This window comes from Streptomyces sp. NBC_01450 (assembly GCF_036227505.1).
Classification (GTDB): domain Bacteria; phylum Actinomycetota; class Actinomycetes; order Streptomycetales; family Streptomycetaceae; genus Streptomyces.
Map to the genome: position 1 here is coordinate 7,766,530 of NZ_CP109480.1, position 113,280 is coordinate 7,879,809.

Genomic DNA, 113,280 nt, shown 5'->3' on the forward strand with positions numbered 1-113,280 from the left:
GCCAGATGGTGCTGTAGCCGCCGAGGGTGCCGAACTCCAGGATGCGGCGGGCGCCCTGGATCTGGGCGAGCAACTGGAGCAGCTTGCCCTGGTTCGGCGCGACCGCGATCGGCGGCAGCCCCGCGGCGTCGCTGTCGCGCAGGGCCGCCGTCAGGGTCTCGTCGGCGGGGGAGAGGAGGGTGGCGAAGTAGTCGTCGACTTCGTTCCAGAGCTGCGACTCGCTCATGAACCATGCCTTTCGTATACCTAGTTAGATGCCCTAACTAGTCCCACGGGCAAAGTTACACGGCGGGCGCGGAGCCCGGCAGCGGTTGCCCCGCCGACTCGGTCATGAACCACACCGCGACGCCACCGATCACGGCCGCGCCCATCATGTAGTAGGCGGGCATCATCATGTTCCCGGTCGCCCCGATGAGTGCCGTGGTCACCAGCGGTGTCGTACCGCCGAACAGTGAGACGGAGACGTTGAAGCCGATGGACAGCGAGCCGTAGCGGACCTTCGTCGGGAAGAGCGCCGGGAGCGCGGCGGGCATCGCGGAGGTGAAGCAGACCAGCAGCAGGCCCAGCGCGCCCATGCCGAGCGCGACCGCGAGCAGACTGCCCTCGCGGATCAGCAGCAGCGCCGGGACGGACAGGGCGAGGAAGCCGACACAGCCCGCGGCGATCATCGGACGGCGGCCGATCCGGTCGGTCAGCGCGCCCGCGAAGGGCTGGACGATCATCATCAGCGCCATCACGCCGAGGACGACCAGCAGGCCGTGCGTCTCGTCGTACTTCAGCTCGCTCGTCAGATAGCTCGGCATGTACGACAGCAGCATGTAGTCGGTGACGTTGAAGACCAGCACGAGGCCGACGCAGAGCAGCAGCGCGCGCCACTGGCCCGCGACCATCTCGCGCAGCCGCACCTTGGGGCGGTCCGCCTCCTTCTTGGAGGCCTTCGCCAGCTCCGCCGCGAACGCCGGGGTCTCCTCCAGGCGCATCCGCAGATACAGGCCGATGATGCCCATGGGGCCCGCGATCAGGAACGGCACGCGCCAGCCCCAGGACAGCAGGTCCTCGGTGGACAGGAAGGCGGTCATGAGGGTGACCAGACCGGCGCCGCCGATGTATCCGGCGAGCGTGCCGAACTCCAGCCAGCTTCCGAAGAAGCCACGCTTCTTGTCGGGTGCGTACTCGGCGATGAAGGTGGAGGCGCCCGCGTACTCGCCGCCGGTGGAGAAGCCCTGGACGAGCCGGGCCGCGAGCAGCAGCAGGGGAGCGCCGACGCCGATCGTCGCGTACGACGGGATCAAGCCGATCGCGAAGGTGCCGGCCGCCATCATGATCATGGTGAGGGCGAGGACCTTCTGGCGGCCGACGCGGTCGCCGAGCGGGCCGAAGACCATGCCGCCGAGCGGGCGGACGAGGAAGGCCGCGGCGAAGGCGCCGAAGGTGGACAGCAACTGCGCGGTGGGGTTGCCGGAGGGGAAGAAGACCTTGCCCAGCGTCACCGCGATGTAGCTGTAGACGCCGAAGTCGAACCACTCCATCGCGTTGCCGAGGGCTGCCGCCTTGACGGCGCGCTTGACCAGGGCCGGATCGGTGACCGTCGCCTCGGGCGGCGCGGGGGTTCGGGGTCGGGGTACGGCGGGGGCGACTGCTGTGGCGGACGGCAAGGGCATGCCCTTCGTAGGGGACGGGGACGCGGCTCGCCCGGAGGCGGGCCGAAAAGTGACCATAGGGGCACTCGCCCGCATTACGTACCGTAGGTGTCTCGATGCATAGTGCATGCAAATGCGTCGTACGCAGGGGTGACGGCTGGGTCGCGCGTCGCTTTTCCGAGGCTCCGCTGTGAGGTAAGTCGCCAACGAAGCGGGGAACCGGAAGTGCGCGCGCACCACCGTCGTGCGGGCAAAAGGCGGGAGGCCGTCAGGTGAAGGGGGGGTTGCCCGCGTCTCTCAATCTGGGCATGCGAGCCTCTTAGAGGCCGGACGAAGCACGGCTGTACGGGATGAAAAGGGTGAACGGGGCGGGAAGGTCGGCGGGGCGTGGTGAACGGTGAGCGCGGCGGACGAGCAGGTGGTGCCTTCGGGGCGGAGGCGGCGGAATCCGCGCGAGCGAGACTGCGCACGATCCGGATCGGGCTGTGGCTGATCGTCGCGGTGCTCGCGGTACGGCAGATCGCCGCCGTGCTGAGCACCCCCCAAGGGGACCGGCTGACGGACCTCGAGACCTGGATCGGACCCGACGGCGTCCTGCATGTGAAGGGATCGCTGTACGACTCGACGGAGTTCACCGGCACGCCCTTCGGAGGATTCGTCCTCAAACCACTCACCCGCGCCGCCGAACAGGCGATCGGCTGGGGCTGGACGTTCGGCAGCCTCTCGCTGGTCGTCGTGCTCGGCCTGGTCGTCGCGCGCGCCCTGCCGCAGCCGGTGACCCGGCGCACCGCCCTGTTCGCCGCGCCCGTCGCGATCAGCCTGCTGATGCTGTCGCTGCCGGTACGCAACGCCCTCTACCTCGGCCAGACCAGCATCCTCCCGGTGCTGCTCGTCCTGCTGGGCTGCTTCGCCGTCCGGGGTGAGCGCGCCAGCGGCGTTCTGATCGGCCTCGCCGCCGCCCTGCAGCCCACCATGCTGCTCTTCGCGCCGCTTCTCTGGTTCACCGGGCGCCGCCGCGCCGTCCAGTCCACCGGGATCACCTTCGCCGGCCTCACCGCCCTCGCCTGGGTCGTGATGCCGCACGACTCCACCACCTACTGGGTGCACCACCTGGCGGGCGTCGGCCTCGGCGGGGAGGCCGACGACCTCTCCAACCAGTCGCTGCACGGCGCGCTGCTGCGCTTCGGCCTCGACGGCCCGCTGGAGATCACCCTGTTCCTGCTGCTCGGCGCCGCGGTCGGGGCCCAGGGCCTGCGCCGCGCCATCCGCTACGCACGGGACGGGCAGCTCCTGCTGGCCGTCGCGGTCACCGGCTGCGTCGCCGTCGCCGTCTCGCCCACCGCCTGGCAGCACCAGCTGCTGTGGGTGCTGCTCGCACTGGTCGGCAAGGTCGGCAAGAAGACCTCGGACCGCTATATGTGGCCCGTCGCCGTCATCCTCGTCATGACGCTGCCCGCGAAGATGATGCTGCCGAACATGGCGACGCTCTACCCGCTGCGGGACAACGTGGTGCTGCTCGCCGCGCTCGCCGCCGCCGTCGTGGTGCCGTTCGTGTCCCGCACCTCGGAGTACTACCGGGCGCCGATCCCCACCGACTACGCGGCACCGGTGCCGACCGCCTGGAAGCGGGTGCCGCTGCTCCCCTTCCTCGGCCGCGTCGTCACCCGCCCGAACCTGCTGCTCGAACTGCTCCTGATCCGCGTCGGCTACTCCGCCTACCAGCAGGTCAGGCTCGCCGCGACGGGCGGCACCAACACGGGCGGCCGGAGCACCGCCGAACACCACGGCGACCAGGTCCTCTCCATCGAGCGGTTCCTGCACATCGACATCGAGCACTGGGTCAACCACGCCGTGTTCAAGGTCGGGTGGCTGCGGGACTTCTTCGCCTTCTACTACGAGTCGTTCCACTTCGTCGTCCCGCTCACCGTCCTCGGCGTGCTCTACGTCCGCCGCCCCGGCGACTACCGCTGGGCGCGCTCGGCGCTCGGCTTCGCCACCCTGATCGCGCTCGTCGGCTTCTGGCTCTTCCCGCTCGCCCCGCCGCGCCTGATGCCGGGCCTCGGCATGATCGACACCGTGCACGGCGTGCAGGACTTCTCCAAGCCGGACTACGGCACGCTGACCGCGCTGACCAACCAGTACGCGGCGATGCCCTCACTGCACTTCGGCTGGTCGCTGTGGTGCGGAGTCGTCATCGCGGTCCTGGCCCCCAAGTGGTGGATGAAGGCGCTCGGCCTGCTGCACCCGCTGTTCACGGTCTCCGCGATCGTGGCGACCGGCAACCACTGGGTGCTGGACGCGGTGGGCGGCGCGGCCGTCGTCAGCGTGGGCTTCGGGCTGACCTACCTCCTCCAGGGGCCGCGGCCGAGGCGGCTGACGCAGCCCGTGGGGGTCGGTACGCAGGAGCGGGTTTTGGCGACGGAGGGACGCGTGTCCCGTCTCGGGGGAGGCAGGGGCGGGGCGTAGGAGGGATGCCCCTGCCTCCCGCGGGACGGGCCGACGGGCACCGGGAGTCCGTCGGCCCGAGCGTGCGGTGCGGTCAGCCGGCGTCGACCTGGAGCTCCTTGACCCCGTTGATCCAGGCGGAGCGCAGTCGGCGCGGGTCGCCGGCCAGGGTGAGGTTCGGCATCGCGTCGGCGATCGCGTTGAAGATGAGGTCGATCTCCAGGACGGCCAGGGACTTGCCGAGGCAGTAGTGGGGGCCTCCGCCGCCGAAGCCGAGGTGGGGGTTGGGGTCGCGGGTGATGTCGAAGGAGTCCGGGTTCTCGAAGACCTCGGGGTCGTGGTTGGCGGAGGCGTAGAAGATCCCGACCCGGTCGCCCTTCTTGATCTGCTTGCCGCCTAGTTCGGTGTCCTGGGTGGCGGTGCGCTGGAAGGAGACGACGGGGGTCGCCCACCGCACGATCTCCTCGGCCGTGGTCGCCGGACGGGTGCTCTTGTACAGCTCCCACTGCTCGGGGTGGGTGAGGAAGGCGTGCATGCCGTGGGTGATGGCGTTGCGGGTGGTCTCGTTGCCGGCGACCGACAGCATCAGAACGAAGAAGCCGAACTCGTCGGAACCGAGGTTGCCCTCGTCCTCGGCCGCCACCAGCGTGCTGACGATGTCCTTGGCCGGGCACTGCTTGCGGTCGGCGGCCATGTTCATGGCGTACGAGATGAGCTCGGCGGCCGACTCGGCGCCGACCTCCTCGGTGATGGCGTACTCCGGGTCGTCGTACGCGATCATCTTGTTGGACCACTCGAAGATCTTGATGCGGTCGTCCTGGGGAACGCCGATCAGCTCGGCTATCGCCTGGAGAGGCAGTTCGCAGGCGACCTCGGTGACGAAGTCGAAGGGCCCCGAATGGGCGCGGGCGCCCTCGACGATCGAGAGGGCACGGGAGCGGAGCCGCTCCTCCAGCGCCCGGATGGCCCTTGGCGTGAAACCGCGTTGCACTATCTGGCGGACGCGGGTGTGCTCGGGTGGGTCCATGTTGAGCAGGATCAGCCGCTGGGCGTCGATCGCGTCGCGCTGCATGTGTTCGTGGAAGCGGATGATCGCGGTGTTGAGGTAGGAGGAGTAGATCTCCGGGTGCGTGGAGACGTACTTGACGTCCGCGTGCCGGGTGACCGCCCAGTACCCCTCGTCCTGGAAGCCGGCCAGACCGGCGGGCTGGGGGATCCAGCGGACGGGTTCGGCCCGGCGCAGTTCGGCGAACTCCGGCAGGGGCACGCGGTGGTGCAGCAGATCGGGGTCGGTGAAGTCGAACCCGTCGGGCAGCGCGGGACAGGGCATCGGCGACCACCCACCATTCTGACGGTCCATCAGGAATCCGGAATTGCCGTGAAGGTAGTAACGGGTTCTACAAGTCGCAAGGGGTACGGCACCCCGAATTCCGTGGGGAGTTCGTGCAGATCACCACTTCGAGCGCTGCACGACCCTTGCGGCGTGGGGGCTTGGATCCGCAGACTGCACACAGAACTGGTACGCGTTCTAGTTCTGCGCGGTGGGTGGGCCGGGACGCCCCGCGCTGCGCGGGTCAGCAGGGCCTGGCCGCCGGGCAGGCCTGAGGAGAGGACGAGCCCCCATGGCCGCGGAACCCGTGATCGTCGAAGCCGTACGCACCCCCATCGGCAAGCGAGGTGGCGCACTCGCCAACCTCCACCCCGCCTATCTCCTGGGCGAGACCTACCGTGAACTCCTCGGCCGCACCGGCATCCACGCCGACTGCGTCGAGCAGATCGTCGGCGGCACGGTGACGCACGCCGGCGAGCAGTCCATGAACCCCGCGCGCACGGCCTGGCTCGCCATGGGCCTGCCGTACGAGACGGCGGCGACGACGGTCGACTGCCAGTGCGGCTCCTCGCAGCAGGCCTCCCACATGGTGGCCAACATGGTCGCGGCGGGCGTCATCGACGTCGGTATCTCGTGCGGGGTCGAGGCGATGTCGAGGGTGCCGCTGGGCTCCGGCTCCAAGCACGGCCCCGGGAAGCCGTTCCCGGACGAGTGGAACGTGGATCTGCCCAATCAGTTCGAGGCCGCCGAGCGCATCGCGCGCAATCGTGGGCTGACGCGCGAGAACGTCGACAGGCTGGGCCTGGTCTCGCAGGAGCGCGCCGCGAACGCCTGGTCGGAGGAACGCTTCAAGCGCGAGACCTTCGCCGTGCAGGTGCCGACCACCGAGGAGGAGCAGCGGGCCGGACAGGGCATGTGGCGCCTCGTCGACCGTGACGAGGGACTCCGCGACACGTCCATGGAGGCGCTGGCGGGCCTCAAGCCGGTGATGCCCACGGCCGTCCACACGGCGGGCAACTCCTCGCAGATCTCGGACGGTGCGGCGGCGATCCTCTGGGCCTCCAAGCGGATGGCCCGGGCGCTGAAGCTGCGCCCGAGGGCGCGGATCGTGGCGCAGGCGCTGGTGGGTTCGGACCCGCACTTCCATCTGGACGGCCCGATCGACGCGACGCGTGCGGTGCTGGGCAAGGCCGGGATGTCTTTGAAGGACATCGACCTCGTGGAGATCAACGAGGCGTTCGCTTCAGTGGTGTTGAGCTGGGCGCAGGTCTTCGAGCAGGACCTGGAGAAGGTCAACGTGAACGGCGGTGCGATCGCGCTCGGGCACCCGGTCGGAGCGACGGGTGCCCGGCTGATCACCACCGCCCTGCACGAACTGGAGCGACGGGACAAGGAGTTCGCGCTGATCACCATGTGCGCGGGCGGTGGACTGGCCACCGGCACGATCATCCAGCGGTTGTAGTCCAGGAGACGAAGGCGACGAAGGCGGCGGGGGCGATCGTGAGGATCGGTCCCGCCGGGTTCTTCGAGTCGCGTACGGCGATGGTGTTAGCGCAAGGGGTTTCGGCGATTTCTACGCAGGAGCCGCCGGTGTCGGTGCTGTAGCTCGACTTACGCCATTGGGCGCTGGTCAGACGTGAGTTGCTCTCCATAGCGTTCCTCCATCACGTGCCGGATCAGCGTCGCCGAGTCCTTGACGGACAGGGCCGCAGCCTGCAAATGATCGTAACGGAGCGACCGGGACTCGACTGAGTCAGGATTCGCGGTCGCATGCCCCGTCTCGTAGTCCTCGCTATAGACGATGGTGGGATCGTTCGAGAAGCGGAAGAGGTCGAACGATCCCGGGAATCCTGCGTGAGTGCCCACCTTGAACGGCAGTACCTGGATGTTCACACGCGGGCTCCTCTCGAAGGACAACAGTCGCGACAGTTGGCCGCGCATGACCTCCGGGCCGCCAATCTCCTGGTAAAGCACCGTCTCGCTGAAAACCGCCCACAATACTGGCGGCTTGGCCTTCTCCAGGATGCGCTGTCGCGCCAGACGTGCGGTGGTCCGGTTGTCCAGGTCGCTGTCGTCCACGGCGCTGAGTACCGCGCGCGCGTACGCCTCCGTCTGGAGCAGCCCGTGTACCAACTGGGGCTGGAATACATGGATCTCTGCCGCCCGCGCTTCCAGCTCCGCCACCTGCCTGAACCAGGCCGGGAGTTGGCTGCGCAGCACCAGATCCACGAGCCGGGACAGCAGCCCATCCGTCCCGAGCGCCGCATCCGTGCGTTCGCTGAATTCCGGTGTCGGCAGCTTCCGTGCCGTCTCGATCTGTCCGACCAGGGAGCCGGTGTAATTGATGACGGCGCCCAGTTGCTTCTGGGTGAGCCCAGCTGCCTCCCGATACCGCCGCAACTCGAACCCGTAGTAGTCGAGCGGGGACGCGCCCGGGTCGAGGATGTTGATATGGGTCACGTACGGCCCCTCTCGCGCGCAACTCGGTCCACTCCGGGACCCGTTGTATTCGTTCCGTAGCCGAGCGTAGTCGCGCGAGGTCAGTCTCGTAGCGTGAACGAACACATTCCCCCCACCCTCCTGGGCTCCCGCCCCGCCCAGTACGCGATGCGGATCACCGTCGGCGCACACTCGGCCCGGCACATCCGGCGGATCGTCAGGTCGCTGCTGGACGAGTGGGACCTGGCGGAGTTGGCCGACTCCGTGGAGCTGGCCGTGACCGAGCTGGTCGCCAACGTCGTACGCCATGTCCCGGACCGGCGCTGTGCGTTGCTGATGCTGCGGCAGACGGCCGGAGTGAGGGTGGAGGTGACGGACAGATCCCCGCAAGTACCCCTCACCCCGGACGAGTTGCCGCCGGAGGCGGAGGGTGGGCGCGGGCTCGTGCTGCTCGACGCGGTGGTCGACAAGTGGGGTGTGGGGCCGGGGCTCGGGGGCGGCAAGACGGTCTGGTTCGAGTGTCGACCGGCTCGACCGCAGGGCCAAACCCATGGGGCTGACAATCACTCATGGTGATGATGATCGTGCGAGGGAACCCGAACATCCGTTTTTGTCCCCTGATGATGAGCCTCACATCCAAGTCGCACGACCCCGGGGCGTATGCACCGGGGTCTTCGTGCGGCCTGAAGGAAGGGGATCAACCGCAGTGAGCAAAGAGAAGGCGGCCCGCGAGCAGCAGTTCGTCGGTTCGATCGGGCTGATGGCCCCGTTGGACCAGCCGAAGCCGCCACCGGCCCCGGCGCCGGACGAGACGTGGCACTTCGGACGGCACCTGAACGCCGACGAGGAGGGCCAGGAAGGCTACGTGCCGGTCTACGACGGCACCGCCTGGGTGTACTACGGCAAGGACCACAGCGGTCTGCAACGGCCGGTGGTGCTGGCCGACGGCTTCAACGTGGGGCCGAGCAGCCTGGACGAGCTCTACGACGGCTTCGAGCGGGGCGAGTACCCGCTGATCAGCCAGTTGCGCGAGCGCGGGCGGGACGCGGTCATCTTCGGCTACGGGGAGCGCTCCGCGTCGATCCTCGACAACGCCGGGTACGTGATCGAGGCGATCACGAGGCTGATCGACGAGCGCGAGGGCAAGGCACCGCTGGTGGTCGGCGGGTTCAGCATGGGCGGTCTGGTCACCCGCTATGCCCTGGCGCGGATGGAGACCCAGAAGATGGACCACCAGACCGAGGTGTACTTCTCCTGGGACAGCCCCCACCGGGGCGCGTGGGTGCCGATCGGTCTGCAGGCGTTCGCGCACTACATCAAGCGCGGCAACCCGGCCAACAGCGCGCTGTCGGACCAGATCAACAGCCCGGCCTCCCGCGAGCTGATGTGGCGGCACATCGAGACGGTGGACGGCACTCCCGGGCAGGACAAGGCCCGCTCCGACTTCCTCGCCGCCCTGGAGCGCGTCGGTAACTGGCCGAGGCGACCGCGGAAGATCGGCGTCGCCAACGGCACCGGAAACGGCCAGGGCACGGGGATCGAGCCCGGCGTGAAGGCGTTCCGCGCCACCGGGTTGCTGTTCCCCGGCACCACCATCTACACCCAGTCCGAGGGCGACGAGGCCTTGGTCGCCGAACTGAAAGCGACCCTCGGGAAGAACGAGACGATCACCACCGACGGGTTCCCGGAGATCGACGGCGCTCCCGGCGGCACCCTGGCGTCCTTCGGTATCGCCGCCGAAACCCTCAACAAGTTGATCCCCGGCAGCGCCGTGGCCCCGGTCCCCGAGATCTGTTTCGTGCCCTCGGTCAGCGCGGTGGCCGTCCGCGACGTGGACACCACCGCGCTGCTGAACACCGACATCAGCGCCCTCGACCCCGGCGAGAGCGAACTCGACGCGTTCCTGTGCGCCTCCCGGAACGAGGAGCACACCAAGGTCACCGAAGAGCTGTGCACCTGGCTCCTCGACCAGCTGTAGTCCGGCCTGCTCGAAGGCCCCGGACTCCGTGACGGAGCCCGGGGCCTGTTCGCGCGTTGAGGGAGTCCGCGTCCCTCTGGTCACGGACTGCTGAGCCCATACGGACCCCGTCACTCCCGACCGGACGTCGCGACCGCCAGTACCCCCGCCAGCAGTGCCGCGAGCAGCAGGGGGATGGCCAGGCCGTGGTGGCTCACCAGCCAGGCGCCGAGCGTCGCGCCCGCCAGCATGGCGAGGACGGCCGCCGTGCGGCGGGGGGAGCGGTGGCCCGAGCCGTCGCCGGCCGCGGAGTCGGAGGCGAGGCCGGTCAGGGTCATCGTCAGGACGGTGGTCGTGAGGTCCGGCACGCCGAGTTTGCGGACCGTCGCGTTGCGCAGGCCCATGGCGAAGGCCGTGAGGGCGATCAGGGCGTAGGTGGTCCCGGTGGCGCCCGGCGCGACGAAGGCGACCACCGCGGACGCGCCCACGAACACCGCCTCCGCGGTGAGCGTGACCCGTGCCCAGGTCCGGCGTGAGCCGCCGCCGTACCGCCCCGCGATCCGGCCCCCGGCCGCGGCGCCGACCAGGAAGCAGGCCAGCGAGGTCGAGGTGTGCGGGATCGAGAAGCCGGGGGCGCCCGCCGCGGCGAAGCCGAGTACCACCACGTTGCCGGTCATGTTCGCCGTGAAGACATGTCCGAGTCCGAGATAGCTGACCGCGTCGATCAGCCCGCTGACCACGGTCAGCGACAACAGCACCACCACCAGACGCACCCCGCGTGCCTCGGGGTCGTGGGCCTGCGGCTCGGTGTTCTCGGTGCCCTCTGCGCTCTGCTCGCTCATGGGGGCTCCGGTGGGAGGGAAGGGCACGGTGTGCTCAAGTCCACCACGGGCACGGGGGACTCCCGGACATCGGGGGGCTCCGCGTGTCAGTCCGGTGCGCCGCGCCCCGGGGCAACCGTGCCCGTCAGGTCCCGCGTGCTGCCCCCTGTGTCCTTCCGTCCCGGGGCGCCCCGAAGTCACCATGGCTCTCTATACCTCTGGGGACAACAGAAGCGGGCGCTCAGGCAGACGACGGGAGCCCGGTGGATGAAGAGGTGGGTGGAGAGGCGTATGGACAGGCGGCAGTACGGCGAGGGCGGGCGCTCAAGGGCGGGATCACCGGTACGTACCGCGCCGCTGCCACGCCCTGCCTCCCCGGGCCCCCACCGGACCCGGACCGGGTCGGACGCCGCGCCCAGGACCCCCGCCGAGATGGCGGCGATCCAGCGCACGGCGGGCAACCGGGCGGCGTCCGTGACCGTGCAGAGGGCGGGGGAGGCGAGCACGAGCGCGCCTCCCGCTGTCGAGGAGTCCGCCCAGGAGGACCGCCGGGGCGCGGCCGTGATCACACGGCTGAGCCGGTCGATCGAGGGCCATGTCGTCGTGGCGAAGATGAAGACGAATCTGCTGGCGCCGGGCACGTGGTGGCCGGAGCACTGGATGCCGGACGGCCCGATGCGCCTGAAGCGCACCCTGGAGCGCCGGGTGATCAGTGGCGAGCTGTTCGGTGCCCAGGATCTGGAGGACATCAGGACGCTCTCCGAGGTGAACCCCCAGTGGCTCGCGAAGGTGGGTATCGGCACCTTCAAGGAGTCCGAGGACTACATCGAGGGCGACTACAAGGACTGGCTGAGGAACGCCCCGGGCAAACGCATCCTCGCCGCGACCCTGGCCTTCCAGAAGCACGCGCCGGGCACGCGCGCGGCCGGCGCGCCCGCCCCGATCTCCCCGGACTACACCCTCGGCCGTTTCATGACCACCAAGGCTCCCGGAGTCACGGAGGAGGAGAAGCGGCCTCTGCGCGCCGAACGGGACGAGCAGATTCGGCAGACCGCGGTCGACACCCTGCACCCGGCCGGACTCGCGGCCGAACGCCGGCACCCCGACGCGGACAAGCCCGCGACGGCGAAGCACGCCGCGAAGGACGCCAAGGCCCGTGACGTCTTCACCTCCGTCCTGCTCCTGCTGCAGCACGGGCTGAAGACCTACGACCCGGGGGCGGGCGTGGCGGCGCACGTCGACTACCGCGAGGGCGACGTCGTGCGGGCGCTCGCCCACGGCGGCCGGGTCAACATCCGCATCCCCGCTCTGCGCGGGGGCGAGTCGTCCCAGTCGTTGACGGACTTCCTGGGCGTCACGGATCAGGGCCGACGCGCTCAGTTCGTCGACAAGCGCGATTTCGCCACGCACCGCACCACCATCGAGAAGAACAAGGAGGGCGGCGAGCCGGGCAAGTTCCAGGAGAAGGGCGGCTTCGGCGCGTCCGTCACGAACTATTTGACGCCGGGCGTGCCCCACGTCGGGCCCGAGCGTCCGCAGCTCATGGGCATGGACATCTCCGGCGGCGGGTTCGGCTCGCGGGACTGGAACGGCGACGTGGTCCTGCCGAACGGCTCGTACGGCCACATGCTGCTGATTCTCACCCCGCCGACCGCGAGCAAGGACGGTTCCCTGCTGGTCGGCATCGAGACGATCAAACCCCACGCCGACAGCCCGGTCGGCTATGTCCACAACTTCCGGTCCACCGAGGCCACGGCCAACCCCGAGTCGGTCCTGCACGGTCACAAGGGGGACAAGGTCGGCACCGGAGGCCTGAAGCACAACGAGCGCCTCGTGGAGCTGCGGGAGCTGGGGAAGGCCCAGGGAAGCGGGGACTGGCGCGCGTTCCTGGACCAGATCAAACGGGAGTGGCTCGACGAGCTGGAGAAGAACAAGGACGACGTCGCCGAGCAGCGGAAGATGTACGAGCGGCTCGTCGGCCGACGGCAGCACTTCTACGAGCAGAGCGCGCAGACCGAGCAAGGCGATTAGACCGAGCGGATCGATCCATTCGAGCGGATCGATCGGTTCGAGCGGATCGATCGAGTTCGATGGGCATGGCGAAGGCGGCGGCCCCGGGGATCGGGGGGCCGCCGCCTTCGCGTATGCGGTGCTGGGGGCGCCGGGGGTTACCGGGGGGCCGCTCAGTACCAGTTGTGGGCCTGCCAGAAGTTCCAGGCGGCGGCAGGGCTGCCGTAGCGGGAGTTCATGTAGTCCAGCCCCCACTTGATCTGGGTGGCCGGGTTCGTCTTCCAGTCGGAACCGGCGGCCGACATCTTCGAGCCGGGCAGGGCCTGGACCAGGCCGTACGCGCCGGAGGCGGAGTTCGTGGCGCTGGGGTTCCAGCCGCTCTCGTGCTCGACGATCTTGCTGAAGGCGCTGAACTGCGCGGCGTCCGGGATCATCCGGTGCGCGACGGCCTGAGCGGAGGAGGCCTGGCTGGTGGCGGCCTGGGCGGGGGCCGCGGCCAGGACCATGCCGGTCGTGGCGGCAGCCACGGCGGCGGTGGTGAGGACCTTCTTCGGGGAGGTGGCGAAGCGGCGGATGAAGGAGACGGACACGCGGAGAACCTCTCTTCGGGAACAGGGCTGCCGCGGTACGCCGTGACCACACGATGTGTGGTGGGGGCGTACATCGGCGCCGCGGCCCGGGTGGGCTCGTGGCGCCTGACGACTGCTCCAGAGAAACAGGCTCAGGGGGGCGTCCGCAATGACCCCTTTTACTAGTGGTGGTCGCATCCGAGGGAAACGTCCCTTGTGTGACCTGGGTCTCAAACCCCAGGTCAGAGGGGTTGGCGACGCGTCCATGCCACACGTCTGGCACTACGAACCCGCTTCGTATGTGACGTGGGCCCTGTGGGCCGCCTCACCCCGCGCCTGACAGAAGGTGTGCGGGTGGATACGGGGCGCGTCCGAGTGGTGTGACCTGGGTCGCACGTCACTGGGGTTCGAAGGTGACCGGGGTCTCAAAGGCGGCCCGCCGCGTCGCCCGGCGCAGCGCCTTGAGGAGGGGCGCGCCGAGCGCGAGGGTCAGGACGACGGTGACGACGGCCCGGCCCAGGTCCCAGCCGAGGGAGGTGGCCAGGCAGTAGGCGAGGAAACGGGCCAGGTTGGCGGGCACGTCGGCGTGCGGGTCGAAGGCGACGTTCGAGGCCAGCGCGTCCATGAAGGGCCAGCCGGCCAGGTTCATGACCGTGCCGTACGCGAAGGCGGCGCAGAATCCGTACACCGCGAGCAGGGCCAGTTCCCCGCGCCCGCGCAGCCGGTCGGGGCCCGGCAGCAGCCCGGCACCCATCGTGAACCAGCCCATCGCGAGCATCTGGAACGGCAGCCACGGTCCCACCCCGCCCGTGAGCAGCGCGGAGGAGAACATGGTCACGGACCCGAGCACGAACCCGAACCCCGGTCCGAGCACCCGGCCGCTCAGCACCATCAGGAAGAACATCGGCTCGATCCCCGCCGTCCCCGCGCCGATCGGCCGCAGCGCGGCGCCGGTCGCGGCCAGCACCCCGAGCATGGCCACCGCCTTCGGGCCGAGCCCGGACTCGGAGATGGTCGCCGTGACGACGGCGACGAGCAGTACCAGCAGCCCCGCGAACAGCCAGGGCGCGTCCTGCGCGTGCGCGGCGACCTGCGAGGTGGGATCGGCGAAGAGCGGCCAGCCGAACCCGGCGACCCCGACGGCGCTCACGAGGCAGAGGGCGGCGAGGGAGCGGGGCCCGAGGCGGACGGCTCCGGCCTGGGGACGGGCTCGCGGTGTCGTCATGCGAGGGCCTCCCTGACCTGGGTGACCGTGAGCCATGGCTGCGGCGCGAGCACCTTCGTGACCTGGGGGGCGAAGGAGGGGGAGGCCACGACCACCTCGGCCGTGGGGCCGTCGGCGACGATCTCGCCGTCCGCGAGGACGACGACACGGTGCGCGAGCTCGGCGGCGAGTTCCACGTCGTGGGTGGCCAGGACGATCGCGTGTCCCTCGGCGGCCAGGCCGCGCAGGACGGTGACCAGGCGGGCCTTCGCCGCGTAGTCCAGGCCGCGGGTCGGTTCGTCGAGGAGCAGGAGCGGGGGGCGGGCCGTCAGGACGACGGCCAGCGCGAGCGCCAGCCGCTGCCCCTCCGAGAGGTCACGGGGGTGGGTGTCGTCCCCGATGTCCGGCAGCAGCTCGGACACCAGGGCCCGGCAGGTACCGGGCTCGGCCCCCGCGTCCTCGTCGGCCGCCGCACACTCCGCGGCGACCGTGTCGGCGTACAGCAGGTCGCGCGGTTCCTGCGGGACGAGACCCACCCGGCGTACGAGGTCCCGCGGTGCCGTCCTGGTCGGGACCGCGCCCCCGACCAGGACCGAACCGGCCGCCGGCCGGACCAGGCCGACCAGCGTGCCCAGGAGGGTGGACTTGCCGGCCCCGTTGCGGCCCATCAGCGCGATGATCTCGCCGGGGGAGGCGGTGAGGTCGACGCGCCGGAGCGCCTCGACGCGGCCGTGGTGGACGGCGAGGGCCTCGATCGAGGCCGGGTGCGAGGGCGTGGGGCGGGAGGGCGTGGGCTGCGGGGTCCTCGGCTGCGGGGTCCTCGGTTTCGGGACGAGCTCCGCGAGCCGCTCCCGCAGGGATCCCGCCCTGCGCCGTGCGTCGCGCACCGTGAGGGGGAGCGGGGACCAGTCGGCCAGCCGGCCCAGGTCCACCACCGGCGGGTACACCGGGGACACGGCCATGATCTCGGACGGCGTGCCGAGGAGCGGCGCGGCGCCCGGGGACGGAAGCAGGGCGACCTGGTCGGCGTACTGGATGACGCGTTCGAGGCGGTGCTCGGCCATGAGGACGGTCGTACCCAGGTCGTGGACGAGGCGTTGCAGAACGGCGAGGACCTCCTCGGCGGCGGCCGGGTCCAGGGCCGAGGTGGGCTCGTCGAGGACCAGGACCTGAGGGTGGGGGGTCAGGACCGAGCCGATGGCGACGCGCTGCTGCTGGCCGCCGGAGAGCGTGGCGATCGGGCGGTCACGGAGGTCCGCCAGGCCCAGCAGGTCCAGGGTCTCCTCGACACGGCGGCGCATCACGGCCGGTGCGATGCCCAACGACTCCATGCCGTAGGCGAGTTCGTCCTCGACCGTGTCCGTCACGAAATGGGACAGCGGGTCCTGGACCACCGTGCCGACCACGTCCGCGAGTTCGCGCGGCTTGTGGGTGCGGGTGTCCCGTCCGGCGACCGTGACCCGGCCGCGCAGGGTGCCGCCCGTGAAGTGCGGGACGAGGCCGCACACCGCGCCGAGGACGGTCGACTTGCCGACGCCGGAGGGCCCCACGAGCAGGACGAGTTCACCCTCCGGGACCTCGAAGTCCACGCCCTGGACGGTGGGTTCGGCTGCCCCGTCGTACGTCACGGAGACATCCTCGAAGCGGATCATGAGGGGTCCTTGGGAGTGGAGGGTTCCTGTGAGCGGGGTGGTGAGTGGGGGGCCGGGGCCACGAAGGCGGGCAGCAGGCCGAGCAGGATCGCCGCCGCGGGCCACAGGGGCAGGGCGGGGGCGGCCAGGGGGAGGACGCCGGGGCTCAGGGCCGCGGGGTCGTACGCGGCGGAGACGATCAGTCCGGCGGCCACCGCGACTCCGGACCCCGCCACCAGCCAGGCCCGTACGCCCCACACGTCCGGGCGGTAGCGCGTGCGGGCCGAACGGCGGCCGCCGAGCCACAGCCCGCCGAGCGCCGCGGCCACTCCCGCGAGCAGCACGGGCAGGCCGTAGGTGCCGCCCTCGGCGGTCAGCACTCCGTACGTGCCCGCGCAGACGCCGAGCAGACCGCCCAGCGTCAAGGCGGTGGTCGTGCGGCGGACGGCGGGCGGAACCTCGGCGATACGGCCGTAGCCGCGCGCGTCCATCGCCGCCGCGAGGGCGACCGAACGTTCCAACGCGCCCTCCAGGACGGGGAGTCCGACGTGCAGCAGACCGCGCAGCCCACGGTCGGGGCGGCCGCGCAGGCGGCGGGCGGCGCGCAGTCGCCGGCCGTCCGCGATCAGGTTCGGCGCGAACGTCAGCGCGACGACCACCGCGACGCCCGCCTCGTACAGGGCGCCGGGGAGTGACTTCAGCAGCCGTGCCGGGTTCGCGAGGGCGTTCGCCGCGCCGACGCAGATGAGGAGCGTGGCCAGTTTCAGGCCGTCGTACAGCGCGAACAGCAGGCCCTCGGCGGTGACCCGGCCGCCGATACGGATGCCCTGGGCCCAGTGGGGGAGGGGGAGTTCGGGGAGGGTGATGAGGAGGTGGGTGCCGGGGACGGGGGAGCCGAGGAAGACGGCGAACGCCAGCCGGATGCCGAGGACGGCGATACCGAGTCTGACGAACGCGGCGTAGGAGCGGGCCCAGGGGGCGTCGGTCCGGCGGGCGCCCACCACGTATCCGGCCACGGCTATGAGGAGGGCGAGCAGGAGGGGGTTGGTGGTGCGGGAGGCGGCGGTTCCCAGGCCCAGGGCCCAGATCCACCAGGCTCCCGGGGGCAGGGCGTTGGAACGGTTCGCCCGCGGCGTGCGTGTCATCGGCGGTCCCCGTGCTCAGGACCGGCGGCGGCGGGTCTGCCAGACTGCCGCCCCGCCGAGCGTTGCCACCGCGGCGATTCCCGCCAGCAGGCCCAGCGACGGCCCGTGCCGGGCCGAATCGGCCTTGACCTTGGCCTTGGCGGTGGTGGGGCTCGGAGTGTGTGACGTCGTGACCTGGTCGCCGCAGCCCGTTGCGGGGTAGCCCGCGATGGCACACAGGAGCGCGTTGGTGTCGTAGCGGAGGGGTTTGGCCACCGTGGCGAGGGCCTCGGCCGTGGTCGCGTCGGCGGGGACGCGGGCGCAGACCGTCCGCGGCGCGGGCGGCGTCTCGCCGCCGGGGGCGTCCGCGGCCGTGCCGGAGTCGATGACGAGGGCCACCCGCTTGCGGCCCGCCTGGGCCGGCGTCTTCGCGCAGATGGACGCGAAGTCGGCGTCGCCGCGCGGCTTGGAGGCGTCCTGCGAGTCCGCGCTCACCGCGAAACGGAAGCCCTGCACGTCGCCGTCGGACGGCCGCGCGGTCGACGGGCCCTGGGTCGCGTACGTCCACTTCCCGCCCGTCAGGTCCCAGAAGGACCAGTAGCGGTAGCCGACGGCCTGGGCCTGCCCCACCGTCGTGCCGAGCACGAGGAGGAGCAGGGACAGGACCAGAACGCACGTCCGGCGACGGCTCACGGCTGCTGCTTCTTGTTGCGGGCGCTGATCAGGAAGCCGATGCCGATGCCGCCGACGAGACCGACGCCGATGATCCACCAGACGCTGACGCCGCCCTTGTCGTCCTTCTTCGCGTGTTCCCCGGCGGATGCGGAGGCCGTGGGCTCGGCGGGGAGGGACGCGGGCGCGGGGCCGGTGGCGTTGAGCTGCTCGACGAGGTCCCGGCCGCCGAAGTCGCGCGGGTCGGACGCCTGCGCGTCGGCGGCGAGGATGAGCTGCGCGTACGCGGCGGGTCCGCTCTGCTCGGCCCACTGCGCGGAGTGGGCCTCCAGCCAGCGCATCGCGCCGGCCGCCTTGTCGCCGTGCCCGGCGGTGGCGAGCGCGACGACCGCGTCCGCCGTGTTGCCGTAGTCGGGCTGGTTCTTGGCGCCGGGCATCACCGACATGAGGTGCTGGTCCTTGCCGAGCGCCTTGACGAGGTACGCGGCGCCGTTCTGGGCCGCCCGCCCGGCGCTGTCGGCGGTCTCGCAGGAGAGAGGATCGGCGGTGGGCTTCAGGGGCTCACCGGCGAGGCCCTTGCCCAGGGCTCCGACCACGGCCGCCGCCGTCGCGTCCGCGTTGGCCGCGAGCTTGCCCTTCTTGTCCGGCTGGTAGGCGAACGCGCCCGCGTCGGCCTCGCCGCACGGGATCGACAGCTTCGCGAGGGCGTCGTACGGCGACTTGCCGCCCTTGGAGACATCGTTCGGCTTCATGCCCACCGCGGTCAGCGCCCCGATCACCACGGACGTGGAGTTCGCGTCGCTCGCGCCGCCCGGCGTGTAGCCCCAGCCGCCGTCCTCGTTCTGCACGGACTTCAGCCATGCGACGGCCTTGCCCGTCTCGCCGTCGTGGCCGCCGAGCGCGGCGAGGGCCTGCACGGCCGCCGAGGTGCTGTTGGTGTCGACCATCGTCTTGGCGTCGCACTTCGCCGACGCGTCGGCGCGGTACGCCGCGAACGCCCCGTTCGCGCACTGCTGCCCGGCCAGCCAGTCGACGCCCTTCGCCGCGGGCCGCACGCCGACGGTGTGCTGGGCGAGCAGCGCGAGGGACTGCCGCCAGACGCCGTCATAGGTGGGGTCGGTGGTGCCGTAGAGGCCGGAGGGCATCGCCGGGGAAGGCGAGGGCGAGGCGCCTTCGGCCAGGGCGGCCGGGGTGAGGGCCGTACCGATCACTACGGTGGCGGCCAGTACCGCGGCGCTGCGGCGAACAATCATGACTCTCCCTGCGGGGAGCGGGCAGCACCGGGCGCAGGCTTGGCCCCGAGCGGCTCCGGCCCCGTATGCCTCGACGGTGCCGGCCACCGACGGGCTGCCGGTGGCACGAGCCGGTCACGTCCCGGACGAGGCGATCCGGCTTACTACCCAGCGGGTGGCTCACGGTTGCGGGACAGCGCCGGAATTGCACCGGCTTCTCCGCGTACGGGTGTGATGACGACCTGCTTACTGTACCGGCCCGTAGGAATCGCCTGAGGAGTGGCTGTGACGGTGGATAGGTTCGGAGCCATGCGGACGGGGCGACTGATCGGTTCGGGGCGTTCGGCGGATGTCTTCGAGGTGGAGGGGGAGCGGGGCTGGGTGGTGCGGCGGGACCGGGACGGGTGGGGGGACGCGGCGGCCGAGGCGGCGGTGATGGAGTACGTGCGGGGGCACGGGTATCCGGTGCCCGCCGTGCGGGCGGCGACGCGGGCCGAGATGGTGATGGAACGGCTCTCGGGGCCGACCATGCTGGAGGCGTTCGAGACGGGGGAGATCGGCGCGCGGGAGGGCGGTGGCGTACTCGCCGGACTGCTGAGCGCGCTGCACGCCGTGCCCGGCCGGGGTTCCGGTGACGCCGGCGTCCGCGTACTGCACCTGGATCTGCACCCCGACAACGTGATGCTCACCCCGGACGGCCCCAAGGTCATCGACTGGTCCAACGCCGAGGACGGGCCACCCGGTCTGGACTGGGGCATGTCCGCCGTGATCTTCGCGCAGGTCGCCGTCGGCGGCGAGGACTACGCGGAGGTGGCCCGCGAGACGCTGGTCGCGATGCTCGACGGGAACGCGGACCGGGTGACCGAGGAGGGGCTCGCCGAGGCGCGGGCACGGCGGGCCGTCAATCCGACCATGAGTGCCCGTGAGGTCCAGCTCCTCGGTGACGCCGAGGAGCTGATCCGGGCGCTGCTTCACTGAGCGGTGCACGGTCACGGCACGGGCGCCGGAACCGTCGCCTCCGTGGGCTGGCACAGCACCAGGGCGAGATCGTCGGCGAGTGCGGTGCCGGTGTGGGCGAGCAGACGGGCGTGCAGGGCTCGCAGGGCGTCGTCGGGGAGCGGCTCGCGCAGGGCGAGCGCGGCCTCGCCGAGCAGCGGGAACGGGGCGCCCTGCGGGTCACGGGCGTCGGTGAGGCCGTCGGTGTAGAGGAGTAGCCGGTCGCCGGGCTGGAGCCGGACCCGGTACTGGCTCGGGTCCGGACCGAGTCCCAACGGCAGCGTGGGGACGAGGGGTTCGAGGAGTTCGATGCGGTGGCCGGAGCGCAGCGGGGGCGGATGGCCGCAGTTGACGAGCCGCACCTCGCCGGGCGCGAACTCGGCGAGCACCGCGGTGACGAAGTCCTCGGGGCCCAGTTCGGGAGTGATCCGGGCGTCGAGATCGACGGCGAGAGTCGTCAGGTCCGGTGTGGTGTAGGCGAGTTCACGGAAGGCCGTGAGGGTGTCGGCGGACAGCCGCAGCGCCTCGACGCCATGGCCGCGTACGTCGCCCACGAGGACCCGCAGGCCGTACGGCGTCATCGCGACGTCGTACAGGTCGCCGCCGACGGCCGACTCGTGGGAGGCGCTGTGGTACCGGGTGCAGACCAGGGTGCCGTCGAAGGTGCGCGAGATGGGCCGCAGGATCGCCGTCTGGGTGACCCGGGCCACCTCACGGGCCCGCGCCAGCCGGTCCCGGAGCCGGTCGCGCTGCCGGGCCGCGTACACGGTGAGCACGCAGCCGACGAGGAGTCCGCCCCAGCGGACGCCGAAGCCGGTGCTCGGCACCGCGTCGTTGCCGAGTCCGATCGCCAGGCCCAGCGCCGCCGACCAGCAGCACACCAGCACGGTGTGCCGGACGCCGAGCCGGGCGCAGGCCAGCAGCGGGCCGATGAGCAGCAGGGTGATGAGCCGCGGTACCTGGTCGAAGAGCAGATCCGGCACGGCGATCAGCAGACAGGCGACGAACGGCGCGAGCAGTATCCGCCGCTCCTGCCGTTCCTGCCGATTCCACTGCTCCCGCTGCTCTTGGCGTCCAAGGTGTCCAAGGTGTCCAAGGTGTTCTTGGTGTTCTCGTCGATCTTGCCGGCCCTGCTCCCTCGTGCCCATCACCCGACGATCTCCGAACATCGGCCGCCGCACCCTCACCAACAGGGAGTTGATCGCATCTCGTCGAAAGGTGCCCGGATCTGTCGTGGTGCCGACGCTCTTCTGCCCGAGTTCCCGGACAGCCGCCGGAGCCGGTCATGATCCGTCCAGGCTGGGGGTGGGGCCACCGAAGGGCAGGAACAGGGTGCGCGTGGAGAGGAGCCATTGCCCGTCGAGCTTGCGGAAGGTGTCCTCGATGGGGGTCCCCCCGCTCGAGCGAAGCCGAGAGTGGGGGAGGCCGATCTGGACGGGGGGTCCGGCCGGGACCATGCCGCCGGTGTGACCGTCGACGCGGTAGGTGGTGAAGTACGAGGTGGCCCGCGCCTCGGTCGGTGAGTCCACGGTGACCAGGACGTTCGCCATCATGCGGCGCGAGAGCCGGTCGGCGGGGCGCGCGCCGAAGTACGCGCGCAGTGCCGTCCGGCCCTCGACGAGCCGGTCGTCCGCCGGCCACCGCCAGACGCCGTCCTCGGTGAACAGCTCCGCGACGGAGGCGGGTTCGCCGAGGTCGAGGCGGTGGACGAAGTCGAGGACGAGGCGCTCGCAGGCGCGCTCGGCGAGAAGCCGTTCGAGAGGGTCCATGAGCTGTTGCTATCAGCTCCGGGCTTGCCCTCTCCAACGTATTGCAGCGCCACCGTGTTACAGCGCCACGTACGTCACCGGATCGCTCCCCGTCACCGCCTCCGCCCGGCCCAGTTTCACCAGGCGGCGCACATGGGCCTCGGCCTCCGACACCGCGATGTTGCGGGAGGCGAAGGGGATCTGGTCCCAGGGACGGTTCCACTCCATGCGCTCGGCGAGCTGCCAGGCGTTGAGCGGGGTCGACAGGAGGGCGAGCAGGCCGGTGAGCCGCTCCTCGTGGTGTGCGAGCAACTCCCTTACGCGGCCCGGCGCGTCGGTGAAGGCGTGCTGGTGGGCCGGGAGCACCTCGGCCGGGTTCAGGCGGCCGACGCGCTCCAGGGCGTCCAGGTAGTCGCCGAGAGGATCGGCGACGGTGGCGTCGTCGGGATCCTCGTACAGGCCGATGTGCGGAGTGATCCGCGGGAGCAGGTGGTCGCCGGAGAAGAGGCGGCCGTTGCCGGGGAGAGCGGCCGGGTGGGTCTCCTCCAGGTGGAGGCAGACGTGGCCGGGTGTGTGGCCGGGGGTCCAGATCGCGCGCAGGCGGCGGCCCGCCAGGTCCAGGAGTTCGCCGGGGACGATCTCACGGTCGGGGAGCGCGGGGGCGAAGGCGGGCAGACCGGTGGAGAGCCGGGCCGCGCGGGCCTCGCGCAGCAGGGCCACATGCTCCTCGGGGGCGCCCGAGGACGCCAGCTTGTCCGCCATGTAGGAGAACCAGCGCTCGGGCCGGTTCTCCCGGGTCCGCCGCACGATCGCGGTGTCCAGCGCGTGCATCGCGATCCACGCCCCGGACGCCTCCCGCACCTTGCCCGACAGACCGTGGTGGTCGGGGTGGTGGTGGGTGATGACCACGCCGTGCACCTCGGCGACGGAGACACCGCAGGCGGTGAGCCCGGCGGCGAGGGCGTCCCAGGAGGCCGGGTCGTCCCAGCCGGTGTCGATCAGCACGGGGCCCAGGTCGGTGTCGACCAGGTGGACCAGCGTCGTTCCGAGTGGGTTGTCCGGGATGGGGACGCTGATCGACCGTACGCCCCCGCCGTGATCGGTCACCTGCGTCATGGGTTCCCACCAATCGCCGTGTTGCCGCAACTATAACTAGAACCGATTCCATTGGGTGCTCGAACCAACCTTCACCCTCCGGCTCCTGCCCGTGGACTCCGCCGACGGGAGCTGGTATCAGTTCTCGTATCTGATGAAGCGTCAGATGAAGTGTCGGTTGAAGTGTCGGATGCAGTTCCGGTGTCGGGGAAGCCCCTCGGGGAGGCGGCGGTCATGGCCGAGCTCGTGGAACACGGACAGCTGTTCATCGGCGGGGAGTTGACGGACCCGCTGGGCAAGGACGTCATCGAGGTGATCTCGCCGCACACCGAAGAGGTCATCGGACGCGTCCCGCACGCGTCGACCGAGGACGTGGACCGGGCGGTCGCCGTCGCGCGCAAGGCGTTCGACGAAGGCCCCTGGCCCCGGATGAGCCTCGACGAGCGGATCGAGGTCGTCACCCGGATCAAGGACGGGATCGCGGTACGGCACGAGGAGATCGCCCGGGTCATCTCCTCCGAGAACGGCTCCCCGTACTCCTGGAGCGTCCTCGCGCAGGCCCTCGGCGCGATGATGGTGTGGGACGCGGCGCTCACGGTCGCGCGGAACTTCACGTACGAGGAGACGCGCGACGGCGTCCTCGGGCGGATCCTCGTCCGGCGCGAGCCGGTGGGCGTGGTCGCGGCCGTGGTGCCGTGGAACGTGCCGCAGTTCGTGGCGGCCGCCAAGCTCGCGCCCGCGCTGCTGACCGGCTGCACGGTCGTACTGAAGCCGTCGCCCGAATCGCCCCTGGACGCCTATCTGCTGGGCGAGATCGCGAAGGAGGCCGGGCTGCCGGAGGGTGTCCTGTCGATCCTTCCCGCCGACCGCGAGGTCAGCGAGTACCTGGTCGGACACCCCGGCATCGACAAGGTCTCCTTCACCGGGTCGGTCGCGGCCGGCCGGCGCGTGATGGAGGTGGCCTCGCGCAACCTCACCCGCGTGACGCTGGAGCTGGGCGGGAAGTCGGCGGCGGTGGTCCTGCCGGACGCGGACCTCGCCACCGCCGTCCCCGGGATCGTCTCGGCGGCCTGGATGAACAACGGGCAGGCCTGCGTCGCGCAGACCAGGATCCTGCTGCCGCGCTCGCGCTACGACGAGTTCGCGGACGCCTTCGCCGCCGCGGCGGGCGCGCTGGTCGTCGGGGACCCGCTGGACCCGGCCACCCAGGTCGGCCCGCTGGTCGCCAGGCGCCAGCAGCAGCGCAACCTCGACTACATCCGCATCGGCCAGGAGGAAGGCGCCAAGATCCTCACCGGCGGTGGCCGTCCGCATGGCCTCGACCGGGGCTGGTACGTCGAGCCGACCCTCTTCGGAGACGTCGACAACTCCATGCGGATCGCCCGGGAGGAGATCTTCGGGCCGGTGATCTGTCTCCTCCCGTACGGCGACGAGGACGAGGCCGTGAAGATCGCCAACGACTCCGACTACGGGCTGAGCGGCAGCGTCTGGACGGCGGACGTCGCGCACGGCATCGACGTCGCGCGGCAGGTCCGTACCGGCACGTACTCCGTGAACACCTTCAGCCTCGACATGCTCGGCCCCTTCGGCGGCTACAAGAACTCGGGGCTGGGCCGGGAGTTCGGACCCGAGGGGTACGGCGAGTTCCTGGAACACAAGATGATCCACCTGCCGGCCGGCTGGGAGGCGTGAGGATGGGCGACCGCTGGGGGGTCGAGGTCGACCGCTCCGTCTGCATCGGCTCCGCCCAGTGCGTCCACCGTGCCGGGGACGCCTTCCGGCTCGACACCGCCATGCAGTCCCACCCCGTCGAACCGGAGACCGACGCCAACGAGAAGATCCTGGAGGCGGCGGAGAGCTGTCCGGTGGAGGCGATCATGATCACGCTGCTGGGCAGCGGGGAGCCGGTGTTTCCACCGGAGGACTGAGGCGGGGACCGAGGCCGAGACCGAGGCCGGGCGCGGCCGCGAAAAAAGTCGAGAAAAACTTCCCTCTGGGTGGTTCCATCCGGCTATGGGCGTTCTATCCTGGTAGTGGCCTACGAGGCGAGTGAGGGAGTTCAACCGGAGTAGCCGACTTTGGCGAGAGGCAGCAACTTCCGCCGGGGCCGACGTCGACGGTCGGGCTGAGAGGCCTGAAGGTAGTAGTCGGACCGGAAGGCGACCTCCATCACCTGATCCGGACCATGCCGGCGAAGGGAACCCGTCTCGTAGGTTTTCGCATGCCTTCGTGAGCCGACGCCACGGCTACTTCTCGGCCGGCTCCGTCAGGTCGATCAGGCGGCACACCGTCTCGATGTCGATCTTGACCTGGGCGATCGAGGCACGGCCCGAGAGCCAGGTGATCAGGGCCGAGTGCCAGGTGTGCTCGATGACCCGGACCGCGGAGAGCTGGGCGGGGTTCGGGTCGTCCAGTCCCATCGCGTCCAGGATGATCACCGTGGTCTGCCGGGACACCTGGTCGACCTCGGGGCTCACACTGCGGTCCGCGAAGGTCAGCGCGCGGACCATGGCGTCGGCGAGGTGCGGCTCGCGCTGCAGGGCGCGGAAGGCCCGCATCAGCGTCTCCGCCACCCGCTCCGCCGCCGTGTCCCCGGCCGGCGGCTTCTTGCGGAGGGTGCCGTGCATGTGCTCCAACTGGTCCTGCATCGTGGCGACCAGCAGATGCACCTTCGACGGGAAGTAGCGGTACAGCGTGCCGAGGGCGACCTGCGAGGACTCCGCGACCTCGCGCATCTGCACCGCGTCGAAGCCGCCCCGGCTGGCCAACTGCGCGCTCGCGTGCAGGATCCGGCGGCGGCGTGCCTCCTGCCGCTCGGTGAGCGGGGGAGAGGCCGGCTGCGCGGCGGGTCGCGCGGACTTGGCTTCCACCTTGACTTCCGCAGGCATGGGTCCCGTTCCGTGGTTCAGCTGGAGGAGCGACGAGACAGCATGGCAGACACTTCCGTGGGTCAGAACACATTCGTCCCGACGCTTCCGTCGTGGCGCGGATCACCTGATCCACTGCTCACAGAGGCGCTACCTGCCGGTAGATTCAGTCCTCCTCGAACGATCAAGTCTGAAACTTGTTCTAGATTAGCGTCCCGACGTAATCTCGCGGGAATGTGCAGGGAGAAGGGGGCCGTAAGTGACCGCTGAGGCCATGGAGGCGGGCCCCGGAGTGGGTGCGGCCACGGACGGCGACGGACCGTTGCGCATCGCGCTCCTCACGTACAAGGGGAACCCGTTCTGCGGCGGTCAGGGCGTGTACGTACGGCACCTGTCACGCGAACTGGCCCGCCTCGGCCACCGGGTCGAGGTCATCGGCTCCCAGCCGTACCCCGTGCTGGACGAGAACCTCCCCGAGCTGGCCCAGCACCTCAGTCTCACGGAACTGCCCAGCCTCGACCTGTACCGCCAGCCGGACCCCTTCCGCACCCCCAAGCGCGAGGAGTTCCGCGACTGGATCGACGCGGTCGAGGTCGGCACGATGTGGACCGGCGGCTTCCCCGAACCGCTGACCTTCTCCCTGCGCGCCCGCCGCCATCTGCGCGCCCGCCGCGGGGACTTCGACGTGGTGCACGACAACCAGACGCTCGGGTACGGGCTGCTGGGCGACGTCGGCGCGCCCCTGGTCACCACCATCCACCACCCCATCACCGTCGACCGCCAGTTGGAGCTCGACGCGGCCGAGGGGCGTCGGCGCCGCGCGTCCGTACGCCGCTGGTACGCCTTCACGCGCATGCAGAAGCGCGTCGCGCGCCGCCTGCCGTCCGTGCTCACCGTCTCCGGCAGCTCGCAACAGGAGATCGTCGACCACCTGGGCGTCGACCAGGACCGTGTCCACGTCGTGCACATCGGCGCCGACACCGACCTCTTCTCGCCCGATCCGTCCGTGCCGCAGGTACCGGGCCGCATCGTCACCACGTCCAGCGCGGACGTCCCCCTCAAGGGCCTCATCCACCTCGTCGAGGCGCTCGCCAAGGTGCGCACCGAGCACCCCGGCGCGCATCTCGTGGTCGTCGGCAAGCGCGCCGAGGACGGCCCGGTCGCCCAGGCCATAGAGCGGTACGGCCTCGAGCGCGCCGTCGAGTTCGTCAAGGGCATCTCGGACGCGGAACTCGTCGACCTCGTACGGTCCGCCGAGGTCGCCTGCGTGCCCTCGCTGTACGAGGGGTTCTCCCTGCCCGCCGCCGAGGCGATGGCCACGGGGACGCCGCTGGTGGCCACCACCGGCGGGGCGATCCCGGAGGTCGCCGGACCCGACGGCGAGACCTGCCTCGCGGTTCCGCCCGGCGACTCGGGGGCGCTGGCCGCCGCGCTGAGCCGGGTGCTGGGCGACCCGGAACTGCGGGTCCGGCTCGGCGCCGCCGGACGCGCGCGGGTGCTGGACCGTTTCACCTGGGCCCGCGCCGCCGAGGGCACGGTGGCCCACTACCGGGAGGCGATGGCCCTCGCGGCGGCCAGGACCCCGGGCCGCGCCGCGGCCCCGACTCCCGTCCGCCCCGCGCCCGCCAAGACCACCACCGACCGGACGGACGGCACGCCGCCCGCCGCCACGGCAGCCCCCGCCACCGCGCCGGTCGTCCCCGTGTCGGGCCCGGCCGTGTCGAGCGCCGCCGCGTCGGACGGCGCCACGGTCGCCGCGGGCACCGTCGCGGGCGGTGTTCCCACCCACGGCCCCGTAGATTTCGGCCCGGCGACGGGCGTCACCCCCACCTCCGACCGTGAAAGCAGGGCCACGTGCTGACCGTCGACTTCTCCCGGTTCCCGCTCGCCCCGGGCGACCGCGTACTGGACCTCGGATGCGGTGCCGGCCGGCACGCGTTCGAGTGCTACCGGCGCGGCGCCCAGGTCGTCGCGCTGGACCAGAACGGCGAGGAGATCCGCGAGGTCGCCAAGTGGTTCGCGGCGATGAAGGAGGCGGGCGAGGCCCCGGCCGGCGCCACCGCGACCGCGATGGAGGGCGACGCGCTCGCACTGCCCTTCCCCGACGCCTCCTTCGACGTCGTGATCATCTCCGAGGTCATGGAGCACATCCCGGACGACAAGGGCGTCCTCGCCGAGATGGTGCGCGTGCTGAAGCCGGGCGGGCGCATAGCGATCACCGTGCCGCGCTACGGCCCGGAGAAGGTCTGCTGGGCGCTGTCCGACGCGTACCACGAGGTCGAGGGCGGCCACATCCGCATCTACAAGGCGGACGAACTGCTGGGCAAGATGAAGGAGGCCGGGCTCAAGCCGTACGGCACCCATCACGCCCACGCCCTGCACAGCCCCTACTGGTGGCTGAAGTGCGCCTTCGGCGTCGACAACGACAAGGTGCTGCCCGTGCGGGCGTACCACAAGCTGCTGGTCTGGGACATCATGAAGAAGCCCCTGGCCACCCGGGTCGCCGAGAACGCGCTGAACCCGCTGATCGGCAAGAGCTTCGTGGCGTACGCGACCAAGCCCCACCTGCCCCTCGACACCGCCGCGGTGGACGCTTCGTGACCACGCCCCGGACAGAACACCTCGTCCTGCCCGGGGTCCTCACCGCCGAGGAGGCCGCCGCCACGGTGCGGGCCATCCTCGGGGTGCAGCGACCCGACGGCGCCATACCGTGGTTCCGCGGGCACCACCTCGACCCGTGGGACCACACCGAGGCGGCCATGGCACTGGACGCGGCGGGGGAGCACGAGGCGGCCGAGCGGGCGTACGACTGGCTGGCCCGGCACCAGAACCAGGACGGATCCTGGTACGCGGCCTACGCCGACGGGGACGCGGACGACGTCACCGACCGCGGCCGGGAGACCAACTTCTGCGCCTACATCGCGGTCGGCGTCTGGCACCACTACCTCGCCACCGGCGACGACACCTTCCTCGACCGGATGTGGCCCGCGGTCTACGCGGCCGTGGAGTTCGTGCTGCGCCTCCAGCAGCCCGGCGGGCAGATCGGCTGGAAGCGCGAGGACGACGGCACGGCGGTCGAGGACGGCCTGCTGACCGGGAGTTCGTCCATCCACCACGCGCTGCGCTGCGCGCTCGCCATTGCCGAGCAACGCGAAGAGCCGCAGCCCGACTGGGAGTTGGCGGTCGGCGCGCTGCGGCACGCGATCCGCAGGCACCCCGAGCGGTTCCTCGACAAGGACCGCTACTCGATGGACTGGTACTACCCGGTGCTCGGCGGCGCGTTGACCGGCGCCGAGGCCAAGTCCCGGATAGCGGAGGGCTGGGACCGCTTCGTGGTCCCCGGGCTCGGCGTCCGCTGTGTCGTCCCCAACCCGTGGGTGACCGGCGGAGAGTCGGCCGAACTCGCCCTGGCGCTGTGGGCCGTGGGCGAGTCCGACCGTGCCCTGGAGATCCTCCAGTCCATCCAGCACCTGCGCGACCCGAAGACGGGCCTCTACTGGACGGGCTACGTCTTCGACGCCCGGACGATCTGGCCCGAGGAACTCACCAGCTGGACGGCCGGCTCGCTGCTCCTCGCCGTCGCCGCGCTCGGCGGCGACGAGCCGACCTGCGCGGTCTTCGGCGGCGAGCGTCTGCCGCCGGGACTCGAAGCGGAGTGCTGCTGAGCTCTGTCGGCAGCCGGGCGGGGAGCCCTGTTCGCAGCCGGGCGGTGCCGGCTCAGTGGCGGTGCATGCGGTTGGCGATGGCGTGGCCGATGAACAGGTACACGACGGCGGCCAGGCCGTAACCCGCGACCACGCGTGCCCACGCCCTGTCGAAGGTGAACAGGTCGCGGGACCAGCCGGCCAGCCAGCTCGCCGCGTCGTGGACGAACTGAACCAGGTCGTTGGCCCGGTTCGCGTCCAGGAGGTACATCAGGATCCACAGGCCGAGGATGACGGCCATCACGTCGGCGACGATCGCGATGACCGTGCCCGCTTGGTTGGAACCGTTGCGATATCGAGGGGACATGCCCTCCGGGTTGCCGCGTATCCAGGGATGAAACCCGCGGGGGGCGGAACCCGAACGCGTCGCTCGAGTGGCGCGGCGACCGCGTTCGGGTGAGCCTGCTGGAAGAGCCGGTCTCCCGGAAACGGGAGAACCGTTCCCTTCCCCGGAGGACCTCGTGCCCGTACCGATCGTGCCCGTACCGATACGGCGCCTCGTCGTGGCGCTCACCGTCTGTTGCGCCCTGCTCGGCGGCGCCACGGCCTGCGGCAGTGGCAGCAGGGCCACCAAGGACACCGCCGCCGTCGCGGCGGCCGCCGCCACCCCGTCCAGCAGCAGCACCGTGGAGAAACAGAAGCTCTCCAAGACCCGCTTCGTGGCGAACGCGGGCCTCGCCGCCGGAGCCACCTACCAGTGGATCGTGAAGCCTTGGAAGGCCGGCAAGTTCAAGAAGGGCGCCAAGGGCCGCAAACTCGCCCTGGTCAAGGCGGCCCTCGCCGGCACGTTCGCGTACAACCGGCTCAAGGCCGCGAAGAGGAACGCCGAGGGCGACCCCACTCTCTCCAAGGCTCTCGCCCCGCTCAGCGCCGGCATCGACTCCCTCAAGAACCTGCCGTCCAAGCTCCGCAAGGGCGACTCGACGGACGAGACCGCGGGTTCCTTCGACGACATCATCAACAAGGTGAAGGAAGCGGGCAAGAGCGCGGGCGCCCCGGTCACCGACAAGGTGCCGTCTTCCTCGCAGCTGGCCAAGGGCTGAGCCCCGATCGCCTTGCCGTGCCTAGGAGTTGAGCTCGGCGAGAACTCGTAGCGAGTGAGGGTCCGGTGACAGCGCCAGCAGGTCTGTCACCGGGCCCTTGCGCCACAGCTCCAGCCGCTCGGCGATGCGTTCACGCGGCCCGACGAGGGAGATCTCGTCGGCGAAGGCGTCCGGGACGGCGAGCACCGCTTCCTGGCGGCGTCCGGCGAGGAACAGCTCCTGGATGAGCCGGGCCTCCTCCTCGAACCCCATCCGTGCCATCAGATCGGCGTGGAAGTTGCGCGCCGCGTGGCCCATACCGCCGATGTAGAAGCCGAGCATCGCCTTCACGGGCAGCAGTCCCTCGGCGACGTCGTCGCAGACCCGGACATGGGCCATGGGCGCGACGAGGAAGCCGGCGGGCAGATCGCTCAGCGCGGCCTCGTAGGCCCCCGGGCGGGTCGGCGACCAGTACAGCGGCAGCCAGCCGTCCGCGATCCGGGTCGTCTGCGCGATGTTCTTCGGCCCCTCGGCGCCGAGCAGGATCGGCAGGTCGGCGCGGAGCGGATGCGTGATCGGCTTCAGCGGCTTGCCGAGCCCGGTGCCGTCGTCGCCCCGGTAGGGATGCTGGTGGAAGCGGCCGTCGAGCTCGACCGGCCCCTCCCGCCTGAGGACCTGGCGTACGACATCGACGTACTCCCGGGTCGCGGTCAGCGGCGACTTCGGGAACGGACGCCCGTACCAGCCCTCCACGACCTGCGGCCCCGACAGCCCGAGGCCGAGCATCACGCGCCCGCCCGAGAGATGGTCGAGGGTGAGGGCGTGCATCGCGGTGGTGGTGGGGGAGCGGGCGGCCATCTGCGCCACGGCCGTGCCGAGCCGGATGCGGGTCGTGTGCGCGGCGATCCAGGTCAGCGGGGTGAAGACGTCCGAGCCCCAGGACTCGGCGGTCCACACGGAGTGATACCCGAGCCGCTCCGCCTCCTGGGCGAGCGGCAGATGGTCCGCGGAGGGACCGCGCCCCCAGTAGCCGAGTGCGAGGCCGAGCCGCATGAACCCTCCAGGAGTTAGGTTCTGACGATGCGTCAGTCATGCGTCAGTCACGTGCACGCGCCAGCCGACTGTACGGCAACGGCCCCCCGCCCGGAAGGACGAGGGGCCGTGGGAGGCCGCATGGGAGCGGACGCGGCAGGTCAGCCGCGCTGGATCCCCGAGGTGTCCTGCAGCACACCGCGACGGCCGTCCTGCGTCTGCGCCACCAGGTTCGCACCGCGCTGCTCCACGGCCAGATACCAGGTGCCCGGCGCGAGTTCGGCGATCGGCGCCTGCGAACCGTCCTCCGAGAACAGCGGACGCGGCACCGGCACGGCGAACCAGAACGGCGAGAAGTCAGCGGCGGGCGGCTGTGCCTGCGGGGTCGGCGCCTGCTGCGGCTGGCTGGGCTGACCGCCGAACACCTGCCCCTGCTGCGGCTGACCACCGAAGGACTGACCCGGCTGCTGGGCACCGGGGTAGCCGTAACCCGCGGGCGGCTGGGCGCCGTAGGGCTGGGGCGCGGCAGGCTTGGGGGCGGGCACGAGCGCGGCCTGCAGGGCCGGGACGAGGGGGGTGGCGATCGCGGCGCCGGCCATGATCAGCGTCGCGATGAAGGCGAGGATGAGGCCGCTGCCGGCGCTGACATTGTCCCCGCTGGCGGCGCCGCCCACCGGGTCGAAGAGGTTCCCGAGCGCGCTCCACGCGGCGAATACCGTGAAGGCGACGCCGAACTGACCGAGGTCGAGTCCGACGATCTTGGGTACCTGCGGCAGGCCGTGGGAGACGACGACCAGTGCGGCCCCGATTATGCCGGCCAGGACCACGCTCAGCAGGAGCGGCCCGTTCGACCAGGCGCTGGGGATGTCGACGCTGCTCGAGACCCCGTCGACCGAAAAATTGTCGAGGAACGACGCGATGAACAGCAATACCGCTGCTCCGATCACCACGCCGTCGCCTCGAGTGAGGGAGCGGATATTCACTTCAGGTCCTTCGTCAGTCGTCTCGTCGTCGGTGGAGGCGTCGCTGACACCATGTCGCCGTCAGGCCCTGGTGTGAAGCGCTCGGGGGGTGGCCCCTCATCGTAGGGGCGACACTATCGCCCGTCCGATCAGGGTGTCCGTCGGGTTCGATGCGCCGATCACTACCCGCGCAGGAAACTCACGATTCCCTCAGAGATCCCACGCGCGGCCTTCTGCCGCCATCCGCCACTGGTCAGCAACGCGGCGTCCTTGCTGTCGCGCATGTTGCCGCACTCGATGAACACCTTCGGAACCGTTGACAGATTGAGACCGCCGAGATCACTGCGGACGTCGAGTCCGGTGCCGCCGCCGACGTAGTTGGAGGGCGCGCTGCCGGTGTCGCGGACGAAGTTGCCCGCGATGCGCTCGCCCAGATCGCGGGACGGGGCGACGATCGCGCGGGTGTCGGCGGCGCCGGAGTGGACGGACGCGGGAAGGATGACGTGGAAGCCGCGGTTGCCGGCCGCGGAGCCGTCCGCGTGGATGGAGACGACCGCGTCGGCGTGCGCGCTGTTGCCGATCCGGGCCCGCTCGTCGACGCACGGGCCCCAGGAACGGTCGCCGTCCTGGGTCAACTTCACCGTGGCGCCCTCCTGTTGCAGCAGCGTGCGCAGCCGGCGGGCGACGTCGAGCGTGAACCGGGCCTCCGAGTAACCCGCGTTGGTCGACGTGCCGGTCGTGTCGCATTCCTTCCAGTTCGTGCCGATGTTCACCTTGCGGTTGATGTCGGCCGAGTGCTGGAAGTTGCCGGGGTTGTGGCCCGGGTCGATGACGACGACCTTGCCCTTGAGGGGGCCCGCGGCGGCGGGCAGGTCCGAGGCGGCGGGAGTGGCGGGGCCGGAGAGGGTCGAGCTCGGCGGCTTGCCGTCGTCCGTCCCGGACGCGGTCGGTGTCCGCGCCGCGGAGGAGGACCCTGGTGCCGCGGACGAGGACCCGGGTGCGCCGGCCGAGGCGGTCGACCGGGCCGACGTACTGCCTCCGCCGCCCGAGTCCCCCACCGCCTGCCACACCAGCCACCCCACCAGCGCCCCAGGCACCAGCGCGGCGACCGCCACGGTCATCGGCCCGCGCCGGGAACGGCGGGGGCCGGGAGGATCGAAGTCAGGGCCTACGTACGACACGCCTGCCACCCTAGCGGCCGTCCGTGGTGTCCACACGGTCCATGGAGAGTGCGGAACGGGCGCGCCGGAGCCTCGGGGATCGGCTCCGGCCGCTGGGTCTGTGAGACATGTGTGAGACGGCGGAGAACTTGCAGAGGCTCAGTGGCGCGGCAGTGGGCAGTGACTGATGAGCTGCCGAACAGTCGCCCGCACCACACGCATCGAACCTCCGGCGGGCTTAGCAGTAGCGGTCTTCGGCCCGGGTGAACCCGGCGCTGAAGCCATCGCTGTAGCCGCGGACGTAGTCGCCCTTGGAGTGGCTCCATCCATACCTGCCGCCGTGCTTACGGCAGTCGTCTCTGGCATCCGCATAGCCGTCCCGGAAGCCATCCTTGAAGCCCTGCCGGTACTCACGTTGACCAGAAACGGATGCAGGCGCACTCGCGTGGGTCTCGTTCGGCGTGGCCGCCGAAGCCTGCGGCAGGCCAACCGGAGCGAGGGCGAGAATGAGGGTCGAGCCCAAGATAACGGAGCGCTTCCAGTGTCTGGCGTTCACGGCCTTGCCCCTTAGTCATATAGGCCGAATACGGTCATTACTACTCTAATCACCCTGATGGACCTTGCAACTTGAGGCTTGTCCGCGTGAGCAATATCATGCAGCGCCTCGGCGCCCTGGCCTGATGGGATGTCAGCCAGGGGTGCTCTCGCGAAGACTGGCTCGCGCCCGTGTACTGCGGCACGTGCCGGAACACGGCGCCGACCGCGCTCTCAGATCCCCGCTCCCGTTCGCCGCAGCACGCGCAGTGAGTCGGTCGCCGAGATCTCGGTGAACGCGCCGGACTCCAGGGCCCGGAGGTAGACGCGGTAGGGGGCCTGGCCGGTGAACTCGTCGGCCGGGTCGGGGAACACGTCGTGGATCAGGAGAAGGCCGCCCTCGGCGACATGCGGCGCCCAGCCCTCGTAGTCGCCGGAGGCGTGCTCGTCCGTGTGGCCTCCGTCGATGAAGACGAAACCGAGGGGCGAGCGCCAGAAGGCGGCGATCTGCGGCGAGCGGCCGACCATCGCGACCACCTGGTCCTCCAGGCCCGCCTTGTGGAGGGTGCGGCGGAAGGTGGGAAGGGTGTCCATCCGGCCGATCTCGGGGTCGACCGTGGCCGGGTCGTGGTACTCCCAGCCGGGCTGCTGCTCCTCGCTGCCCCGGTGGTGGTCGACGGTGATCGCCGTCACACCGGCCGCGCACGCCGCGTCCGCGAGCAGGATCGTGGAGCGCCCGCAGTACGTGCCGACCTCCAGGAGGGGCAGTTGGAGCCGGCCCGCCTCGACCGCGGCCTCGTACAGCGCGAGCCCCTCACGAAGTGGCATAAACCCCTTCGCGGCCTCGAAGGCGGCCAGGATCTCCGGCTTGGGTGCCGCGGGCATGGGGTCCTCCATCGGGTGCGAACGACAGCGCCGCACGTCTGCCTGTGCGAGTCCGCGTGTACGTGACTGTGAGCGCCCCATGGTGCACCACACCGTTCCTGGACAGTGGGTGGGGGTGAGTCCGTCCACTGGCACGCCCCGAACGGTCTTGGGCGTACTGGTCCCCGGCGTACTCGACCCCGGGGCGGCGACACGCATCCTGTGCGTGGTCCGATCCCGGGAGGCCAGTTCCCTGCGCGACCTGGCCATGTGGATACGGTCAGAGGCGACGGGGAGGCCCTGAACCATCACTCCGGTGGAGCAGGGGCCCCGCACGCTGGCACCGTACCCGGCGTCCCAGATCGCACGATCACGTTAACCCGATCGGCCCAGGGCGCCGCAAGCCCGGAAGCCGACCATCACACGATCGAGTTAAACCGACCTCATGCACCCTTTTCGGAGAGCAGTTGACACCCCCGCCGCATCGGCGACGAGGGTGTGGGTGTGGGTGGGCTCGTACCTGCGCCGAAACGGTCGCGCCTACGCCGAGACCGTCGCGCTCGGCAGTGCGAGGTCCAGCTCGACCGGGCGGTCGTCGCCCGAGTGGGTCGCCGAGGAGGCGAGCGGGCCGTGGCCCGGCGCCCTGGCGGCGAGGACGTACGCGCCCTCGGCGGGCACGGCGAGCGCGTAGCTGCCGTCCGCCTCGGAGAGCGTGGCGCCCGCCTGGCGGCCGCGCCGGTCGATCAGGGTGACCTTGGCCCGGGCGACCGTGCTGCCGTCGGAGTCCAGCACCCGGCCGCGGAAGCCTCCGAGTATCTCGTGGGCGCGCTCCAGAGCCGCGTCCTCCTCGCTGCTCGCGCGCAGCTGCGGCTTGGTCGCCTGGCGGCGGCCCGGCAGCAGCAGGGCGAAGAGCAGACCGACGGCGACCGCGCCGGTGGCGATCAGGAAGGAGACCCGGAAGCCGTGCATGGTCGGGACCTCGAGGCCGCCGACGTCGTTCGCCGTGTTGGCGAGCACCATGCCGATGACGGCGCTGGAGACCGACGTACCGATCGAGCGCATCAGCGTGTTGAGGCCGTTGGCCGCGCCCGTCTCCGAGGCCGGGACGGAGCCGACGATCAGCGCGGGCAGCGAGGAGTAGGCGAGGCCGATGCCCGCGCCCAGGACCACCGAGATCACGATGGTCTGCCAGGCGGCGCTCATCAGGCCGAGGCCGGCGCCGTAGCCGATCCCGATGATCAGCATGCCGAGGATCAGGGTGACCTTGGGGCCGTACTTGGCGGAGATCCGGGCGTAGACCGGGGCGGTGAGCATCATCGTCAGACCGAGCGGCGCCACGCACAGACCCGCGACCACCATCGACTGGCCGAGGCCGTAGCCGGTGGCCTTCGGCAGCTGGAGCAGCTGCGGCAGGACGAGGGAGACGACGTAGAAGGAGACGCCGACCATGATCGAGGCGAGGTTGGTGAAGAGCACCGAGCGGCGGACGGTGGTGCGCAGGTCGACCAGCGGCGCCTTCACGCGCAGCTCCATCACGCCCCACAGCAGGAGGACGACCGCCGCCGCGCCGAACAGGCCGAGCGTGGTGGTCGAGGTCCAGCCCCAGTCGCTGCCCTTGGTGATCGGCAGCAGGAAGAGGACGAGGCCCGCGGAGAGGCCGATCGCGCCCAGTACGTCGAAGGTGCCCTCGGCGCGCATCGGGGACTCCGGTACGGCGACGAGGGTCAGGACGATCGAGACGGCGCCGAGACCGGCGGCGAGGAAGAAGAGGGCGTGCCAGTCGGCGTGCTGCGCGACCAGGGCCGCGACCGGCAGCGCGAGTCCGCCGCCGACGCCGATCGAGGAGCTCATCAGGGCCATCGCCGAGCCGAGCTTCTCGCGGGGCAGCATGTCGCGCATCAGGCCGATGCCGAGGGGGATCGCGCCCATGGCGAAGCCTTGCAGGGCACGGCCGACGATCATCACCAGCAGTTGGCTGGTGAAACCGGCTATGAGCGAGCCCACGACCATCACGGACAGGCTCGCGAGCAGCATCCGCCGCTTGCCGTAGAGGTCACCGAGCCGGCCCATGATCGGCGTCGCGACGGCTCCCGCGAGCAGCGTCGAGGTCATCACCCAGGTGGCGTTGCTGGGTGCGGTGCCCAGCAGCTCCGGCAGGTCCTTGATGACCGGAACGAGCAGGGTCTGCATCACCGCGACAACGATGCCCGCGAAGGCCAGTACCGGCACGATCGCGCCGCCGGGCCTCCGGGTGGGCTGGTCGGTCGTCGTGTGCGTCATTGCGTGAGGCCTCCAGGCCAAAAGAGAGAGGGAGGGAGGAGCAGGGGGTGGTCGATCCGTGCGGGATACGTGCAAGAGGAACCCGGTGTGCCCAGGCAACTATTCCGATGCTTCGGCGTACTAACGAAATCTTGACCTTCCCGTGAGGATCTGATCCGGCGTCAGGTCTGGTGAGTAAATGAAACGTGTTCTAGCCTTGCGCGCCATGAAGGCCTACGTCGCCGGGGTCGGGATGACCAGGTTCGAGAAGCCCGAGACCCGTGAATGGCAGTACTGGGACATGGCGAGGGAGGCGGGGAGCGCTGCGCTCGCGGATGCCGGGATCACGTACGCCGAGGTGGAACAGGTTCCTGTCGGCTACTGTTTCCAGCCCTCGACCGCCGGCCAGCGCGCCGCGTACGAACTCGGCCTGACCGGCGTTCCCGTCTACAACGTCAACAACAACTGCGCCACCGGATCGAGCGCGCTGATGCTGGCGCGGCAGTTCGTCGAGGGCGGGGTCGCGGACTGCGTACTGGCACTGGGCTTCGAGAAGATGAAGCGCGGGGCGCTGGGGGGCGGGGCGGACGGGGGAGACTTCTCGACGTCCCCGGTGGCCCGCCACTACGGCGTCATGGCCGCCCGGCACGGCTTCGAGATGTCCCCGCCCACCGCGCAGATCTTCGGCGACGCGGCGCGCGAGCACATGGAGAAGTACGGGACCACCGAGGCGCAGCTCGCCGCCGTCGGCGCCAAGAACCACCGCCACTCGGCGAACAATCCGTACGCCCAGTTCCAGGACGTGTACGGGGTCGACGAGATCGTCGCCGCCCGGGTCGTGCACCGGCCGCTGACGAAGCTCCAGTGCTCGCCCACCTCGGACGGGGCCGCCGCCGCGGTCGTCGTGTCCGAACGGTTCGTGGAGCGCCATGAGCTGGCGGAGCGGGCCGTCGAGATCGTCGCGCAGGCCATGACCACCGACACCGAGGAGTCCTTCGCCTCCGGCTCCTGCGTCGACGTCGTCGGACAGCCGATGTCACGGGAGGCCGCACGCCAGGTGTACGAGCGGTCGGGACTCGGCATCGACGACGTGGACGTCGTGGAACTGCACGACTGCTTCTCCATCAACGAGCTGCTGACGTACGAGGCGCTCGGGATGTGCGAGGAGGGGGAGTCCGGCAAGCTCGTCGAGTCGGGGGCCACGACGTACGGCGGGCGGTGGGTGGTGAACCCGTCCGGCGGGCTGATCTCCAAGGGGCATCCGCTGGGGGCGACCGGGATCGCCCAAGTGGCCGAGCTGGTGTGGCAGTTGAGGGGAGAGGCGGGGCCCCGGCAGGTGGCGGGCGCGAGGGTCGGGCTCGCCCACAACATCGGGCTCGGCGGGGCGGCGGTGGTCACGCTGCTGCGGGCGACGGGCTGAGCCGAGGCCCGACCGACGCGGCCGGTCCTGGTGCCGCGGTACTAGGTCCCGTGGCCGAGGAGCGAGTGCGGCGAAATCCCGATGCAAGGACCATAGGGCGGTTGAGAGCATGACACCCATGCTGCGAGCCGCGGAAGACACCCGAATATCAGGTCGCGCCGCACCGCCCACCTGGCTGGTGGTGGCGCTGGCCTGCGCCGGACAGTTCCTGGTGGTGCTCGACGTGTCCGTCGTGAACGTGGCGCTGCCGTCCATGCGGACCGACCTCGGGCTGAGCGCGCCGGGGCTGCAGTGGGTCGTCAACGCGTACGCGATCGCCTTCGCCGGGTTCATGCTGCTCGGCGGGCGGGCCGGTGACCTGTACGGACGTAAACGGATGTTCCTGGTCGGGCTCGCGCTGTTCACGGGGGCCTCGCTGGGCGGCGGGCTCGCCCAGGCGGGCTGGCAACTGCTGGTCGCCCGGGCCGCGCAGGGGCTCGGGGCGGCGGTGCTCGCGCCCTCGACGCTGACGATCCTCACCTCGGCGGTCCCGGAGGGCGCCGCCCGCGCGCGGGCCATCGCGACCTGGACGGCGGTCGGCGCCGGCGGCGGGGCGGTCGGTGGTCTGGTCGGCGGGCTGCTGGTGGACGGGCTGTCGTGGCGGTGGGTGCTGCTGATCAACGTGCCGGTGGGCGCGGTGGTGCTGGCGGGCGCCGCGCGGTGGCTCGTGGAGAGCCGGGCGGGGGACGGGCGGCGGCTCGATCTGCCGGGCGCGCTGCTGGTGACGGCGGGGCTCGCGACCCTCGCGTACGGGATCGTGCAGACCGAGGCGGAGGGGTGGGCGGCGGCCGCGACCCTGGTACCGCTGTGCGCCGGGCTCGCGCTGATCGGCTGCTTCCTCCTGGTCGAGGCGCGGGCGCGGGTGCCGTTGATGCCGCTGCGGCTGCTCGGCGTGCGGGCGGTGGCGTCGGCGAACGCTGCCATGTTCGTGTGCGGCGCCGCGATGTTCTGCATGTGGTTCTTCATGACGCTGTACGCGCAGAACGTGCTCGGCTACTCGCCGCTGGGCGCCGGGCTCGCGCTGGTGCCGAGCTCGCTCGCGGTGGTCCTCGGCTCGAAGCTCGCGCCGCGGCTCATGCCGGTGGTCGGGGCGCGCAACGTCGCCGTCATCGGGTCGCTGGTCGCCGCGGCGGGCTTCGGCTGGCAGTCGACGATGACGGCCGACGGCTCGTACCTGACGGCGATCATGTTCCCCGGGATTTTGATGATGGCGGGCGCGGGACTGGCCGCCACTCCGCTCGCCTCGCTCGCGACCTCGGGCGCGGCGCCGGGGGACGCCGGTCTTGTCTCCGGGCTGGTCAACACCTCCCGCACGATGGGCGGTTCACTCGGACTCGCCGTCATGTCGACCATCGCGGCGTCGCGTACGGGGAGCGGTTCGTCGGCCCAGGCGCTGACGGAGGGATACGCGCTGGCCTTCCGCACGGGCGGGTACGTGCTGCTCGGCGGGGCGGTGCTGATGCTGCTGTGGCTGCCCTCGAAGATCTCCGCCCGCTGAGGAGGAGACGAAAGATCTCCGCGTGCCGGGGCGGGCGGCCGGCGGTCAGAGCCAGCCCTGCTGGCGGGCCTCCCGCATCGCCTCCATGCGGTTGCGGGTGCCCGTCTTGCCGATCGCGGAGGAGAGGTAGTTGCGGACGGTCGACTCGGAGAGATGGAGCTTCGAGGCGATGTCGGCGACGGTGGCGCCGTCCGTCGAGGCCTTCAGGACGTCGCACTCACGGGAGGTGAGCGGATTCGGCCCGGCGCTCAACGCGGCGGCGGCGAGCACCGGATCGATGACGGTCTCGCCGGTCAGCACCCGCCGGATCGCCTCGGCCAGGTCCTCCACGGGGCCGTCCTTGACCAGGAACCCGGCGGCACCCGCCTCCATGGCGCGCCGCAGATACCCGGGCCGGCCGAAGGTGGTCAGGATCAACACCCGGCAGTCGGGGGCCTGTTCGCGCAGTATGGCGGCGGCGTCCAGACCGCTCATCCCGGGCAGCTCGATGTCCAGCAGGGCCACGTCCGGGCGGTGCGTCAGCGCCGCGTCCACGATGGCGTCGCCCGCCGCCACCTGGGCGACGACCTCGATGTCCGGCTCCATCCCCAGCAACAGGGCGAGCGCGCCCCGCATCATTCCCTGATCCTCGGCAAGCAGGACACGCACGGACTTCGTGGGCCGGTGGTCCCGGGGCATCTCGTTCACGGGGCCAAGCGTAAGGCGGGGGAAGGCGCGTGAGCCGTCGGGGTGGTCACCCGGCCGGTCATTAAAAACTCTCCATGGTTCGACTCCGCGCGTCTTGACGGCCCTTGATTCCGGGCAAACAATCGCCTCGACATTCCGTGATCGCCTTCGCCATTCCTGTGCCGGGCCGATTTTCGCAAACGTTCGACATTTCGACCTGGAATGGGTTCGGTATTTCGATCGAACGATGTCCGGTATTTCGACCGGGTACCCGCACTGTCCTACCAGGAACGGAAGAGGTGCACCGTGTTACCAAGATCGTCGCGCTTGAGAAGTGCCGTGCTGGCCGTGCTGTCGGTGCTGGCGGCCGTTGTCGCACTCGCCGTCGGCGCCCCGGCGGCCACCGCCGCGGGATCGCTGCCCTGTGACGTCTACGCCGCCGCGGGCACGCCCTGCGTCGCCGCGCACAGCCTCGTCAGAGCGCTCTACTCGTCGTACAACGGATCGCTCTACCAGGTGCAGCGCGCCTCCGACAGCGCCACCGCGAACATCGGTCTCCTGGCGGCCGGCGGGTACGCGAACGCGGCGGCACAGGACTCCTTCTGTACCGGCACCACCTGCATCATCACCAAGATCTACGACCAGTCGTCGCGCCACAACGACCTCACCGTCGAGGGCGCGGGCGGGGCGGGCGCGGCCGACGTCGGGGCGCCCGCGGACGCGCTGCCGGTGACCGTCGGCGGCCACCAGGTCTACGGCCTGGAGATCTCGGCCGGCATGGGCTACCGGGACAACTCCACCTCGGGCGTGGCCACCAACGGAGCGGCCGAGGGGATGTACATGGTGACCTCCGGCACCCATGTGAACGGCAGCTGCTGCTTCGACTACGGCAACGCCGAGACCAACAACAAGGACACCGGCAACGGCCATATGGACGCGATCAACTTCGGCACCGAGTGCTGGTTCTCGCCCTGTTACGGCCAGGGCCCCTGGGTGCAGGCCGATCTGGAGAACGGGCTGTTCCAGTCGGACTCCGGCTACAGCAAGAACACGGCGAACACCGGTACCGGGGCGATGCCGTTCGTGACCGCTTTGCTGAAGAACAACGGTCAGAACCATTTCGCGCTGAAATACGGCAACGCCCAATCGGGCGGTCTCATGACCACCTATTCCGGGGGCGAGCCCACCACCAGTGGTTACTCGCCCATGCATCAGGAGGGCGCGATCGTCCTGGGCACCGGCGGCGACAACAGCAACGGCTCCATCGGGTCCTTCTTCGAGGGCGTCATGACCTCGGGCATCCCGACTGACGCCGCCGACGACTCCGTCCAGGCGAACATCGTCTCCGTCGGCTACGGCGGTGCGACCGGCAGCACCGGCTCGCTGACGGCCGGGTCGGAGATCTCGCTGCGCGCGACGACCTCGTGCTGCACCACCGACTACATCCGCCACCAGAACAACGCGGCGGTCATCTCGGCCGTCACGTCGAGCAGTTCGGCGCTCGACAAAGGCGACGCCACCTGGATCGTCCGCAGGGGCCTCGCCGACAGCTCCTGCTACTCCTTCGAGTCGCGGAACTACCCGGGCGACTTCCTGCGGCACTACAACTACCAGCTCTACCGACAACCCATGGTCGGCACCACGCAGTTCAGACAGGACGCCACGTTCTGCGCCGGGACGGGCAAGAGCGGGACGGGGACCTCGTTCGCGTCGTACAACTACCCGACGAGATACCTCCGGCACTACGACTACAACGTCTACATAGCGAGTGACGGCGGCTCGAACACCTTCGACAGCGCCACCTCGTGGACGGACGACGTGAGCTGGGCGGTCACGGCTCCCTGGGCTCCGTAGCCACCGCGGAAGGCGCCAAGTCCACCGAGTCCACAGGAAGTTCGGCGGTGACCGTGAAGCCGCCGCGCGGCGACGGGCCGGCCCTGAGCGACCCGCCCGCCGCCGCGAGGCGTTCCGTCAGACCCTTCAGACCGGTGCCGCCGATGCCCTCGGCAAGGCCGGTCGCGGGGTCGCCCGGGCCGGTGCCGTCGTCCGTCACGGTCAGGCGGACGTGGTGGTCCCGTACGCCCTCGACGGTGATCTCGCAGCGGGTCGCGCGGCTGTGCCGTACGACGTTCGTCACCGCCTCCCGGACCACCCAGCCCAGCAGGGCCTCGTTCTGCGAGGTCAGCGGGGCGCCGGACTGGCGGACCACGGGGTCGACGCTCGCCGCGGACAGGGCCGAGCGGGCCCGGTCCAGTTCCGTGGTGAGGCTGCCCTCGCGGTAGCCGGTGACCGCCTCGCGGATCTCGGTCAGTGCCTGCCGGCCCACGGACTCGATGTCCGTGATCTGCGTGAGGGCGGCGTCCAGGTCGCGCGGGGCCAGCCGGCGGGCCGCCTCCGACTTCACCACGATGACGGAGAGCGTGTGGCCGAGCAGGTCGTGCAGGTCGCGGGAGAAGCGCAGGCGTTCCTTCTCGACCGCGCGGCGGGCCAGTTCCTCGCGGGCGGCGCGCAGTTCCCGTACCGCCTCGGAGAGGGAGAGGATCGCCGCCGTCACCATGGTGGAAAGGAAGGTGCCGTACGCGACGTTCACCGCGTCCCAGCCCGCGCGGACGATGGAGACCGCCGCCGCGAGGGCGGTCAGGCCGAGGCCGAACTGACCGACCCGCGGGCCCCGCAGCACCGCGCCGGTGGCCAGGCCGAGCAGTGGGAAGAAGTACAGCCAGCTACCGCCGTACCCCAGAGCCAGCCCACAGGTGACCAGGCCCATCAGGACGAGCGCCACCTTGGTGGAGCGGGCCTCGCGGGCCTCCTTCACGAAGGAGCGGAACGTCACGTAGATGTAGAGGGAGTTGAAGGTGAACAGACCCAGGCCGCCGATCCAGGGGTTGGGGGTCTCGCCCTGGAGGAGGTTGGAGAACGAGCCCATCCCCATCAGCAGCCACGGCAGCAGCGCGAAGCCGGTGGGCGGCGGGCCCGGGTTCTCGGGCCACTTCCCACTCTTGCGGGCGGCCCGCTGCTCGACCTTGAAGCGCTGCGTGTCGGCCCGCCAGCGTGCCCGCGCCACCCGCCACTCCTTCACCTGGCAGGTGACCTCTCGTGTCCAGGACATGTCCCCGCTCCCCCTTCAGACGGTCCGCTTCAGATGGTTTGCTTCAGATGGTTCGCTTCAGATGGTCCGCGCGGCCCTGCGGTACGAGACCACAGCGTACGAACCGAAGACCAGTAGCCAAGCCGTGAGAACCGCCACCGCACCGAGCGTCGGCGCGTTGCCGTCGGCGACGGATGTGCCGAGCTGGGCGATGCGGTTCGTGGGTGTGCAGACGGACAGGGACTGGAGCCAGCCCGGGAAGAGCGCGAGCGGGAACCACAGGCCGCCGACCACCGAGAGCCCCAGATTGCACACCATGTTCGCGACGCCGGTCGTCTGGGCCGTGAGGCGGTAGCCGTTGCCGAGGCCGAGCAGGGTGAAGGGTATCGAGCCGAGCCACAGCAGTACCGTGATCGCCGCCCACTGCCAGACGTCCAGCCGTACGCCGTTGACGAGGCCGCCCGCCGCCAGCACCGCGGCGATCGAGGGCAGCACCGTCACCGAGCCGGTGAGCGCCCGCCCGAGCACCACCTCGCGCGGTGTCATCGGCGTCACCCGCAGCTGCCGCAGCCAGCCGATCCCCTTGTCCTCGGCGACCCCGCCGCCCGTGTTCAGGGCCGAGCCCACCGCCCCGTACGCGGCCATGCCGATCATCGAACCGGTCTTCCAGCCGCCGTCACCGTCGTCACCGAGGTTGGTGAACAGCAGGTACATGATCACGGGCATCGCGATGCCGCCGATGACGAAGCCGGTGTCGCGCAGCGTCCGGCGTACTTCGAGCCGCAGATAGTCCAGCATCACACCGCCTCCACAACACGCGAGGTGAGCGCCATGAACGCGTCGTCCAGGGATGCGGGGGCGACCTCCAGGCCGCGGACGGCGCCCAGCTCAGCCAGCGCGACCACCGTCGCGTCCGAGTCGTCCGTGCGCAGCCGGGCCCGGTCCCCGCGCACCTCCACCGACACCACACCGGGCAGCAGGGTCAGCCCCTCGGTGCCCCGCCCCGCCAGGTCGAAGGAGACCAGGTTGCCGCCCACCGACCGCTTGAGCTGCTCTCCGGTGCCGTCGGCGACGAGCCGGCCGTGGTCGATGACGAGGATCCGGTCGGCGTGCGCGTCGGCCTCCTCCAGGTAGTGCGTGGAGAACAGCACGGTGTGGCCGCGCCGCGCATAGGCCCGCATCGAGTCCCAGAACGCGCGCCGCGCCTCCACGTCCAGCGCGGCGGTCGGCTCGTCGAGCACGATCAGGTCGGGGTTCCCGGCGAGCGCCACCGCGAACCGCACCCGCTGCGCCTGTCCGCCGGAGAGCCGGTCGACGCGCCGCCCGGCCAGATCCGCGATCCCCGCGAGCTCCAGCGCGTCCGCCACCGGCAGCGGCGCCGGGTAGCGGCCCGCGACGAAGGAGACCAGCTCGCCGACGGTCACGCGGGGCACCGGCCGGGTCTCCTGCAGCATCGCGCCGACCCGCCCGGCGCGCACCGCCGCCTGAGGGGGCCCGCCGAAGAGGGCGACCGTCCCCTCGTCCGGCTCGTTCAGGCCGAGCAGCAGGGAGATCGTGGTCGATTTTCCCGCGCCGTTGCGCCCCAGCAGCGCCACCGTCTCGCCGCGCCCGATCTCCAGATCCACCCCGTCCACCGCGCGCACCGCGCCGAACGTCTTGACGGCCCCCGCGAAGGACACGGCACGCTCTGTCCCACCTATCTGTGTCATGCCTCAGACGGTACGAATCCGCGCCCCCTGCCCGGCAGATGCGCTTGTACGGACTCCGGCAGGACAAATGTCACGGCCGGGCGGACGGACCGTTGACCTGACACGGCGTCAGGAGCCTTCACAACTGCCGAGTGCTGGGCTATACAAGGGTCGCCGGACTGGAACGCGTTCTAGATCGGCCAGTGTCGACCTCGGTGCGGCCGACGGTGCGGACGGCCGCACCGAGGTCTTTCGCGCTACTGATCAGGAGCCCCATGCCCATCGACGCCGCCAAGGCCCTCGCCGCCGAACCCCGCAGCGGTGAGATCACCTGGGACCGCAAGGACGTCCAGCTCTACCACCTCGGCCTCGGAGCGGGCGTCCCGGCGACGGATCCCGACGAGCTGCGCTACACCCTCGAATCGAAGCTGCACGTCCTGCCGAGCTTCGCCACCGTCGCGGGCGCCGGTTCCCCCGGAGTGATCAGCGGCCTGTCCATGCCCGGCGTCGACGTCGACCTCGCCCGCGTCCTGCACGGCGGCCAGACCATCGAGCTGCACCGCCCGATCCCGATCGACGGCAAGGCCGTGGCCACCGGACGGATCGCCGCCGTGTACGACAAGGGCAAGGCGGCCGTCCTCGTCATGCGCACCGAGGTCGCCGACGCCGAGGGACCGTTGTGGACGAACGACGCCCAGATCTTCGTACGGGGAGAGGGCGGCTGGGGCGGCGACCGTGGCCCCTCGACCCGCCTCGAGGAGCCTGCCGGTCCGCCGGACCGGACCGTCGAGCGCCCGATCCGCGAGGAGCAGGCGCTGCTCTACCGGCTCTCCGGCGACTGGAACCCGCTGCACGCCGACCCCGAGTTCGCCAAGCTCGCCGGGTTCGACCGGCCGATCCTGCACGGGCTGTGCACGTACGGGATGACACTCAAGGCGGTCGTCGACACGCTGCTCGGCGGGGACGTGGCGCGCGTCCGCTCGTACACCACGCGCTTCGCCGGGGTCGTGTACCCGGGGGAGACCCTGCGCATCCGTATGTGGCGGCGGGACGGCAGCGTCCAGGTGGCCGTGAGCGCCGTCGAGCGGGACGACGCGCAGGTCCTCGCCGACACCGTCGTCTCACACTCCTGAGCCCGGAACGTCACACACTCCTGAGCCCAGCCCATCAGTGACCAGCCCGTTGTCGAGGGGAGCCGCACCATGCGCGCAGCCGTACAGCACGAGATAGGCCAGGACAAGCTGGAAGTCCTCGACGACATCGAGGCGGTGGGCTTCGGGCCGGGCAGGGTGCGGATCCGGGTACGGGCCACCGGGCTGTGCCACTCCGACCTGTCCGCGATGAGCGGCGTACTGCCGCAGCCCGCGCCGTTCGTACCCGGCCACGAGGGTGCCGGGGAGATCGTCGAGGTCGGCGAGGGCGTCACCCACCTCAAGCCGGGGGACCGGGTCGTCGTCTGCTGGCTGCCGGCCTGTGGCGTCTGTCCCGCCTGCAAGCGGGGCCAGAGCCAGCTGTGCCTGGCCGGGTTCATGAACGCAGGCACGCCCAACTTCAGGCGCCCGGGCGGAGACGTCTTCGGCTTCGCCGGGACCGGCACCTTCACCGAGGAGGTCGTGGTCGACGCGGGCTGCGCCGTGCCGATCCCGGACGACGTGCCCTTCGACATCGCGGCCCTCATCGGCTGCGGAGTGACGACCGGCCTCGGCGCCGCCCTCAACACCGCGGACGTGGCGGCCGGTTCGTCGGTCGCCGTCATCGGCTGCGGAGGCGTCGGCATCTCCGCGATCCAGGGCGCGCGCCTCAAGGGCGCCGCCGAGATCGTCGCCGTCGACCCGGTCGCCTCGCGCCGGGAGGCCGCGCTGCGGTTCGGCGCCACGAAGGCGGTCTCGCCGGACGAACTGCCGGGCGCGAAGCAGTCGGTGACCGGCGGCGAGGGCTTCGACTACGTCTTCGAGGTCGTCGGCCGCTCCGCCACCGCCCGCACCGCGTACGAGAACACCCGCCGCGGCGGCACCCTCGTCATCGTCGGCGCGGGCGCCATGGACGACTTCCTGCAGCTCAACATGTTCGAGCTGTTCTTCGACGAGAAGCGGATCCTGCCGTCCATGTACGGCGGGGGAGACGTCCTGCGGTCGTACGAGCGGACGGTCGCCCTGTGGCGCGCGGGCCGTATCGACCTGGAGAGCCTGATCACCCACCGGGTGCCGCTGTCCGGGATCAACGAGGCGCTGGACCAGATGCGCACGGGCACCGCGCTGCGTACGTGCATCGAGATCTGACCCACCACGATCGTCCCCACGATTTCCCCCACGATTGCCGCCACGATTGCTGAGGACTTCGATGTCACTGCCACTTGAAGGGCTCGCCGCGATCGTCACCGGCGCGGGGCGCGGGCTCGGCCGGACCGAAGCTCTGGAACTGGCCCGCCTGGGTGCCGCCGTCGTCGTCAACGACTACGGGCAGCCCGGGCGGGACGGCTCCGGCGCGGCCTCGGCCACCCCCGCCGAGGAGGTCGCCGCCGAGATCCGCGCCGCGGGCGGCCACGCCCTCGCCCACACCGGGGACGTCGCCGACCGCGAACAGGCCCGCGCGCTGGTCGACCTGGCGATCGGCGAGTTCGGGAAGCTGGACATCGTCGTCAACAACGCGGGCATCCTGCGCGACCGGATGGTCTTCTCGATGTCCGAGGACGAGTGGGACTCCGTCATCCGTGTGCATCTGAAGGGGCATTTCAACACGACCCACTTCGCGTCCGCGCACTGGCGGGCGAGGGCCAAGGCGGCGGACGGTTCGGTGTACGGGCGGATCGTGAACACCTCCTCGGAGGCGTTCCTCGCGGGTTCGGCGGGACAGCCCAACTACGCGGCGGCCAAGGGCGGGATCGTCGGGCTGACGACCTCGACCGCGCTGGCGCTGGCGAAGTACGGCGTGACGGCGAACGTCATCTGCCCGCGCGCCCGGACCCGGATGACCGAGGACGTGTTCCACGGGTTCGAGGTGCCCGAGCAGGGCCTCGACCCGCTCGCGCCCGAGCATGTGGCGCCCCTCGTCGGCTACTTGGCCTCGCCCGCCGCCGCGCACGTGAACGGGCAGCTGCTCGTCGTGCACGGGGGCATGGTCGCGGTCGTCGAACGGCCGCGGGTGGCCGCCAAGTTCGACACCAAGCAGGACGCCTTCACCTACGACGAGCTCGACGCGCTGCTCGGCCCGTACTACGCGGAGCGGCCGCGAGGGGAGACGTTCGCGGCGGCGGAGGTACTGGGACTCAAGCACCTCTAGTGCCCGCGGTTCCCCCTACGGAACGGCCCCGCTCGCGCTGTGCGCGAGCGGGGCCGTATCGCTGGTCCGACCTACCTTCAGGCCGATGTGTTCTGCTGGTCGGACGGCTTGCGGTGGCGGCCGTGAGGGGTCGCCTCGTCGTCCTGGCCGGAGACCGGGCCGCGGTGCTTGCCGTGGCCATCGGCCAGGGTCGTCGCCTGGTGGGCGTCGGTGGCCGGCGGTTCCATGGTGCTGGTTTCGCTCATGTGGAAGTGTTCACCCCGTCAACAAGATCCTTCTTTGCAGCCGGGGGATTCTAACCGTTCGCTCACGCGGGGACGGGGGCGGGTGACCAGTTCTCGCCCTCGGACCCCCCTTCGGCCCGGACGGCCTCGTCCTCGAACGCCGGACGGATGGAGAGCGGCCGTCTCTTCAGAGGTGACGGCCCGTTCAAGGGCGCCTGTTGCAGGGGAACCGGGCGGGCCGCCGTGAGTTCCAGTGGACGGGGCGCCTCCGCCGCCACCGGAACGGCGGGCGCCGTCACCTTCGTCACCCCGCACCGCACCGTCCCCGTCGTGTACGGCAGTTGGAGGACCCCCTCCCTGGTCCACAGGCCGGTGCCCGCCAGCCATCCCTCGGGTGCCGGGAGATGGTGGACCTGGCGTTCGGCCGGCCGCCACACGCCGACCCAGCTGCCGGCCGGGCCGTCGATGCGCAGGGCCACCGCGCAGCGCTCCGGCGTCAGCACCTGCCCCGGCTGGATCGCGAACGGCGTCACCGCGCAGTCGGTCGCGCGCAGACAGTCGGGGAAGCGGATCGGCAGGGTGCTGCCGAGGACGCCCCAGCCGAGACGGTCCTGGCCCGGGGACGCCGCGTCCGAGCGGATCAGCAGCAGTCCGCTGTCGGCGTCCGCGAGCAGCAGCCGGTCGTCGCTGTCCTCGGTGATCTGCAGCAGTGGCGTCACTTCACCGCCGCGCCCCAGGTCGACGACCACCGTCTTGGTCCGGCCGTACCGGCGGCGGTCCAGGGCCAGCAGGCGCCCCGTGTCGTCCAGCCAGACGCCGCCCGAACAGCGGCCCGGCAACTCGGCCAGGAGCTCGGGCCCGAAGGCGCCGCCCGCCACGAGCCACACCGCCGTGGAGTCCCGGCCGACGGCGAGGGCGTACGCGTGCTCCCCGTCCGGCGCGGGCGGCAGCAGCCACAGCCGGGTGTCCTCGTCCGGGCACTCCACCGCGCCGAGGAGCAGCTCCCCGGTGCCGGGCCCGGTCGGGTACAGCAGGCAGAACGTGTGCCGCCCGTCGACGACGCGGTGGATCAGCACCCGCCCGTCGGTCATCGGCAGCACCTCGGTGCCGGGCTCCTCCGGCTGGTGGGACGGCAGCGGTACGGCGTAGGGCTCGGGGCCGTCCAGGGTCCAGCGCTCCGGGAACCAGCACTCGCCGTCGAGGGCGAGGCGGGCCGCGTAGGTTCCGTCCGCGGCGATCACGCAGGTGGGGCGGGCGATCATGTCTGCGGGCAGGGCGGTCACATCTGAGGGGCGAGTGACCCGCTCGTCCCCGGGTTCCGCCGCAGGCTCGGTGGCACAGACCGTCATCGTTCGGTCACCTCCGGCGACGAAGGTAGTTTTCGCACGCACAGACGTGGGACCGGCGGGCGGGCGCTTCACACATAAGGATGGCCGCGCCGCGATTCGCCTGAGGGAACGGGGACGCGTGTGCTGGCGGGGTCGGGGAAGAGGGGTGGGGCCCGGGTCACCTAGGGCCGCCCGCCGGCGAGTGCGCTGGTCGCGCGTTCCGGGACGGCCCGCGGCCGGTGGGGCACCGGCACAATCCAGGTAGCCTTTCCTCGTGCCCCGTCTGTCTGAAGTCATCGCCGCGCTCGACACCCTCTGGCCCCCCGAGAGGGCCGAGGGATGGGACGCGGTCGGCACCGTGTGCGGCGACCCCGACCAGGAGATCACCCGCGTCCTGTTCGCCGTCGACCCCGTTCGGGACATCGTCGACGAAGCGGTGAAGCTGGGCGCGAACCTGCTGGTCACCCACCATCCGCTCTATCTGCGCGGGACGACGACGGTCGCGGCCGACACCTTCAAGGGCCGGGTCGTGCACACCCTCATCAAGAACGACATCGCGCTGCACGTCGCCCACACCAACGCCGACCGCGCCGACCCGGGGGTCAGTGACGCCCTCGCCGGGGCGCTCGACCTGCGGGTCGTACGGCCGCTCGTGCCGGACCCCACCGACCCCGAGGGCCGCCGCGGCCTCGGCCGCGTCTGTGAGCTGGATCACCCGCTGACCGTCCGTGAGCTCGCCGCGCGCGCCGCCGGGCGACTGCCCGCCACCGCGCAGGGCATCCGCGTCGCCGGTGACCCCGAGGCGGTCGTACGGACCGTCGCGGTCAGCGGCGGCTCCGGCGACAGCCTCTTCGACGACGTGCGTGCCGCCGGCGTCGACGCCTTCCTCACCGCGGACCTGCGCCACCACCCGGCCTCGGAGGCCCGCGCCCACAGTCCTCTCGCGCTGCTCGACGCGGCGCACTGGGCCACCGAGTGGCCCTGGTGCGAGCTGGCCGCCGCCCAGCTCGACGAGATCTCCGACCGCAAGGGATGGGGCCTGAGGGTCCACGTCTCCAAGACGGTCACCGACCCCTGGACCGCCCACGCGGCGTCCACCGAAACCTCTAACGCAATGGGAGCCCCCAACTGAACGCCGCGCCTGCCGACCAGATCCGACTTCTCGACGTCCAGGCCCTCGACGTACGCCTGCAGCAGCTCGCGCACAAGCGGAGGTCGCTTCCCGAGCACGCCGAGATCGAGTCGCTGAACAAGGACCTCACGCAGCTGCGCGACCTGCTCGTCGCCGCGCAGACCGAGGAGAGCGACTGCTCCCGCGAGCAGACCAAGGCCGAGCAGGACGTGGACCAGGTGCGCCAGCGTGCCTCCCGCGACCAGCAGCGCCTGGACTCCGGTGCCGTCACCTCCCCCAAGGACCTGGAGAACCTCCAGCGCGAGATCACCTCCCTCGCCAAGCGGCAGGGCGACCTGGAGGACGTCGTCCTCGAGGTCATGGAGCGCCGCGAGTCCGCGCAGGAGCGGGTCGCCGAGCTGACCGAGCGCACCTCCTCCGTGCAGTCGAAGATCGACGACGCGACCGCCCGCCGGGACGCCGCCTTCGAGTCCCTCGACGGCGAAGCGGCCACGGCGACCAAGGAGCGCGCGGTCATCGCGGCCTCCGTCCCCGCCGACCTGCTGAAGCTCTACGACAAGCTGCGCGAGCAGCAGGGCGGTGTCGGCGCCGCGCGGCTCTACCAGCGCCGTTGCGAGGGCTGCCGCCTGGAGCTCAACATCACCGAGGTCAACGACGTGAAGGCGGCCTCCCCGGACACCGTGCTGCGCTGCGAGAACTGCCGCCGCATCCTGGTGCGTACGTCCGAGTCCGGCCTGTAAGGGGAGCGGGGCGTGCGGGAGTTCATCGTCGAGGCCGACGGCGGTTCCCGGGGCAACCCGGGACCCGCGGGGTACGGTGCCGTGGTCATCGACGCGGCCACGGGGGAGACGCTGGCGGAGCGTGCCGAGTACATCGGCATCGCCACCAACAACGTCGCCGAGTACCGGGGCCTGGTGGCGGGCCTGCGTGCCGCCCACGAACTGGACCCGGCCGCGCGCGTCCGGGTCCGGATGGACTCCAAGCTCGTCGTCGAGCAGCTGTCCGGCCGCTGGAAGATCAAGCACCCGGACATGAAGCCCCTGGCCGCGGAGGCGGCCCGCGTCTTCCCGCCGGACCGGATCACCTACGAGTGGATGCCGCGCGAACAGAACAAGCACGCGGACCGACTGGCCAACGAGGCGATGGACGCCGGACGGCGCGGCGAACAGTGGTCCCCGTCGGCATCGACGGCGGAACTGCGCGACCAGCACCCACAGATCCGCAGCCTGTCGACTCCAGGCGGCGAAGCCGTGAAGGCCGAGGACGACGCGCGGGCCGCGCACAACGTGGCCACACCGGCGCCGTCGACCGGCTGGGGCGCGGCCCCCGACATGGGCGCCCCCACCACCTTCGTCCTGCTGCGCCACGGCGAGACCCTGCTCACCCCCCAGAAGCGCTTCTCCGGCAGCGGCGGCACCGACCCGTCACTCTCGGACGTGGGCCGGGAGCAGGCCGAGCGCGTCGCCGCCGCGCTGGCCGCGCGCGGCACCGTCGAGGCGATCGTGGCGTCGCCGCTCACCCGTACCCGCCAGACCGCCGCCGCCGTCGCCGCTCGCCTGGGACTGGACGTGGTCATCGAGGACGGCCTGCGCGAGACGGACTTCGGCGCCTGGGAGGGCCTCACCTTCGCCGAGGTGCAAGAGCGCCACCCCGACGACCTGAAGACCTGGCTCGCCTCCCCGAAGGCCGAACCGACCGGCGGCGGCGAGAGCTTCGCGGCGACCGCCCGCCGTATCGCCACCACCCGCGACAAGCTCATCGCCTCCTACGCGGGCCGCACCGTCCTGCTCGTCAGCCACGTCACCCCGATCAAGAGCCTCGTACGGCTCGCGATCGGCGCCCCGCCGGAGTCCCTGTACCGGATGGAGCTGTCCGCGGCCTCCCTGTCGGCGGTGGCGTACTACGCGGACGGCAACGCCAGCCTGCGCCTCTTCAACGACACCTCTCACCTGCGCTGAGCGGCACGGGTTCGCGAGGCTACGACAGTCCTGCCGTCATCCGCGCGGCCTGAGCGCGGCCGCCTCGCGGGCCAGGCTCTCCACGCGCCCCCAGTCCTTCGCCGCGATCGCGTCCTCGGGAAGCATCCATGTCCCGCCCACGCACCCGACGTTGGGGAGGGCGAGGTAGTCCGGTGCGTAGGTGGGGCCGATGCCGCCGGTCGGGCAGAACCGGGCCTGCGGCAGCGGTCCGGCGAGCGACCTGAGGTACGCCGTGCCGCCCGCCGCCTGCGCCGGGAAGAACTTCATCTCCCGCACCCCGCGCTCCAGCAGCGCCACCACCTCCGACGTCGTGGAGACCCCCGGCAGGAACGGCACCCCGGACGCCTTCATGGCGTCGAGGAGCACGTCGGTCCAGCCGGGACTGACCAGGAAGCGGGCGCCCGCGGCCACGCACTCCGTCACCTGCGCCGGTGTGATGACGGTGCCCGCGCCGACCACCGCGTCCGGCACCCCGTCCGCGATCGCCCGGATGGCGTCGAGCGCGCACGGCGTCCGCAGGGTCACCTCTATCGCGGGCAGCCCGCCCGCGACGAGCGCCCTGGCCAGGGGCACGGCGTCCTCGGCCTCGTTCACCACGACGACGGGGACCACGGGGGCGAGATCCAGCACGGAGGCGGCCGGAACGGAGGGCAGCGGTGAGCTCATGGCCTCATCGTGCCCTCGTCATTCAGCATGCGCAAAGGGTGTTGCGCATGCTGCAACGGCTGCGCCGAGCGCCCTGTACGGCTGCTCGGCTGCCCGGCTGATCTAGTGCACCTCGTTCACCAGTACATCCAGCGCCCAGGCCGTCCCCGCCCGCGCGGGCGCCTGCACCTCCACCTCGTACCCGAGGTCCCGCAACGCCTCCACCAGCTCCGCCGGATCCGCGGGAGCCGCGCCCGCCGCCAGCAGACTCCGTACGATCCGCCCCTTCGTCGCCTTGTTGAAGTGGCTGACCACCTTCCGGGTGGGCGCGTGCAGCACCCGTACCGTCGCCGTCCGCCCGGCGACCTCGCCCTTCGGCTTCCACGCACCCGTGTACGCCGAGGACCGCAGATCGAGCACCAGCCCGTCGCCGGCCGCCTCGGGGAGCGCGGCGGCCATCGGCGCACGCCAGTGCGCGCCCAGCGCCCCGAGCCCCGGCAGCCTCACCCCCATCGAGCAGCGGTACGACGGGATCCGGTCCGTCACCCGGACCGCGCCCCACAACCCGGAGAAGACGAGCAGCGAGCGGCCCGCGCGCCGCTTGGCCGCCGTGTCCAGCGAGCCCAGGTCCAGGGCGTCGTACAGCACCCCCGTGTAGATCTCCCCGGCCGGGCGCGCGCCCGCGCTGCGCAGCTCCGTGTTCTTGGCGATCTCGCCGCGCAGGCCCTCGCTCAGCCCGAGCACCTCGCGAGCCTTGTCCTCGTCGCCCGCACACAGCTCGACCAGCTCGTCGAGGACCGCCTGACGCGCCTCGGTGAGCCCGGGCAGGGACAGCGACTCCAGCTTCAGCGCGGTTCCCCGGCCGGAGGACGCCTTGCCCTCGGAGGGCGGCAGCAGCACGAGCACGGTGGTGTTCTCCTAACGGTGGGTGTGGCCCGGCGCCAGCCTAAGGGGTCCTCCCGGGCGTCGAACGCGCTCGGGGTGCCGCCCGAAGGCCCGCGACCTACGCTCGACGCATGCCGTGCCGCCACATCCGCGCCACCTGTGTACCGGGGGCTCCGCTGCAGGCCGCCCTGTGCGCCCTGCGGACCGAACTCGGCGTGCCCGGGAGCTTCCCGCCCGGCGTACTGGAGGAGGCCGCCCGGCCACCCCGGCTGCCCGCCCACGACGCGACGGACATCCCCTTCTTCACCATCGACCCGCCGACGTCCACCGACCTCGACCAGGCGATGCACCTGTCCCGCCGCGACAACGGCGGCGGCTACCGCGTCCGGTACGCGATCGCCGACGTCGCCGCCTTCGTCGCCCCCGGCGGCGCCCTGGACGTCGAGGCGCACCGCCGTGTGACGACCCTCTACTTCCCGGACGAGAAGGTCCCGCTCCACCCGACCCCGCTCTCCGAAGGCACCGCCAGCCTCCTCCCCGACCAGACCTGCCCGGCCGTGCTCTGGACGATCGACCTGGACACCGACGGCCGCACGGAGGCCGTCGGCGTACGCCGGGCCCTCGTCCGCAGCCGAGCCAAGCTCGACTACGCGCACGTACAGAAGCGGATCGACGACGGCACGGCGGAGGAGCCGCTCGCCCTCCTCAAGGACATCGGGACGCTGCGTGAACGCCTGGAGGTGGAGCGCGGCGGGATCTCCCTCAACGTCCCCGAGCAGGAGATCGTCGAGACGAACGGGACGTACGAACTCGTCTACCGCGCCCCGCTCCCCACCGACGCCTGGAACGCGCAGATCTCCCTGCTCACCGGGATGGCGGCGGCCGACCTGATGCTCGCCCACGGCACGGGCGTCCTGCGCACACTGCCCGCCGCCCCCGACGGCGCGGTCGGCCGCCTTCGCCGCACGGCCAGGGCGCTGCGCATCGACTGGCCGCACCACGTCTCGTACGCGCAGCTCGTCCGCTCCCTCGACCCGCACCTGCCGCGCCACGCCGCCTTCCTCCAGGAGTGCACGACGCTGCTGCGCGGCGCGGGCTACACGGTGTTCCGGGGCGGCGCCCTCCCGGACGTCACCTCCCACGCCGCCGTGGCCGCGCCCTACGCGCACTGCACCGCCCCCCTGCGGCGACTCGTCGACCGGTACGCCTCGGAACTCTGCCTGGCCGCCGCCGCGGACGAACCACCCCCCGACTGGGTCCTCACCGCCCTCGACACCCTCCCCAAGGAGATGGCCGAGGGCTCCCGGCGCGCGAGCACCGTGGAACGCGAATGCGTCGACATCGTCGAGGCCGCACTGCTCAAGGACCGGGTCGGGGACATCTTCGACGGCTGTGTGGTGGACGTGGAGGAGCGTCAACCCACCGTGGGGACCGTCCAGTTGGAGTCCCCGGCGGTCGTGGCCCGGCTTGCGGGCGGCACGGCAAGGCTGCCGCTGGGGGAGCGGTTGCGGGTGCGGCTCACCCAGGCCGACCCGGGTGTGGCGCGGGTGCAGTTCGCGCCTGCGTGAGGGCCCGCACGAGTTCGGCGGAGTCATCCGCGTGCAGCCGTACGAGACGCAGTCGGCGTTCCCGGCCCAGGAAGGTGAAGTGCGGTACAGGGGTGGCCAGTTCGAGAGTGATGTCGGTCTGGGCGCCCACGGGGAGGTTCAGCTCGCCCTCGGCGCGCACGTGCGTGGCGCGCAGCTCGCGGCGCACCGCCGCGATGTCCGCCAGGGGTATCCGCAGATCCACCTGCCCGCCGTGACGGACACGCAGGTCCGTACTGTCGAGGATGTGCGGGCGCGTCACCCAGGCCGCGTGCATGCCGATGACCTGCAGCACGGTGTAGACGTCGAGGACGAGGACGACCGCGTGCACGACCGGCCACCCGCGCAGCAGCACCCCCATGCCGACCGTCTCGACGACGCACACGAAGGCGAGCCCCCACATCATGGCGCCCTGGCCCCGCGCGTAACCGAAGGGGCGGCCGTCGCGCGTGCCGTCCGTCCGACCCGTCACCCACAGCAACAGGCTCGCGAACAGCCGCAGTTCATGCCGTACGAGGGCCCGCGCGATCCTCATCGCCCGCGCTCCGTGAACATCCGCATCGCGCGCCGGATCGCCTCCGCCTGGGCCGGGGCGACATCGGCGTACAAGGCACGCAGAACGCCGTTGTCCAGGCTGAGAGCGAGGCCGGTCTCCGGGAGCAGGGACTCGGGGAGGCAGTCGGCGAGTGCCCGGGCCGCCTCGTCCACGCGTGGGTCGTCGGGGTCGTCCGGGTCCGCGTCGGCGAGCGCGTCGAGGAGCGCGTACATCTCGTGCGCCCGTGCCACGGCGGCGGGCGTTCGGAAGGCGCTGCCGAGCGCCGTCATCAGCCGCTCCCGGTCCTCGGGCGTGGCCATGGTCTCGATCAGAGCGAGCATCTCGCGGTCCTTCGTGGCCATGGGGGACGCGGGGCCGTGCGCCATCTCCGTGAGCAGCGCGGCCAGCTCGGGAGAGACGGGGCCCTCGGCGGGCAGGCCCCCCTCGCGGTCCAGCAGGGCGCGCAGCCGCTCCCGCCGCTCCCGGACAGCCGCCTCCTGCCGGGCGAGATCCGCGTCGAGCTCCTCCAGCACTTCGGCGAGATCGCGCCCCGCGTCGTCCGCGAGCACGTCCCGCACCTCGGTGAGTCCCAGTCCCAGCTCCGTCAGCCGCCGGATCCGGGCGAGCACGACGGCGTGCCGCAGCGTGTAGTCCCGGTAGCCGTTGGGGAGCCGCTCGGGCTCCGGCAACAGCCCGAGATGGTGGTAGTGCCGCACCGTCCGTGTGGTGACACCGACGGCGACGGCGAGTTCTCCGATCCGCATGCCTCCAGTAGAAACGTTGACGTTGCGGCAAGGTCAAGCGACCAGATCCTTGTCGGCATGGAAACGCGGGCCGCCGGCGTTGCACCTCTGACGAGACGACCGGGGAGGCGGCCATGGGGGCACGACGTGAAGAGGCCCGCTGGACCCGGGCCACCCTCGGCCGCGGCGGCCGGCCCGTCGACCTGCTGACCGCCCGCTTCGACCGGCACCGCTACGCACCCCACGCCCACGAAGAGTTCACCATCGGAGTCTGCGTCGGCGGCTCCGAGATCATCGACTACCGGGGCGGCCGCATCCACACCGGCCCCGGCTCGATCGTCGTCCTGGCTCCGGGCGAGATGCACACCGGCGGTCCGGCCGCCTCCGACGGCTACGCCTACCGGGCCCTGTACGCCGAGCCCTCCCTCCTCACCGAGGGCGTTCTGGGCAGCCCCCCGCACTTCCGGGACCCCGTCCTCGACGACCCCGAGCTGGCCGCCGCCCTGCGCATCGCCCACACCGACCTGAGCATCTGCCCCGACCCCCTGGAGGCCGAGTCCCGCCTCCCCTGGCTGCTGGCCGCCCTCGCCCGCCGCCACTCCACGGCCCGCCCGGCATGCGACACGGTCCCGGGAGCGGCCCACATAGCCCACGCCGTACGTGACCGTCTCGCCGACGAACTCCAGGCACCCCCGTCACTCGCCTCCCTCGCCATCGACCTGGGCCTCTCCCGCTACCAGCTCCTGCGCGCCTTCCGTACGACGATGGGGATACCGCCGTACGCCTGGCTGGCCCAGTACCGGGTGAACCGGGCCCGCGCCCTGCTGGAGAGCGGCCTGCGCCCCGCCGAGGTCGCCCCGCTCGTGGGCTTCGCGGACCAGGCGCACCTGACGCGCTGGTTCCGCAGGGTGCTGGGGGTGACCCCGGCGGCGTACCGCAACAGCGTTCAAGACGGCGGACGCTGACGCCGCCGAGACTGCCCCCATGACTGCACGCGGCTGGTTCCTGTTCTCCCTGATGGGAGTGGTCTGGGGCATCCCCTACCTGATGATCAAAGTGGCGGTGGACGGCGTGTCCCCGTCGATGGTGGTGTTCACACGCTGCGCGGTGGGCGCCGCGCTGCTGCTCCCCTTCGCGATCCGCCAAGGGGGCCTTGCCGGCTTCGCCCGGACCGTACGAACCCACTGGCGCCCCATGCTGGCCTTCGCGTGCATAGAGATCATGGTCCCGTGGTGGACCCTCACGGACGCCGAGCGCCATCTCTCCAGCTCCACGGCGGGCCTGCTGATCGCGGGCGTACCGATCGTCGGCGTGGCCGCCGCCCGCCTCTTCGGCGACACGGAACGCCTCGGCACCCGCAGGATGACCGGCCTGGCCCTCGGCCTGTCCGGCGTCGCGGTCCTCACCGTCCCGCACCTGACCGGCGGCGACGCCCGCTCGCTCGCCGAGGTGCTGCTGACGGTGGTCGGCTACGCGACCGCCCCCGTCATAGTCGCCCGCCACCTCAGGGACGTCCCGTCACTCCACCTCACGGCCCCCTGCCTGACCCTGGCAGCCCTGGTCTACGCCCCCGCGGCAGCCGCCACCTGGCCTTCCTCAACCCCCTCCGCCCAGGTCCTCACCTCCCTCGCCGGCCTCGGCGTCATCTGCACCGCGGTCGCCTTCGTGGCCTTCCTGGAACTGATCAAGGAGGCGGGCCCGACACGGGCAACGGTGATCACGTACGTCAACCCGGCCGTCGCCGTCGCCGCCGGAGCCCTCTTCCTCGACGAACGCCTGACCCCAGGCACCGTCGCGGCCTTCGCCCTGATCCTGGCGGGCTCGGTCCTTGCGACGGCGACGGCGACGGCTACGGCGACGGCCGGACCAAGGCGCACCCCACGCCCGGTACCATGGTCCACACGGCAGACGAGCCGGGCGGACGGCCGCGTGGAGGTCCTTGCGGACCTTCCCGAGGAACGTCCGGGCTCCACAGGGCAAGGTGGTGGCTAACGGCCACCCGGGGTGACCCGCGGGACAGTGCCACAGAAAACAGACCGCCGGGGACCTCGGTCCTCGGTAAGGGTGAAACGGTGGTGTAAGAGACCACCAGCGCCTGAGGTGACTCAGGCGGCTAGGTAAACCCCACCTGGAGCAAGGTCAAAAGGGGCCGCTTGGTGACAGGTGGCCCTGCGCGGACGTTCGAGGGCTGCCCGCCCGAGTCCGCGGGTAGACCGCACGAGACCGGCGGCAACGCCGGTCCTAGATGGATGGCCGTCTCCCCGGCCGCCGCGAGGCAGCCGGGCGACAGAACCCGGCGTACAGCCCGACTCGTCTGCCGCTCTGTGTTTATACAGGTCAGGGCCTGCTTTCTCTCTGCACCGGATTGCGAATCGGCGTTCCAGTAAAGCCATCGACTGCGGTGCGGGCAGATGCTCAGCAGCCCGTACAGTGCGGAGCCCACGTCAGCAGAATCCTGCTGGTCTCCGCGAGCGACCTCTATATGGGGGCGTCCGGCTGCTCCTGGGAGAAGACGGAGGATCGCGGCACGTTGGCGGGGTTGCCCGCCCTCGGCTCGTGCCGATTCCCTTCCACCGGGTGCTGACGAAGGCACGACTCACCCACGAGCTACGGACAGTGGGCGCGAGCTGAACCCCAGCCAGCCGCTGGCCCAAACCGGTTCCGGAACAATCGGATCGGCTACATATGCTGACGCAGGGGTGGAGGCACGTTGTACGTCGCTTCGATAGTCTGAACAGTTCTGTCGAGAGAGGTCGTGGGGGGTACGGATGGGCAAGGGCGCGCAGGACATGCCTCTTGAGGTTCAGCACATCAAGAGGGCGCTGCTGCGGGAGTTCCAGGACCGGATCTCCATGGAGGACTTCGAGAAGAAGGACCCCACGGAACGCGAGACGGCCCTGTTGTCCAGGGCCGTGTCCGCGAAGGCCGCCCGTATCCTCGCGGACTGCACCTCGGACGAGGCGGCGGCCTGGGTGATCGACGGCCGGGACGACTTCGGTATCGACTGCGTCGCGTTCTCCGCCTCGGGATCCGAACTCTGGCTGATCCAGGCCAAGTGGAAGGACAAGGGGACGGCCGGCTTCGACACGGAGGCGGCACTCAAGCTGGTACACGGACTGAAGAAGCTTGACAACCGTGACCTCGACCACTTCAACGAGCGGCTGCAGTTGCTCGCGGACCGCGTGCACGGCGTCCTCCGGCTCCCCACCTGCAAGGTGAACCTCGTTGTAGCGCTCATGGGGGACGGCCGTCTCTCCGTGGAGACCCGCAACATCCTGGACGAGGCGGCCAACGAGTTCGGCGGACGCGGCCGGAGCGTGGAGTACCGGGTCCTGGACCAGAGGGACTTCCACCGGGCGATTCAGGAGGACCTGGAGCCGCAGCCGATCACTCTCAAGGCAACCATGGACCGGGAGTGGTACAGCCGCGAGACCCCGTACAAGGCGGTGATCGGCGAGGTCAGCGCCGACCAGCTGGCCCGTTGGTACGGCGGCCGGAGCGATGGCGAGGATCACGACAAGGGACACGGCGAGCGTCTCTACGACCGCAACGTCCGCAAGTCGCTGGGGCTCACCGGGGTCAACCAGACCATGGTGGAGTCGATGCTGGGGGACCCGGAAGGGTTCCTCTACCGCCACAACGGCATCACGGTGCAGTGCGACAGGGTCGAGCAGGAGTACCACGCCAAGAGAGCGGTCGGCCAGCCCACCACCCTCACCCTGCACAACGCCAGCGTGGTCAACGGCGCCCAGACGGTGTCCTCGGCCTTCAGGGCGTACGAGAGGGACCCCGAGGTCGTCGCGGAGGCGTACGTCCTGGTACGGATCATCTGCCTGGAGGGGGCACCGGAGGGCTTCGGGCGATCCATCACCAAGGCCACCAACACGCAGAACCACATGGAGCGCCGGGACTTCATCGCCATCGACACCGTCCAGAGCGAGATCCAGAAGGACTTCAGCCTCTCGCTGGACAAGGAGTACGTCTTCCGGCGGGGCGAGCTGGACCCGGCGCCCGAGTCCGGCTGCTCGGTGACGGAGGCGGCGACGGCCCTGGCCTGTATGCACCGGGACTCGTCGCTCGCGGTACGGGTCAAGGGCTCCACGAACGCGCTGTGGGAAGAGGGCCGGGGAGGCGCGTACACCCTGCTGTTCGGTCAGCAGCCGTCTGCCCAGCAGATCTGGCGCGCGGTGCAGGTGTTCCGGCTGGTGCGGGACCAACTGACGGAACTGCGGGCGAAGTTCACCGGGCGACGGGCCGCGGTCGTGGACAGCGGGGCCCTGTTGGTCGTCCACCTCGTGTTCCAGCGCATCGGCAGGGACAAGTTCGACGAGCCGGACGACGAGTGGGCGGCGGTGCTCGCCGGGGTGCCCGGTCAGGTCAGCGCCGTACTCCTGTGCCTCATCACCATGGTCGACACCCTTTTCACCAGCAAGAGTTACGTCACCAGCACCTTCGCCAACGAGGAGCGCTGCGCGCGGCTGGTCGCCGCGGTCCTCGGGGTCCTCGAACGCGGCACCGGTCCGGACTCCCCGATGAACCTCAAGGCCCTCATGGAGGGGGCGGGGCCGAAGCGGCAGCGGCGCCCCCAGACAGTTCGCCTGCTCGTCGACCATGACGCCATCAACGACGGTACGCCTCTCGTCTACGCTCCCAGCACCGTGGAGGAACTGGCCATCGGCGCCTGGCTCGACGAGGACCCCCGCCGTCGCAGGGCGACATGGGTGAACGACCGAAGGACCCCCATTCTCTGGGAGGCCGACGGCAAGCGGTACACGCCGACGGGACTGGTCTCCCAGATGTGGAACGCGGCCGACTGGAAGGAACAGTGGAGCGCGGTCCAGGGCCCCAAGCAGTGGAGGGTGCCGGGCGACGGGACGTTGGTGGAGATCGCCGAGCGGCTCTGGCAGGAGATCGCGGACGCGGGGGAGCCGGGGGAGCCGGGGGAGGAGAGCCCGGCGTAGCGTCCGGGACGGCCTGCCCGCCGTCGAGCGACGGGCAGGACACTTCCGTCGGCCGCCAGCAGCCTCCGACGGCCCGGTGGGCCGCACTCCGTGCCGGTGTCCGAGGGTGCCGGAGCGGTGCCGCCGAACACGGGGAGCCAGGCGCTCGGCTCAGTGGGCGGCTGTGGGCGGGGCGAGAGGAGAGATCTCCCTGTCGAAGAAGCTGTGGAAGTCTTCCCCGCGTCCGTACAGCGCGTCGAATCCGGCCGACGTTTCCCGGATCAGTGCGCGGTCGGCGAAGCGGTTGGCCCCCGCCGCGTTTCCGTCGTCGTAGCACACCTCGTACATGACGACGTCTCCGAGGATCACCACCTCCGGAACCGGGCGCTCCTTCTCGATGTCCGAGATCTTGCGGGCATCGAGCACCCGGATGTTGTCGCCCAGCTCCACACGCAGGCGTAGAACGAACATCTCCCATTGGACGTAGGGGGTGACAGGAAATTCCACCACGCGAAGGCGGCGTTCCAGGATGTTCAGCTGTGCCGCTTCGCGAAACTGCCGTGCGTAGGTCTCGCGCTTCTCCTCGACGAGGGACAGCGCTCTTTCCCATTCTCCGGCGGCGAAGGCCTCCCAGCTGGCAAACCCTCGTTCCTTGAAGTTCTGGCCCCGTTCGAGCTTGTTCTGGAAACGAATGCCGCTACTGCGGGTTCGGTGGAAATCCGCGTGGTATGCGGGGCGGTCCATGCGTTCGGAAGGACTGCTTGGGAAGGAATCAAACACTGGGAATATCCGGTTTCGCCGCGACCAACATGTTCCTTGGGATGACAACGAGTCGCTCGTCGGACCCTATCGATACGCCCGGCGGCAGCTTCCCGCCGAGTGACTCCGTGAGGTCCCGGCCGATGACGGCGATGTCTCCGTTCTCGAGCTCCCAGATGTCGGGGCAGTCGGGGTTGTCAGTGGTGTTTCCCAGTTCCTGTGGCGACTTTCCCAGGCGCCGCTTGAATTTTGTGGCCGCATCGGCTTCCCAAGGCCTACGCATTGCCATCGCCCCCTCGATTAGGCCAAAGTCTTACCAATTTAGCACTCGGCGAATCGGCTTGGCCATGCCAAAACCGGACTGGCCGATGATCGCGCGGATGGTCCCATGCTGTTCCATCCGGCTCGGGAGTGCGACGATGAGTGGTCACGAAACGGCAAGCTATCAAATCCCGGCAGATGCTGAGAATTCTACCTATTTGGCATATGGTCGTAAGATGCATAATCCTTGCTCAGGGGGAACTGTGGACCCGGAGACAGCTTTACTCGCGCAGAGCGCGGGAGTCACGCTGGTCACCTTGATGACAACCGACGCCTGGCATCGCACCCGGGAAGGAATCACGCAACTATGGCGTCGGGCGCAGCCGCACCGGGCCGACGCTGTCGTCGCGGAGTTGGAAGCCACCCGCGAGGACGCCCTGGCGGCCGGTGAGGCCGACGACCGGGAGACACTCGGCGAACTGCACCTGGAGTGGCAGGGACGGCTCCGGCGGCTGCTCGCGGCCCACCCGGGCGCCGCTGTGGAACTGCGCGTGCTCCTCGACGAACTTGAGCCGAGCGGCGCGACCGGCCCCGTGATCACCCAGCACGCCAGTGCGTCGGGCCAGGCCCGGATCTACCAGGCCGGACGAGACCAGCACAACGCGCAGCGATGACGGGCGCGATGGACGGACACGCAGAGGATCGCGGCCGTGTCTACCAGGCGTCGGGTGACCAGCACATCAGCGAACACCACCACTACGGCGATGAAGCCTCCACGCCAGGCGGCCCCGACTCGGTTCGCCGTCCGGCAGTCGGCCGGCCCCCGGTCGTTCTGCGCGACCGCGTCGAAGTGCTGGACCGTCTGAAAGCGGGTGTACGGGCGGGACGAGGTGGTGAAGCCTTTGTGCTGTACGGCATGGGGGGTTGCGGCAAGACCGCGGTCGCCTACACGTTCTTCCAGGCGGCCATCAACGAGTGCGGCAGGGTTGGCTTATGGGTCAGCGCATCCGACCGCGCGAGTCTGCGCGCCGGCATGCTCGCGGTCGCGGCCGACCGAGGCGCCCGCGACGGCGAACTGCTCGCCGCCCGCAACGGACTCCGCGCCGCCTCCGATCTCGTCTGGCACTACCTCGACCGCTCCGCCCAGCCCTGGCTGCTGGTGCTCGACAACGCCGACCAGCCCGAGATCCTCCGTGACGGCAGCTGGCTGCGCACCAGTCCCGGAGGCACGGTTGTGGTGACCACACGCCGGTCGGCCGCCCGTTGGTGGCCGGGGGCGGAGTTACAGCACATCGGCGTACTGCCGAGTGAGGACGCCGCGCGTGTACTGCGCGACCTCGCCCCGCACAGCGGTACCCAGGAGGAGGCGGAGCGGATCGCGGAACGACTCGGCAGGCTGCCACTCGCCCTCACCCTGGCGGGCGGCTTTCTCTCCCAACAAGTGCTCGATCCCTGGACCTTGGAGGCCTACGGCCGCCGTCTCGACGAGGACGAGAGGGAACGGGTCGGGCTCATCGACCAAGGAGCCGATGCCTTGTCCCCACAGGACCCCCGGCACATGGTGGGGCTGACGTGGCAACTGACACTCGACGCGTTCGAGGCACGAGGGCTGCCCGAGGCGACCGCGCTGCTGAGACTGCTGGCCCGTTTCGCGCCCGAACCGTTGCCGCTGGTTCTGCTCAACCGACCCGAGATCGACGCCGCGCTGCCTCGCGCACGCTGCGAGGCAGCGCTGAGAGCACTGCTCGACCAGTCGCTGACCGAGCTGGTCGACGTCGGTGCGCGATGCGCACAGAGCCACGGGGTGCTGCTCGACAGCGTGGCGGCGGCGACTCCGGCCGCATCGGTCCCGGTACTCGACACGACGGCCGTCCGCCTGCTCGACGTCGGCTTTCCCGCACTCCCCGACGCCGGCCCGCACGATCCGCTGCTCCGTCTGCTCGTTCCCCATGCCCTCGCTCTGCTACGACGCGTCGACGACCCGCCGACCTCGGCGGACACGCTGGCCGTGGCGACCAGGCTGGCCGTCGCCCTGCACCGCACCGGAGACTACGTCTCCGCCTGGGAGACCGCCCGAGCCGCAGCGGACATCGGTGAGCGGAAACTCGGCGCGGAGCACCGTTCCGTACTGGCTGCCCATTCCAGGGCGGGCCGCGCGCTCTTCCGCTTGGGTAGATACGCCGAGGCCGAGGCGCTGCTTGAGCGCGTCCGAGCGGCTCAGAACCGTCTGTTCGGGGCCGACGATTCCGACACCCTGGACAGCGCTCATGGCCTTCAGCTCGTGCTGGGGAATCTCGGCAGACAGGACGACGCACTCGCGCTTCTCAGGTCCGTGGTCGTCGGCCGAGGCAGGACGCTGGGCCCCACGCACCCTTTGACCCTGCGCTCCCGCTCCAGCCTGCTGGTCCTGCTGTCCGCCTCCGAGGTCGTAGCAGAAGAAGACGGCGCACTGCTCGACCTTCCCTCGGAATGCGACCGCCTCCTCGGCCCGGATCACACGGTGACCTTGGGCGCCCACCACAACCGCGCCTGGGCGCTGTACCTGTCGGGCCGTTTCGACGAGGCCGACCAGGAGATACGGCAGGTCACCGAGGCCTACCGCCGACGCCTCGGCCCCGACTACCCGACTGCGCTCTCGGCCCAGCAACTCCTCTCCCGCACCCGGGCCGCGCTCGGCCATGTGAAGGCGGGGGCAGAGCTGATGACGGATGTCGTGGCCCGACGGGAACACAGCCTGGGGCCCGACCATCCGTTCACGGTTGCCGGCCGGGAACTGCTGAGCGCGTTCACGTCGGGGCGGTGGCGCCCGCCTGGTGCGGAGGGGTGACGGGCAGATGTACGGCTGCCGGGGCCGACCTCGGCGCGTTGGCGGGCCGTTCTCAGCGGAGGTGATCGACGAAGGCAGCCCAGGCGCGCGAGGAGAAGGCGAGTGCGGGGCCGCTGGGGCGCTTGCTGTCGCGGACGGGGACGAGGGCGGGGAGGTTGTCGGCGACCTCGATGCACTCGTTGTTGCCGCCGCTGTAGGTACTGCTGCGCCACTTCGCGCCCGACAGGTCTGGCGGGCTGTGGTGTGCGCGATTCATGTTCTGTGCTCCTTGGCCCTGCGTCGGATGATGGTGCGGGATTCCATCGGAGAGAGCGCGGACGTGCGAGCTGCATCGAACAGATCTTGGTAACGGGCGACTTCCGTCTCCCGCTCCAGCCAGATGGAGCCGGTCGGGTTGTCCGCCAGCACCACGTCAAGCGCTGCCTCCTCTGGGAAACCCAGAACGACGTACGGGCCGAACATACTCGCGTGTGCTCCGCGCGAGAACGGCAGAACCTGGATGGTCACGTGCGGATGCTCGGAGCTGGTCAGAAGGTGCTCCAACTGCGCTTGCATCACCTGGGGGCCGCCGACCTGTTGGAGAAGGACCGCTTCCGACAGCACGGCCCACAGACGCAAGGGGGAGTCGCTGGCGAGTCGTTCCTGTCGGGCGAGGCGAACCTGGACGAACTTTTCGATCTCGTCGGCCGTCTGCCACTGCCGTGAGGCCACTGTCACGGCACGGATGTAGTCCGGGGTCTGAAGCAGGCCCGGGACCAATTGGGCCTGGAACGTGCGGATCTCTCCGGCCATGGCTTCCAGCGCGATGTAGTCGCGATACGTGTCGGCGAGGACGGAAGCGTACTGGTTCCACCACCCCTGCCTGCGACGGCGGTTGGCCTTGCGGGCCAGAGTGCTCAGTCGCTCGCGAAGCTCAGGATCCGCCGCTCCGTAGGCGTGCAGCATCGCGGTCAGGTCTGGGAGCCGTACAGCCACCCGACCGTTCTCGATCCGACTGATCTTGCCCTTGGTGCAGTCGAGGGCCTCAGCTGCCTGGGCAGTGGTCAGACCGGCGGCCTCTCGCAACCGGCGGAGTTCGACGCCGAGTTGACGGCCGAGCACAGTGGACGGGTTCGGGGTGGTGCTCTTCGCAAGCATGCTCACACCTTTAACAGAGCTGTGGAAGCGCCGGGGCGGCATCAACTCGAAAGGGGGAAGATTGAGACCATCCTAGTTGGCAACGTTGCAGATTCAGATGCTGCGCGTGCATTCTGCTGGCCATGGACATCGGCGTCCCATGGCTCGACTTGCTGTCTCTATGGGGCTCCGGCCGCGCGTCGACCCTCTGGGGGCTGCCATGGCTGCACCGAACGAAGTCACCTTTCGACTCTCCCGGTCCCGTCAGAGCGTGCCGAGGTCCCGGGCCGTCTTACATGCCGTACTCGGCGGCTGGGGAGTAAGCCAAGACGTCCTGGAATCGGCGAAGTTGGTGCTCTCCGAGCTGATGACCAACGCGCTGCGCGTGCCCGTGCCGCGCGACCGGCAGGTGGGCGTACGGATCGCGCGATCGCTGGAAGACGGGCTGTTGCGGCTGGAGGTCAGCGACGCGGGCGCGGGCAAACCCGAAGTTCGGGTCCCCCGTGACGAGGAGACCTGCGGGCGCGGGCTGCTGCTCGTGGAGGCGCTGGCTCACAGGTGGGGCGTTGAGGAGCGCGCGGGTGGGATCGGGAAGACGGTGTGGGCCGAGCTGAAGGCACCGGACATCGCGGCGCCGGTCGGGCGCGTGGTGGTCGTCAGCGGATCCCCGGCCCGAGGCGGACATATGAGTGCGCAGCGCGCCGAGACACCGCACCCAGGACCGCCGCACCTCAGGACTGTGGCTGACATCCGTGCCGCGCTGCGGGACGGGCGGGGCTTCCCGGGGGACGCCGAGAGCTTCGAGGCCGACCTCGCTCGCGCCCTGGACACTGCGACGGCGACCGACCTCCACCGGGTCGCCGACGTCATCATGACGTATGTGGACAGCATCCGCGCCTTCAGCGACCCTGGCTTCGACGATGCGGTGCAGGAAGGGCTCGACCTCATCGCCGAGATCAAGAAGGCAACCGGGAGTGAGCCGGGCCAACCTGTTCTCCCTCTCCGCCGTACAGTGAAATCCACGTCGCGTGAGTGTTGAGACGCTCCCGGCAGGAGCTCCAGCCAGGCAAGGAGAGAGGTGGCACCTTGGGCACCCCGGCTCATCACCCCATTCCCGTCCGTCGTGGGCACCTGCGCGAGGCCGCGGAGAGCATCGAGCAGGCGACGGGCATGAGTGTTGAGATCATCGGAGGAACACTCGTGATGTCCCCCAGCCCGAGCGGCAGGCACGCCGGGATCATCATCGACCTGCGCGATGCCGTTCGGTCCGGGCTTTCGGCCGCGTACGAGGCGTTCGAGAACGTGTCCGTCCCGATGCCTGGTGATCCGGACGACTACGCGACACCGGATCTGACCATCGGCCCTCGCGCGTTCAAGGACGACGACAGCTGGCTCCTGGACGCCGATGCGGTCGAACTGGCCGTGGAGGTCATCTCTCCGACCGAGCGGCTCAAGGGCATCAACGAGAAGACCGCGTGGTACGCGGCTGCGGGCGTCGTTCGTCTGCTGCAGGTCGACCCGCGGACGGGCACGTGGTCGCTGTTCGGCCGGCCTGGGGAAGGCGAGTACCGGAGCGTCGTCCACGGCAAGTACGGCGAAGAGGTGCCGTTGCCCGCCGAGCTCGGCGGCGATCTGTCCACGGTCGGCCTGGGCCTGTACGGGACGCGACCGGGCCGCTGACCGGAGCGCGCTCTCCGCGCGGGACAGCGGGGAGGGCACGCGGGAGTGAGCAGTCCTTGGCTGCTTCACCGGGGTGATCCGGTGGGCGGGTCGTCGTCGGTCGGACCGAGTCCCTACCGGCGGCGACCCGCCTTCGCGTCACTGCCCCGGCAGCGCCTCCGCGACCTGGCGGAAGTGGGCGGCGGCCTCGTCGAGGCGGTCCGCCACCTCGGAGGCGATCTCCTTGGGGGAGCCGAAGTCGCCGAGTTCCGGGGCCAGATGGGCCTTGAGGTCGAGGCTAGTCTTCGGGCGGGCGAGGAGGTCCGCCACCGGGTAGCGACGGAAACGTTTCGACGCCGACTCGGTCCGTGCGGTGAAGCCGCCCTCGGGGAGGCAGGAGGCGATGAAGTCCTCGAAGTCGGCCTCGGTGACCGGGTTTCCGGTGTCGGTGTGGTGGTTACCCGTGCGGGCGTCGTACACCCACAGGTCCTTCGTGGCGGGATCGCCGTTCGGCTTGGGAGCGGACTTCGTGAAGAAGAGGATGTTCGACTTCACACCCTTGCGGTGGAACAGCCCGGTCGGGAGCCGTAGGAGGGTGTGAACATCGCAGTTTCTCAACAGATTCTGACGTACGGTGGCCGCCGCGCCGCCACGGGTGAGGACATTGTCCGGGACGAACACGGCCGCCCGCGCACCCTGGGGCAGGGTGATCGCCAGGTGTTGGAGGAAGTTGGTGGGGAAGTCCCCGTAGGCCCAGAAGTCGTCGCGCATCGTGGCGTCGGGCTGGACACCGTTGCTCTTGAACGGCGGGTTGCAGATGGCCACGGTGGGCACGACACTGGGCACGGATCGGACGACGGGGCTCCGGCGCTTGAGTGTATCCGCGAGCTGGACGGGGGCGGGGGCGGCGAACGGACGGCCGGTGTGCAGCAGGATGTTGAGCATGGCCAGTCGGCACATCTGCGCGTCCAGGTCGGCGCCCGCGAGGGCGGTCGGCGGCATCTGACGGTTGGCCGCGAGCATGGCGTTGTAGGCGGCGATGAGCGTCGTGCCCGTACCGCATGCCGGGTCGATCACAATGTCCTCGGGGCCCACGCCGAGCACCTTCGTGATGGCGTTCACAATGGGGAGGGGTGTGAGGGTCTGACCGGTGTCGATCTTGAGGTCGATGTCGTCGCTGCAGTCGCGCAGCATCCGTGAGAAGGCGCCGCCCAGCTCGGCCTGGCGGACCGTCAGCCACTGGTAGGGGTCGATCTGCTCGACGATCAGTTTGTTCAGCTCGGCCATGCGGTCGAGGTCCCAGGGCTGGGCGTCGCGGAAGACGACGCTCGCGGTCTGCCGGTCGGGACGGCCGGTGAGGCTCTGGTCTCCGAGATCGTCCATGAGCGCGGTCAGCCCGGTGTGTAGGGCGTCACCGCTGAGCAGCGCGAGGTCCGGCCAGGCGCCGGCGGGCGCGACGGGCGGGTGCGCGAAGCGGGCCGAACGCTGGGCGCGCTCGTGGTCCAGCTTGAGGAACAGCAGATAGCCGACGTGCTCCACGAACTGGAGGCGGGTGATGGCCCGGGTGCTGGTCTCCTCGCGGTAGAACTTCCAGAAGCGGGCCGCTATCTCGTCGCTGTCCCAGAGCTTCTCCGGTCGTACGGTTGCCGCCGCCGCGCCGTTGCTTCGACCGAACCCGTTGGCCATGTGTCATCCAGTCCCTGTGTGAGTCCCTGGCCTGGCCGTCCGTGTCCCTGCCGTCCGCACGGATACAGGGGCCATGCCTTCCGTTACCGGGAGCGGGCTCCGGCAGGCCCTCGGGGCCACCGGAGCCCGTGTGAGGCTCGGCTGGGAGGGAGGCCGGGTTACCGCTCCTGGGGTGTGCTGTCGTCCGTGGTGCCGTCTTCGGGAGCGCTGGTGGTGCTGGTGATGGTGCCGGTGGAGCCGTCAGCCGCCCTGGCGTTCGCGGCCTTCTTCAACGCCTGTGCTACGGCGGTGAATTCGGCCAGGGCCGTTTCAAGGTCCTCCACGATCTCCTGGGCGATCACGTCCGGTGGCGCGAGCAATGCGGAGGAAGCGGAGGCCGACTGGAGGACCGTCAGGTCGAGGTTGACCTTGTCACGGGCGATCAGTTCATCGTACTCGTATGCGCGGAAGTGCTCACTTGGCTTTCGGGCCGAGTAGTCCGTGCCGCCCGAGTGGTAGGCGGCCACGAACTCGTCGAGGTGCTCGCGGCGCAGGGCGCGCTGCTTGAGCGTGAAGCGCTGGTCGGTGCGGAAGTCGTAGACCCAGAGCTGCTTGGTCGCGGGCTTGCCGCCGGGGCGGGGCGGGCGCTTGTCGAAGAACAGGACGTTCGCCTTGACGCCGTTGGCGTAGAAGATGCCGGTGGGCAGGCGCAGCAGGGTGTGGACGTTGGTCAGTTCCAGCAGACGGCGGCGGATCTCCGCGCCCGCGCCGCCCTCGAACAGCACGTTGTCGGGGAGGACCAGGGCGGCCCGGCCGTTCGTCTTCAGCAGGGTGTAGATGTGCTGGACGAAGTTGAGCTGCTTGTTCGTGGTCTGCGTCCAGAAGTCCTTGCGGGAGGTGTACGCCTCGCCGGTGACCGAGCCGACGCCGAAGGGCGGGTTGGCGAGCACGATGTCGTAGAACTTGTGCGGCGGCTTCGCCAACGAGTCCTGGATGGTGATCAGCGGGCGGGCCTCAGACGTGCCGATGCCGTGCAGCAGCATGTTCATCAGGGCCAGCCGGGCTGTCTCCCGGACCAGTTCGTAGCCGGTGATGGCACCCGTCTGGAGCTTGCGGGCCTCGTCGCCGTACAGCTGCTCCTCGTAACGCTCGACGATGTGGGCGTGCGCGGCGATGAGGAAGCCGCCGGTGCCGCAGGCGGGGTCGGTGATCGACTCGCCGGGACGTGGTTGCAGGCAGTCGACCATGGCGTCGATGAGCGGGCGGGGCGTGAAGTACTGGCCGGCGCCCGTCTTGCGGTCCTCGGCGCCGCGCTGGAGCAGGCCCTCGTAGGCGTCGCCCTTGAGATCCTGGTTCTCGCGGGTCCAGATGTACGGGTCGATCAGGTCCTTGATGAGACGTTCCAGGACGGCGGGCTCGTGGATCTTGTTCTGCGCCTTCGTGAACACTTCGCCGAGCATCGTGCCGCCGTAGCGGCCCAGTTCCCGCAGGACGTGCTCGTAGTGGTCCACCAGATCCTCGGCCGACCGGCTGGTGAGGCTCGGCCAGTCCAGGCCCGGCGGGACGAGTGCCTCCTCCGGCATGTTCTTGCGGAACCTGGCCGGGCGGTTGGCGCGCTCGTCCGCCATCTTCAGGAAGAGGAGGTACGTCAGCTGCTCGACGTAGTCGAGGGTGGAGACGCCGGAGTGGCGCAGCAGCTCGCAGTACGACCAGAGGCGGTTGACGAGCGTCGAGGTCGTCTCTCCGGCGGAGCGGCGGGGGGCTGGGGTGGTGGCGCTGTTCATGAGGGCGGGGGTGGTGCTCATTCGGGCAGTTCTCCCTGACCGGGCGGGGCGGGGCGCGGTTTGCGCGTGGTGCGCTTGCGGGGTGCCGCTTTCGCGGTCGCGCGAGCGGCGCGGATGCGGTCGAGCAGGGCGGAGGCAGGCTCGTCGGCGGGGTCCTGGGGGACGAGAGCACCGGTGAAGGCGGCGTGGAGGAGGGCGGCGCGGAGTTCGCCGGACCCTGTAGTCACGATTCGCAGCTCAGCATCCATCCTGTCCGCGTCTTCCAACTGGCGTCGGACTTGCTTGACGATCATCTCCTGCTTGTCCACAGGTGGGTACGGAAACTCGACAGTCTTCAGGCGTGCAGCTGAGAGGTGCGCGATATTAGTCGTAATGCGCGACTCTTTTGTGAATCTTCCTGTATGCATGTGTCGACGAAAAACGAGTAGTGCCCATTCGGAAGTTACCCAGGAGTTCGGGCGAAATCGAAGAAGGGTGTTCTGGAAGGCTGCCCCCTCGGGGATGCCGCGGTAGATCGCTGGACGTCCAAGAAGGTGAGGGCTCTGCCCTTCGTTGAGGAGTACGTCGCCGTCTTTCAGGGTGTATCTGTCTCCTGTGTCGGAGAAGTCCATCGCTTTCACGTCGGAGATGTCGATGCGATCTTCGAAGACATTGGCGACACGCAGGTAGGGCTTCATCTCTGGCCCGGTATGCCAGGATGGGTGTCGCTGACGCCCTAGATCGATCTTTCCGGCTTCCTCGACGGTTACTTCAGACCAGTCATCAGGAAGAGGAGTAGGAATTGCTGAGCAGATGACTGACTTGCGGAACTCGTCAACCTTTTGCAGTCCGACCTGCAGGGCCTCTTCGCCTGCCTCGATATGACTGATCTGTAGATCAATCTCGGCCACGATGTGCAGCTGTTCCGCAAGCGGTGGAACCACGATCTCCGTGTCAAGCAGTACTCTTCGGGATACGCTCGCCTGGTTGACGTGGTTGTTGAGTACCGTCTTGAAATAGCCAGTGGACCAAAAATGGTGAAGCTGCCTGGCCAGGAACTTACTGTCCAGGCCCTCCGGCCCCCGCAACCGAGTCATGTGATTCGAGAACGCGACCGGCTCAAGAGAGTCGACCCAAGCCGTCTTCCCCACAAGCGCAGGACTGTTCGTGTTGTTGAAGAGGACGTCGCCGTACTCCACTCGCCGGTCCGACTCGTCATTCACGTACCGTGCGTCCGACAAGTCGATGACACCGTTGCGCGTGATGTTCATCGGCCGAAGATGCACGATGCCGTCACCGTCGCGATTGTGTTTACCGCTCGCGAAGCCTGGCTGGACTTCCACGCCGAGTTCCCCCAACGTTGCCCGAACCCACCCCCCAGGCAACTCCCCGCCAACCCGGCCCGGAAGCTCCTCGCCGCCGTCACCGGAATCCGAACCCAGCCCCAGCCCCAGCGTCACGCGCCCAGCTCCCTGTCCAGTTCGTCGAGGATCTCTTCCGCCCGCTCCTCGCCGAATTCCGCGAGGAATCCGTCCGTGCCGTTCATCTTCGTGAACGGGGCGTAGTCGAGGTCGGCGGTGTCGAAGCGTACACGCTGGATCGTGGCCTCGGCGATGCGGTCGAGCCACCACCGTTCGGTGTCCGTGAAGGCCACGCCCGCCTGATCCTGCCTGGTCAGCCAGGCTGCGTACCGCTCCTCCACCGCCTCCGCGTGCGGGCGCGGCGGGGTGGCGCCCCCGTCCGCGCCGCCCTCCAGTTCGTACCGCAGCAGGGCCAGCAGGTCGGCCGCCGTGCGGGCGGCGGAACGGTTCGCCGTCACGGCCTCGCCCACCTGCTCGTACGACCGCCACAGCTTGTCCGCCGTCCAGGCGCGCGGCGGGCGGGCCACGGCTCGCGCCAGGTCCTTCAGGCGCCGCAGAGCCTCACGCGGCGGTACCGGAGACTGGGCCGAGAAGGCGATGGCGAGCACCGCCATCTCGTCCCGGTGGTCCTTGACGTACGCCTGCCAGTCGCGGACGGTCTCGCGCGCCGTCGACTCGTCCTCCGGGACCGCGCCGGCCGAGACGAGGGCGTCGCGGCTGGTCTCGTCGTAGAGGATGTCCTTCGCGCGGCGCATCTCCAGCAGTCGGGTGCGCAGCTCGGGGTTCGATGCCAGCGGGCGCAGGGCCCGTTCGGTCACGTCCTTCACGGCTCGGTCGGGGTCGAGGCCCAGGCGTTCGGCGGCCTCGCGGGTCTTGCCCTGTTCGTCGATCGAGACGGCGTCGACCATCTTGTGGACGATGTGCTTCAGCGGGACGCCGCCGGTGAGGCCCTCGATCTCGGCGCGCTCGTCGTCGGTCATCTGGAGGTCGAGCTTGGCCAGACGGGAGGCGAGGGTGGAGATGTGGGTGTCCTCCGCGACGCCCCGGGCGGTGAGGCGGAGGAGTTTCTCCAGGTTGAGGTCCTTCTCCGTGTGCTGCTCCAGCGGACCGGCGTCCACCTTCGGCTTCCGGGTCACACCGACCGCGTCGACGATCACGAAGTGCGTCTTGGGGCCGACGCCCGGGGTGACGCGCTCGAACTCGGTGAGGGAGAGGGTGCGGGCGCCGCGGCCCTTCATCTGCTCGAAGTAGGCCCAGCTCTTGACGTCCCGCAGGAAGAGCAGGCATTCGAGCGGTTTGACGTCCGTGCCCGTGGCGATCATGTCCACGGTGACGGCGATGCGCAGCTGCGGCAGGTTACGGAAGTCGGACAGCCGTTCCGCCGGCTTCTTCGCCGCGTGGGTGATCTTGGCGCAGAAGTCGTTGCCCTTACCGAAGACGTCACGGACGACCTCGACGATCTCCTCGGCGTGGTTGTCGTTCTTGGCGAAGATCAGGGTCTTGGGGACGTACATCTCGTCCCAGAGCAGTTCGCCGGTCTCCTGGTCGCGTTTCGCGCGCGCGGGGAAGATCTCCGTGAACAGGCGCTCGCGGAAGGTCTGTATGACCGTGCGTAGCTGGTCCTTGCTGATCACGCCGACGCCGACTTCCGTCGCGCCGTAGGAGACGTCCTCGTCGAAGTCCTCGTAGCGCTGGCGTCGGGTGCGGCGGTCGCGGACCGGGATGACGCCCCGCGCGATGACTCCGCCTTCGCCCGTTATCCGCGTCACGATCTCGTACACCTGGAAGTCGACGTTGACGCCGTCGGCGACTGCCTCCGGGTAGGTGTACTCGCTGACCAGGTTGCCGTTGAAGTAGCCGAACGTCTGGGCGACGGGGGTCGCGGTGAGGCCGACCACGGGCGCGTCGAAGTACTCCAGGACGGAACGCCACTTGCCGTAGATGGAGCGGTGGCACTCGTCGACGACGATCAGGTCGAACGACTCGGGCGGGATGCCGGGGTTGTAGCCGACCGAGATCTCGCCCGGGGTGTCGTACGAGTACTCCTCCTCGCCGTCCTCGCCCGGAGTGGAGGGGACGGTCGCACCCGTCAGCTCCATGTACAGGCGCTGCACGGTGGAGACGACGACCTTCGCGGAGGGGTTCATGCCGTCGGCGCCGAGGCGCTGCACGTTGAACAGGTCGGCGAAGGTGCGGTTGGTGTCGGGTGTGGTGAAGTTCTCGAACTCGTTCTGCGCCTGGGCGCCCAGGTTGTTGCGGTCCACCAGGAACAGGACCCGCTCGGCCTGCGCGTACTTGAGCATCCGGTACGAGAAGGTGACCGCCGTGTACGTCTTGCCGGCGCCGGTCGCCATCTGGACCAGGGAGCGGGACTGGCCCGTGCCCTGCTGGCCCTTGCCCAGGGCGACGGACTTCTCCACGCCGAGCACCGCCTTGATCTGGGCGGGGCGCAGCGGGCGTTCGTCCAGTTCGGGCATGCGCAGGCGCAGCCGGGCGCGGTAGGAGGGGGCCTGGGGGTCCTGATCGGCCTGGCGGATCCAGCGGGCCAGGGTGCGGGGCTGGTGGAAGGAGAAGATCCGCCTGCTGCGCGAGTCGGGGTCGAGGGTGTTGCGGAACCGCGTCTCGCCGCCGTCCGAGACGTAGCGGAACGGCAGCGGGGTACGCCAGGCGATCAGGCGCTGCTGTGCCTCAGTGGGGTGGTCGGCGTACCGGTCGGCCTGCGCCTCGGCGGCCGTCAGGTCGGCGCCCTCGCGTTTGGCCTCGATCACGCCCACGAGCTTGCGCTCCACGTACAGGGCGTAGTCGGCGCGGCCCGTGGCGGTGGTCGTCTCGCGGACGGCGACACCGCTGCCGCGCCGGTCGCCCTGCACGTACAGGTTGAGGCTGCCGCCCGCGTCCTGGACGCTCCAGCCCGCCTCGGCGAGCATCTGGTCGAGGCGGGTGCGCACCTGTGCCTCGGTGAGGGGCTCGCGGGCCGCCTGCTCGGCGTTCTCCAGGAGACGGGCGCGCTCGGCGACGGCCTCGGACGCGGCGGCGGGGCTCGTGACCTGCTCGCGCAGCAGCCGGGCGTCGGCTGCGGACTGGGCTTGCTGGAGCGCCGTGAGCCGATCGTGCATGGCGGCAACTCGGCGGGCCAGTTCCTCGCGCTCCGCCGCGGCGTCGGCGAGTTCCTGCTCCGCCGCGAGGCGGGCGGCCTGCTCTGCCTGTGCCTGGGATGCCTTGCCCTCAAACGTGAGACGGGCCTCCTCCAGCGCACGCCGTGTCTCTTCCACTTGCGCGCGCAGGGCCAAGTTCTGGGCGGCAGGTGTCCGGGCCGGGTCCGGCGGAACGAAGGTCCGCTGTTCCCGGGAGCCGGTGATCAGACGGTGGTACCAGACGCCGAGCCGGTGGCAGGTTCGCAGGGCTCGGAAGGCGTCGTCCGGGTCGTCGTAGTCGTCGTGGTTGGCCTTGTTGCCGAGCACGCGAACCTCGTGGAAGGCCGGTCCTACGTTGCCGTGCAGATAGCCTTCCCTGTCGAGGGCGGCCAGGCGATCGATCTGCTTGGTCCCGGTGAACTGGACGCGACCGCGGCGCACCAGATCGGAAGCGAGGGCCTCACCGAACTGCCGGGACTTGATGAGTGACGTGTTCGGGTCGGTGAACACGTTGGCCTCGGCGCCCGAGCCGTAGGCGACAAGCAGCGGCAGATGGTCGTACAGGAACCCGAAGTTGCGTGATGTGCGGGCGAGTTCGGCGAGTCTGGGGTCCGGCGTCTGTGCCGCGCCACCTGCGCTCATCAGAGGGGTACCGCTCTTCCTGGGCTGCTGTACGAAGTGCACTGAAGGGATCATTGAGCCTAGCGCCGGGGGTCTTCAGGCGCCAGGCGTTTCGCCGTCGCGGGTGGCTGACCGGAAGCCCGGACCTTCTCGCAGCAAGACCTCACCTCTGCGTAAGGACGCTACCTATGATCAAGGGTGAACTTCATCACGGTGTCCAGCCCGTAGTCCGGCCTCATCCGCGGTAGCACAGGAGCTCGCGACGTGGACTCCAAGCAAGCGCAGACTGTCCACGGCTAGAACGTGGCCACCGCCTGGGAGCGGCTGGGACGAGCTGAACTGAGACCACCCTGACGGCATTCGGGCCGTCCACGTCTCCAGCGGCGTGGGCCGCGTACGGCACGGCCCGAGGGTGCGCCCTTGACCCGGCCTACGCGGCTTGCTCAGCTTGGTGAGTCGGGGTGTCGCATTCGGGGTCGTCTGGCTCCAGATGCAGTTCCTTCTACCGGGAGCTCGGCTTCGCCGATTTCGACGGGGAGATCGTCTACCGGCTGTAGAGCGGGAGGGGCCTGGTCACGGAACCGGCGCACCCTATTTTGGCCTGACACGCGCCAAACAGCAGGCACCGCGCCTGCCGGCCGGGAGACGGCGGCGTCACCCAGCGGTGGTGATGAGCTCGTCGAGTAGCTGCTCCAACAGATTGTTGTCACCGAGGAAGCTCTTCACCGAGGCGTCCTCGTTGCGTTGAGGGTCCATGCTTGACCAGTTCAGGGCGTATCCCGCGGCGGTGCTCAGTTGGGCAAGGAACGCCCGCTGGGTACGGCCGTTGCCCTCGCGGAACGGGTGGAGGACGTTCAGGTCGCCGTACAACGTTGCCAGTTGGATGACGAATTCCTGCCGGGGGAGATTCTGAAGCCAACCGGAGGAGGCGAGACGGCCGAAGACCTCTCCGGCGTAGGGCACCAGGTTTCTCGCGGGGCAGAACGGTGTGCGCTTGGCGATGTTCACGGTGCGTAACTCGCCTGCCCATGGATAGATGTCACTGAAGACCGCGGCATGGAACGCTTGGAGGTGGCCGAGGTCGTACGCGCCGGGTAGGGGGCGTTCGGCGAGCATGACGAGGCGCGCCCGGGTGATGTCCGCCTCCGCTGCCGCGAGCAGCTGATGGTCGGTGATGCCGAGCTTGTTGCGCAGCACGCCGTTGGGCATGGCGTACGGATCGTTCACCCTGCCTGCCGCTCCGACGTCTGTCGGTGGCGGGCGATCGCGCGGGCGACAAGGGTGTCCGCGTCGAGGTCGCCCTTCACGTACGCCTCGGTGTCGCGATCGGAGGCATGGGAGGCATGGAGCCCCTCGGCCTCGATGGAGCCGGTGGCCGAGGCGACGGCTGCACGTCGTGCCGCTCGGTCGCTCAGGGCCTCGAATGCCTCGATGGACAGGAGGACGCCCTGGGGCTTGCGGTGGGCGCCGATCAGGACCGGGCTGGCGTCCGCGCCGGACTCCGACAGGTCGGTCAGGATCCGCGACAGTCTCGCGCGCGCGTCGCTGACGGTCACGACCTCAGGGATCTCCATGCTGTCACCGTACCTATATAGAGGCTTGATTCTGTACAGATTCTAGTACGGATTCCGGTGAGTGTCCCGCCCTGGGCGGTCCTGGAGGTGTCCCTGACCCCGTCCCTGAGGCTGCCACCAGCCGAGACTGCGAGGTCCTCGCCCATGTCGGCGGCGATGCCGTCCGCCGCGGTGGCCACCAGAACCGGCCCCTCCGAGAACGACCAAGCCCCCGTCCGGACCGCTCGGCGCAGGGCGCCGGGCCTTGCGTAGCCATCAAGGTAGCCACGGAAACGTCCTTCCTGTGCGCCTGCGCAGGTCATAGCGCTGTGGTGACTCTCCCCGGCGTACAGCCCGACTCGTCTGCCGGCTGGGCCCTGAGCAGGTCTTATGGCCTGCGCGGGGCCTTTCCCGTGGGTGCGCGGTTGCCGCTGCCGACTGGGAGCCCCCGGGAGTTCCGTGAACGTGCGCGCGAGAGGGCTGAGCGCCGGACGCGGAAGCAGTGGGCACAGGGTGGGGCGGACCGATCTCCGCCCACACGACCTTGCCGGACGGCGGCCATGGCTCAGTGCCCCACCGGGGTGTTGTGCTCGGTCGGCGCGGCAGTCGATGCCTACGACAGGACGACCCCCGCACTCCAACGGCTGACCCGCCGTCCAACGCGACCCTGCGCGCGTCAGTCCGTCGCGTCGACCGCGCCCTCGATGAGCAGGTGGGCGGCCGCGTCCGTGCGGGCGATGTCGTGGGTGACCAGGCGGTCCTGGCACAACCCGCGCAGGCCGGAGACGAGGAGCGTGGCCCGTGCGCGAGCCCGCTGCGGCGGGTGGCCCAGCCGGACGTAGGCGGCGGCTATCGGGGCGACCATGACCTCCACCGTCTCGGCGGCGAGGTTGCCGTACTGCTCCGGATCGGTGGTGGCCAGGCTGAGCAGCTGCAGCAGCATGCGGATCGCCACGGACTGCTCCCCGACGGTCATCGCTTCCCACAGGGTGTGGGCGGCCCTGCGCAGGCCGGCGGTGTCGTGGACGTCGTCGAACATCGCGTGGGCGTCGGGACGGTTGGCGGCCAGCGCCTGGGTCAGCAGATTCTCGCGGCTGCCGAAATAGTACAAAAGCATGCGCTTGGTGGTGCCGATCGACTCGGCGAGCGGGCTCAGCGACATCTGGGCGAGGCCGTGCTGCTGGAGGGAGTGCACGACCTGCTGCAGCAGCTCGGCACGCTTTTCGGCATTGATGGGGCGAGGCACGGTTTTGACTGTACCGGCCGGTACACATAGGGTCCATCAGGCGTAGTTGTGCCGATCGGTACGTTAACGAAAGAGCGCCGACGCCATGGGGATGGCCGGGTGCGAGCAATGGGGAGGGGCGCCGTGAAGCTGGTTGCATCGGGAGTGAGGGTTGCGGGAGGCGAGGTCGGAGGACTTGATCCCGCGGTCCATCCGGTCGGCGGCGTGTCCCGCGAGCGGTACGGCGCGGATCACCGTGGCGGCCAAGGGGTGGGTCGGTGACCGACCAGATCGAGCGCCCTGACGGCATACGCCTGGTCAGGACTCTGGCCGAGGCCGTGATGTTTCCGCTGGTGCTGTTCCTCGGGCTTCTGCTCTCCTTCTCCACGGCCCTGCACGCGCCTCAGCCTCACCATGCGAAGATCGTGGTCGCGCACTCCGCGGTGGAACGCAAGGTCGACGCCGCTCTGCGGCAGCAGCATCCCGGTGGGTTCGATGTCACCGCCGTGGCGGACGCCCGAGGAGCCCGCCAGGCGGTGCTGGACCGGGACGCCGTGGCGGGCTACGTCGCCGGGCCCCGGCAGAGTGTGCTGTACGTGTCCAAGGCCAACGGGATGTCCCTCGAGCAGGCTCTGACCAAGGGCTTCACCGCGCTCGCGGCGCACAACCACCAGACGCTCACGGTCACGGAGGTGGCGCCCCCCGCGAGCAAGGACCAGAACGGCACGGTCGTCGTCTACTTCGGTGTCGCCTGGAGCGTCCCCGGCTACATACTCGCGACGACCCTGCTGCGGGCGGTGACCTTCAACCGTCGCAAGAGACTGCTGACGATCGCGGGCGCGGCTGCCGTCTTCAGCGCCGTGGGCTTCCTCATCGGCGTGGGGCTGGACTACCTCCCCAACGAGCCCTCGGCCATGGCGATCGGCTTCTTGCTCACCACGGCGGTGGCCACGGTCTCCTCCGGCCTGGCGCCTTTCACCAAGCAGTTCCTCCCCGCGGTGGGGATGACTCTGTTCATCGTGCTGAGCGTTCCCGTCAGCGGTCTGACCGCCGCCCCGCTGCTGCCGACGTTCTTCCGGGGCCTGCACGCCGTCATGCCGCTGGCCAACGGCGTGGACGCCCTGCGAGGAGTCCTGTACTTCGACGGTGCGGGGGTGCTCAAGCCCGTCCTCGTGCTGTGCGCGTGGCTCGCGGCGGGTCTCGCCCTGCTGGGCCTCGACACATGGCGGCACCACCGTATGGCCGCACGCCCGGTCTCGGAGGATGAGCAGGAGGACGTCGAGGAGCCGCCGGTGGAGGACCCGTCCCTCGAGGCGCCCACGCCCACCGCGCTTCCGGTCCACCACCACCACTTCGGCGAGCTGGTGCCGATGCTGGTGGGCACGGTCCGCGACGGTGCGCAACAGCCCGTCCAGCATGCCGCGGTGACCGTCATGGACACCAACGGCCGACAGTTGGTGCACACCACGACGAACGCGCGGGGCGACTATGCCGTGACCGGTCTGCCCGAGGGATATATCAGCCTGGTGGTCTCGTCCGTCGGCCGGAAGCCGGTGGTCCACCAGGTGCTGCTGCACTTCGGCGCGGTGGCCCGGGCCGACGCGATCCTGCACGACCGGTCGGTCGAGGCGTCCTCTCGCGGGTAGGGGGGTGCGGTCAGCCCGAGGCGCGGCGGCCGGCCTCGTGGTTGTCCGCCGCCCAAGAGGCGAGGAAACGCAGGCCCTCGTGGGTGGGGGTGTCGGGGGCCGCGGTCCAGATGACGAGTTGTTGGTCGGGGTCGGTGGTGGCGGTGAGGGTGTCCCAATCGAGGACGAGCTCGCCGGCGATCGGATGGTTGAGGGTCCTGGCGGCGATGGTGCGGGCGGCCACGTGGTGGGCGGCCCACCAGCGGCGGAAGTCGGGGTCCTGCGCGGACAGGTCGTTCACGAGGGTGGTGAGACGGGGGGAGCCGGCGTTGTGGGCAGCCTCCATGCGGAGTTGGGCGACCGCGGTGCGGGCCGTGCTCTCCCAGTCCGCGTACAGCTTTCGCATGGCGGGGGAGAAGATCATCCGGGCGTAGTTGCGTTCCTCGGCCGGGATCTGGGCGAAGTCGCCCACCAGGGCGGCGGCCAGTGGGTTCCACGCCAGTACGTCCATCTGGCGGCCCAGGACCATGGCGGGGAGGGAGCCGAGGTCGTCGAGCAGTCGCCGTAACTGCGGCTGGACCGTCTGTACGGCTTGCGGGCACGGGCGCGCGGGTTCCTTGCCGGCCAGTTCGAACACGTACGCGCGCTGGTCCTCGTCCAGGTCCAGGACGCGGGCGACGGCGTCCAGGACGGGCTCGGACGCCTGGATGCGGCCCTGTTCCAGGCGGGCGTAGTAGTCGGTGCTGATCGCGGCCAGCATGGCGACCTCCTCCCGGCGCAGACCCGGCACCCGCCGCACGGCACCGCCGGGCAGCCCCACGGAACGGGGGCTGAGCTCCGCGCGCCGGGCCTTGAGGAATTCGCCCAGTTCGGTGGATGTGTTGCGCGTCATGGCCCCTATTTTCGCAACTTTCACAGGAACCCGGGTGGCGTCCGGGAAGGGCTTCAAGAGCGGTGTTCGGACAGCACGTGTGCCGCGGTGGTCAGGAAGTCGTCCAGGTGTTCGTCACGGCGACCCTCGAGTACGGCGAGGCAGATCTCGGTGGGCGGGACGTCGGTCACCGGTCGGTGTACGAGGTCGGGGCGCGAGTAGGAGCGGGCGACGCTGCGCGGCAGCAGCGCGATGCCTCGCCCGGCAGCGATGAGTTCGAGTTTCTCCTCCACCGTCGCGGTGCGGCGCGCCTGGAAGTCCAGGACCGTCTCGCCGTCCAGGCCGGCCAGGGTCAGCCGGCGGCGGGATGCCAGGGGGTGCGTGGTGGGCAGGCACAAGACCTTCGGTTCGCTGCCCACCGGGACGGTGTGGATCCCCTCCGCGTCGAAGGGATGGCGCAGGAAGCCGACGTCGACCCGGCCGTCCCGCAGCGCCTCGGCCTTCTCATGCCAGTTCAGTTGGAGCAGTTCGATCTCGACGGCGGGGTGGGTCCTGGCGAACGCGCGGACCGCGGGGGAGACGCTCAGCCCGGGGGCGAAACCGACGACCAGTCGGCCGGCGCGGGCGGCGCCGTGCACCCGGCGGGTGGCGGCCTGCGCGGCGGCGAGTACGCCCGGTGCGTCGGGGCGTGTTCTTCCAGCCGGTCAGCGGGGACCTCAAGGCGCCGACCTGCGCCACCCGTGACATCGCCGCCGTGGCCGCCGGGCTGCTGCTCGACCACTCCTGGAGCGGACAGGGCGAGGTGCCGGTGCTCGGGCCCGAGGACCTGTCCTTCGAGGACATGGCGCGGATCATGTCGGAGGTGCTGGGGAAGCCGGTGCGCTTCCAGTACGTGCCCGTCGAGTCGTTCAGGGACACGCTGGCGCGGCGGGGGATGTCCGAGGCGATGGCGCAGGGCATGGCCGACATGATGGCGGCCAAGGAGCGTGGCCTCGACAACGCCGAGCCACGCACCCCGCAGGCCGGCACCCCCACCACGTTCCGCCAGTGGTGCGAGGAGATCCTCAAGCCGGCCGTTCTGACACCCGTCCTGGACTGACGGCCGTTGCCCGGCTCGGCGGCCTGGCCCAAGCACCCGCACCCGCCCCTGAAGCCCCCACCGTCCGGCCTCCACGCAGGGAGTGGGTCAGCCCTGGCGTACCTCCTCCAGGCGTACGGGCCGGTGCTCGGCCAGCGAGAGGGTGCAGGCCTCGGCGATCCAGCCGGCCTCGATGGCGTCGGCGACCGTGCACGGCGAGGTGGCGCGGCCCGCGACGACCTCCGTGAAGGCGGTGAGTTCGGCGCGGTAGGCGGGGGCGAACCGGTCCATGAAGAAGTCGTGCGGCGGGCCCGCCGGGAAGGTGGCGCCCGGTTCGACGGAACGCAGCGGCAGCTTGTCCTCCAGGCCCACGGCGATGCTGTCGCGCATGCCGTGCAGTTCCAGGCGGACGTCGTAACCCCGCGCGTTGTGGCGGGAGTTGGAGACCAGGGCGATGGTGCCGTCGTCGAGGGTGAGGATCGCGGACGCGGTGTCGACGTCACCCGCCTCGGCGATGTACTCGGCACCCCGGTTGCCACCGACCGCGTACACCTCGACCACCTCGCGGCCCGTCACCCAGCGCACGATGTCGAAGTCGTGCACGCTGCAGTCGCGGAAGATGCCACCGGAGACCGCCACGTACGCGGCGGGCGGCGGCGCCGGGTCCAGCGTGGTGGACCGTACGGTGTGCAGCTTGCCGAGTTCGCCGCTCACCACGGCCTTGCGGGCGGCCACACAGCCCGCGTCGAAGCGCCGGTTGTAGCCGATCTGCACCTCGACACCGCTGTCCCGGACGGCCTCCAGCACGTCGAGGCTGTCCTCGACGGTCCGTGCCACCGGCTTCTCGCAGAACACCGGGATGCCCGCCTTGACCGCGGCGAGGATGAGCGCGGGGTGCGCGTCGGTGGCGGCCGCGATGACGATGCCGTCGACCCCGGCGGCGAGTACGGCTTCGGGGGAGTCCACCGCCGTCGCCCCGAACCGCTCCACCGCCGACGCGGCGGCCGCCGCCACCGGGTCGCTGACGACCAGGGTGTCCACCGCGTCGAGCCCGGCAAGGGTCGCCGCGTGGAAGGCGCCGATCCGGCCCAGTCCCAGGATGCCGATACGCATGAGATTGCTCCTAAAGCCAGTGCGGGAAGGCCCGCTGAGGGTGGAGAGGGGGAAGGGAGGAGAGAGGGGAGAGGAGAAGGGAGAAATGGGGGGGTAGAGGGGGGATCAGTCGAGTCCGCCGAGGACGATCTGGTCCCAGTCGATGACCGAGCCCGTGACCACCCCACTGCGGTCGGAGAGCAGGAAGACGACGAAGTCGGCGATCTCGTCGACCTGGCCCAGCTTGCCCATCGGCTGGGACTTCGCCGCCTCCTCGCGCCAGTCGTCGCCCGCGCCGTGGAACGTGCGCTGGATCTCCTCCTCGCCCTCGGTGTCCGTCCAGCCGATGTTGAGGCCGTTGATCCGGACCCGGTCCCAGCGGTGCGCGTGGGCCGCGTTGCGCGTGAGGCCCATGAGTCCGGCCTTGGCGGCGACGTACGGGGCGAGGAAGGGCTGCCCGCCGTGCGCGGCGGACGTGATGATGTTGACGACGGTGCCCGGCGCCCCGCGGTCCACCAGGTGCTGGACGGCGGCCTGCATCGCGAAGAACGGCGCGCGCAGATTGATCGCCACGTGCGCGTCGAACAGTTCCGGCGTGGTGTCCAGGAGCGAGCCGCGTGACGTCAGCCCGGCCGCGTTCACCAGGCAGTCGATTCGCCCGTGGGCGGCCACGACCTGTTCGACACTGCCGCGCGCCTGCGCGGGATCGCTCAGATCGGCCCGTACGAACGTGGCACCCGTCCGCGCGGCGAACTTCTCGCCGAACTCGCCGCGGCGCCCGGTGAAGGCGACCGTGGCGCCCTCGCGCAGCGCCGCGCGCACGATGCCCGCGCCGACGCCCTGGCTGCCGCCGTTGACGAGGACGACCTTGTCCTCGAGCAGTTGGTTCATGAGCGTGCTGCCGTCCTTTTCCGCCCCGCGCGCACCGGCCGGCCGTCGTCCTCGGTGGACCACATGTGGGGTCCCTCTCCTTCCGGCGCGGTGACATTTCTGCCAGTCTCATGACGTTGGGACCGTCAATCAATCCGCAGAGAACCATCAAAAAGCCCTCATTGATCTCTTCGATCACGGGACGCAGCAAGGGAACCCATGGGACATCCGTATACGATCCGCGAGATCGCCCGGCAGGCCGGCCTGAGCGAGGCGACGGTCGACCGGGTCCTCAACCATCGCGGCGGGGTGCGCGAGAGCACCGCGAGGGAAGTGCAGCAGGCCATCAAGGACCTGGACCGGCAGCGCACCCAGGTCCGCATCGGCGGCCGGACCTTCATGATCGACATCGTGATGCAGACCCCCGAGCGGTTCTCCTCGGCGGTGCGCGAAGCCCTGGAGGCCGAACTGCCGTCCCTGCACCCGGCCATCGTGCGCTCACGGTTCCACTTCCGCGAGACGGACCCCGCGGCGGAACTGGTGAAGGACCTGGACAGGATCGCCGCGCGCGGTTCGCAGGGGGTGATCCTCAAGGCCCCGGAGGTCCCCGAGGTCACCGCCGCGGTCGGCCGGCTGGTGGCGGCCGGCATCCCGGTGGTCACCCTGGTGACGGATCTGCCCAGCAGCCCGCGCCTCGCGTACGTCGGGATCGACAACCGGGCCGCCGGAGCCACCGCCGCCTACCTGATACGGGAGTGGCTCGGTGACCGCCCGGGCCATGTGCTCGTCACGATCAGCCGGGGCTCCTTCCGCAACGAGGAGGAGCGCGAGATGGGTTTCCGCAGCGAGATGCGGGTCGGCGGACCCGCACGCCGACTGGTCGAGATCACGGACAGCGACGGGCTGGACTCCACCCAGCGGGCCCTGGTCCTGGCGGCTCTGGAACGGGATCCGGAGATCAACGCCGTCTACTCCATCGGCGGCGGCAACACCGCGACCATCGACGCCTTCGCGGCGCTCGGCCGGAAGGTGCTGGCCTTCGTCGCGCACGACCTGGACCACGACAACACCCGGCTGCTGGCGGAGGGCAAGCTGTCCGCGGTGCTCCACCACGACCTGCGCCAGGACATGCGGCGCGCCTGTCAGAGCATCATGCGGGCCCAGCAGGCGCTGCCGGACGAGGGTCCCTTCCTGCCGTCGGCGATCCAGGTGGTGACGCCGTACAACATGCCGCCGGTGTGAGAACGGGGGCGGAAGGCTACGCGTTCGGGCCCAACGGCTGTCCCGCGGGGCCGCTCTCCCGCGCGTGCGCCGCGCCTCCGATGTCCGTGCCCGCCCAGGACAGCGCCGTCCAGCCCTCTTCGGGGGATCCTTCCAGGATCACGATGTCGGTGTTGTCCAGCCGGTGGGCGGCCGCGAAGGACATGTCGACGTTGTGCGCCCGGGCCGCCGTCCACACCCGGATCGCGGCGCCGTGGCTGACCATGGCGACGCTGCCGACGCCGGTCGCGGCGGCCTCCGCGACCACCGCGTCGAACCGGCCCAGCGCCTCGGTGCCGTTCTCCCCGCCCGGCATCCGCAGCTCGGTGTCCCCGGCCACCCAGGCGAACGCCGTCGTGAAGTACGCCCTGGCCGCCTCGGTGTCGCCGCGCATCATCTCCAGATCCCCGGCCTCCAGCTCACGGATGCCGTCCCGTACGACCATCTCGAGTCCGCGAGTGGCCGCCAGCGGGGCGGCCGTCAGCTGTGTGCGGGTCAGCGTGGAGACGTACAGCAGGTCGATGTCCACGTCCGCGAGCGTCTCGGGCAGCGCGGCGGCCTGCTTCTCGCCGAGGGCGGTCAGACCCGGGCCGGGGACGGCGGTGTCCAGGAGGAACGCCACGTTGGACGGGGTCTGGCCATGGCGGATGAGGATCAGGCGCATGGGGTCACCTTCTCAGACGGCGTCACGAGGGACGCGGCCGCCCGGGCAGCCCTACGCCCCCGCCTCACGGAGTCGGGTTCGTCCCGAGCGAGCGCTCCGTGACGCCCGCCAGATGGGCCATGAAGACCTCGCGGGCGTCCGGCGTCAGCGTGTGCAGGGCGACCAGGGCCGTGATGACGACGTCGCAGAGCTCGGAGCGGACGTCGTCCCAGGTGTGGCTCGCGCCCTTGCGCGGGTTCTGGCCGGTCGCGCCGATCACCGCTTCGGCGACCTCACCGACCTCCTCCGACAGCTTCAGGATGCGCAGCAGCAGGCCCTCCTGGCCGCCCTGTGCCCGGTTGGCGTCCAGCCAGGCGCGCAGGCGGTCGATGGATTCCCAGAGGTCTTCATCAGCCATGGGGCAAGCTTCCCCCACCGGCCATGTGCCCCACGCCCACTCGTACTTCCGCTCCCGCGCCTACTCCTCGAACAGGGCCTCCTGTTTGCCCTCGGCCGCCTCGCGCACCCTCTTGTTCCGGGTGCCCACCACGGCCAGCGTGGCCGCCGCCGTGACGCCGAGCGCCACCGGGACCATCCAGCCCCGGTTCACGGCGTGGCGGAGCGCATGGTCCAGGGAGAGGCGGCCGGGACCCGCCACCGCGAGACCCGCCGCGGCCAGGGCCAGCGACGCCGCGTACTCGTAGCCGCCTTCCATCGCGAAGAACCCTTGGGGCAGGTTCACGGCGGCCGCGCCCACCATGGCCCCGGCCGCCGCCGCACCCGCCGCGGGGGTCGCGAGGCCCAGCGCCAGCAGGGTGCCCCCGCCCGCCTCGGCCAGCCCCGCCGCCGCCGCGCTCGCCTTGCCGGGTTTGTAGCCCATGGCCTCCATTGCGACCGCGGTCCCCTCGAGCCCGCCCCCGCCGAACCAGCCGAACAGCTTCTGCGCCCCGTGCGCGGCCAGCACTCCGCCCGTGCCCAGACGGAGCAGCAGCAGTCCCAGATCACTTCGGTCGTAACAGGTCACGGTGGCTCCCGGAGCAGACAGACGGCGGCAATGGTCAACGGCCCCTCCCGTGTGTCCACCGTCGCACCGAAGGCGCGTGCCCGACGTGTTCGGGGTGCCGTTCGGGTGGCGGGTACCCGGGACCGGTGTGAGGGTGGCTGCCATGACGATTCAGGTAGCGAAACTCAGCGACCCGGCCGTCCGGGCCTTCGTCACCGCTGTGAACGCCCATGACCGTGACGCCTTCCAGGCCGTCCTCGCGCCCGACGCGACCATGTCCGACGACGGTGCCGACCGCGACCTCGCCGACTGGACCGATCGAGAGATCTTCTCCTCCCGCGGCCATATGGAGGTCGACAACGAGTCGAACGGCGGCCGCGCCCTCATCGCCCGCTACAGCAACGACACTTGGGGCGAGATGAAGACGAGGTGGAGCTTCACCGTCGACGACGGCAGGATCACCCGTTTCGAGACCGGCCAGGCGTAGCCGAACCGTCCCGATCCCCGGCTCCCCGCGGTCGCCCGGGCCGAGGAGAACACGGGCGCGATCGACCGGGGGCCGCGCGACTACCGCGGGGCGTACTGCTGGGACACGGCGCTCCGCGCACCCTGCTCGGTGAGCGTGATCTGCCCCGCCTTGATGGTCGCCAGGCGCGGCGCCCTGCGGGCGATCGACGAGTCGTGGGTGACCATGATGAAGGTCAGCCCGTACTCGTGCCAGAGCCCTTCCAGCAGGCCCATGATGTCGTCACGGGTGCCCTCGTCGAGGTTGCCGGTCGGCTCGTCCGCGAGGAGCACCTTCGGCTTCTTGACCAGCGCGCGGGCGATCGCGACGCGCTGCTGCTGGCCGCCGGACAGCTCGGACGGGGCGTGGCCCAGGCGGTCACCGAGAGCGACCGAGTTCAGCGCCTCGGCGGCCCGTTCGCGCCGCTCCTTGGGCTTCACACCGAGCGGGACAAGCGCCGTCTCGACGTTCTCCTGCGCGGTCAGCGTCGGGATGAGGTTGAACGACTGGAAGATGATGCCGATCTTCTCGGCGCGCAGCCGGGTCAGCTTGGCCTCGCTGATGGAGGCGAGGTCGACGCCGTCCAGCTCGACGCTGCCGGAGGAGGGACGGTCCAGGCCGCCGATCATCTGGAGCAGGGTGGACTTGCCGCCGCCCGTGGGGCCCTGGATGACGAGCTGGTCGCCGTCCTCGATGGTGAGGTCGATGCCACGCAGCGCCTCCACCGTCTCCTTGCCCCGCGTGTAGCGCTTGGTGACGCCGGTGAGCTTGTACATGAGGTTCTCCGAGGATGCAGAAGATGAAGATGCGGAAGAGGTACTCCCGGAAGGGGTCAGGAGACGCTGCGCAGCGCGTCCGCCGGGCGCATCCGCGAGGCGCGCCAGCCGCCCATCGCACCGGCGATCAGACCGCCTGTGATGGCCAGACCCGCGGCGAGCGCGATGGTGGTCACCGAGACCGGCGCGGACAGCGCGATCTCCATGGTGTTCTTGACCGCCTGCCGGCCGGGACCGCCACCGCCGGGGCCACCGCCCATGCCGCCACCGCCGCCGGTGTTGCCGAGCTCGGCCGTCAGCTTCGGGCTGATCGCCGTCACCGCGTACGCCGCGCCGAGGCCGATGGCGATGCCGAGCGCGCCGCCGATCAGACCGTTCACGATGGACTCGCCGACGACCTGCCGGGTGACCTTGCGCGAGGGCCAGCCGAGCGCCTTGAGGGTGCCGAACTCACGCACCCGGCGGGACACGGCGGAGGAGGTCAGCAGCGCCGCCACCAGGAACGCGGCCACGAGCACCGCGATGGACAGCCACTTGCCGACGCTGGTCGCCAGGTTCGAGGCGGTGGACAGGGAGCCGGAGACGGTGGAGGCGAGGTCGGCCGAGGTGGTGACCGTCGTACCCGAGATGTTCTTCTGGATGGTCGCCTTGACCGCGGTGATCTGCTTCGAGTCGGTCGCCTTGACGTAGATCGTGGTGACCTTGTTCTTCGCGTCGCCCAGCGTCTGCGCCTGCTTCAGCGGCAGGTAGACGTCGGTCGTCGACTCACTGCTGTCCGGCGTCGCGATCCCGATGATCGTGTACTTGGTGCCGGAGATCTTGAAGGTCTTGCCGACCGTGTACTTGTTCTCCTTGGCGTACGACTTGCTGACCACCGCGACCTTCGCGTTGGTCTGCGCCGTCGTGAAGGTCTTGCCCGAGGTGATCTTCGAGGTGGCGAGCGGGCCGAGGTCCTGGTCGGTGACGTCGACGCCCGCGACGGAGTACGAGTTCACGTCGAACGAGGCGCCGCCGCCCTGCACCTGGGGCGCCCCCGTGTTGCCGCCGCCCTGGTTGCCGCCGGGACCGCCCTGCTGGGAGGAGCCGCCGGACCCCGAGGACCCCGAGGACGTCGAGGACTTCGCGGTGCCCTGGGTGAAGGAGCCGTCGACCTTGGTGACGTTCAGGGTCAGCGCGCCCACCGCGCTCGCCACGCCCTTCTGAGAGGCGACCTTGGTGACGAGCGAGGAGGCCAGGGACTGCCCGCCCTGCGTCATCACGCGGTCCGAGCTCTGCTTGGTGGAGCTGCTCGACTTGGCGTTGAAGTCGAACTTCGGTCTGCCGGAGGAGTTGCTCGAAGGCGCCGCCTGGGCCTTGGTCACCGTCATGTCGGTGCCGAGCCCGTACAGCGACTTCAGGACCTTGTCCTGCGCCTGCTGCATGCCGGCCGACACCGAGTTGACGGTGATGACCAGCGCGATACCGAGCGCCAGACCCATGGCGATCACCAGGGCCGCCTTCTTGCGCCGGCTCAGCTCACGCTTGAGATAGATGCCAAACATCCCGTTCCCCAAAGGTTCTTGGCGCCCGCTGTGGGCGCGGCCACAAGCTATGGAGAAACCTTTGAGCCGGGCTGAGTAAGAGATGTGTGAGAGCTGAGAAAGTGAGGTCCGGAATCAATATTGCGTAAGACAGCTGATTCCTAAGATCCGGAGGGGCTATTGCCAGGAAAGCCCTGTTGGATGGGGTGCTGAGGGCAGGAGGAGGCCGCACGTACGGGGTGGGGCGTACCTTTGTCACGCCTTTGTGTGCGCGGTGCCCATTCTTTGAGGCCTCGTCGTGTGGCGAGTTCGCGACCCCGCCGTGCGGCGTCGCGAACTCCTTTTGTACGGTCCCGGGATGCGCGATTCCTCTCCCGTCCCCCCGCGTGCCGCTCAGCTGTCCCGTCGTGCCGCCCTCGGCCTGGCCGCGGCCGTCCCGCTGGCCGCGGCCGCCCCGGCGTCCGCCGCCACGCCCGTGATCGGCGGTGAGCGGCTCGCCCGCACCGGCGTCCAGGTGCGTGGCGCCTCGGGACTGCCCAAGCGGCTCACCGCCCGCTCCTGGCTCGTCGCCGACCACGAGAGCGGCGAGGTGCTCGCCTCGTACCACGCACACACTCACCTGGCGCCGGCCTCCACGCTGAAGATGCTCTTCGCGGACACCGTGCTGAAGAAGTTCGAGCGGACCCAGCGCCACAAGGCCACCGACGCCGACCTCGCCGACATCCCGGCAGGCTCCAGCATGGTCGGCGTCAAACCCGGCATCACCTACACCGTCGAGCAGTTGTGGCTCGGCGTCTTCCTGCGCTCCGGCAACGACGCGGTGCACGTCCTGAGCCACATGAACGGCGGCCTCGCCAGGACGGTCGCCCAGATGCAGGCCAAGGCCGAGGACCTACAGGCTCTGGACACCCACGTGGTCAGCCCCGACGGCTTCGACCACAAGGGGCAGGTGTCGTCCGCGTACGACCTGACGCTCTTCGCCCGCCACGGCCTCGCCGACGCCGACTTCCGCGCCTACTGCCACACGAAGACCGCGAACTTCCCGGCGGGCGGCAAGAAGACCTTCCAGATCCAGAACACCGACCGCCTGCTGACGGGCGCGTGGGGCGTGCCGACATACGACGGGCTCATCGGCGTGAAGAACGGCTACACCAGCAACGCCGGCAACACCTTCACCGGCGCCGCGACCCGCGGCGGGCGAACCCTCCTCGTCACCGTGATGCACCCCAAGAGCGGCGGCAGCGGCGTCTACGAGGAGACGGCCGCGCTGCTCGACTGGGGGTTCAAGGAGGGTGCGAAGGCCCAGTCCGTGGGCACCCTCGTCGATCCGCTCAGCGAGGGCGGAGCCTCCGCCACCCCCACCCGGAAGGCGGCGGCGAAGGCGGCGGCCGGGCCGCCCGCGGCGGCCGCGAGCGGCGGCTCGTCGTCGTGGGGACTGGTCGGCGGGGCCGGGGGAGCGGTCGCGCTGCTCGCGGGCGGGGCGTACGTGTGGCGCAGGCGGCGGCGTGTGGTGGGGGACGAGGCCCCGGACGAACGTCAGGACCGTCAGGACGGTCAGGACCAGCGAGGCCGTGGGGGCCGTCACCAGGGCTGACGGTGGCGGCTGTCGGGGGCCGGCCGTTATCGGGGCAGCCGTTCCGAGGCCCGGAGCTCACCTCGCGGTCCCGCGCGAGGTCCACCCCCACCCCGGCCGCGGAACGGCTGCCACCACCCCCCTCGGTGTGGACCGTGGTCGTACCGAAGTCCTCCACTCCAAGTGTGAAGTTCTGGTGGAGGTGCCACGAGCATAAGCCCGCCACCGGCCCGAACGGTACGGAGGTTCAGCTTCCGTTTGTGTAGGTTGAGCCGTTGACGAGCCGTCCGGGAGGGCCTCAGCCGCGCCCGACATACGGCATCGCGGTGGCCAGTACCGTCGCGAACTGCACATTCGCCTCCAACGGCAGCTCCGCCATGTGCCGCACCGTGCGTGCCACGTTCGCCACGTCCATCACCGGCTCGGCCACCGTCTCCCCGTTCGCCTGCAGCGCTCCGGTCCGCATGCGCTCGGTCATGTCGGTCGCCGCGTTGCCGATGTCGATCTGACCGCAGGCGATTTGGTACGGACGCCCGTCCAGGGACAGCGACTTGGTCAGCCCCGTCAGCGCGTGCTTGGTCGCCGTGTACGCCACCGACAGTGGGCGCGGTGTGTGCGCCGAGACCGAGCCGTTGTTGATGATCCGGCCGCCCTGCGGGTCCTGCTCCTTCATGTGCCGGTACGCGGCCTGCGCGCACAGGAAGGCGCCGTTGAGGTTGGTGTTCACGACGTGCAGCCATGCCTCGTACGGCAGTTCCTCGAGCGGGACGCCGCCCGGTCCGGACGTCCCCGCGTTGTTGAAGAGCAGGTCCAGCCGCCCGAAGCACTCGCGCGCCGCGTCGAACAGGGCCGCCACGTCGTCGGGACGCGAGACGTCGGTGCGTACGACGAGGGAGGGCGCCTCGGAGACGAGGGCCGCCGTCTCCTCCAGTGTCTGCGGCTTGCGTCCGGCGAGCGCCACCGACCAGCCGGTGCGCAGCAGTTCGACGGCCACCGCGCGGCCGATGCCGGAGCCCGCCCCGGTCACCACCGCGATCTTCGTCTGCGTGGCATGCGCGGCATGCGCGGCATGCGTGGCGTTCGAGTCGTTGAGGGCATTCATGGGCCCGCAGCGTAATCGGACGCTGTCGGCGAATCCGTTCGGTGATGTCGGTCGGACCCCATTGGTGCCGGAAACCGTGAACACTTAAACGTGTAAGTGTTCACGGTTTCCGAGGAGGGTGTCCCTGGCGGCGCCCTAGTTGGTCTCTCCCGGATAGCGGACGCCGATCTGGTCGCGGATCGTGTCGAGCGTCCGCATCACGGCGAGGCTGCCGTCCAGGGGGACGAGCCGGGACTCCCTCTCGCCGGCCCGCAGGGCGCGCATCACCTCGGCGGCCTCGTGCTTGAGGCTGGTGCGCGGGCCGTGCGCCGGGTCGGCCGTGAACTCCTCGGGGTCGCGGCCGTCGCGGTGCAGTACGAGACGGTCCGGGAAGAAGAAGCCGCCCGGGATGTCGATGCGGCCCTGGGAGCCGGTGACGGAGGCGGAGACGGGGGTACCACCGTTGACGGAGCAGTGCACCGAAGCGAGAGCGCCGCTCTCCCAGGTGAGCAGTGCTCCCGTCTGGAGATCGACGTCCTCGTCGGAGAGCACCGCTCTCGCGGTGATGCCCGAGGGCTCCCCGAGCAACAAGTGCGCGAACGACACCGGATAGACGCCGAGATCGAGCAGAGCGCCACCGCCCTGCGCGGGGTCGCGCAGCCGGTGCGACGGCGGGAACGGGCCATTGATCCCGAAGTCGGCCTGAATCGTACGGACCTCACCGATCACGCCGTCGTCGACGAGCCCCTTGAGCCGCCGGACCAGCGGATTGCAGTACATCCACATGGCCTCCATCAGGAAGCGGTCGTGCTCCTCGGCGAGCGCGACGAGCTCCTCGGCCTCGCGCAGGTTCAGCGTGAACGCCTTCTCGCACAGCACGTGGCGCCCCGCCTCCAGACACATCCCGGCGGCGACCCGGTGCGCCGAGTGCGGAGTCGCGACGTACACGACGTCGACATCCTGGTCCGCCGCGAGCGAGGCCCAGTCCCCGTACGCCTTCGGAATCCCGAACCGTTCGGCGAACGCCTTCGCCGAGGCGTCCGTCCGCGAGGCCACGGCCACGACCTCGGCGTCCGGCATGTCCACCAGATCCGCCGTGAAGGCCGCCGCGATCCCGCCGGTCGCCAGAATCCCCCACCGCACTCGCTCGCCCACGCCCGTCATTCCCGGCCCTTCGCTCTGCCACTTGAAGTTCTGTGACCCCGAACACGCTGTTCGAACTGAGAGCATAGGTGGCGGATCACTCGAAGAGGGAGGGGCTCATGCCCGAGCGCGGGCACACCAAGCGGGAGGGGCGAGGCCCCCAGGCCTCCCCGGAGGGCCACATACCGCACACGGCGGTGGCCGACGTACCGGAGCCGCGGGAAGCGCCGGACCCCGGGGCCCTTCGCCGCACCGGACTCCTCGTCACCCTGATCCTCGGCGGACTCACCGCCACGCCCCCGCTGTCGATGGACATGTACCTCCCGGCCCTGCCGGAGGTCACCCGCTCACTGCACGCCCCCGCCGCGACCGTCCAGCTCACGCTGACCGCCTGCCTCGCGGGGATGGCGTTCGGCCAGCTCGTCGTCGGACCGATGAGCGACAAGTGGGGCCGCAGGCGCCCGCTCATCGTCGGCCTCGTCGTCTACGTCGTCGCCACCGCCCTGTGCGCCCTCGCCCCGAACGTCGAACTCCTCGTCGCCTTCCGCCTCGCCCAGGGCCTCGCGGGCGCCGCCGGCATCGTGATCGCGCGAGCCGTCGTACGCGACCTGTACGACGGCATGGCGATGGCCCGCTTCTTCTCCACCCTCATGCTGATCTCCGGCGTCGCCCCCGTCGTCGCGCCCCTCATCGGCGGCCAGATCCTGCGCACCACCGACTGGCGGGGCGTGTTCGTCCTCCTCACCGCGGTCGGCATCGCACTCACCGCGCTCGTCTGGACGAAGATCCCCGAGACCCTCGAACCCGCACAGCGCCACGGCGGCGGAGTCGGCGATGCGCTGCGTGCCATGCGCGCACTGGTCGCCGACCGCGTCTTCACCGGCTACACACTGGCGGGCGGCTTCGCCTTCGCGGCACTGTTCGCGTACATCAGCGCCTCCCCCTTCGTGATCCAGGAAATCTACGGCGCGTCCCCGCAGACCTTCAGCCTGCTCTTCGGGATCAACTCCGTCGGCCTGGTGATCGTCGGCCAGATCAACGGCAAGATCCTCGTGGGCCGGGTCGGCCTCGACAAGGTCCTCGCCACCGGCCTCGCCCTCATCACCCTCGCCGCGACCGCGCTGCTCCTGCTCACCACGGGGGTCTTCGGCAAGGCGGGCCTCGTGCCGGTGGCCGCGGCGCTCTTCGTCCTCATGTCCGCCATGGGCCTCGCCCTGCCCAACACCCAGGCGCTGGCCCTGATGCGGGTACGGCACGCGGCCGGCTCCGCGTCCGCGCTGCTCGGCACCACCTCCTTCCTCATCGGCGCGATCGTCTCCCCGCTCGTCGGCATCGCCGGGGAGCACACCGCCGCCCCGATGGCCGTCGTCCAACTGGCGGCGGTACTGGTGGCCATCGCCTTCTTCGTGGGACTGTGCCGTCCCTGGCAGACGGGACACACCGTGGACGGAAAGGCGGCGGACAGCTGAGCGCACCGAGACTGCGCGTGGACACCCCGGAACGGGCCGGCCTCGACCCGACGGAACTGCGCCACCTCGTACGGGACGTCCGCACCCTCACCCGCGGACCGCGCCCCTGGACGGCGGGCCTCGTGCTGGTCGCCGGGCGCGGCCCGGTCATCGCCGTCGAGGAGGCGGCGGGCTGGGCGGTGCGCTACTCCTCCTACGACGAGAAGACCGACACCGGGGTCGAACTGCCGCCCGGGGACCGGCGGCCGATGACCGTCCACACCCCCTTCGACCTGGCCTCCCTCACCAAGCTGTTCACGGCGGTCGCCGTGGTGCAGCAGCTGGAGCGGGGCACGCTGGGGATCGACGCGCGGGTGGGGGCGTATCTGCCGGAGTTCCGCGCGGCCTCGGCCCACGACATCACCGTACGACAGCTGCTCACGCACACCTCCGGGCTGCGCCCCGAACTCCCGCTGTACGACTGCCCGGACGACGCGGCGCGCCTCGCCCTGCTGCGGGCCGAGGCCCCTTCGTCCCGGCCGGGCGAATACGTGTACTCCGACCTGAACCTGCTCCTCCTCCAGCACATCCTGGAACGCATCACCGGCCACACGCTCGACGTCCTCGTCCGGGACGGGATCACCCGGCCGCTCGGGATGACCGCCACGTCCTTCGGACCGTGCGCGGGGGCGGCGGCGACCGAGGACCAGCGGCGGCCGTGGGGCAAGGTGGACCGGGGGATGCTGCGGGGGGTCGTGCACGACGAGAACGCGTGGGCGCTCGGTGGGGTGGCCGGGCACGCGGGCCTCTTCTCCACGGCCCACGACCTCGCGGTCTTCTGCCGCACCCTCCTCGCGGGCGGCTCCTACGGCCCCGCCCGCATCCTCGGCCCCGACTTCGTCGAGCTGATGCTCACCCCGCCGGGTCTCGGCTTCGCGGTCGACCAGCCCTGGTTCATGGGCGCGCTCGCCGGGCGGGGCGCCGCGGGCCACACCGGTTTCACCGGTACGTCCCTCGTACTGGACCCCGCGACGGACACGTTCCTGGTGTTCCTCGCGAACACGGTGCATCCCCGCCGACGCCCGCCGGACAGCGCGCCGCGAGCGGAGGCGGCGACGAGGCTCGCGCGGGCGGTACGGGGAGCGTCTTGATCTGGCGGTAGTTGTTCGGCCGCGGGCCGGTGGGGGCTGGTCGCGCCCACGCGGCGGAGCCGCATATGTCACAGCCCCGCGCCCCTTCAAAAGCGCTGACGCGCACCTTCAGTCCGTCCGGCGTTCGAGGGCGAGGTGCGACCGTAGAATCGGTGGGTGAACGTCCCCGTTTCCTCCGCCGAGACCCTGCGTACCGCCCTCGCCGGCCTCCTCGACGGCCTCCCGCCGAAGGCGGCCACCCAGGCGGTCGACCGGCTGATCGCGAACTACCGGGGAACGACCCCCACCCACACCCCGATCCTCCGCGACCGCTCGGACGTGGTCGCGTACGCCGCGTACCGGATGCCGGCGACGTTCGAGGCGGTGCGTTCGGCGCTGGAGGCGTTCGCGGACGCGGTACCGGAGTGGACGCCGGCGAGCCATGTGGACGTGGGCGGCGGCACGGGCGCCGCGACCTGGGCGGTGAACGCGACCTGGGCGGGCGCCCGCCCCGTGACCGTGTTGGACTGGGCCGAACCCGCCCTCGCGCTGGGCCGCGAGATCGCCGCGGCCAACCCGGAGCTGAAGCCCGCCGAATGGCACCGCTCTCGTATCGGATCGGCGCTCACCATCGAGAGCACTGATCTCGTCACCGTCTCCTACGTCCTCGGCGAGCTCACCGACGCCGACCGCGCCTCTGTCGTGACCGCCGCCGCGGCCGCCGCCCAGGCCGTCGTGATCATCGAGCCCGGTACGCCCGACGGCTACGCCCGAGTCATCGAGGCGCGGGACCGTCTGATCACCGCCGGGTTCCACGTCGCCGCCCCCTGCCCGCACAGCGCGGCCTGCCCCATCGTCCCCGGCGAGGACTGGTGCCACTTCTCCGCCCGCGTCGCGCGTTCCTCCCTGCACCGTCAGGTCAAGGGCGGCTCCCTGCCGTACGAGGACGAGAAGTTCAGTTACGTCGCCGCCACCCGCTTCCCGTCGACCCCGGCCCCCTCCCGCGTCGTACGCAAGCCGCAGATCCGCAAGGGCCAGGTACTCCTGGACCTGTGCGGCCCCGACGAGGCCCTGCACCGCGAGACGGTGACCAAGCGTCATGGGCCGCTGTACCGGGCGGCCCGTGACGCGGACTGGGGTGACCCCTGGCCACCGCCGCCCGCGGAGGACCAGTAGCCGGGGCCGGCTCCTCAACACCCCACCTCTCAACACCGCACCCCTTCAACGCCTCAGCCCTTCAGCACCGCAGCTCCTGTGTGCAGCACTTCACGCTGCCGCCGCCCTTGAGGAGCTCGCTCAGATCGATGCCGACGGGCTCGAAGCCACGCTCCCGCAGCGGACCGAGGAGCCCCGTCGCGGCCTGCGGCAGCAGCACGTGCAGGCCGTCCGAGACCGCGTTGAGGCCGAACGCGGCGGCGTCCTCGGCACCGGCGATCAGCGCGTCGGGGAACAACCGCCGCAGCACCTCCCGGCTGCCGGGGGAGAAGGCGGGCGGGTAGTACATGACCTCGTCCGTCGTGTCGTCGAGGACGGCGAGGGCGGTGTCGAGGTGGTAGTAGCGGGGGTCGACCAGATCGAGTCCGATCACCGGTCGCGCGAGGAACTCCTGGGCCTCGCCGTGCGAGAGGGGGCTGGCGCGAAACCCGCGGCCGGCCAGTACGTAGGAGGCGGTGACCGCGAAGTCGCCCTCGCCCTCGTTGACGTGGACCGGCTCGTGGACGTGCGGGAAGCCGTGTGCGCGGAACCACTCCAGGTGGGCCGCCGCCTCCGGTTCGCGCTCGCGGTGCGCGAACCGGGCGCCCAGCACCCGGCCGTCGACGACGGTCGCCCCGTTCGCGGCGAAGACCATGTCCGGCAGGCCGGGGCGCGGGGTGAGTTCCTCGACCGTGTGGCCGAGCGCGAGGTACCGGCCGCGCAGGTCCTCCCACTGGGCGACGGCGAGCGGCACATCGACCGGTTTGGATGGGTTCATCCACGGGTTGATGGCGTAGGTGACAGCGAAGTGTGCGGGTGGGCACATCAGATAGCGCCGGGGTGTGGCGCGGCGGGGAGGCTGCAAGGAGGGCTCCTCACGTACCGCAGGGGCAGGTGATGCCCATGGTGCGGTCTGCGGGCCGCGTCGGCCGCCTGGCGAACGGGTGGACTTCGCAAGTCCACCAAACCCCCGATCGCCCTGAACGGCCTCGTCCTCAAACGCCGGACGAGCTGAAGGCGCCACGAGACGCCTCGTCTTGTCATCCTGTTAAATTCGCCGCATGGCCGACACGCCCCGCCCTTCCGCCAAACCCACCCCCGACTCCACCCGCCGCAGCGAGAAGTCCCGTCGCGCGATCTTCGACGCCGCCCTCGCCCTCGTCGGTGAGGTCGGCTACCCCAAGACCACGATCGAGGGCATCGCCGCCCGCGCCGGCGTCGGCAAGCAGACGATCTACCGGTGGTGGTCGTCGAAGGCGGACGTCCTGCTGGAGGCGTTCGTCGATCTGAGCGCCCAGGCGGCGCAGGCGGCGGGCCGGCCGGAGGTGCTGGGGGAGCATGCGGAGTACGGCATCCCGGACACCGGCGATCTCGCGGCCGACCTCAAGCAGGTCCTGCGCGCCACCGTCGACGAACTCCTGAACCCCAAGTTCGAGATCCCCTCGCGGGCCCTGGCAGCGGAGGGCCTCGTGAACGAGGCGCTCGGCACCGAGTTCGTGTCCAAGCTCCTCGAACCCCAGCTCCAGCTGTATGTGAAGCGGCTGCGGTCCGCCCAGGACAAGGGCGACCTGCGGCCGGACATCGATCCCCGCATCGCCCTGGAACTCTTCGTCTCCCCGCTCGCGCAGCGCTGGCTCCAGCACACCGGCCCCATCTCGTACGCGTATACGGACACCCTCGTCGACTACGCGCTGTACGGCCTCGCCCCGCGGGGATGAATCATGCCAAAGCGCCCCGGATGGGGGGCTCTGTCCATCCGGGGCGCGGGAGGGTGGGACCATAGAGGTTGTCGAAGGCGTTCGTCGGCACGATGGGTCGACGTGAACGTGACGGACGTCCACCTGACTGACGTCCACCTGATGGACGTCAATCTGATGGACGCAGACGCCGCGACACGACCGCTGTCGGCACAACCGCTTGGCGAGGGGATTGATGAGCGCAGAGTTCGGCCGCCGCTCCGGCGCGCAGGGCAGGATCTCCCAGTGGCTGCGTGGTCGCCGTCCGAAGGGTGCGACGGAGGTCGCTGCCGACGGCGGGCGCGAGGCCCTGCTGATCGCCGCTGCCGCCGCGGGGCTGCCGCTCGCGCAGGCCGCGTATCCCTCCGGTTACCGCTGTTCCTGTGACCGCGTCGGTTGTCCCACCCCCGCGCGCCATCCCGTCTCCTTCGCCTGGCAGACCCAGTCCACGACCGACCGTGCCCAGATCGAGCGATGGGTCCGCCACCAGCCGCAGGCCAACTTCATCACCGCGACCGGCATGGTGCACGACGTCCTCGACGTGCCCGTCGACGCGGGCCGCGAGGCGCTGGAGCGGCTGCTCGCCGCCGGTGTGGAGGTGGGGCCCGTCGCGCAGAGCGGCGACGGCCGCATGTTCTTCTTCACACTCACCCGCGGTACACCCGAGGACGAGGACGAGTGGTGGCCGTGCGAGCTGGACTCGCACCCCGAGACGACGGACGAGCACCCCGGTCTGCGCTGGCACTGCCGCGGCTCGTACGTTCTCGTGCCGCCGGCCCAGCTCCCCGGTGGACTGACGGTCGACTGGGTGCGGGGCCCGGAACACCCCCTCCCCGACCCCCTGAGCCTGCTCGAGGCCCTGACGGACGCCTGCGCCCGTTACGCGGGTGAGAACGAGCCGGACGACGAGCTGGCGGCCTGGCCCCACCGGAACTAGCCCAGGGAACCTACGGGAACCTACGGGAACCTACGGGAACCTACGGGAACCTACGGGACAGGGTCGGCCTATCCGCCCTTCGCGCCCGTCAGCCCCTCGATCCGTCCCAGCACCGCGACCCGCGCGTTCTGCGCACCCTTCCCGGGGTCCAGGGCCGCCTGGTTGGAGACGAACTCCAGAGTGAGGGACTGCTTGATGTCACCGGTGGTCAGGGCCTTGACGTCCGCGTTCTGGGCCGGGATCTCGGTGCCCCGCGCGGCGGTCTGCTTCTCGTAGCGCCGCGTGGTGAAGAACACCAGCGCCCCGCCGTCCGCGGTACGGAGCCCCACCGGGGCGTAGTCGCCGGAGGTCAGCGGCTCGTCGATGTACTGCCGGGCGAGACCGGGCTTGGTGGCGTTCTTGGCGCGCAGGGTCCGCCACTGCGAGGTGTGCAGGCCGGGCGCGAAGGTGTCGCCGCCACTCTGCAGATAGCCCGTGTACGACTGGCTCAGCTTGTTCGGCTCGACGGCGAGGGCCGTGTCGTCCCCGGTGACGGGCTGCGCCCAACCGTCCTTGTCCTGCTGGAACTTCGGAATGTCAGCGGCGGCGAGGACGGTCAGATACGAGGCCTGCCACACCTCGTTCGCACTGCCCCGGGTGAAGACGAGCATCCAACGGTAGCCCGCCACACCCTTGTTGGCCGCGGCGTCGGCCACGAACCAGCGCGGCCAGCCCGCCTTCGCCGGGATCGAGAACTTCGCGTCGGACAGCGACAGCGGCGAATAGGACGGGTTGCCGCCCGGGTTGTTCTTCTGCCCGGCCGTCAGCTTCGCGCCGTCGATGGCGCCGAGGGCGCCGGTGACCCGGTCCGCGTCCAGGGAACTGTCGTTCGCCTTGTCCGCCTTGTTGTAGGCGGCGGTGAAGTCCTTGAGCGCACGGGCGGCCTCGGACCGGGTCGCCGTAGGTACGACCTCCCGCTCCCCGTGCACCACCACGCAGCCGCTCGCCGTCAAGGACAGAACGGTCACCGACCCCGTCGCCAGGGCGAACCGGTTGAGACTACGAAGCCTTCGTGGGCTGCGACCCGCGCGATCCCTGCTCATCAGGTACCTTCACCTTCCCCTTCCCGGAGGCGAACCCTACCGGGGCGAGGAAGATCGCGAGTGTCGGGACCAGGTACAGCGCCCACACCGTGACCTGAAGGACCGTCGGGTCGGGCTGGAAGTTCAACACGCCCTTGAGGAGCGTGCCGTACCAGCTGTCCGGCGGGATCGTGCCGCTGATGTCGAAGGCGAGGTCGCGCAGCCCCGGGATCCAGTCGGCCTCCTGCAGGTCGTGGGCGCCGTACGCGAGCACACCCGCCGCGACCACGACCAGCATGCCGCCGGTCCAGGTGAAGAACTTCGCGAGGTTGATCTTCAGGGCGCCCCGGTAGAAGAGCCAGCCGAGGAGGACCGCGGAGGCCAGGCCCAGGGCGACGCCGATGAGCGGGCGCGGGGTGCCGTCGCTCGCCGCGTGCACCGACGCCCACACGAACAGGGCGGTCTCCAGGCCCTCGCGGCCGACCGCCAGGAACGCGGTCGCGACCAGCGCGCCCGTGCCCATCGCCAGCGCCGCGTCCAGCTTGCCGTGCAGCTCGGACTTCAGATGACGGGCGGTGCGCCGCATCCAGAAGACCATCCACGTCACCAGGCCGACCGCGACGATCGACAGCGAACCGCCGAGCGCCTCCTGCGCCTCGAACGTCAGCTCCTGGGAGCCGAATTCAAGCGCGCAGCCGAAGCCGAGGGCGAGGGCGATCGCGACGCCGATGCCCATCCAGATGGGCTTCAGAGCGTCCTTGCGGCCGGTCTTCACCAGGTAGGCGATGAGGATGCAGACGACGAGACTGGCTTCCAGTCCCTCGCGCAGGCCGATCAGATAGTTCCCGAACACGGGCTACGCCTCCTTGGAGAACAGCGCGCGCCCCCACCAGTCGTCCTTGTCGCGGACGCCGGGCGGGACGGCGAAGACCGCCGAACTCACATGCTGGATGTACTCGTTGAGTGCGTCGGAGCGCGCGAGAGAGCGCTGCACCGGGATGAACCCCTTGCGCACGTCACGCTGGTAGGCGAGGAAGAACAGCCCGGCCTCCAGTCGGCCGAGGCCGTCCGTGCCGTCGGTGAAGGAGTAGCCGCGGCGCAGCAGGGTGATCCCGCCGTTGGAGTCGGGATGCGCGAGCCGCACGTGCGCGTCGGGCTTCATCGCCTTCAGGAACGGCTCGTCGCGCTCCTTGGCCTTGCCGACCGGCGCGCCCTCGCCCTTGTCCCGGCCGAAGACGTCCTCCTGCTCCTGCAGCGAGGTGCGGTCCCAGGTCTCGATGTTCATCCGGATGCGGCGCGCCACGAGGTACGAGCCACCGGCCATCCAGGCCGGACCCTCGTCCTCGCCCACCCACACGAACTTCTTCAGCCGGTCCGGCTCGGTGCCCGCGATGTTGCGGGTGCCGTCCTTGAACCCCATGAGGTTGCGGGGGGTCTGGGCGTCGGGGGTCGTCGACGAGGTCTTGCCGAAGCCGAGCTGCGACCAGCGGACGGCGACCTTGCCGAAGCCGATCCGGGCCAGGTTGCGGATCGCGTGCACCGCGACCTGGGGGTCGTCCGCGCAGGCCTGGATGCACAGGTCACCGTCGCTGCGTGCCTTCTCCAGGTTGTCGCCCGGGAACTCCGGCAGGTCGACGAGCGCCTCGGGGCGCAGGCCCGTCAGCCCGAACTTCTCGCCGTACTTCTCGAACAGCGACGGTCCGAAGCCGATGGTGAGCGTCAGCCGGGACGGCTTGAGGCCCAGCGCCTCGCCGGTGTCGTCCGGCGGCGCTTCGGCCAGTCCGCCGTAGGCGCCCTCGCCGACCGCGTGCCCCGCGGTCATCCGGCGCGCGGCGGCCGTCCAGTCCTTCAGCATCTGGACGAACTCGGCGCGGTCGTCCGTCTTCACGTCGAACGAGGCGAAGTGCAGCCGGTCCTGCACCGGCGTCGCGATGCCCGCCTGGTGCGCGCCGTGGAAGGCGATCGCGGCGCCGGTCTCGGCGCCCGCGGGGTCCACGTCGTTGCCGGTACGGGTCATCGCCACGGCGCCGCCGGCCGCGGCGGCCCCGAGCGCGAGCCCGGCACCGCCCCAGCCGATCAGCGAACGCCGGGAGGGCGTGGGTCCGTCGGTGGTTTTTGTGGTGTCCGTCGTCATGATGTGTCCCGCCTACTTCACAACAGCCGCGGCGAGCTTGGACAGGGGTTCGGCGAGCGCGTTGACCGCGTCCGAGAGCTCCTTGCGCTGGTCCTTGGTGACCTTGTCGTACGACACGAACCCATCCGAGGTCTTGTCCGTGCGGTACTTGTCGAGCAGCGTGTTCAGCGCCGTGAACTGCTTGTCGAGCTCGGTGGTCAGCGCCTTGTCGTTCTGCTGTGCGACCGGCTTGAGCAACTCGTACGACTTCTGCGCGCCCTCGACGTTGCCCTTGAAGTCGCTGAGGTCGGTGTGCGAGTAGCGGTCCTCCTCGCCGGTGACCTTGCCGGTGGCGACCTCGTCGAGCAGCTCCTTGGCGCCGTTGGCCATGGAGGTCGGGGTGATCTCGGCCTTGCCGACCCGCTTCTGCCAGTCCTTCAGGTCGGTGACCAGCTCATCGGCGAGGGTCTTCTGCTCGGCGCCGATCTTCTTGTCCTGCCAGAGGGCCTTCTCCAGCGCGTGCCAGCCGGTCCACTTCTGGCCCTTCTCCAGGTCGTTGACGCGGGTGTCGGTCTTGGGGTCGATGTCCCCGAACGACTCGGCGATCGGCTCGGTGCTCTCCCAGCCGAAGCGGGAGGGGGCGTAGGCCTGCTTGGCGGCCTCGATGTCGCCGGCCTTGATGGCGTCGGCGAACGTCTCCACCTTCGGGATGGTCGCGTCGGCCTGCTCCTGCGCGTACTCGCGGTAGGCGGCGACGGCCTTGTCGAGGCGCGGGTCGCGCTTGGCGACCTTGCCACCGGTCACGGTGAGCTTCTGGCGGACGCCGAGGCCCTTCATACCGGGGCGGCAGGCTATCTCGTACGAACCCGCCTTGACCTCGGCGGTCAGCGTGTACTTGGTGCCCGGGCCGATGTTCTCCTTCTCGGAGACGATCCGGTCGTCCGGGAAGAGGATCTCGACCTCGGTGGCCTTCGAGCCCTTGTTCTCGATCTTCAGGGTGACCTGGCCGGCCGGAACGGACTTCGTGGAGGTGTCGCACTTGGAGTCGGCGGCGGTCACCTGAATCGCGTCGCCTGCCCCGGCGTCGCTCTTCTCGGTGCAGCCCGTGACGGCGGCCAGAGCGGCCGCGGTCGCGGCGGCGGTGACAACTGAGAGTCGGACGGCTCGCATTCAGGCTCCAAGAGAACGACGGACAAACCAGGCGGAAGGTCCCCGCTGGCATGGTGAGGCTGGCCTAACTTACCTGAGGCTTACCTCAGTCCTACCCACCCCTACAGTGATTCAGCTCTCACAGTTGACGCACAGCCACGGCTTGATCGCGGTGGCCAAAAGTAGGCGCCATGGAATAGTCAAGCGTTGGTCAATCGTCTCGTGCGGGGTGACGTGAACTCCTCCGGTGATGCCGCGGTCACCCTGACCAGCGCGGGGGTCCAGGGATCGGAGCTGCTACCCGGCCGGCACCGGGCTGGACCCCGTGAACCGGTCGCCGGGTGAGCGAGGGAACCCAACTGTCAGGTGGGGGTGGCGATTCGGACAACAGTGGCTCGGGCGGGTTTCTCCGTCACGTCGGGCATCACGGGCGGCACCGGGTCGACTGGATCTACGGCAAGCGACGTGAGCGGGGCGCTCGCCTCTATCGGCTCGGAAGTCCCGGTCGGCGCGCCCGGTGCGGCGGCCGCGGGCGTGTGGTCGCGGTGCGCAGGCGGCGCACGGTGTGATCCGTCTCGGCTTAGTGCGTCCTGGCCCAATCCATTGGCGTCGTACTGCCGCGTCCACCGTCGCCGCCAGATGTCCAGCAGGTGGGGAACGGCCCTGGATTGGTCGGTGATCGCCTTCGGGCATTCGTGTACGGAATGGATCACTTGTTTGCCAATCGTTGACATGTGCCCCGGTGGGTGAGGCGACGGCGTTAGTTTTGGCTGGTCGAGATCATCACGCATGGGCCAGGGGTGTACGGCATGGGGAAGCGGGTGCGGGGCGGGGAAGCGCGTGAGCTGCGTCCCTTTCGCACGCTGGCCGCCCCGTTCGTGGTTGCCCCGCCTTCCGGGTGTCGGATCCGGACGCGGCTACACGTGTCGCCCGCGGAGGCGGTGGTGCTGCGAGCAGTTGGGGAGCATCTGGGGGCGCTGGCCGGTGCGGACCTTGCGGTCCGTGTGCGTATCGGGAACGTGCCCGCCGCCTATGCCCGTCGGGCGGAGCGCAAGAAAGCTCTGACCGCGCAGTCGTCGTCGCGGTGGGCGGGGGCGATCACTCGCACCTCCGAGGACCAGTATCAGCTGGGCAGGCGGGCGTTGAACGCCCGAATCGGGTCCCTGCGCCGGGCGATCGGTGCGATCGAGGCCCGCCTCGCCGTCCCGCCAGGTACTTGCGTGCGCCAGGGGCGAAAGGCAGTGCGCGGGTACGCGGACCATGCAGAGCGGCGGGCGAAGCAGCAGCGCCTGCAGATCCTGAAAGGCCATCTGCCGCAGGCGGTGCGGGAGCTGGATTCCGGCCGGGTGCGGGTCACCCGGGGCGGGCGGCGACTGCTGAACTCCCGCCACCACCTCTACGACACCATGACCGGACCGAAGCCCCTGACCGAGGCCGACTGGCAAACAGAGTTGGACAGTTGGAGTGAGGAGTGGTCGGCGCGACGGATGTTTTTGACCGCAGACGGGGAGGCGGGGGCGCCGTTCGGGAACTACACCATCAGCATCACCCCCACCGACGGCACCATCACTGTTGTCCTGCCCGAACCCCTGCGCCGGCAGCACGCGAACGCACCGCGCGGCCGCTATGTCCTGGATGCGGCGGCGGCCTTCAACCATCGCGGTGAGCAGTGGGCCGACCGGGTCGGCGTGGGTGCCCCGGTGCGCTACGACATCACCTACGACCCCGCACGGAGGCGCTGGTACCTCGACGCATCCTGGTCCACGGTGAAGAAGGGGCGACAGGTTCCCGTCCCGACGCTGGACGTCCTTCGCGCGCACCCGGTCCTGGCGGTGGACGTCAACGCCGACCACCTGGCCGCCTGGATCCTCGACCCGTGCGGCAACCCCGTCGGCGCGCCCCGTACCCTCCCCCTGGAACTGGCGGGCCTTCCCGCCACGACCCGGGATGCCCGGTTGCGCGAGGCCATCTCACAGCTCATCCATCTTGCCCAAGTCCATGACTGTGCGGCGCTGGTGGTCGAGAATCTGGACTTCGCCGACGTCCGCACCACAGGACGGGAGAAGCTGGGCCGGGGCAGGCGCGGCAAAGCCTTCCGCCGCACGGTGGCCGGGATCCCGACCGCGAAGTTCCGCGATCGGCTCGCCGGGATGGCCCATCATGCCGGTCTTTCGGTGATCGCGGTGGATCCGGCGTATTCGAGCAAGTGGGGCGCCCCGCACTGGCTGGGTGCTTTGAAAGAGATCTCTACCGGTTCGACCACCGTCACGGGGCATCATGCCGCCGCGGTGGTCGTCGGCAGACGCGGTCTGGGCTGTACGGCCCGGCGCAGGAAAGACGGAGCCCGCCAAACCCCCACCAGCAGCGCCTCACGGCGTGTTGAGGCGGGGGCCGTGCGACCGGAGGATCGCGCCGGGCCAGCCGTCCCCGAAACGCCGAGTCACCGCACCCTGGGCCGTACGGAGCGGACAGCTCCGGCCAGGACGACGCGCGGCACCACACCCGTGGTGCGTCAGACGCGAGCGCGCCCGCCCGGAAAGCACCCGCCCCACGGCCCCACCACCGTTCGGGGGCCCAGCGTTCCAGACCAGCAACTCAAGCTGTTCGGGATGCCTGATAGGCCAACACCGGCCGATTAGCATAGGAACGGTGAATGATTTCGACGTACTGCGCGTCTTCTGCGGGCCCGGTGGTGAGCATGGCAACGAGCTCGGTGTGGTGCGCGAGGGTTCGGTGATGCCGGATCCGGAGGAGCGGCAGGCGTTCGCCGCGAAGCTCGGGTTCAGCGAGACCGTGTTCGTCGACGACCCCGAGCGCGGGGTCGTCGACATCTACACGCCGACCCTGCGGTTGCCGTTCGCCGGGCATCCCTGTGTCGGGGTGGGCTGGCTGCTCGACATCCCCGAACTGGTCACGCCCGCCGGGGTGGTGGGGGTGCGGCTGGACGGGGAGTTCAGCTGGATCGAGGCGCGGGCGGAGTGGGCGCCGGGGCGTACGTTGCGGCAGTACGGGTCCGCCGAAGAGGTCGACGCGCTGGCCGTGCCGGCGCCGGGGGAGTGGGTGTACGCCTGGGCCTGGGAGGACGAGCTGGCCGGGCGGGTGCGGGCGCGCGGGTTTCCCGGGCGGGACGACGGGATCGTGGAGGACGAGGCGACGGGGGCGGCGGCGCTGCTGCTCACCGACCGGCTGGGCCGGGCGCTGAACATCGTCCAGGGTGCGGGCTCCCAGATTCTCACGGCGCCGCAGCCGGGTGGGTGGGTGGAGGTGGGGGGCCGAGTACGACTGCTCCGTCCCTGACCCCCGGCTTGGTTTGTCGGCTGCGGGCCGGTGGGGGCTGGTCGCGCAGTTCCCCGCGCCCCTGAAGGGCGCTGCGCGATCGGGGGTTGGGGGCGGAGACCCCGAGTGGGGGTGGGGCGGGTCAGGCCGTGAGGGGGAACTCCTCGCCCAGGGCGTGGAAGACCGCAGTGTTGAGGGCGAACGCCCGCTTGCACTCGGCGATGATCCGCTGCTTCTCCAGATCGTCCGCCCGCACCCCGTCCAGCGACTCACGGTAACCCCGCTTGAACGCGGCCGGATTACCGATGCCCTCGAAGACGTAGAAGCGCACGCCGTCGCCCTTCCGCGCGAAGCCCCAGGTCTGCTCCGCCGTACCCCGGATGATCTGACCGCCGGAGAGATCACCGAGGTAGCGGGTGTAGTGGTGGGCGATGTACCCGCCGGACCACTCGCGCGCACACGTGGCCACCCGCGCCGCGTACGCCTCGGTGGCGGGCAGCGCCCTGAGCGTCGCCCGCCAGTCCGGGCCCCGCAGATACGCGAGGTCACGCTCCAGCGCACCGCGACGCAGCAACTCCGGCCGGATGAACGGCCCGGCCACCGGATCGGACGCCAACCGCTCGGCATCCGTCTCCAACGCCTCGTACACGAACCACAACTGCTCGGTGTAGCGCGCGTACGCCTCGACCCCGAGCCCGCCGCCGAGCAGGTCGGTCATGAACGTCGAGGTGTTCGTCTCCACGTGCTGCTCGTGCGACGCGGTGCGGAGCAGCGTCGAGAACGCCTCATTCATGGGACCTCCGGTGCCGAAGCGGACGCGAGTCACTCAAAAGTTTGTATGGTTAGGCTTACCTAAGTCAATGGGTTCTCGACAGGTTCCCGACATCCTGTCGGTAAAACCGTACCCCGCTGGACGACAAAGAAGCCCGCCCAGAGATCAGGGCGGGCTTCGGACGACGGACTGACTACGGACCACGGATCACGGGCTACGGGCCACGCACGCGGCTACGGCAGCGTGAGAATCTCCGTACCGCTCTCCGTGACGACCAGCGTGTGCTCGAACTGCGCCGTCCGCTTGCGGTCCTTCGTCACGACGGTCCACCCGTCGTCCCACATGTCGTAGTCGTGCGTACCGAGCGTGAGCATCGGCTCGATCGTGAAGGTCATCCCGGGCTGGATGACGGTCGTCGCGTGCGGGCTGTCGTAGTGCGGGATGATCAGTCCTGAGTGGAACGAGGAGTTGATCCCGTGCCCCGTGAAGTCCCGCACGACCCCGTACCCGAACCGCTTGGCGTACGACTCGATCACACGGCCGATGACGTTGATCTGGCGTCCCGGCTTGACGGCCTTGATCGCGCGCTCGAGGGACTCACGGGTCCGCTCGACGAGGAGCCTCGACTCGTCGTCCACCTCCCCGACCAGGTACGTCGCGTTGTTGTCGCCGTGGACGCCACCGATGTACGCCGTCACGTCGAGGTTGACGATGTCGCCGTCCCGCAACACCGTGGAGTCGGGGATGCCGTGGCAGATGACCTCGTTGACGGAGGTGCACAGGGACTTGGGGAAACCGCGGTAACCGAGGGTGGACGGATAGGCGCCGTGGTCGCACATGTACGCGTGCGCGACCCGGTCCAGCTCGTCCGTCGTCACGCCCGGCGCGATGAGCTTCGCCGCCTCGGCCATCGCCCGCGCGGCGATCCGCCCGGCGATCCGCATCGCCTCGATGGTCTCGGGGGTCTGTACCTCCGGACCGGTGTACGGCGTGGGGGCGGGCTTTCCCACGTACTCGGGGCGCCTGATGTTTCCCGGAACGGGACGGGTGGGAGAGAGCTCTCCTGGTACGAGCAGCGACTGGCCAGACATGCCAGCGAGTCTAACCAGCGGGCATGGGGGCACTATGTCCGTGGCGAAAGGAGCAGGCCATGGCCCTCTTCAAGAAGCGGACCGTAGGGAAGCCGGGCGAGTGGTACTACTGCCTCGTCCACCAGAAGGTGGAAGAGGGCCCCGAGTGCCCCGCGAAGGACCGCTTCGGCCCCTACACCACCCGTGAGGAGGCCGAACACGCGATGGAGACCGCCCAGGAGCGCAACCTCGAGTGGGAGACGGACCCCAAGTGGCACGACGCGACGGGCCCGGCCCAGGAGACCGACGACTGAGCGGGCGGGACGCGGGGCGAGCGGCGGGGCTTTGCGGTGCCGGGGTGCCGGGGTGCCGCGATGCCGGGGCGCGGGGCATCGAGGCGTCGGGGCGTCTGCTCGCGTGGGCGCGACGGCCCGCGGGCGCCGACGGTGGCCGGCCCCGAGGGGGACCCGCACCACCCAAGTGACCGTCACGGGTGGTGCGGGTGGGAGAGCGTGGCGTGGCCCCGGGCGGAGCGCATCCGGACGGCGTGCTCATTCGTCCGCACGTCGTACCTCATCAGCTGCGGCAAGCACAGTGCCAACACCCCCACCGCTCCCACGCAGATCACACCCCCGGCCCAGATCGACGCCCGTACCCCCGTCCAGGCCGCCATCCCGCCCGCCCGTACCTGCCCCAGCTGGGGCCCGACGGAGTACGAGAGCAGTTCGATCCCGGCGAGTCGTCCCCGTAGCTCGTCCGGGATGGTCTGGTCCCACATGGCGCCCCGGAAGATCCCGCTCACCATGTCGAAACAGCCGCCGAGGACGAGGAAGAGCAGCACCAGCCACACGTTGTGCACGGCTCCCGCCCCCACCATAGCCAGCCCCCAGCACGCCGCCGCGAACGCCACCATCCGCCCGTGCCGGTGCACGCGCGAGGTCCACCCGCTGGTCAGCGTCACCAGCATCGCCCCGGCGGGCAGCGCGGCGTACATCAGCCCGAGCGACCACGCCGCGTCGAGCTCGTCGGCGAGGAACGGCAGTACGGCGAGCGGCATCGCGAAGAACATCGCGGCCAGGTCGATCACGTACGTGCCGAGGAGTTCCTTGCGGTTCCACGCGTACCGCGCGCCCTGGGCGATGGAGGCGAGCGACGGTTTCGCGGCCTCGTGCGAGGCCGGCGACGCGGCGAGTCCGACGATCAGTACGACCGACACCACGAAGGTCACCAGGTCCACGGCGTACGCCCAGCCGAGCCCGGCGTACGCGACCACGACGCCCGCGAGGGCCGGCCCCGCGACCCCGCCGACCGACCAGCGCAGGGAGTTGAGGGAGGCCGCGGCGGGCAGGTGCTCGTGCGCCACGATCCGGGGGACGAGCGAGTCCAGCGCGGGCCGCTGCACCGACCCGAGCGCGGAG

General features: G+C 70.4%; 104 protein-coding genes, 1 other RNA gene and 1 pseudogene (2 of these 106 cut by a window edge). 43 read left to right on the plus strand and 63 right to left on the minus strand.

The window, feature by feature from the left end; translation table 11 throughout:
• Together OG568_RS34505 and proP are read right to left on the minus strand one after the other, a co-directional pair.
• A protein-coding gene (locus tag OG568_RS34505) for an O-methyltransferase (RefSeq protein ID WP_329534388.1) crosses the window boundary here: on the minus strand, positions 1-226 show its 5' portion. 446 nt of this gene lie to the left of the window's left edge; only the first 226 of its 672 coding nucleotides appear in the window; its start codon is at positions 224-226; its stop codon lies beyond the left edge, outside the window.
• 55 nt (positions 227-281) lie between these two features.
• A complete protein-coding gene (proP, locus tag OG568_RS34510) occupies positions 282-1,661 on the minus strand; it encodes a glycine betaine/L-proline transporter ProP (protein ID WP_327136915.1) in 1,380 nt (459 codons plus the stop codon).
• A gap of 366 nt (positions 1,662-2,027) precedes the next feature.
• On the opposite strand from proP, the gene OG568_RS34515 reads away from it, so the two are divergent.
• Positions 2,028-4,106, plus strand: coding sequence for a bifunctional glycosyltransferase 87/phosphatase PAP2 family protein (locus OG568_RS34515; protein ID WP_443077806.1), 2,079 nt, complete (start codon positions 2,028-2,030; stop codon positions 4,104-4,106).
• Positions 4,107-4,179: 73 nt separating this feature from the next.
• Here OG568_RS34515 and OG568_RS34520 read toward each other — a convergent pair whose 3' ends face one another.
• Positions 4,180-5,415: a cytochrome P450 gene (locus tag OG568_RS34520; RefSeq protein ID WP_266421831.1), complete on the minus strand. Its 1,236-nt coding sequence runs from the start codon at positions 5,413-5,415 to the stop codon at positions 4,180-4,182.
• Positions 5,416-5,707: 292 nt separating this feature from the next.
• Here OG568_RS34520 and OG568_RS34525 point away from each other — a divergent pair, with 292 nt between their 5' ends.
• Positions 5,708-6,877 carry a steroid 3-ketoacyl-CoA thiolase gene (locus OG568_RS34525; RefSeq protein ID WP_266582256.1) on the plus strand — a complete coding sequence of 390 codons (1,170 nt, stop codon included), beginning with the start codon at positions 5,708-5,710 and terminating at the stop codon, positions 6,875-6,877.
• Here the strand turns inward: OG568_RS34525 and OG568_RS34530 are convergent.
• Positions 6,861-7,067, minus strand: coding sequence for a DUF397 domain-containing protein (locus OG568_RS34530; protein WP_329534389.1), 207 nt, complete (start codon positions 7,065-7,067; stop codon positions 6,861-6,863). The genes OG568_RS34525 and OG568_RS34530 overlap by 17 nt on opposite strands.
• Entirely contained in the window at positions 7,027-7,875 is an 849-nt protein-coding gene (locus OG568_RS34535) for a helix-turn-helix domain-containing protein (protein WP_329534390.1), read from the minus strand. Before OG568_RS34535 ends, OG568_RS34530 begins: the two co-directional genes overlap by 41 nt.
• Positions 7,876-7,968: 93 nt before the next feature.
• Between OG568_RS34535 and OG568_RS34540 the strand changes: the two genes are divergently transcribed.
• Together OG568_RS34540 and OG568_RS34545 are read left to right on the plus strand one after the other, a co-directional pair.
• Positions 7,969-8,430, plus strand: coding sequence for an ATP-binding protein (locus OG568_RS34540; protein ID WP_329534391.1), 462 nt, complete (start codon positions 7,969-7,971; stop codon positions 8,428-8,430).
• Positions 8,431-8,560: 130 nt separating this feature from the next.
• On the plus strand, positions 8,561-9,832 hold the full coding sequence (locus tag OG568_RS34545; RefSeq protein ID WP_329534392.1) for an esterase/lipase family protein: 1,272 nt from the start codon (positions 8,561-8,563) through the stop codon (positions 9,830-9,832).
• A 110-nt stretch (positions 9,833-9,942) separates the two neighbouring features.
• Here the strand turns inward: OG568_RS34545 and OG568_RS34550 are convergent, their stop codons facing one another.
• Positions 9,943-10,653, minus strand: a complete 711-nt coding sequence (locus tag OG568_RS34550) for a YoaK family protein (RefSeq protein WP_329534393.1) — start codon at positions 10,651-10,653, stop codon at positions 9,943-9,945.
• Between the two features lie 411 nt (positions 10,654-11,064).
• Here OG568_RS34550 and OG568_RS34555 point away from each other — a divergent pair, with 411 nt between their 5' ends.
• Positions 11,065-12,663 carry a PE-PGRS family protein gene (locus tag OG568_RS34555; RefSeq protein WP_329534394.1) on the plus strand — a complete coding sequence of 533 codons (1,599 nt, stop codon included), beginning with the start codon at positions 11,065-11,067 and terminating at the stop codon, positions 12,661-12,663.
• Between the two features lie 152 nt (positions 12,664-12,815).
• On the opposite strand, the gene OG568_RS34560 is transcribed toward OG568_RS34555, so the two are convergent.
• From OG568_RS34560 to OG568_RS34585, 6 genes are all read right to left on the minus strand, one after another.
• Positions 12,816-13,232 (minus strand): transglycosylase SLT domain-containing protein, encoded by a 417-nt coding sequence (locus OG568_RS34560; RefSeq protein ID WP_266582247.1) that lies wholly within the window; start codon positions 13,230-13,232, stop codon positions 12,816-12,818.
• A 376-nt stretch (positions 13,233-13,608) separates the two neighbouring features.
• Complete coding sequence (locus OG568_RS34565) at positions 13,609-14,436, minus strand: ECF transporter S component (RefSeq protein ID WP_329534395.1); 828 nt, start codon at positions 14,434-14,436, stop codon at positions 13,609-13,611.
• Positions 14,433-16,067 carry an ABC transporter ATP-binding protein gene (locus tag OG568_RS34570; protein ID WP_329534396.1) on the minus strand — a complete coding sequence of 545 codons (1,635 nt, stop codon included), beginning with the start codon at positions 16,065-16,067 and terminating at the stop codon, positions 14,433-14,435. The genes OG568_RS34565 and OG568_RS34570 overlap by 4 nt, the downstream gene beginning before the upstream one ends.
• Positions 16,064-17,191, minus strand: coding sequence for a CbiQ family ECF transporter T component (locus OG568_RS34575; protein ID WP_329534397.1), 1,128 nt, complete (start codon positions 17,189-17,191; stop codon positions 16,064-16,066). The genes OG568_RS34570 and OG568_RS34575 overlap by 4 nt, the downstream gene beginning before the upstream one ends.
• Positions 17,192-17,206: 15 nt before the next feature.
• Positions 17,207-17,863 carry an SCO2322 family protein gene (locus OG568_RS34580; protein WP_329534398.1) on the minus strand — a complete coding sequence of 219 codons (657 nt, stop codon included), beginning with the start codon at positions 17,861-17,863 and terminating at the stop codon, positions 17,207-17,209.
• A complete protein-coding gene (locus OG568_RS34585; RefSeq protein ID WP_329534399.1) occupies positions 17,860-19,095 on the minus strand; it encodes a prenyltransferase/squalene oxidase repeat-containing protein in 1,236 nt (411 codons plus the stop codon). The genes OG568_RS34580 and OG568_RS34585 overlap by 4 nt, the downstream gene beginning before the upstream one ends.
• 288 nt (positions 19,096-19,383) lie before the next feature.
• Between OG568_RS34585 and OG568_RS34590 the strand changes: the two genes are divergently transcribed.
• On the plus strand, positions 19,384-20,052 hold the full coding sequence (locus OG568_RS34590) for a phosphotransferase family protein (RefSeq protein ID WP_329536542.1): 669 nt from the start codon (positions 19,384-19,386) through the stop codon (positions 20,050-20,052).
• Positions 20,053-20,063: 11 nt separating this feature from the next.
• Here OG568_RS34590 and OG568_RS34595 read toward each other — a convergent pair whose 3' ends face one another.
• The 3 genes from OG568_RS34595 to OG568_RS34605 all read right to left on the minus strand — a co-directional run bounded on the left by OG568_RS34595 (position 20,064) and on the right by OG568_RS34605 (position 22,934).
• Positions 20,064-21,053, minus strand: a complete 990-nt coding sequence (locus OG568_RS34595) for a PP2C family protein-serine/threonine phosphatase (RefSeq protein ID WP_329534400.1) — start codon at positions 21,051-21,053, stop codon at positions 20,064-20,066.
• A gap of 300 nt (positions 21,054-21,353) precedes the next feature.
• Complete coding sequence (locus tag OG568_RS34600; RefSeq protein WP_329534401.1) at positions 21,354-21,839, minus strand: nuclear transport factor 2 family protein; 486 nt, start codon at positions 21,837-21,839, stop codon at positions 21,354-21,356.
• Between the two features lie 57 nt (positions 21,840-21,896).
• Complete coding sequence (locus tag OG568_RS34605) at positions 21,897-22,934, minus strand: MBL fold metallo-hydrolase (RefSeq protein ID WP_329534402.1); 1,038 nt, start codon at positions 22,932-22,934, stop codon at positions 21,897-21,899.
• A gap of 213 nt (positions 22,935-23,147) precedes the next feature.
• Between OG568_RS34605 and OG568_RS34610 the strand changes: the two genes are divergently transcribed.
• Positions 23,148-24,605, plus strand: coding sequence for an aldehyde dehydrogenase (locus tag OG568_RS34610; protein WP_266582239.1), 1,458 nt, complete (start codon positions 23,148-23,150; stop codon positions 24,603-24,605).
• Positions 24,606-24,607: 2 nt separating this feature from the next.
• A complete protein-coding gene (locus OG568_RS34615) occupies positions 24,608-24,841 on the plus strand; it encodes a ferredoxin (RefSeq protein WP_266414332.1) in 234 nt (77 codons plus the stop codon).
• A 318-nt stretch (positions 24,842-25,159) separates the two neighbouring features.
• Here OG568_RS34615 and OG568_RS34620 read toward each other — a convergent pair whose 3' ends face one another.
• The gene (locus OG568_RS34620) at positions 25,160-25,801 is read right to left on the minus strand and encodes a TetR family transcriptional regulator (protein WP_329534404.1); all 642 of its coding nucleotides are present in this window, start codon (positions 25,799-25,801) and stop codon (positions 25,160-25,162) included.
• A 238-nt stretch (positions 25,802-26,039) separates the two neighbouring features.
• Here OG568_RS34620 and OG568_RS34625 point away from each other — a divergent pair, with 238 nt between their 5' ends.
• From OG568_RS34625 to OG568_RS34635, 3 genes are read left to right on the plus strand one after another with little or no spacing between them, the layout of a single operon-like run.
• The gene (locus OG568_RS34625; RefSeq protein ID WP_329534405.1) at positions 26,040-27,641 is read left to right on the plus strand and encodes a glycosyltransferase family 4 protein; all 1,602 of its coding nucleotides are present in this window, start codon (positions 26,040-26,042) and stop codon (positions 27,639-27,641) included.
• Positions 27,635-28,381, plus strand: coding sequence for a class I SAM-dependent methyltransferase (locus OG568_RS34630; RefSeq protein ID WP_266582236.1), 747 nt, complete (start codon positions 27,635-27,637; stop codon positions 28,379-28,381). The genes OG568_RS34625 and OG568_RS34630 overlap by 7 nt, the downstream gene beginning before the upstream one ends.
• Positions 28,378-29,445: a prenyltransferase gene (locus OG568_RS34635; protein WP_266414341.1), complete on the plus strand. Its 1,068-nt coding sequence runs from the start codon at positions 28,378-28,380 to the stop codon at positions 29,443-29,445. The genes OG568_RS34630 and OG568_RS34635 overlap by 4 nt, the downstream gene beginning before the upstream one ends.
• Before the next feature lie 52 nt (positions 29,446-29,497).
• Here the strand turns inward: OG568_RS34635 and OG568_RS34640 are convergent, their stop codons facing one another.
• A complete protein-coding gene (locus OG568_RS34640; RefSeq protein WP_266414344.1) occupies positions 29,498-29,791 on the minus strand; it encodes a hypothetical protein in 294 nt (97 codons plus the stop codon).
• 169 nt (positions 29,792-29,960) lie between these two features.
• On the opposite strand from OG568_RS34640, the gene OG568_RS34645 reads away from it, so the two are divergent.
• Positions 29,961-30,527 (plus strand): hypothetical protein, encoded by a 567-nt coding sequence (locus OG568_RS34645; protein WP_329536543.1) that lies wholly within the window; start codon positions 29,961-29,963, stop codon positions 30,525-30,527.
• A 21-nt stretch (positions 30,528-30,548) separates the two neighbouring features.
• Here the strand turns inward: OG568_RS34645 and OG568_RS34650 are convergent, their stop codons facing one another.
• From OG568_RS34650 to OG568_RS34675, 6 genes are all read right to left on the minus strand, one after another.
• A complete protein-coding gene (locus OG568_RS34650; protein WP_329534406.1) occupies positions 30,549-31,559 on the minus strand; it encodes an LLM class F420-dependent oxidoreductase in 1,011 nt (336 codons plus the stop codon).
• A gap of 140 nt (positions 31,560-31,699) precedes the next feature.
• Positions 31,700-32,521, minus strand: a complete 822-nt coding sequence (locus tag OG568_RS34655) for a hypothetical protein (RefSeq protein WP_329534407.1) — start codon at positions 32,519-32,521, stop codon at positions 31,700-31,702.
• A 161-nt stretch (positions 32,522-32,682) separates the two neighbouring features.
• Positions 32,683-33,681: an N-acetylmuramoyl-L-alanine amidase gene (locus OG568_RS34660; RefSeq protein ID WP_329534408.1), complete on the minus strand. Its 999-nt coding sequence runs from the start codon at positions 33,679-33,681 to the stop codon at positions 32,683-32,685.
• Positions 33,682-33,898: 217 nt separating this feature from the next.
• Positions 33,899-34,216, minus strand: coding sequence for a hypothetical protein (locus OG568_RS34665; protein ID WP_329534409.1), 318 nt, complete (start codon positions 34,214-34,216; stop codon positions 33,899-33,901).
• Between the two features lie 212 nt (positions 34,217-34,428).
• A complete protein-coding gene (locus tag OG568_RS34670; RefSeq protein ID WP_329534410.1) occupies positions 34,429-35,079 on the minus strand; it encodes a class I SAM-dependent methyltransferase in 651 nt (216 codons plus the stop codon).
• A gap of 519 nt (positions 35,080-35,598) precedes the next feature.
• Complete coding sequence (locus OG568_RS34675) at positions 35,599-37,338, minus strand: MFS transporter (RefSeq protein ID WP_329534411.1); 1,740 nt, start codon at positions 37,336-37,338, stop codon at positions 35,599-35,601.
• Between the two features lie 205 nt (positions 37,339-37,543).
• On the opposite strand from OG568_RS34675, the gene OG568_RS34680 reads away from it, so the two are divergent.
• A complete protein-coding gene (locus tag OG568_RS34680) occupies positions 37,544-38,737 on the plus strand; it encodes a lipid-transfer protein (protein ID WP_329536544.1) in 1,194 nt (397 codons plus the stop codon).
• 109 nt (positions 38,738-38,846) lie between these two features.
• On the plus strand, positions 38,847-40,274 hold the full coding sequence (locus OG568_RS34685; RefSeq protein WP_329534412.1) for an MFS transporter: 1,428 nt from the start codon (positions 38,847-38,849) through the stop codon (positions 40,272-40,274).
• A gap of 45 nt (positions 40,275-40,319) precedes the next feature.
• On the opposite strand, the gene OG568_RS34690 is transcribed toward OG568_RS34685, so the two are convergent.
• Positions 40,320-40,952, minus strand: coding sequence for a response regulator transcription factor (locus OG568_RS34690; RefSeq protein WP_329536545.1), 633 nt, complete (start codon positions 40,950-40,952; stop codon positions 40,320-40,322).
• Between the two features lie 315 nt (positions 40,953-41,267).
• Between OG568_RS34690 and OG568_RS34695 the strand changes: the two genes are divergently transcribed.
• Positions 41,268-42,794, plus strand: coding sequence for an alpha-L-arabinofuranosidase B (locus OG568_RS34695; protein WP_329534414.1), 1,527 nt, complete (start codon positions 41,268-41,270; stop codon positions 42,792-42,794).
• Here the strand turns inward: OG568_RS34695 and OG568_RS34700 are convergent.
• Genes OG568_RS34700 through OG568_RS34710 form a run of 3 tightly spaced genes read right to left on the minus strand, consistent with a single transcriptional unit; the run spans position 42,772 to position 45,737 of the window.
• Positions 42,772-44,049 (minus strand): sensor histidine kinase, encoded by a 1,278-nt coding sequence (locus tag OG568_RS34700; protein ID WP_329534415.1) that lies wholly within the window; start codon positions 44,047-44,049, stop codon positions 42,772-42,774. The two genes, OG568_RS34695 and OG568_RS34700, sit on opposite strands and share 23 nt — an antisense overlap.
• Positions 44,050-44,106: 57 nt before the next feature.
• Positions 44,107-44,826 carry an ABC transporter permease gene (locus OG568_RS34705; protein WP_266582224.1) on the minus strand — a complete coding sequence of 240 codons (720 nt, stop codon included), beginning with the start codon at positions 44,824-44,826 and terminating at the stop codon, positions 44,107-44,109.
• Positions 44,826-45,737 carry an ABC transporter ATP-binding protein gene (locus OG568_RS34710; protein ID WP_329534416.1) on the minus strand — a complete coding sequence of 304 codons (912 nt, stop codon included), beginning with the start codon at positions 45,735-45,737 and terminating at the stop codon, positions 44,826-44,828. The genes OG568_RS34705 and OG568_RS34710 overlap by 1 nt, the downstream gene beginning before the upstream one ends.
• A 254-nt stretch (positions 45,738-45,991) precedes the next feature.
• On the opposite strand from OG568_RS34710, the gene OG568_RS34715 reads away from it, so the two are divergent.
• The 3 genes from OG568_RS34715 to OG568_RS34725 all read left to right on the plus strand — a co-directional run bounded on the left by OG568_RS34715 (position 45,992) and on the right by OG568_RS34725 (position 48,995).
• Positions 45,992-46,849, plus strand: coding sequence for a MaoC/PaaZ C-terminal domain-containing protein (locus OG568_RS34715; protein WP_329534417.1), 858 nt, complete (start codon positions 45,992-45,994; stop codon positions 46,847-46,849).
• Between the two features lie 69 nt (positions 46,850-46,918).
• Complete coding sequence (locus OG568_RS34720) at positions 46,919-47,995, plus strand: Zn-dependent alcohol dehydrogenase (protein WP_329534418.1); 1,077 nt, start codon at positions 46,919-46,921, stop codon at positions 47,993-47,995.
• Between the two features lie 61 nt (positions 47,996-48,056).
• Complete coding sequence (locus tag OG568_RS34725) at positions 48,057-48,995, plus strand: 3-oxoacyl-ACP reductase (RefSeq protein WP_329534419.1); 939 nt, start codon at positions 48,057-48,059, stop codon at positions 48,993-48,995.
• Between the two features lie 77 nt (positions 48,996-49,072).
• On the opposite strand, the gene OG568_RS34730 is transcribed toward OG568_RS34725, so the two are convergent.
• On the minus strand, positions 49,073-49,240 hold the full coding sequence (locus OG568_RS34730; RefSeq protein ID WP_329534420.1) for a hypothetical protein: 168 nt from the start codon (positions 49,238-49,240) through the stop codon (positions 49,073-49,075).
• Positions 49,241-49,302: 62 nt separating this feature from the next.
• Positions 49,303-50,568 (minus strand): hypothetical protein, encoded by a 1,266-nt coding sequence (locus OG568_RS34735; protein ID WP_329534421.1) that lies wholly within the window; start codon positions 50,566-50,568, stop codon positions 49,303-49,305.
• 253 nt (positions 50,569-50,821) lie between these two features.
• Between OG568_RS34735 and OG568_RS34740 the strand changes: the two genes are divergently transcribed.
• From OG568_RS34740 to OG568_RS34750, 3 genes are read left to right on the plus strand one after another with little or no spacing between them, the layout of a single operon-like run.
• Positions 50,822-51,679: a Nif3-like dinuclear metal center hexameric protein gene (locus OG568_RS34740; protein ID WP_266686683.1), complete on the plus strand. Its 858-nt coding sequence runs from the start codon at positions 50,822-50,824 to the stop codon at positions 51,677-51,679.
• Positions 51,676-52,419 (plus strand): zinc ribbon domain-containing protein, encoded by a 744-nt coding sequence (locus tag OG568_RS34745; protein WP_323137038.1) that lies wholly within the window; start codon positions 51,676-51,678, stop codon positions 52,417-52,419. Before OG568_RS34740 ends, OG568_RS34745 begins: the two co-directional genes overlap by 4 nt.
• Positions 52,420-52,431: 12 nt before the next feature.
• The gene (locus tag OG568_RS34750; RefSeq protein ID WP_329534422.1) at positions 52,432-53,637 is read left to right on the plus strand and encodes a bifunctional RNase H/acid phosphatase; all 1,206 of its coding nucleotides are present in this window, start codon (positions 52,432-52,434) and stop codon (positions 53,635-53,637) included.
• Positions 53,638-53,673: 36 nt separating this feature from the next.
• On the opposite strand, the gene eda is transcribed toward OG568_RS34750, so the two are convergent.
• Positions 53,674-54,324, minus strand: coding sequence for a bifunctional 4-hydroxy-2-oxoglutarate aldolase/2-dehydro-3-deoxy-phosphogluconate aldolase (eda, locus tag OG568_RS34755; RefSeq protein ID WP_266582216.1), 651 nt, complete (start codon positions 54,322-54,324; stop codon positions 53,674-53,676).
• A 102-nt stretch (positions 54,325-54,426) separates the two neighbouring features.
• Complete coding sequence (gene yaaA / locus OG568_RS34760) at positions 54,427-55,209, minus strand: peroxide stress protein YaaA (protein ID WP_329534423.1); 783 nt, start codon at positions 55,207-55,209, stop codon at positions 54,427-54,429.
• Between the two features lie 110 nt (positions 55,210-55,319).
• Between yaaA and OG568_RS34765 the strand changes: the two genes are divergently transcribed.
• Complete coding sequence (locus tag OG568_RS34765; protein ID WP_329534424.1) at positions 55,320-56,756, plus strand: RNB domain-containing ribonuclease; 1,437 nt, start codon at positions 55,320-55,322, stop codon at positions 56,754-56,756.
• Here the strand turns inward: OG568_RS34765 and OG568_RS34770 are convergent.
• Positions 56,707-57,309 carry a hypothetical protein gene (locus tag OG568_RS34770; RefSeq protein ID WP_329534425.1) on the minus strand — a complete coding sequence of 201 codons (603 nt, stop codon included), beginning with the start codon at positions 57,307-57,309 and terminating at the stop codon, positions 56,707-56,709. The two genes, OG568_RS34765 and OG568_RS34770, sit on opposite strands and share 50 nt — an antisense overlap.
• Positions 57,306-58,073, minus strand: coding sequence for a MerR family transcriptional regulator (locus OG568_RS34775; protein ID WP_329534426.1), 768 nt, complete (start codon positions 58,071-58,073; stop codon positions 57,306-57,308). The genes OG568_RS34770 and OG568_RS34775 overlap by 4 nt, the downstream gene beginning before the upstream one ends.
• Before the next feature lie 113 nt (positions 58,074-58,186).
• On the opposite strand from OG568_RS34775, the gene OG568_RS34780 reads away from it, so the two are divergent.
• From OG568_RS34780 to OG568_RS34790, 4 genes and pseudogenes are all read left to right on the plus strand, one after another.
• A complete protein-coding gene (locus tag OG568_RS34780; protein WP_266686678.1) occupies positions 58,187-59,017 on the plus strand; it encodes an AraC family transcriptional regulator in 831 nt (276 codons plus the stop codon).
• Between the two features lie 19 nt (positions 59,018-59,036).
• A pseudogene (locus OG568_RS61510) lies at positions 59,037-59,873 on the plus strand (DMT family transporter); the annotation flags it as partial.
• 88 nt (positions 59,874-59,961) lie between these two features.
• Positions 59,962-60,369: RNase P RNA component class A (rnpB, locus tag OG568_RS34785), an RNA gene on the plus strand.
• A 472-nt stretch (positions 60,370-60,841) separates the two neighbouring features.
• Entirely contained in the window at positions 60,842-63,013 is a 2,172-nt protein-coding gene (locus OG568_RS34790) for an AIPR family protein (RefSeq protein ID WP_329534427.1), read from the plus strand.
• 150 nt (positions 63,014-63,163) lie between these two features.
• Here OG568_RS34790 and OG568_RS34795 read toward each other — a convergent pair whose 3' ends face one another.
• Positions 63,164-63,772, minus strand: coding sequence for a DUF6879 family protein (locus tag OG568_RS34795; RefSeq protein ID WP_329534428.1), 609 nt, complete (start codon positions 63,770-63,772; stop codon positions 63,164-63,166).
• A complete protein-coding gene (locus OG568_RS34800) occupies positions 63,765-64,034 on the minus strand; it encodes a hypothetical protein (protein WP_329536546.1) in 270 nt (89 codons plus the stop codon). Before OG568_RS34800 ends, OG568_RS34795 begins: the two co-directional genes overlap by 8 nt.
• A gap of 241 nt (positions 64,035-64,275) precedes the next feature.
• On the opposite strand from OG568_RS34800, the gene OG568_RS34805 reads away from it, so the two are divergent.
• Both OG568_RS34805 and OG568_RS34810 read left to right on the plus strand, forming a co-directional pair.
• Positions 64,276-64,686: a hypothetical protein gene (locus OG568_RS34805; protein WP_329534429.1), complete on the plus strand. Its 411-nt coding sequence runs from the start codon at positions 64,276-64,278 to the stop codon at positions 64,684-64,686.
• 8 nt (positions 64,687-64,694) lie between these two features.
• Complete coding sequence (locus OG568_RS34810; protein ID WP_329534430.1) at positions 64,695-66,839, plus strand: tetratricopeptide repeat protein; 2,145 nt, start codon at positions 64,695-64,697, stop codon at positions 66,837-66,839.
• Positions 66,840-66,891: 52 nt separating this feature from the next.
• On the opposite strand, the gene OG568_RS34815 is transcribed toward OG568_RS34810, so the two are convergent.
• The gene (locus OG568_RS34815) at positions 66,892-67,095 is read right to left on the minus strand and encodes a DUF397 domain-containing protein (protein ID WP_329534431.1); all 204 of its coding nucleotides are present in this window, start codon (positions 67,093-67,095) and stop codon (positions 66,892-66,894) included.
• Positions 67,092-67,976 (minus strand): helix-turn-helix domain-containing protein, encoded by an 885-nt coding sequence (locus tag OG568_RS34820; protein ID WP_329534432.1) that lies wholly within the window; start codon positions 67,974-67,976, stop codon positions 67,092-67,094. The genes OG568_RS34815 and OG568_RS34820 overlap by 4 nt, the downstream gene beginning before the upstream one ends.
• Positions 67,977-68,226: 250 nt before the next feature.
• On the opposite strand from OG568_RS34820, the gene OG568_RS34825 reads away from it, so the two are divergent.
• Entirely contained in the window at positions 68,227-68,994 is a 768-nt protein-coding gene (locus tag OG568_RS34825; RefSeq protein WP_329534433.1) for an ATP-binding protein, read from the plus strand.
• Positions 68,995-69,041: 47 nt separating this feature from the next.
• The gene (locus OG568_RS34830) at positions 69,042-69,635 is read left to right on the plus strand and encodes a Uma2 family endonuclease (protein ID WP_329534434.1); all 594 of its coding nucleotides are present in this window, start codon (positions 69,042-69,044) and stop codon (positions 69,633-69,635) included.
• A gap of 138 nt (positions 69,636-69,773) precedes the next feature.
• On the opposite strand, the gene OG568_RS34835 is transcribed toward OG568_RS34830, so the two are convergent.
• The 7 genes from OG568_RS34835 to OG568_RS34865 all read right to left on the minus strand — a co-directional run bounded on the left by OG568_RS34835 (position 69,774) and on the right by OG568_RS34865 (position 80,957).
• Complete coding sequence (locus tag OG568_RS34835) at positions 69,774-71,300, minus strand: HsdM family class I SAM-dependent methyltransferase (protein ID WP_329534435.1); 1,527 nt, start codon at positions 71,298-71,300, stop codon at positions 69,774-69,776.
• Between the two features lie 158 nt (positions 71,301-71,458).
• The gene (locus OG568_RS34840) at positions 71,459-73,084 is read right to left on the minus strand and encodes a class I SAM-dependent DNA methyltransferase (protein ID WP_329534436.1); all 1,626 of its coding nucleotides are present in this window, start codon (positions 73,082-73,084) and stop codon (positions 71,459-71,461) included.
• A complete protein-coding gene (locus OG568_RS34845) occupies positions 73,081-74,502 on the minus strand; it encodes a restriction endonuclease subunit S (protein ID WP_329534437.1) in 1,422 nt (473 codons plus the stop codon). The genes OG568_RS34840 and OG568_RS34845 overlap by 4 nt, the downstream gene beginning before the upstream one ends.
• Complete coding sequence (locus tag OG568_RS34850; RefSeq protein WP_329534438.1) at positions 74,499-78,179, minus strand: type I restriction endonuclease subunit R; 3,681 nt, start codon at positions 78,177-78,179, stop codon at positions 74,499-74,501. Before OG568_RS34850 ends, OG568_RS34845 begins: the two co-directional genes overlap by 4 nt.
• Before the next feature lie 633 nt (positions 78,180-78,812).
• Complete coding sequence (locus OG568_RS34855) at positions 78,813-79,385, minus strand: Fic/DOC family protein (protein ID WP_329534439.1); 573 nt, start codon at positions 79,383-79,385, stop codon at positions 78,813-78,815.
• Positions 79,382-79,732, minus strand: coding sequence for a type II toxin-antitoxin system Phd/YefM family antitoxin (locus OG568_RS34860; RefSeq protein ID WP_266414431.1), 351 nt, complete (start codon positions 79,730-79,732; stop codon positions 79,382-79,384). The genes OG568_RS34855 and OG568_RS34860 overlap by 4 nt, the downstream gene beginning before the upstream one ends.
• A gap of 655 nt (positions 79,733-80,387) precedes the next feature.
• Positions 80,388-80,957 carry a TetR family transcriptional regulator gene (locus OG568_RS34865; RefSeq protein WP_329534440.1) on the minus strand — a complete coding sequence of 190 codons (570 nt, stop codon included), beginning with the start codon at positions 80,955-80,957 and terminating at the stop codon, positions 80,388-80,390.
• A gap of 257 nt (positions 80,958-81,214) precedes the next feature.
• Here OG568_RS34865 and OG568_RS34870 point away from each other — a divergent pair, with 257 nt between their 5' ends.
• Complete coding sequence (locus OG568_RS34870; protein WP_329534441.1) at positions 81,215-82,582, plus strand: carboxypeptidase-like regulatory domain-containing protein; 1,368 nt, start codon at positions 81,215-81,217, stop codon at positions 82,580-82,582.
• Positions 82,583-82,592: 10 nt separating this feature from the next.
• On the opposite strand, the gene OG568_RS34875 is transcribed toward OG568_RS34870, so the two are convergent.
• Both OG568_RS34875 and OG568_RS34880 read right to left on the minus strand, forming a co-directional pair.
• Positions 82,593-83,453: a helix-turn-helix domain-containing protein gene (locus tag OG568_RS34875; RefSeq protein WP_329534442.1), complete on the minus strand. Its 861-nt coding sequence runs from the start codon at positions 83,451-83,453 to the stop codon at positions 82,593-82,595.
• 53 nt (positions 83,454-83,506) lie between these two features.
• A complete protein-coding gene (locus OG568_RS34880) occupies positions 83,507-84,070 on the minus strand; it encodes a LysR family substrate-binding domain-containing protein (RefSeq protein ID WP_329534443.1) in 564 nt (187 codons plus the stop codon).
• Between the two features lie 50 nt (positions 84,071-84,120).
• Here OG568_RS34880 and OG568_RS34885 point away from each other — a divergent pair, with 50 nt between their 5' ends.
• Complete coding sequence (locus OG568_RS34885; protein ID WP_329534444.1) at positions 84,121-84,531, plus strand: NmrA family NAD(P)-binding protein; 411 nt, start codon at positions 84,121-84,123, stop codon at positions 84,529-84,531.
• Positions 84,532-84,618: 87 nt separating this feature from the next.
• On the opposite strand, the gene OG568_RS34890 is transcribed toward OG568_RS34885, so the two are convergent.
• Both OG568_RS34890 and OG568_RS34895 read right to left on the minus strand, forming a co-directional pair.
• Positions 84,619-85,623, minus strand: coding sequence for a Gfo/Idh/MocA family protein (locus tag OG568_RS34890; RefSeq protein ID WP_329534445.1), 1,005 nt, complete (start codon positions 85,621-85,623; stop codon positions 84,619-84,621).
• 105 nt (positions 85,624-85,728) lie between these two features.
• A complete protein-coding gene (locus tag OG568_RS34895; RefSeq protein WP_266582187.1) occupies positions 85,729-86,493 on the minus strand; it encodes an SDR family oxidoreductase in 765 nt (254 codons plus the stop codon).
• Positions 86,494-86,691: 198 nt separating this feature from the next.
• On the opposite strand from OG568_RS34895, the gene OG568_RS34900 reads away from it, so the two are divergent.
• Entirely contained in the window at positions 86,692-87,714 is a 1,023-nt protein-coding gene (locus OG568_RS34900; RefSeq protein WP_266651024.1) for a LacI family DNA-binding transcriptional regulator, read from the plus strand.
• Between the two features lie 16 nt (positions 87,715-87,730).
• On the opposite strand, the gene OG568_RS34905 is transcribed toward OG568_RS34900, so the two are convergent.
• The 3 genes from OG568_RS34905 to OG568_RS34915 all read right to left on the minus strand — a co-directional run bounded on the left by OG568_RS34905 (position 87,731) and on the right by OG568_RS34915 (position 89,399).
• Positions 87,731-88,396: a histidine phosphatase family protein gene (locus OG568_RS34905; RefSeq protein WP_329534446.1), complete on the minus strand. Its 666-nt coding sequence runs from the start codon at positions 88,394-88,396 to the stop codon at positions 87,731-87,733.
• Between the two features lie 64 nt (positions 88,397-88,460).
• Positions 88,461-88,793 carry a MazG-like family protein gene (locus OG568_RS34910; RefSeq protein WP_266624328.1) on the minus strand — a complete coding sequence of 111 codons (333 nt, stop codon included), beginning with the start codon at positions 88,791-88,793 and terminating at the stop codon, positions 88,461-88,463.
• A gap of 60 nt (positions 88,794-88,853) precedes the next feature.
• Positions 88,854-89,399 (minus strand): DoxX family membrane protein, encoded by a 546-nt coding sequence (locus OG568_RS34915; protein ID WP_266582184.1) that lies wholly within the window; start codon positions 89,397-89,399, stop codon positions 88,854-88,856.
• 142 nt (positions 89,400-89,541) lie between these two features.
• On the opposite strand from OG568_RS34915, the gene OG568_RS34920 reads away from it, so the two are divergent.
• On the plus strand, positions 89,542-89,865 hold the full coding sequence (locus OG568_RS34920; RefSeq protein WP_266582183.1) for a nuclear transport factor 2 family protein: 324 nt from the start codon (positions 89,542-89,544) through the stop codon (positions 89,863-89,865).
• Between the two features lie 80 nt (positions 89,866-89,945).
• Here the strand turns inward: OG568_RS34920 and OG568_RS34925 are convergent, their stop codons facing one another.
• Entirely contained in the window at positions 89,946-90,659 is a 714-nt protein-coding gene (locus OG568_RS34925; RefSeq protein ID WP_266686619.1) for an ABC transporter ATP-binding protein, read from the minus strand.
• Between the two features lie 56 nt (positions 90,660-90,715).
• On the minus strand, positions 90,716-92,200 hold the full coding sequence (locus OG568_RS34930; protein WP_329534447.1) for an ABC transporter permease: 1,485 nt from the start codon (positions 92,198-92,200) through the stop codon (positions 90,716-90,718).
• Between the two features lie 337 nt (positions 92,201-92,537).
• Here OG568_RS34930 and OG568_RS34935 point away from each other — a divergent pair, with 337 nt between their 5' ends.
• Positions 92,538-93,773, plus strand: a complete 1,236-nt coding sequence (locus tag OG568_RS34935; protein WP_329534448.1) for a D-alanyl-D-alanine carboxypeptidase family protein — start codon at positions 92,538-92,540, stop codon at positions 93,771-93,773.
• Positions 93,774-94,050: 277 nt separating this feature from the next.
• On the opposite strand, the gene OG568_RS34940 is transcribed toward OG568_RS34935, so the two are convergent.
• The gene (locus OG568_RS34940) at positions 94,051-94,854 is read right to left on the minus strand and encodes an SDR family oxidoreductase (RefSeq protein WP_329534449.1); all 804 of its coding nucleotides are present in this window, start codon (positions 94,852-94,854) and stop codon (positions 94,051-94,053) included.
• A gap of 135 nt (positions 94,855-94,989) precedes the next feature.
• Entirely contained in the window at positions 94,990-95,997 is a 1,008-nt protein-coding gene (locus tag OG568_RS34945) for a Gfo/Idh/MocA family protein (protein WP_329534450.1), read from the minus strand.
• A 98-nt stretch (positions 95,998-96,095) separates the two neighbouring features.
• Here OG568_RS34945 and OG568_RS34950 point away from each other — a divergent pair, with 98 nt between their 5' ends.
• From OG568_RS34950 to OG568_RS34960, 3 genes are all read left to right on the plus strand, one after another.
• Positions 96,096-97,445, plus strand: a complete 1,350-nt coding sequence (locus OG568_RS34950; RefSeq protein WP_329534451.1) for a multidrug effflux MFS transporter — start codon at positions 96,096-96,098, stop codon at positions 97,443-97,445.
• Positions 97,446-97,462: 17 nt separating this feature from the next.
• Entirely contained in the window at positions 97,463-98,575 is a 1,113-nt protein-coding gene (locus OG568_RS34955; RefSeq protein WP_443077807.1) for a serine hydrolase domain-containing protein, read from the plus strand.
• 156 nt (positions 98,576-98,731) lie between these two features.
• Complete coding sequence (locus tag OG568_RS34960) at positions 98,732-99,730, plus strand: small ribosomal subunit Rsm22 family protein (RefSeq protein WP_329534452.1); 999 nt, start codon at positions 98,732-98,734, stop codon at positions 99,728-99,730.
• Positions 99,731-99,791: 61 nt separating this feature from the next.
• On the opposite strand, the gene ddaH is transcribed toward OG568_RS34960, so the two are convergent.
• Positions 99,792-100,613, minus strand: a complete 822-nt coding sequence (gene ddaH / locus OG568_RS34965) for a dimethylargininase (RefSeq protein ID WP_353963250.1) — start codon at positions 100,611-100,613, stop codon at positions 99,792-99,794.
• A 196-nt stretch (positions 100,614-100,809) separates the two neighbouring features.
• Between ddaH and OG568_RS34970 the strand changes: the two genes are divergently transcribed.
• Together OG568_RS34970 and OG568_RS34975 are read left to right on the plus strand one after the other, a co-directional pair.
• Complete coding sequence (locus tag OG568_RS34970; protein ID WP_329534453.1) at positions 100,810-101,466, plus strand: TetR/AcrR family transcriptional regulator; 657 nt, start codon at positions 100,810-100,812, stop codon at positions 101,464-101,466.
• A 214-nt stretch (positions 101,467-101,680) separates the two neighbouring features.
• Positions 101,681-102,421, plus strand: a complete 741-nt coding sequence (locus tag OG568_RS34975) for a bifunctional DNA primase/polymerase (protein WP_329534454.1) — start codon at positions 101,681-101,683, stop codon at positions 102,419-102,421.
• A gap of 68 nt (positions 102,422-102,489) precedes the next feature.
• Here OG568_RS34975 and OG568_RS34980 read toward each other — a convergent pair whose 3' ends face one another.
• From OG568_RS34980 to efeO, 4 genes are read right to left on the minus strand one after another with little or no spacing between them, the layout of a single operon-like run.
• A complete protein-coding gene (locus tag OG568_RS34980) occupies positions 102,490-103,503 on the minus strand; it encodes a hypothetical protein (protein WP_329534455.1) in 1,014 nt (337 codons plus the stop codon).
• Positions 103,460-104,335, minus strand: a complete 876-nt coding sequence (efeU, locus tag OG568_RS34985; protein ID WP_266414481.1) for an iron uptake transporter permease EfeU — start codon at positions 104,333-104,335, stop codon at positions 103,460-103,462. The genes OG568_RS34980 and efeU overlap by 44 nt, the downstream gene beginning before the upstream one ends.
• A 3-nt stretch (positions 104,336-104,338) precedes the next feature.
• Positions 104,339-105,616 carry an iron uptake transporter deferrochelatase/peroxidase subunit gene (gene efeB / locus OG568_RS34990; RefSeq protein ID WP_266414482.1) on the minus strand — a complete coding sequence of 426 codons (1,278 nt, stop codon included), beginning with the start codon at positions 105,614-105,616 and terminating at the stop codon, positions 104,339-104,341.
• A 12-nt stretch (positions 105,617-105,628) separates the two neighbouring features.
• Positions 105,629-106,765 carry an iron uptake system protein EfeO gene (gene efeO, locus OG568_RS34995; RefSeq protein ID WP_329534456.1) on the minus strand — a complete coding sequence of 379 codons (1,137 nt, stop codon included), beginning with the start codon at positions 106,763-106,765 and terminating at the stop codon, positions 105,629-105,631.
• A 923-nt stretch (positions 106,766-107,688) separates the two neighbouring features.
• Between efeO and OG568_RS35000 the strand changes: the two genes are divergently transcribed.
• Together OG568_RS35000 and OG568_RS35005 are read left to right on the plus strand one after the other, a co-directional pair.
• Positions 107,689-109,383: a hypothetical protein gene (locus OG568_RS35000; RefSeq protein ID WP_329534457.1), complete on the plus strand. Its 1,695-nt coding sequence runs from the start codon at positions 107,689-107,691 to the stop codon at positions 109,381-109,383.
• Between the two features lie 10 nt (positions 109,384-109,393).
• Entirely contained in the window at positions 109,394-110,041 is a 648-nt protein-coding gene (locus OG568_RS35005) for a PhzF family phenazine biosynthesis protein (protein WP_329534458.1), read from the plus strand.
• Between the two features lie 121 nt (positions 110,042-110,162).
• Here the strand turns inward: OG568_RS35005 and OG568_RS35010 are convergent, their stop codons facing one another.
• Positions 110,163-110,813 (minus strand): biliverdin-producing heme oxygenase, encoded by a 651-nt coding sequence (locus OG568_RS35010; RefSeq protein WP_329534459.1) that lies wholly within the window; start codon positions 110,811-110,813, stop codon positions 110,163-110,165.
• A gap of 212 nt (positions 110,814-111,025) precedes the next feature.
• Positions 111,026-111,883 (minus strand): type I methionyl aminopeptidase, encoded by an 858-nt coding sequence (map, locus tag OG568_RS35015; RefSeq protein WP_329534460.1) that lies wholly within the window; start codon positions 111,881-111,883, stop codon positions 111,026-111,028.
• Between the two features lie 59 nt (positions 111,884-111,942).
• On the opposite strand from map, the gene OG568_RS35020 reads away from it, so the two are divergent.
• On the plus strand, positions 111,943-112,176 hold the full coding sequence (locus OG568_RS35020) for a hypothetical protein (RefSeq protein ID WP_266414492.1): 234 nt from the start codon (positions 111,943-111,945) through the stop codon (positions 112,174-112,176).
• A 173-nt stretch (positions 112,177-112,349) separates the two neighbouring features.
• On the opposite strand, the gene OG568_RS35025 is transcribed toward OG568_RS35020, so the two are convergent.
• Positions 112,350-113,280: the 3' portion of an MFS transporter gene (locus OG568_RS35025; protein ID WP_443077904.1), read on the minus strand. Its footprint extends 413 nt past the window's final position; 931 of the gene's 1,344 nt are visible here — the last part of the coding sequence; its start codon lies off the right edge, out of view; the stop codon is at positions 112,350-112,352.

Excerpts from the sequence above, each read along its gene's own strand:
- OG568_RS34895 (WP_266582187.1), bottom strand. The coding sequence starts at position 86,493 with ATGAACCAACTGCTCGAGGACAAGGTCGTCCTCGTCAACGGCGGCAGC.
- efeB (WP_266414482.1), bottom strand. The coding sequence starts at position 105,616 with ATGACGACGGACACCACAAAAACCACCGACGGACCCACGCCCTCCCGG.
- OG568_RS34975 (WP_329534454.1), top strand. The coding sequence starts at position 101,681 with ATGAGCGCAGAGTTCGGCCGCCGCTCCGGCGCGCAGGGCAGGATCTCC.
- OG568_RS34930 (WP_329534447.1), bottom strand. The coding sequence starts at position 92,200 with ATGTTTGGCATCTATCTCAAGCGTGAGCTGAGCCGGCGCAAGAAGGCG.
- OG568_RS34685 (WP_329534412.1), top strand. The coding sequence starts at position 38,847 with ATGACACCCATGCTGCGAGCCGCGGAAGACACCCGAATATCAGGTCGC.
- OG568_RS34620 (WP_329534404.1), bottom strand. The coding sequence starts at position 25,801 with ATGCCTGCGGAAGTCAAGGTGGAAGCCAAGTCCGCGCGACCCGCCGCG.
- OG568_RS34900 (WP_266651024.1), top strand. The coding sequence starts at position 86,692 with ATGGGACATCCGTATACGATCCGCGAGATCGCCCGGCAGGCCGGCCTG.
- OG568_RS34675 (WP_329534411.1), bottom strand. The coding sequence starts at position 37,338 with ATGACGCACACGACGACCGACCAGCCCACCCGGAGGCCCGGCGGCGCG.
- efeO (WP_329534456.1), bottom strand. The coding sequence starts at position 106,765 with ATGCGAGCCGTCCGACTCTCAGTTGTCACCGCCGCCGCGACCGCGGCC.
- OG568_RS34920 (WP_266582183.1), top strand. The coding sequence starts at position 89,542 with ATGACGATTCAGGTAGCGAAACTCAGCGACCCGGCCGTCCGGGCCTTC.
- OG568_RS34670 (WP_329534410.1), bottom strand. The coding sequence starts at position 35,079 with ATGCCCGCGGCACCCAAGCCGGAGATCCTGGCCGCCTTCGAGGCCGCG.
- OG568_RS34520 (WP_266421831.1), bottom strand. The coding sequence starts at position 5,415 with ATGCCCTGTCCCGCGCTGCCCGACGGGTTCGACTTCACCGACCCCGAT.
- OG568_RS34840 (WP_329534436.1), bottom strand. The coding sequence starts at position 73,084 with ATGAGCACCACCCCCGCCCTCATGAACAGCGCCACCACCCCAGCCCCC.
- OG568_RS34765 (WP_329534424.1), top strand. The coding sequence starts at position 55,320 with ATGCCGTGCCGCCACATCCGCGCCACCTGTGTACCGGGGGCTCCGCTG.
- OG568_RS34720 (WP_329534418.1), top strand. The coding sequence starts at position 46,919 with ATGCGCGCAGCCGTACAGCACGAGATAGGCCAGGACAAGCTGGAAGTC.
- OG568_RS34565 (WP_329534395.1), bottom strand. The coding sequence starts at position 14,436 with ATGACGACACCGCGAGCCCGTCCCCAGGCCGGAGCCGTCCGCCTCGGG.
- OG568_RS34705 (WP_266582224.1), bottom strand. The coding sequence starts at position 44,826 with ATGCTGGACTATCTGCGGCTCGAAGTACGCCGGACGCTGCGCGACACC.
- OG568_RS34910 (WP_266624328.1), bottom strand. The coding sequence starts at position 88,793 with ATGGCTGATGAAGACCTCTGGGAATCCATCGACCGCCTGCGCGCCTGG.
- OG568_RS34570 (WP_329534396.1), bottom strand. The coding sequence starts at position 16,067 with ATGATCCGCTTCGAGGATGTCTCCGTGACGTACGACGGGGCAGCCGAA.
- OG568_RS34680 (WP_329536544.1), top strand. The coding sequence starts at position 37,544 with ATGAAGGCCTACGTCGCCGGGGTCGGGATGACCAGGTTCGAGAAGCCC.
- OG568_RS34710 (WP_329534416.1), bottom strand. The coding sequence starts at position 45,737 with ATGACACAGATAGGTGGGACAGAGCGTGCCGTGTCCTTCGCGGGGGCC.
- OG568_RS34780 (WP_266686678.1), top strand. The coding sequence starts at position 58,187 with ATGGGGGCACGACGTGAAGAGGCCCGCTGGACCCGGGCCACCCTCGGC.
- OG568_RS34775 (WP_329534426.1), bottom strand. The coding sequence starts at position 58,073 with ATGCGGATCGGAGAACTCGCCGTCGCCGTCGGTGTCACCACACGGACG.
- OG568_RS34575 (WP_329534397.1), bottom strand. The coding sequence starts at position 17,191 with ATGACACGCACGCCGCGGGCGAACCGTTCCAACGCCCTGCCCCCGGGA.
- OG568_RS34810 (WP_329534430.1), top strand. The coding sequence starts at position 64,695 with ATGGACGGACACGCAGAGGATCGCGGCCGTGTCTACCAGGCGTCGGGT.
- OG568_RS34770 (WP_329534425.1), bottom strand. The coding sequence starts at position 57,309 with ATGAGGATCGCGCGGGCCCTCGTACGGCATGAACTGCGGCTGTTCGCG.
- OG568_RS34940 (WP_329534449.1), bottom strand. The coding sequence starts at position 94,854 with ATGAATGCCCTCAACGACTCGAACGCCACGCATGCCGCGCATGCCGCG.
- OG568_RS34945 (WP_329534450.1), bottom strand. The coding sequence starts at position 95,997 with ATGACGGGCGTGGGCGAGCGAGTGCGGTGGGGGATTCTGGCGACCGGC.
- OG568_RS34820 (WP_329534432.1), bottom strand. The coding sequence starts at position 67,976 with ATGCTTGCGAAGAGCACCACCCCGAACCCGTCCACTGTGCTCGGCCGT.
- OG568_RS34605 (WP_329534402.1), bottom strand. The coding sequence starts at position 22,934 with ATGACGCAGGTGACCGATCACGGCGGGGGCGTACGGTCGATCAGCGTC.
- OG568_RS34730 (WP_329534420.1), bottom strand. The coding sequence starts at position 49,240 with ATGAGCGAAACCAGCACCATGGAACCGCCGGCCACCGACGCCCACCAG.
- OG568_RS34800 (WP_329536546.1), bottom strand. The coding sequence starts at position 64,034 with ATGCGTAGGCCTTGGGAAGCCGATGCGGCCACAAAATTCAAGCGGCGC.
- OG568_RS34815 (WP_329534431.1), bottom strand. The coding sequence starts at position 67,095 with ATGAATCGCGCACACCACAGCCCGCCAGACCTGTCGGGCGCGAAGTGG.
- OG568_RS34980 (WP_329534455.1), bottom strand. The coding sequence starts at position 103,503 with ATGAGCAGGGATCGCGCGGGTCGCAGCCCACGAAGGCTTCGTAGTCTC.
- OG568_RS34925 (WP_266686619.1), bottom strand. The coding sequence starts at position 90,659 with ATGTACAAGCTCACCGGCGTCACCAAGCGCTACACGCGGGGCAAGGAG.
- OG568_RS34735 (WP_329534421.1), bottom strand. The coding sequence starts at position 50,568 with ATGACGGTCTGTGCCACCGAGCCTGCGGCGGAACCCGGGGACGAGCGG.
- OG568_RS34585 (WP_329534399.1), bottom strand. The coding sequence starts at position 19,095 with ATGATTGTTCGCCGCAGCGCCGCGGTACTGGCCGCCACCGTAGTGATC.
- OG568_RS34835 (WP_329534435.1), bottom strand. The coding sequence starts at position 71,300 with ATGGCCAACGGGTTCGGTCGAAGCAACGGCGCGGCGGCGGCAACCGTA.
- OG568_RS34555 (WP_329534394.1), top strand. The coding sequence starts at position 11,065 with ATGGCGGCGATCCAGCGCACGGCGGGCAACCGGGCGGCGTCCGTGACC.
- OG568_RS34640 (WP_266414344.1), bottom strand. The coding sequence starts at position 29,791 with ATGTCCCCTCGATATCGCAACGGTTCCAACCAAGCGGGCACGGTCATC.
- OG568_RS34905 (WP_329534446.1), bottom strand. The coding sequence starts at position 88,396 with ATGCGCCTGATCCTCATCCGCCATGGCCAGACCCCGTCCAACGTGGCG.
- OG568_RS34525 (WP_266582256.1), top strand. The coding sequence starts at position 5,708 with ATGGCCGCGGAACCCGTGATCGTCGAAGCCGTACGCACCCCCATCGGC.
- OG568_RS34690 (WP_329536545.1), bottom strand. The coding sequence starts at position 40,952 with ATGCCCCGGGACCACCGGCCCACGAAGTCCGTGCGTGTCCTGCTTGCC.
- map (WP_329534460.1), bottom strand. The coding sequence starts at position 111,883 with ATGTCTGGCCAGTCGCTGCTCGTACCAGGAGAGCTCTCTCCCACCCGT.
- proP (WP_327136915.1), bottom strand. The coding sequence starts at position 1,661 with ATGCCCTTGCCGTCCGCCACAGCAGTCGCCCCCGCCGTACCCCGACCC.
- OG568_RS34615 (WP_266414332.1), top strand. The coding sequence starts at position 24,608 with ATGGGCGACCGCTGGGGGGTCGAGGTCGACCGCTCCGTCTGCATCGGC.
- OG568_RS34725 (WP_329534419.1), top strand. The coding sequence starts at position 48,057 with ATGTCACTGCCACTTGAAGGGCTCGCCGCGATCGTCACCGGCGCGGGG.
- OG568_RS34715 (WP_329534417.1), top strand. The coding sequence starts at position 45,992 with ATGCCCATCGACGCCGCCAAGGCCCTCGCCGCCGAACCCCGCAGCGGT.
- OG568_RS35020 (WP_266414492.1), top strand. The coding sequence starts at position 111,943 with ATGGCCCTCTTCAAGAAGCGGACCGTAGGGAAGCCGGGCGAGTGGTAC.
- OG568_RS34530 (WP_329534389.1), bottom strand. The coding sequence starts at position 7,067 with ATGGAGAGCAACTCACGTCTGACCAGCGCCCAATGGCGTAAGTCGAGC.
- OG568_RS34790 (WP_329534427.1), top strand. The coding sequence starts at position 60,842 with ATGCCTCTTGAGGTTCAGCACATCAAGAGGGCGCTGCTGCGGGAGTTC.
- OG568_RS34550 (WP_329534393.1), bottom strand. The coding sequence starts at position 10,653 with ATGAGCGAGCAGAGCGCAGAGGGCACCGAGAACACCGAGCCGCAGGCC.
- OG568_RS34935 (WP_329534448.1), top strand. The coding sequence starts at position 92,538 with ATGCGCGATTCCTCTCCCGTCCCCCCGCGTGCCGCTCAGCTGTCCCGT.
- OG568_RS34700 (WP_329534415.1), bottom strand. The coding sequence starts at position 44,049 with ATGTCCTGGACACGAGAGGTCACCTGCCAGGTGAAGGAGTGGCGGGTG.
- OG568_RS34890 (WP_329534445.1), bottom strand. The coding sequence starts at position 85,623 with ATGCGTATCGGCATCCTGGGACTGGGCCGGATCGGCGCCTTCCACGCG.
- eda (WP_266582216.1), bottom strand. The coding sequence starts at position 54,324 with ATGAGCTCACCGCTGCCCTCCGTTCCGGCCGCCTCCGTGCTGGATCTC.
- OG568_RS34650 (WP_329534406.1), bottom strand. The coding sequence starts at position 31,559 with ATGCGGCTCGGCCTCGCACTCGGCTACTGGGGGCGCGGTCCCTCCGCG.
- OG568_RS34970 (WP_329534453.1), top strand. The coding sequence starts at position 100,810 with ATGGCCGACACGCCCCGCCCTTCCGCCAAACCCACCCCCGACTCCACC.
- OG568_RS34860 (WP_266414431.1), bottom strand. The coding sequence starts at position 79,732 with ATGGAGATCCCTGAGGTCGTGACCGTCAGCGACGCGCGCGCGAGACTG.
- OG568_RS35010 (WP_329534459.1), bottom strand. The coding sequence starts at position 110,813 with ATGAATGAGGCGTTCTCGACGCTGCTCCGCACCGCGTCGCACGAGCAG.
- OG568_RS34850 (WP_329534438.1), bottom strand. The coding sequence starts at position 78,179 with ATGAGCGCAGGTGGCGCGGCACAGACGCCGGACCCCAGACTCGCCGAA.
- OG568_RS34610 (WP_266582239.1), top strand. The coding sequence starts at position 23,148 with ATGGCCGAGCTCGTGGAACACGGACAGCTGTTCATCGGCGGGGAGTTG.
- OG568_RS34590 (WP_329536542.1), top strand. The coding sequence starts at position 19,384 with ATGCGGACGGGGCGACTGATCGGTTCGGGGCGTTCGGCGGATGTCTTC.
- OG568_RS34950 (WP_329534451.1), top strand. The coding sequence starts at position 96,096 with ATGCCCGAGCGCGGGCACACCAAGCGGGAGGGGCGAGGCCCCCAGGCC.
- OG568_RS34875 (WP_329534442.1), bottom strand. The coding sequence starts at position 83,453 with ATGACGCGCAACACATCCACCGAACTGGGCGAATTCCTCAAGGCCCGG.
- OG568_RS34600 (WP_329534401.1), bottom strand. The coding sequence starts at position 21,839 with ATGGACCCTCTCGAACGGCTTCTCGCCGAGCGCGCCTGCGAGCGCCTC.